Annotated in this window: 106 protein-coding genes, 1 tRNA gene and 1 riboswitch; of the genes, 79 read left to right on the forward strand and 28 right to left on the reverse strand. The window is 44.6% G+C overall.

Going from position 1 to position 115,343, the window contains the following annotated elements:
- The first annotated feature begins 290 nt into the window (after positions 1-290).
- From ABEW32_RS18825 to abc-f, 5 genes are all read left to right on the forward strand, one after another.
- Positions 291-1,394, forward strand: a complete 1,104-nt coding sequence (locus ABEW32_RS18825) for an ATP-binding protein (protein WP_430190581.1) — start codon at positions 291-293, stop codon at positions 1,392-1,394.
- Positions 1,395-1,734: 340 nt separating this feature from the next.
- Positions 1,735-3,870: a putative bifunctional diguanylate cyclase/phosphodiesterase gene (locus ABEW32_RS18830; protein WP_430190584.1), complete on the forward strand. Its 2,136-nt coding sequence runs from the start codon at positions 1,735-1,737 to the stop codon at positions 3,868-3,870.
- Between the two features lie 107 nt (positions 3,871-3,977).
- Positions 3,978-4,048, forward strand: a tRNA-Gly gene (locus tag ABEW32_RS18835).
- Between the two features lie 191 nt (positions 4,049-4,239).
- Entirely contained in the window at positions 4,240-5,280 is a 1,041-nt protein-coding gene (locus ABEW32_RS18840) for a polysaccharide lyase family 1 protein (protein WP_430190587.1), read from the forward strand.
- Between the two features lie 364 nt (positions 5,281-5,644).
- Positions 5,645-7,495: a ribosomal protection-like ABC-F family protein gene (abc-f, locus tag ABEW32_RS18845; protein ID WP_430190590.1), complete on the forward strand. Its 1,851-nt coding sequence runs from the start codon at positions 5,645-5,647 to the stop codon at positions 7,493-7,495.
- A gap of 70 nt (positions 7,496-7,565) precedes the next feature.
- Here abc-f and ABEW32_RS18850 read toward each other — a convergent pair whose 3' ends face one another.
- On the reverse strand, positions 7,566-7,838 hold the full coding sequence (locus ABEW32_RS18850) for a hypothetical protein (protein ID WP_430190592.1): 273 nt from the start codon (positions 7,836-7,838) through the stop codon (positions 7,566-7,568).
- Positions 7,839-7,943: 105 nt separating this feature from the next.
- Here ABEW32_RS18850 and pheS point away from each other — a divergent pair, with 105 nt between their 5' ends.
- The 3 genes from pheS (at position 7,944) to ABEW32_RS18865 (ending at position 13,684) form a co-directional block, all read left to right on the forward strand.
- Entirely contained in the window at positions 7,944-8,975 is a 1,032-nt protein-coding gene (pheS, locus tag ABEW32_RS18855) for a phenylalanine--tRNA ligase subunit alpha (protein ID WP_430190593.1), read from the forward strand.
- 28 nt (positions 8,976-9,003) lie between these two features.
- Positions 9,004-11,451: a phenylalanine--tRNA ligase subunit beta gene (gene pheT / locus ABEW32_RS18860; RefSeq protein ID WP_430190595.1), complete on the forward strand. Its 2,448-nt coding sequence runs from the start codon at positions 9,004-9,006 to the stop codon at positions 11,449-11,451.
- Between the two features lie 208 nt (positions 11,452-11,659).
- Positions 11,660-13,684 carry a cell division protein ZapA gene (locus ABEW32_RS18865; RefSeq protein ID WP_430190598.1) on the forward strand — a complete coding sequence of 675 codons (2,025 nt, stop codon included), beginning with the start codon at positions 11,660-11,662 and terminating at the stop codon, positions 13,682-13,684.
- 148 nt (positions 13,685-13,832) lie between these two features.
- Here ABEW32_RS18865 and ABEW32_RS18870 read toward each other — a convergent pair whose 3' ends face one another.
- Positions 13,833-14,192 (reverse strand): phage holin family protein, encoded by a 360-nt coding sequence (locus tag ABEW32_RS18870; RefSeq protein WP_430190601.1) that lies wholly within the window; start codon positions 14,190-14,192, stop codon positions 13,833-13,835.
- Between the two features lie 152 nt (positions 14,193-14,344).
- Here ABEW32_RS18870 and ABEW32_RS18875 point away from each other — a divergent pair, with 152 nt between their 5' ends.
- From ABEW32_RS18875 to ABEW32_RS18890, 4 genes are all read left to right on the forward strand, one after another.
- Positions 14,345-16,714: an endonuclease MutS2 gene (locus ABEW32_RS18875; RefSeq protein WP_430190603.1), complete on the forward strand. Its 2,370-nt coding sequence runs from the start codon at positions 14,345-14,347 to the stop codon at positions 16,712-16,714.
- 52 nt (positions 16,715-16,766) lie between these two features.
- Positions 16,767-17,180 (forward strand): DUF350 domain-containing protein, encoded by a 414-nt coding sequence (locus tag ABEW32_RS18880; protein WP_014599569.1) that lies wholly within the window; start codon positions 16,767-16,769, stop codon positions 17,178-17,180.
- A gap of 55 nt (positions 17,181-17,235) precedes the next feature.
- Positions 17,236-17,943, forward strand: coding sequence for a hypothetical protein (locus tag ABEW32_RS18885; RefSeq protein WP_430190605.1), 708 nt, complete (start codon positions 17,236-17,238; stop codon positions 17,941-17,943).
- 116 nt (positions 17,944-18,059) lie between these two features.
- On the forward strand, positions 18,060-19,313 hold the full coding sequence (locus tag ABEW32_RS18890; protein WP_430190607.1) for an MFS transporter: 1,254 nt from the start codon (positions 18,060-18,062) through the stop codon (positions 19,311-19,313).
- A 71-nt stretch (positions 19,314-19,384) separates the two neighbouring features.
- On the opposite strand, the gene ABEW32_RS18895 is transcribed toward ABEW32_RS18890, so the two are convergent.
- Positions 19,385-20,623, reverse strand: a complete 1,239-nt coding sequence (locus ABEW32_RS18895) for an NAD(P)/FAD-dependent oxidoreductase (protein WP_430190609.1) — start codon at positions 20,621-20,623, stop codon at positions 19,385-19,387.
- Between the two features lie 113 nt (positions 20,624-20,736).
- On the opposite strand from ABEW32_RS18895, the gene ABEW32_RS18900 reads away from it, so the two are divergent.
- From ABEW32_RS18900 to ABEW32_RS18955, 12 genes are all read left to right on the forward strand, one after another.
- Positions 20,737-20,973 carry a hypothetical protein gene (locus ABEW32_RS18900; protein WP_142611785.1) on the forward strand — a complete coding sequence of 79 codons (237 nt, stop codon included), beginning with the start codon at positions 20,737-20,739 and terminating at the stop codon, positions 20,971-20,973.
- 33 nt (positions 20,974-21,006) lie between these two features.
- On the forward strand, positions 21,007-21,393 hold the full coding sequence (locus tag ABEW32_RS18905; RefSeq protein WP_430190611.1) for a spore coat protein: 387 nt from the start codon (positions 21,007-21,009) through the stop codon (positions 21,391-21,393).
- A 143-nt stretch (positions 21,394-21,536) separates the two neighbouring features.
- A complete protein-coding gene (locus tag ABEW32_RS18910) occupies positions 21,537-22,037 on the forward strand; it encodes an Lrp/AsnC family transcriptional regulator (RefSeq protein WP_013370105.1) in 501 nt (166 codons plus the stop codon).
- A 12-nt stretch (positions 22,038-22,049) separates the two neighbouring features.
- Positions 22,050-23,261: an aminotransferase class I/II-fold pyridoxal phosphate-dependent enzyme gene (locus tag ABEW32_RS18915; protein ID WP_430191977.1), complete on the forward strand. Its 1,212-nt coding sequence runs from the start codon at positions 22,050-22,052 to the stop codon at positions 23,259-23,261.
- A 114-nt stretch (positions 23,262-23,375) separates the two neighbouring features.
- A complete protein-coding gene (locus ABEW32_RS18920; protein WP_430190613.1) occupies positions 23,376-23,582 on the forward strand; it encodes an aspartyl-phosphate phosphatase Spo0E family protein in 207 nt (68 codons plus the stop codon).
- A gap of 100 nt (positions 23,583-23,682) precedes the next feature.
- Positions 23,683-24,252: a hypothetical protein gene (locus tag ABEW32_RS18925; protein WP_044788304.1), complete on the forward strand. Its 570-nt coding sequence runs from the start codon at positions 23,683-23,685 to the stop codon at positions 24,250-24,252.
- An 18-nt stretch (positions 24,253-24,270) separates the two neighbouring features.
- Positions 24,271-24,834 (forward strand): cob(I)yrinic acid a,c-diamide adenosyltransferase, encoded by a 564-nt coding sequence (locus ABEW32_RS18930; protein ID WP_044788303.1) that lies wholly within the window; start codon positions 24,271-24,273, stop codon positions 24,832-24,834.
- Positions 24,835-24,855: 21 nt separating this feature from the next.
- Complete coding sequence (locus tag ABEW32_RS18935) at positions 24,856-25,815, forward strand: RluA family pseudouridine synthase (protein WP_430191979.1); 960 nt, start codon at positions 24,856-24,858, stop codon at positions 25,813-25,815.
- Between the two features lie 44 nt (positions 25,816-25,859).
- Positions 25,860-26,225, forward strand: coding sequence for an arsenate reductase family protein (locus tag ABEW32_RS18940; RefSeq protein WP_430190616.1), 366 nt, complete (start codon positions 25,860-25,862; stop codon positions 26,223-26,225).
- 71 nt (positions 26,226-26,296) lie between these two features.
- Complete coding sequence (locus ABEW32_RS18945; protein ID WP_430191981.1) at positions 26,297-27,193, forward strand: 5'-3' exonuclease; 897 nt, start codon at positions 26,297-26,299, stop codon at positions 27,191-27,193.
- 216 nt (positions 27,194-27,409) lie between these two features.
- Entirely contained in the window at positions 27,410-28,288 is an 879-nt protein-coding gene (locus ABEW32_RS18950; protein WP_430191982.1) for an ROK family protein, read from the forward strand.
- 162 nt (positions 28,289-28,450) lie between these two features.
- Entirely contained in the window at positions 28,451-29,458 is a 1,008-nt protein-coding gene (locus tag ABEW32_RS18955) for an HRDC domain-containing protein (protein WP_430190618.1), read from the forward strand.
- A gap of 121 nt (positions 29,459-29,579) precedes the next feature.
- On the opposite strand, the gene corA is transcribed toward ABEW32_RS18955, so the two are convergent.
- Positions 29,580-30,515, reverse strand: a complete 936-nt coding sequence (gene corA / locus ABEW32_RS18960) for a magnesium/cobalt transporter CorA (RefSeq protein WP_430190620.1) — start codon at positions 30,513-30,515, stop codon at positions 29,580-29,582.
- Between the two features lie 56 nt (positions 30,516-30,571).
- On the opposite strand from corA, the gene ABEW32_RS18965 reads away from it, so the two are divergent.
- From ABEW32_RS18965 to ABEW32_RS18990, 6 genes are all read left to right on the forward strand, one after another.
- Positions 30,572-30,820 carry a hypothetical protein gene (locus tag ABEW32_RS18965; protein WP_430190622.1) on the forward strand — a complete coding sequence of 83 codons (249 nt, stop codon included), beginning with the start codon at positions 30,572-30,574 and terminating at the stop codon, positions 30,818-30,820.
- A 242-nt stretch (positions 30,821-31,062) separates the two neighbouring features.
- Positions 31,063-31,188, forward strand: a riboswitch (SAM riboswitch).
- A 116-nt stretch (positions 31,189-31,304) separates the two neighbouring features.
- A complete protein-coding gene (metA, locus tag ABEW32_RS18970) occupies positions 31,305-32,222 on the forward strand; it encodes a homoserine O-acetyltransferase MetA (protein ID WP_430190624.1) in 918 nt (305 codons plus the stop codon).
- A gap of 125 nt (positions 32,223-32,347) precedes the next feature.
- On the forward strand, positions 32,348-33,532 hold the full coding sequence (locus ABEW32_RS18975; RefSeq protein ID WP_430190627.1) for a PLP-dependent transferase: 1,185 nt from the start codon (positions 32,348-32,350) through the stop codon (positions 33,530-33,532).
- Positions 33,529-34,707, forward strand: a complete 1,179-nt coding sequence (locus ABEW32_RS18980) for an aminotransferase class I/II-fold pyridoxal phosphate-dependent enzyme (protein WP_430190629.1) — start codon at positions 33,529-33,531, stop codon at positions 34,705-34,707. The genes ABEW32_RS18975 and ABEW32_RS18980 overlap by 4 nt, the downstream gene beginning before the upstream one ends.
- 339 nt (positions 34,708-35,046) lie before the next feature.
- Positions 35,047-36,180 carry a cyclic dehypoxanthinyl futalosine synthase gene (gene mqnC / locus ABEW32_RS18985; protein WP_149035913.1) on the forward strand — a complete coding sequence of 378 codons (1,134 nt, stop codon included), beginning with the start codon at positions 35,047-35,049 and terminating at the stop codon, positions 36,178-36,180.
- 268 nt (positions 36,181-36,448) lie between these two features.
- Complete coding sequence (locus tag ABEW32_RS18990) at positions 36,449-36,538, forward strand: putative holin-like toxin (RefSeq protein WP_007429455.1); 90 nt, start codon at positions 36,449-36,451, stop codon at positions 36,536-36,538.
- 205 nt (positions 36,539-36,743) lie between these two features.
- Here ABEW32_RS18990 and ABEW32_RS18995 read toward each other — a convergent pair whose 3' ends face one another.
- The 4 genes from ABEW32_RS18995 to ABEW32_RS19010 form a co-directional block, all read right to left on the reverse strand.
- Positions 36,744-37,613, reverse strand: coding sequence for a YitT family protein (locus ABEW32_RS18995; protein WP_430190632.1), 870 nt, complete (start codon positions 37,611-37,613; stop codon positions 36,744-36,746).
- Between the two features lie 72 nt (positions 37,614-37,685).
- Entirely contained in the window at positions 37,686-38,912 is a 1,227-nt protein-coding gene (locus ABEW32_RS19000) for a cation:proton antiporter (protein ID WP_430190635.1), read from the reverse strand.
- 4 nt (positions 38,913-38,916) lie between these two features.
- Positions 38,917-39,411 carry a cation:proton antiporter regulatory subunit gene (locus tag ABEW32_RS19005; RefSeq protein ID WP_430190638.1) on the reverse strand — a complete coding sequence of 165 codons (495 nt, stop codon included), beginning with the start codon at positions 39,409-39,411 and terminating at the stop codon, positions 38,917-38,919.
- A 193-nt stretch (positions 39,412-39,604) separates the two neighbouring features.
- The gene (locus ABEW32_RS19010; RefSeq protein WP_430190641.1) at positions 39,605-40,000 is read right to left on the reverse strand and encodes a hypothetical protein; all 396 of its coding nucleotides are present in this window, start codon (positions 39,998-40,000) and stop codon (positions 39,605-39,607) included.
- Positions 40,001-40,239: 239 nt separating this feature from the next.
- Here ABEW32_RS19010 and ABEW32_RS19015 point away from each other — a divergent pair, with 239 nt between their 5' ends.
- The 12 genes from ABEW32_RS19015 to ABEW32_RS19070 all read left to right on the forward strand — a co-directional run bounded on the left by ABEW32_RS19015 (position 40,240) and on the right by ABEW32_RS19070 (position 53,010).
- Positions 40,240-41,121: a putative sporulation protein YtxC gene (locus ABEW32_RS19015; RefSeq protein WP_430190642.1), complete on the forward strand. Its 882-nt coding sequence runs from the start codon at positions 40,240-40,242 to the stop codon at positions 41,119-41,121.
- Positions 41,122-41,182: 61 nt separating this feature from the next.
- Positions 41,183-41,761, forward strand: coding sequence for a 3D domain-containing protein (locus tag ABEW32_RS19020; protein ID WP_430190644.1), 579 nt, complete (start codon positions 41,183-41,185; stop codon positions 41,759-41,761).
- Positions 41,762-41,847: 86 nt separating this feature from the next.
- Positions 41,848-42,156, forward strand: coding sequence for a hypothetical protein (locus ABEW32_RS19025; protein ID WP_430190647.1), 309 nt, complete (start codon positions 41,848-41,850; stop codon positions 42,154-42,156).
- Between the two features lie 197 nt (positions 42,157-42,353).
- Positions 42,354-43,937, forward strand: a complete 1,584-nt coding sequence (locus ABEW32_RS19030) for a S1C family serine protease (RefSeq protein WP_430190650.1) — start codon at positions 42,354-42,356, stop codon at positions 43,935-43,937.
- 147 nt (positions 43,938-44,084) lie between these two features.
- The gene (locus tag ABEW32_RS19035; RefSeq protein ID WP_430190653.1) at positions 44,085-44,774 is read left to right on the forward strand and encodes a response regulator transcription factor; all 690 of its coding nucleotides are present in this window, start codon (positions 44,085-44,087) and stop codon (positions 44,772-44,774) included.
- 1 nt (position 44,775) lies between these two features.
- Positions 44,776-46,254, forward strand: coding sequence for a sensor histidine kinase (locus tag ABEW32_RS19040; RefSeq protein WP_430190655.1), 1,479 nt, complete (start codon positions 44,776-44,778; stop codon positions 46,252-46,254).
- 110 nt (positions 46,255-46,364) lie between these two features.
- Entirely contained in the window at positions 46,365-47,321 is a 957-nt protein-coding gene (locus tag ABEW32_RS19045; protein ID WP_430190657.1) for a 4-hydroxy-3-methylbut-2-enyl diphosphate reductase, read from the forward strand.
- Between the two features lie 263 nt (positions 47,322-47,584).
- A complete protein-coding gene (gene aroF, locus ABEW32_RS19050; protein ID WP_430190659.1) occupies positions 47,585-48,622 on the forward strand; it encodes a 3-deoxy-7-phosphoheptulonate synthase in 1,038 nt (345 codons plus the stop codon).
- A gap of 272 nt (positions 48,623-48,894) precedes the next feature.
- A complete protein-coding gene (gene glnA, locus ABEW32_RS19055; protein ID WP_430190661.1) occupies positions 48,895-50,319 on the forward strand; it encodes a type I glutamate--ammonia ligase in 1,425 nt (474 codons plus the stop codon).
- 268 nt (positions 50,320-50,587) lie between these two features.
- The gene (gene serC / locus ABEW32_RS19060) at positions 50,588-51,679 is read left to right on the forward strand and encodes a 3-phosphoserine/phosphohydroxythreonine transaminase (protein ID WP_430190663.1); all 1,092 of its coding nucleotides are present in this window, start codon (positions 50,588-50,590) and stop codon (positions 51,677-51,679) included.
- A 242-nt stretch (positions 51,680-51,921) separates the two neighbouring features.
- Positions 51,922-52,386, forward strand: coding sequence for a tRNA (uridine(34)/cytosine(34)/5-carboxymethylaminomethyluridine(34)-2'-O)-methyltransferase TrmL (trmL, locus tag ABEW32_RS19065; RefSeq protein ID WP_430190665.1), 465 nt, complete (start codon positions 51,922-51,924; stop codon positions 52,384-52,386).
- Positions 52,387-52,761: 375 nt separating this feature from the next.
- Positions 52,762-53,010, forward strand: coding sequence for an AbrB/MazE/SpoVT family DNA-binding domain-containing protein (locus ABEW32_RS19070; RefSeq protein WP_014599574.1), 249 nt, complete (start codon positions 52,762-52,764; stop codon positions 53,008-53,010).
- Positions 53,011-53,108: 98 nt separating this feature from the next.
- On the opposite strand, the gene ABEW32_RS19075 is transcribed toward ABEW32_RS19070, so the two are convergent.
- Together ABEW32_RS19075 and ABEW32_RS19080 are read right to left on the reverse strand one after the other, a co-directional pair.
- The gene (locus tag ABEW32_RS19075) at positions 53,109-54,176 is read right to left on the reverse strand and encodes a phosphodiester glycosidase family protein (protein ID WP_430190668.1); all 1,068 of its coding nucleotides are present in this window, start codon (positions 54,174-54,176) and stop codon (positions 53,109-53,111) included.
- Positions 54,173-54,580 (reverse strand): hypothetical protein, encoded by a 408-nt coding sequence (locus ABEW32_RS19080; protein WP_430190670.1) that lies wholly within the window; start codon positions 54,578-54,580, stop codon positions 54,173-54,175. Before ABEW32_RS19080 ends, ABEW32_RS19075 begins: the two co-directional genes overlap by 4 nt.
- A gap of 273 nt (positions 54,581-54,853) precedes the next feature.
- Between ABEW32_RS19080 and ABEW32_RS19085 the strand changes: the two genes are divergently transcribed.
- Both ABEW32_RS19085 and ABEW32_RS19090 read left to right on the forward strand, forming a co-directional pair.
- Positions 54,854-55,510: a response regulator gene (locus ABEW32_RS19085; protein WP_430190672.1), complete on the forward strand. Its 657-nt coding sequence runs from the start codon at positions 54,854-54,856 to the stop codon at positions 55,508-55,510.
- Positions 55,511-55,559: 49 nt separating this feature from the next.
- On the forward strand, positions 55,560-56,813 hold the full coding sequence (locus ABEW32_RS19090) for an aminotransferase-like domain-containing protein (RefSeq protein ID WP_430190674.1): 1,254 nt from the start codon (positions 55,560-55,562) through the stop codon (positions 56,811-56,813).
- A 19-nt stretch (positions 56,814-56,832) separates the two neighbouring features.
- On the opposite strand, the gene ABEW32_RS19095 is transcribed toward ABEW32_RS19090, so the two are convergent.
- Positions 56,833-57,666: a DUF2161 domain-containing phosphodiesterase gene (locus tag ABEW32_RS19095; protein ID WP_430190677.1), complete on the reverse strand. Its 834-nt coding sequence runs from the start codon at positions 57,664-57,666 to the stop codon at positions 56,833-56,835.
- A 282-nt stretch (positions 57,667-57,948) separates the two neighbouring features.
- Between ABEW32_RS19095 and ABEW32_RS19100 the strand changes: the two genes are divergently transcribed.
- Positions 57,949-59,844 (forward strand): PrkA family serine protein kinase, encoded by a 1,896-nt coding sequence (locus tag ABEW32_RS19100; RefSeq protein WP_430190680.1) that lies wholly within the window; start codon positions 57,949-57,951, stop codon positions 59,842-59,844.
- Positions 59,845-60,104: 260 nt separating this feature from the next.
- Positions 60,105-61,127 (forward strand): protoglobin domain-containing protein, encoded by a 1,023-nt coding sequence (locus ABEW32_RS19105; RefSeq protein ID WP_430190682.1) that lies wholly within the window; start codon positions 60,105-60,107, stop codon positions 61,125-61,127.
- A 54-nt stretch (positions 61,128-61,181) separates the two neighbouring features.
- Here the strand turns inward: ABEW32_RS19105 and ABEW32_RS19110 are convergent, their stop codons facing one another.
- From ABEW32_RS19110 to ABEW32_RS19120, 3 genes are all read right to left on the reverse strand, one after another.
- Positions 61,182-62,048: an arylamine N-acetyltransferase family protein gene (locus ABEW32_RS19110; RefSeq protein ID WP_430190685.1), complete on the reverse strand. Its 867-nt coding sequence runs from the start codon at positions 62,046-62,048 to the stop codon at positions 61,182-61,184.
- 242 nt (positions 62,049-62,290) lie between these two features.
- On the reverse strand, positions 62,291-63,187 hold the full coding sequence (locus ABEW32_RS19115) for a phosphotransferase (protein ID WP_430190687.1): 897 nt from the start codon (positions 63,185-63,187) through the stop codon (positions 62,291-62,293).
- Between the two features lie 18 nt (positions 63,188-63,205).
- A complete protein-coding gene (locus tag ABEW32_RS19120; RefSeq protein WP_430190690.1) occupies positions 63,206-64,216 on the reverse strand; it encodes a phosphotransferase in 1,011 nt (336 codons plus the stop codon).
- Positions 64,217-64,433: 217 nt separating this feature from the next.
- On the opposite strand from ABEW32_RS19120, the gene ABEW32_RS19125 reads away from it, so the two are divergent.
- From ABEW32_RS19125 to ABEW32_RS19155, 7 genes are all read left to right on the forward strand, one after another.
- A complete protein-coding gene (locus ABEW32_RS19125; RefSeq protein WP_430190692.1) occupies positions 64,434-65,105 on the forward strand; it encodes an AroM family protein in 672 nt (223 codons plus the stop codon).
- A gap of 20 nt (positions 65,106-65,125) precedes the next feature.
- Entirely contained in the window at positions 65,126-66,076 is a 951-nt protein-coding gene (locus ABEW32_RS19130; protein ID WP_430190695.1) for an aminopeptidase, read from the forward strand.
- Positions 66,077-66,091: 15 nt separating this feature from the next.
- The gene (locus ABEW32_RS19135) at positions 66,092-66,739 is read left to right on the forward strand and encodes an aspartate/glutamate racemase family protein (protein WP_430190697.1); all 648 of its coding nucleotides are present in this window, start codon (positions 66,092-66,094) and stop codon (positions 66,737-66,739) included.
- Positions 66,740-66,970: 231 nt separating this feature from the next.
- Positions 66,971-68,506 carry a PucR family transcriptional regulator gene (locus ABEW32_RS19140; protein ID WP_430190699.1) on the forward strand — a complete coding sequence of 512 codons (1,536 nt, stop codon included), beginning with the start codon at positions 66,971-66,973 and terminating at the stop codon, positions 68,504-68,506.
- Between the two features lie 31 nt (positions 68,507-68,537).
- Positions 68,538-69,224 (forward strand): response regulator transcription factor, encoded by a 687-nt coding sequence (locus ABEW32_RS19145; RefSeq protein ID WP_430190702.1) that lies wholly within the window; start codon positions 68,538-68,540, stop codon positions 69,222-69,224.
- A complete protein-coding gene (locus tag ABEW32_RS19150) occupies positions 69,221-70,804 on the forward strand; it encodes a sensor histidine kinase (RefSeq protein WP_430190705.1) in 1,584 nt (527 codons plus the stop codon). The genes ABEW32_RS19145 and ABEW32_RS19150 overlap by 4 nt, the downstream gene beginning before the upstream one ends.
- Before the next feature lie 124 nt (positions 70,805-70,928).
- Positions 70,929-72,110: a WD40 repeat domain-containing protein gene (locus ABEW32_RS19155; RefSeq protein ID WP_430190707.1), complete on the forward strand. Its 1,182-nt coding sequence runs from the start codon at positions 70,929-70,931 to the stop codon at positions 72,108-72,110.
- Positions 72,111-72,180: 70 nt separating this feature from the next.
- Here the strand turns inward: ABEW32_RS19155 and ABEW32_RS19160 are convergent, their stop codons facing one another.
- Both ABEW32_RS19160 and yhbH read right to left on the reverse strand, forming a co-directional pair.
- Positions 72,181-73,623, reverse strand: a complete 1,443-nt coding sequence (locus ABEW32_RS19160) for a SpoVR family protein (RefSeq protein WP_430190709.1) — start codon at positions 73,621-73,623, stop codon at positions 72,181-72,183.
- Positions 73,620-74,786 (reverse strand): sporulation protein YhbH, encoded by a 1,167-nt coding sequence (yhbH, locus tag ABEW32_RS19165; RefSeq protein WP_430190712.1) that lies wholly within the window; start codon positions 74,784-74,786, stop codon positions 73,620-73,622. Before yhbH ends, ABEW32_RS19160 begins: the two co-directional genes overlap by 4 nt.
- A gap of 163 nt (positions 74,787-74,949) precedes the next feature.
- Here yhbH and ABEW32_RS19170 point away from each other — a divergent pair, with 163 nt between their 5' ends.
- The 5 genes from ABEW32_RS19170 (at position 74,950) to ABEW32_RS19190 (ending at position 79,257) form a co-directional block, all read left to right on the forward strand.
- Positions 74,950-75,669 carry a response regulator transcription factor gene (locus tag ABEW32_RS19170; RefSeq protein ID WP_430190714.1) on the forward strand — a complete coding sequence of 240 codons (720 nt, stop codon included), beginning with the start codon at positions 74,950-74,952 and terminating at the stop codon, positions 75,667-75,669.
- A gap of 131 nt (positions 75,670-75,800) precedes the next feature.
- On the forward strand, positions 75,801-76,736 hold the full coding sequence (locus tag ABEW32_RS19175; protein WP_430190716.1) for a sensor histidine kinase: 936 nt from the start codon (positions 75,801-75,803) through the stop codon (positions 76,734-76,736).
- A gap of 145 nt (positions 76,737-76,881) precedes the next feature.
- Positions 76,882-77,805, forward strand: coding sequence for an ABC transporter ATP-binding protein (locus tag ABEW32_RS19180; RefSeq protein ID WP_430190719.1), 924 nt, complete (start codon positions 76,882-76,884; stop codon positions 77,803-77,805).
- The gene (locus tag ABEW32_RS19185) at positions 77,802-78,509 is read left to right on the forward strand and encodes an ABC transporter permease (protein ID WP_430190722.1); all 708 of its coding nucleotides are present in this window, start codon (positions 77,802-77,804) and stop codon (positions 78,507-78,509) included. The genes ABEW32_RS19180 and ABEW32_RS19185 overlap by 4 nt, the downstream gene beginning before the upstream one ends.
- A 13-nt stretch (positions 78,510-78,522) precedes the next feature.
- Positions 78,523-79,257 carry an ABC transporter permease gene (locus tag ABEW32_RS19190; protein WP_430190725.1) on the forward strand — a complete coding sequence of 245 codons (735 nt, stop codon included), beginning with the start codon at positions 78,523-78,525 and terminating at the stop codon, positions 79,255-79,257.
- On the opposite strand, the gene ABEW32_RS19195 is transcribed toward ABEW32_RS19190, so the two are convergent.
- On the reverse strand, positions 79,258-80,619 hold the full coding sequence (locus tag ABEW32_RS19195) for a lanthionine synthetase C family protein (protein ID WP_430190728.1): 1,362 nt from the start codon (positions 80,617-80,619) through the stop codon (positions 79,258-79,260).
- A gap of 193 nt (positions 80,620-80,812) precedes the next feature.
- On the opposite strand from ABEW32_RS19195, the gene ABEW32_RS19200 reads away from it, so the two are divergent.
- The 5 genes from ABEW32_RS19200 (at position 80,813) to ABEW32_RS19220 (ending at position 88,146) form a co-directional block, all read left to right on the forward strand.
- Entirely contained in the window at positions 80,813-80,965 is a 153-nt protein-coding gene (locus ABEW32_RS19200; protein ID WP_430190731.1) for a gallidermin family lantibiotic, read from the forward strand.
- 75 nt (positions 80,966-81,040) lie between these two features.
- Positions 81,041-82,303 carry a lanthionine synthetase C family protein gene (locus ABEW32_RS19205; RefSeq protein ID WP_430190734.1) on the forward strand — a complete coding sequence of 421 codons (1,263 nt, stop codon included), beginning with the start codon at positions 81,041-81,043 and terminating at the stop codon, positions 82,301-82,303.
- A 48-nt stretch (positions 82,304-82,351) separates the two neighbouring features.
- Positions 82,352-83,038 carry a winged helix-turn-helix domain-containing protein gene (locus ABEW32_RS19210; RefSeq protein WP_430190736.1) on the forward strand — a complete coding sequence of 229 codons (687 nt, stop codon included), beginning with the start codon at positions 82,352-82,354 and terminating at the stop codon, positions 83,036-83,038.
- Positions 83,004-86,258 (forward strand): lantibiotic dehydratase, encoded by a 3,255-nt coding sequence (locus tag ABEW32_RS19215; RefSeq protein WP_430190738.1) that lies wholly within the window; start codon positions 83,004-83,006, stop codon positions 86,256-86,258. The genes ABEW32_RS19210 and ABEW32_RS19215 overlap by 35 nt, the downstream gene beginning before the upstream one ends.
- A complete protein-coding gene (locus tag ABEW32_RS19220; RefSeq protein ID WP_430190741.1) occupies positions 86,245-88,146 on the forward strand; it encodes an ABC transporter ATP-binding protein in 1,902 nt (633 codons plus the stop codon). Before ABEW32_RS19215 ends, ABEW32_RS19220 begins: the two co-directional genes overlap by 14 nt.
- 38 nt (positions 88,147-88,184) lie before the next feature.
- Here ABEW32_RS19220 and ABEW32_RS19225 read toward each other — a convergent pair whose 3' ends face one another.
- From ABEW32_RS19225 to ABEW32_RS19235, 3 genes are all read right to left on the reverse strand, one after another.
- Positions 88,185-88,514, reverse strand: coding sequence for an AzlD domain-containing protein (locus ABEW32_RS19225; RefSeq protein WP_430190744.1), 330 nt, complete (start codon positions 88,512-88,514; stop codon positions 88,185-88,187).
- Positions 88,511-89,236, reverse strand: a complete 726-nt coding sequence (locus tag ABEW32_RS19230) for an AzlC family ABC transporter permease (RefSeq protein ID WP_430190746.1) — start codon at positions 89,234-89,236, stop codon at positions 88,511-88,513. The genes ABEW32_RS19225 and ABEW32_RS19230 overlap by 4 nt, the downstream gene beginning before the upstream one ends.
- Before the next feature lie 165 nt (positions 89,237-89,401).
- Positions 89,402-90,640, reverse strand: coding sequence for an MFS transporter (locus ABEW32_RS19235; RefSeq protein WP_430190749.1), 1,239 nt, complete (start codon positions 90,638-90,640; stop codon positions 89,402-89,404).
- Positions 90,641-90,873: 233 nt separating this feature from the next.
- On the opposite strand from ABEW32_RS19235, the gene ABEW32_RS19240 reads away from it, so the two are divergent.
- Complete coding sequence (locus tag ABEW32_RS19240; RefSeq protein ID WP_430190751.1) at positions 90,874-91,422, forward strand: helix-turn-helix domain-containing protein; 549 nt, start codon at positions 90,874-90,876, stop codon at positions 91,420-91,422.
- A gap of 99 nt (positions 91,423-91,521) precedes the next feature.
- Entirely contained in the window at positions 91,522-92,037 is a 516-nt protein-coding gene (locus tag ABEW32_RS19245; RefSeq protein WP_430190754.1) for an acyl-CoA thioesterase, read from the forward strand.
- Positions 92,038-92,146: 109 nt separating this feature from the next.
- Here ABEW32_RS19245 and ABEW32_RS19250 read toward each other — a convergent pair whose 3' ends face one another.
- Positions 92,147-93,613, reverse strand: coding sequence for an RICIN domain-containing protein (locus ABEW32_RS19250; RefSeq protein WP_430190756.1), 1,467 nt, complete (start codon positions 93,611-93,613; stop codon positions 92,147-92,149).
- A gap of 228 nt (positions 93,614-93,841) precedes the next feature.
- On the opposite strand from ABEW32_RS19250, the gene ABEW32_RS19255 reads away from it, so the two are divergent.
- Together ABEW32_RS19255 and ABEW32_RS19260 are read left to right on the forward strand one after the other, a co-directional pair.
- On the forward strand, positions 93,842-94,540 hold the full coding sequence (locus tag ABEW32_RS19255; protein ID WP_430190757.1) for a 4'-phosphopantetheinyl transferase family protein: 699 nt from the start codon (positions 93,842-93,844) through the stop codon (positions 94,538-94,540).
- A gap of 47 nt (positions 94,541-94,587) precedes the next feature.
- Positions 94,588-96,177, forward strand: coding sequence for an amidohydrolase (locus tag ABEW32_RS19260; RefSeq protein WP_430190759.1), 1,590 nt, complete (start codon positions 94,588-94,590; stop codon positions 96,175-96,177).
- A 68-nt stretch (positions 96,178-96,245) separates the two neighbouring features.
- On the opposite strand, the gene ABEW32_RS19265 is transcribed toward ABEW32_RS19260, so the two are convergent.
- The 3 genes from ABEW32_RS19265 to ABEW32_RS19275 all read right to left on the reverse strand — a co-directional run bounded on the left by ABEW32_RS19265 (position 96,246) and on the right by ABEW32_RS19275 (position 99,388).
- Positions 96,246-97,874 (reverse strand): S-layer homology domain-containing protein, encoded by a 1,629-nt coding sequence (locus ABEW32_RS19265; protein WP_430190761.1) that lies wholly within the window; start codon positions 97,872-97,874, stop codon positions 96,246-96,248.
- A gap of 156 nt (positions 97,875-98,030) precedes the next feature.
- Positions 98,031-98,882 carry a DegV family protein gene (locus tag ABEW32_RS19270; RefSeq protein WP_430190763.1) on the reverse strand — a complete coding sequence of 284 codons (852 nt, stop codon included), beginning with the start codon at positions 98,880-98,882 and terminating at the stop codon, positions 98,031-98,033.
- A gap of 32 nt (positions 98,883-98,914) precedes the next feature.
- Positions 98,915-99,388, reverse strand: coding sequence for a hypothetical protein (locus tag ABEW32_RS19275; protein ID WP_430190765.1), 474 nt, complete (start codon positions 99,386-99,388; stop codon positions 98,915-98,917).
- A gap of 219 nt (positions 99,389-99,607) precedes the next feature.
- Between ABEW32_RS19275 and ABEW32_RS19280 the strand changes: the two genes are divergently transcribed.
- Positions 99,608-99,991 carry a DUF423 domain-containing protein gene (locus tag ABEW32_RS19280; RefSeq protein WP_430190768.1) on the forward strand — a complete coding sequence of 128 codons (384 nt, stop codon included), beginning with the start codon at positions 99,608-99,610 and terminating at the stop codon, positions 99,989-99,991.
- Positions 99,992-100,097: 106 nt separating this feature from the next.
- On the opposite strand, the gene ABEW32_RS19285 is transcribed toward ABEW32_RS19280, so the two are convergent.
- From ABEW32_RS19285 to infC, 3 genes are all read right to left on the reverse strand, one after another.
- Positions 100,098-100,646, reverse strand: coding sequence for a hypothetical protein (locus ABEW32_RS19285; protein WP_430190770.1), 549 nt, complete (start codon positions 100,644-100,646; stop codon positions 100,098-100,100).
- A 439-nt stretch (positions 100,647-101,085) separates the two neighbouring features.
- Positions 101,086-101,856 carry an ANT(4')-I family aminoglycoside nucleotidyltransferase gene (locus ABEW32_RS19290; RefSeq protein WP_430190773.1) on the reverse strand — a complete coding sequence of 257 codons (771 nt, stop codon included), beginning with the start codon at positions 101,854-101,856 and terminating at the stop codon, positions 101,086-101,088.
- Between the two features lie 477 nt (positions 101,857-102,333).
- Positions 102,334-102,849 (reverse strand): translation initiation factor IF-3, encoded by a 516-nt coding sequence (gene infC, locus ABEW32_RS19295; protein ID WP_430190776.1) that lies wholly within the window; start codon positions 102,847-102,849, stop codon positions 102,334-102,336.
- 172 nt (positions 102,850-103,021) lie between these two features.
- Here infC and ABEW32_RS19300 point away from each other — a divergent pair, with 172 nt between their 5' ends.
- From ABEW32_RS19300 to ABEW32_RS19350, 11 genes are all read left to right on the forward strand, one after another.
- Entirely contained in the window at positions 103,022-104,017 is a 996-nt protein-coding gene (locus ABEW32_RS19300; protein WP_430190778.1) for an ABC transporter substrate-binding protein, read from the forward strand.
- A complete protein-coding gene (locus ABEW32_RS19305) occupies positions 104,014-106,062 on the forward strand; it encodes an iron ABC transporter permease (protein ID WP_430190780.1) in 2,049 nt (682 codons plus the stop codon). Before ABEW32_RS19300 ends, ABEW32_RS19305 begins: the two co-directional genes overlap by 4 nt.
- 125 nt (positions 106,063-106,187) lie before the next feature.
- Complete coding sequence (locus ABEW32_RS19310) at positions 106,188-106,499, forward strand: ArsR/SmtB family transcription factor (RefSeq protein ID WP_430190783.1); 312 nt, start codon at positions 106,188-106,190, stop codon at positions 106,497-106,499.
- Between the two features lie 74 nt (positions 106,500-106,573).
- Entirely contained in the window at positions 106,574-107,749 is a 1,176-nt protein-coding gene (locus ABEW32_RS19315; RefSeq protein WP_430190786.1) for an MFS transporter, read from the forward strand.
- A 234-nt stretch (positions 107,750-107,983) separates the two neighbouring features.
- Positions 107,984-108,508, forward strand: a complete 525-nt coding sequence (locus ABEW32_RS19320; RefSeq protein ID WP_430190789.1) for a hypothetical protein — start codon at positions 107,984-107,986, stop codon at positions 108,506-108,508.
- Between the two features lie 45 nt (positions 108,509-108,553).
- Positions 108,554-109,228 (forward strand): VOC family protein, encoded by a 675-nt coding sequence (locus tag ABEW32_RS19325; protein WP_090887761.1) that lies wholly within the window; start codon positions 108,554-108,556, stop codon positions 109,226-109,228.
- Between the two features lie 94 nt (positions 109,229-109,322).
- Positions 109,323-109,778, forward strand: a complete 456-nt coding sequence (locus ABEW32_RS19330; protein ID WP_430190792.1) for a GNAT family N-acetyltransferase — start codon at positions 109,323-109,325, stop codon at positions 109,776-109,778.
- Between the two features lie 223 nt (positions 109,779-110,001).
- Entirely contained in the window at positions 110,002-111,333 is a 1,332-nt protein-coding gene (locus ABEW32_RS19335; protein ID WP_430191984.1) for a helix-turn-helix domain-containing protein, read from the forward strand.
- Positions 111,323-111,448: a hypothetical protein gene (locus tag ABEW32_RS19340; protein WP_016820449.1), complete on the forward strand. Its 126-nt coding sequence runs from the start codon at positions 111,323-111,325 to the stop codon at positions 111,446-111,448. The genes ABEW32_RS19335 and ABEW32_RS19340 overlap by 11 nt, the downstream gene beginning before the upstream one ends.
- 232 nt (positions 111,449-111,680) lie before the next feature.
- Positions 111,681-113,051: a transcriptional regulator gene (locus ABEW32_RS19345; protein ID WP_430190795.1), complete on the forward strand. Its 1,371-nt coding sequence runs from the start codon at positions 111,681-111,683 to the stop codon at positions 113,049-113,051.
- 315 nt (positions 113,052-113,366) lie between these two features.
- Complete coding sequence (locus ABEW32_RS19350; protein WP_430190798.1) at positions 113,367-113,588, forward strand: hypothetical protein; 222 nt, start codon at positions 113,367-113,369, stop codon at positions 113,586-113,588.
- A gap of 921 nt (positions 113,589-114,509) precedes the next feature.
- On the opposite strand, the gene ABEW32_RS19355 is transcribed toward ABEW32_RS19350, so the two are convergent.
- Positions 114,510-114,989 (reverse strand): hypothetical protein, encoded by a 480-nt coding sequence (locus ABEW32_RS19355; protein ID WP_430190801.1) that lies wholly within the window; start codon positions 114,987-114,989, stop codon positions 114,510-114,512.
- Positions 114,990-115,343: the final 354 nt, after the last annotated feature.

The raw sequence follows: 115,343 nt of genomic DNA on the forward strand, positions 1-115,343 counted from the left end.
GAGCTTCTTTGGTGTGTAGGGCGCTTATTTTTAAGTTTTGGTAATGTTGCGCAGATATTATGACGAAACAAAATAGGATAAAAAAGTGGATTCGACACTTTTTCCGATTGACTGTGATCCGTAATCTTGTCTATCATAAAATAAGACTCGAATCAAAAAAATGGTCGGAGTTGTGTGAAGCTGTTTACTACACCATTGAAGGGTAGTCGATAGATGTCTTTCTCTTCTTCAAGATTATTACACGTCCGATACGGCCAGTTTATCATTCCGATACAAGGGGGAAGCCTGGCATGATCAGTGAATTCCAAGAAGCCTTGCTTGATACCGTGGGAGCTTGCCCTTCCACACAGATCGCCAATAATAAGTATGAAAATGTACTGGAGAACCTGGATAGTGGTATCATGCTGTTTGACAGTGACGGGGTACTGACCTTTATTAACGTGCAGATGGCGAGATTACTGGAGCTACCACGTAGTTCGCTCGCTGGTCGCAACCTGATGCAAATTTTGCATCATCCTGAGTTAAGTCGGTTTAAGAAGAAGAAAATCATGCGGATTTATAAAGAAACTATCTTTCATAGAAAGCGCTATCATGAGTTGATTGATGAGTATGGTCGGCATTGGTTAATAACCGTGACCTACGGTGATCAGATGGATGGCGATTTTTTATTTAGTGTCAAGGATGTATCAGATTATAAGCAAATCGAGCAGACGGCTTATCAAAATGACAAGCTGGCAATGCTGGGACGTATCTCAGCCTCTATCGCTCATGAGATCCGTAACCCGCTTACTGCAATTCGGGGCTTTATCCAACTGCTTCGGCCGCATTTGGTGGAGCTGGGCAGGGATGAGTATGCCCGTATTATTTTAACCGAAATTGATCGTGCAAACGACATTATTTATGAGTTTTTAAATTCGTCCAAGCCTTCGGCTCCGCAAAAAACGGCTGTATCTGTGATGGGGCTGTTGAAAGAGGTAGTGATGCTGACAGAAAGCGAGGCATTGATGAAGGGATGCCAGATCGCACTGGATGAGAATGATGAGCTCATGAAGGTTTCCATTGATGTGAAGCAGATTAAGCAGGTTATCCTCAATATGATTAAAAATGCGATGGATGCCATCGAGAGCATTAGCGGGGAACGAGAGGGATGCATTGAAATCCACACAGTGCTTGAGGGTCCTTATGTCCACATTTGCATTGAAGATAACGGGTTAGGTATGGATCACAATACATTGACGCGTTTATTTGATCCATTTTTTACAACAAAAGAAAGTGGAACCGGCTTGGGATTGGCTGTGAGCTATCGCATTATCAAAAATCACGGAGGCTTCATTCATGTTGACAGTAAGCATGGAAGCGGTACACAATTTAAAATCACGCTTCCTGTCGTCTAATATGGTGAGATTTTCGCAGAGGGGTCCTGTACATACTATTTCTGTTGTGATGTGCAGCGTTGGGGTATAGGTATCACCTATTTGAAAATGTCGTCTGAAGCGCATGATCTGAAAAGATGATGCGCTTTTTTGGTGCTGCAAGCTCGTTTATTTGCGTAAATGCGAAAGTGAATACATGGATATAGAACAAAAAAATGATTCACCTTTCACAGATTAAATGCTATTATATACCAGAATACAACATTTTTTTTGATACTATAGACTTAAACAACGGCTTCCAAAGCTGTCAAACGTCTTAGATGATCGGAATCTCCGATATGCAGGGGGCTGAAGAGACTGAATGAATATACGGCTGGAAGTAAAAAAAACGATAGGCATCGGTGCTGCTGCGATAGTTTTGTTTGTCTTGGTTCAGTTATTTCACGTAACTTTGAATAAAATATACTCTCATAACGTATTTTTCTTGTTATATCCAATTATAGGGTTTGCCTGTGCTGCGATTTGTTTTTCTATTTTTTATCAGTCCTGGTCCGTTTTGCTGGAGCAGTTAACCTGGCAGAGACTTCTTATTGCCCCGACGTTTCTGGTGGCTGGTCTGCTTTACCTTGTTCATATCGTTTCGTTTAGTTTTGTAAGCCTGACGGACTTTGCTTTGTCTCCAGGCATTTCGCTGTGGTTACTGTTTGTAAATCGTGCCTTTATTTCGGTTATGCTGCTATTCGTTTGTTCTCTCCCATTTAGAAAGACAAAGTCTGAATACAAGACAGTGGCTTTGTGGGCAGGAATAGGCTGCACTTTGCTGATTTTAGGAGTTATTAAGGCATATGGTGCGGACTTACCGGATCTACGCATACAGTTTGGCAACCTGGGCTGGATGTTGAACATGATTGTCATGTTATTGCTGGTGCTTACATTTATTTTCGGAGTGCGAAAATATCGGAAAGTCCGCCCCGCGGAGTTAGGTATGTTGCTTATAGTTCGTGGGATTGGGCTGTGTGTTGTGAGTCAGTTGTTCTATTTATTTTCTGGGCAAATGAGTGATGTCAATCATCTTCTAGGGCTTTTGACTAATGCGATTGCATTTTATAATCTGTTGAGCGGTCTCGTCCGGCTAATGGTATTGGTGCCTTATCGTGAAAAGCAGGCAGCAGAATCTGAGTTTAATCATATTGCTTATAACGATGATATAACAGGACTCCCCAATCGGCGGCGTCTTTCCCAGCGCTTGGATAAAATATTACGCAATTCGCTTAAATCTGATGAGACAGTTGCGCTTTTAGTGTTAAATATTGATCGTTTCAAAGCGATTAATGATTCGCTCGGGCATACGGCAGGCAATTATTTGCTGTATGCGGTAGGCGAACGCTTGGGTCATTTTTGCCGTGAAGGGGAAGCTGTCTTTAGCATGGGTGGAGATGAATTTGCCTTTCTTCTAATAGGCTATACAGATTCAGACGCCATGAGAAATCGTATTGATGATATGGTGAAGCTATTTGATCAGCCTTTTGATATTAATGGGGAATTTTATCATGTGATGGTGAGCGTTGGCATAGCTTTGTATCCGTTGGATGCGAATCAGAGCGAACAACTTATCCAGCAGGCGGATACTGCTGTTCATAGTGCCAAGGAGCAAGGAGTGAATTTGCAGCGGTATGCAAGTGCGATGCAGATGCGAGCGCATGAAAGACTCCAGTTAGAGAATGATTTGCGGCGAGCGCTTGAAAATGAAGAATTTTCATTGGTGTATCAGCCACGTGTCCACCTGCAAAGTGGCGAGCTAACGAGTTTGGAGGCGCTGGTGCGTTGGAATCATCCTCATCGCGGGATGGTGATGCCGGGCGATTTTATTCCTGTAGCTGAAGAAAGTGGCCTAATTGTACCCTTGGGGGAGTGGGTGTTGCGTGAGGCCTGTCTCCAAAACAAGCAGTGGCAAGAGATGGGTTATCCATCAATCCCGATTTCGGTCAATTTATCCATGCGCCAATTCCAGCAAAAAAAACTGGTGGATGTCATTCGGGGCATTTTGGCCTATACGAAACTGGAGCCACGCTATTTAGAGCTGGAAATTACGGAGAGTATGACTTTTGATAAGGACAGAGCTTTTGAACAGTTGAAGAAAATAAAGGCTATTGGTGTGGCAATCAGTATTGACGATTTTGGAACGGGTTATAGCTCACTGCATTATTTGAAAAATCTCCCGATTGATCGTCTTAAAATTGACCGTTCCTTTGTAAATGAGGTACTGGTTGACAGTAAAAATGCGGCCATTGTATCTACCATCGCCTCTATGGCTCACCATTTGAAGCTGAAGGTTACGGCAGAAGGGGTGGAAAATGAGGAGCAGCTTCAATTTTTACAGGCACAGGATTGTCATGAAGGTCAGGGGTATTATTTCAGTCGTCCCATTCCGGCAGAAGTTTTTGAAAAATTGTTTTTACGTAAACCTGTGAATTGGCTGGCTCAGGATGGGGTGTAGTATGCTTGCATTTTATAAAAAGGTAAGTTATACTAAATAACATCCTGATTCAGTTAGTTGACAAAGGTTTGTGCATGTCATACATAAGAATCAAGATGTTATATAATGCGGGTGTAGTTCAATGGTAGAACTTCAGCCTTCCAAGCTGATAGCGTGGGTTCGATTCCCATCACCCGCTTACGACTTTTGAAATTTCGAAACCCTTGTGACCCAAGGGTTTTTATTTTTTTCAATAAGATAATATTAATTTAGCCGGGCGACCCATGGGGAATCCCGGTTTTTTGCGTTCTAAGAACTATTTACCATTTTCCGAAAAAAGGATAGTCTCATAATTGGAGTTTAATACAAAAAAAGGATGGTATCGCTGCGATGAGAAAAATCTCTTTTCTTTTAGCTTTAGTCTTTGTGCTTTTTACTTTTTCAGCAAGTGCTATGGCGTTAGCTGCGGCCGATTTCCCAAATACGTCGACGAATGGCATGATTGGTTTTGCTGGACAGGCTAAAAGCGAAAATGGGACTTCAAAGTCTGCCACAACAGGGGGCAAAAACGGTCAGATCATCTATATCAACAATCTAAACGAATTGAAAAATCAGCTAGGGGATTCAACTCCCAAAATTTTGGTTATCGAAAAAAACATTTCTGCTTCTTCTAAAACCGTGGTCAATATCGGCTCTAACAAATCACTGATTGGCTCTTATGTGCAAAATAAGCTAGTCAATATTCATTTAAAAACAACCGCTAGCTCGGGCAATGTGATCTTTCAAAATTTAACTTTTGAGCACAGTGCCGGCATTAATGGTAACGATGATATTCAACTATATCTTACTGCGGGCACAAATTATTGGATTGATCATGTTACTTTTGCAGGCCATAATTATAATGCGAATGGCTCGGATCTGGACAAACTTTTGTACATTGGGCAATCGGCTGATTATGTGACCATCAGCAATTCCAAATTTGTAAATCATAAATATGGCCTTATTTTGGGATATCCTGATGACAGCAATAAAAATTATGATGGCATGCCTCATATTACGATAGCCAATAGTTATTTTGAAAACTTACTTGTACGCGGTCCTGGTCTGATGAGATATGGCTATTTTCATGTGAAAAATAATTATATTAATAATTTTCAGTTGGCTTATACAATAGCAACCAATGCACGAATTTATTCCGAAAATAATTATTTTGGAAAAGGTAGTGAAAAGGGTGGTATTCTGGATGATAAAGCCAATGGTGAATTTAAAGATGTAGGCAGTTTTCCAGCCATCACCAACCAAAAATCGCCTGTGACCCGTTGGAATCCGAGCAAGAACTACAGCTATCAAGTGCAAACTCCTGAATATACTAAAGAGTTCGTAACTAAATATGCAGGTTCGTCCAATACAACTCTGGTCTTTGGAAAATAAAGCAGGTTATTTGCAAATATGCTGTGATCTGCTATACTGACTGCAAGTAAGTATCCCATAAAAAGGAAGGTAACCATACGTCCGATGAAGTAAGCACACTGATTTTCCCACTCAACTGCACGTTACTGGCAGGCGGCTGTAAGCTGCAACGGGAGAAGTGTGTCTGAAATGAAAAGTAGGGACGTATGCGTGTATTTCCGAAACGGGATTTGTTTTTTTCGTTCGCGGTGTTATTTTTTATATGCATAAGTTCTAAAACAATTCATAGCAGTCATTCTATATACCCGTATGCAAGCCGCAGCCTTCTGCGGCTTTTTTTATTGCTTCCGGCGTGAGAGCCGGGATGGGAAAGGATGATCGTGGTATGAAAACCATTTTGCGAATTCGCAATGTAGTCAAGGAATGGAACGGGACATCTATATTTGAGAATGTGTCGATGGATGTGATGGAAGGAGAACGGCTCGCGCTGTTTGGAAGAAATGGAGCCGGTAAAACGACGTTATTACGAATATTGCTGGGAGATGAAGCGCCAACCTCCGGTCAAATAGAGTATGATTTGCCTATGGAAGAGCGAGGCTGGCTGAAGCAGCAGGATACAGTAGATGGATCTCGAACTGCTCTGGAGGCCGCACAGCAGGCCAGCCCTAGGCAATGGCGTCTCAAGCAAGCGCTGGGACAGCTGGAAGCTGACCTAGCCGATGCTGGGAAGGACATGGAGCAGCAACTGGAGCGTTACGGTGAGCTGATGGATGAATACGAGCATCTGCAAGGCTTTGCCTGGGAGTCTGAGGTGGAAAAGGCGCTCACCCGAATGGGAATGCCTGCACAGACGTGGTCCATCGCTTATGGTGATCTGAGTGGCGGACAGAAGACGAGAGTACGATTGGCTGGACTGATGGTCAGACAGCCCAAACTGCTGGTGCTGGATGAGCCAACCAACCATTTGGATGCCGAAAGTATGCTCTGGCTGGAGCAGTGGCTGTCCACATATCCTGGAACACTGCTGTTTGTATCGCATGACAGAGCCTTTTTGGACCAGGTGGCTACGAGTATAGTTGAGCTTACATCCACAGGTATTGGACGCTATAAAGGCGGTTATAAGGAATATAAAGCGCAAAAGGAGCGGGAACGACGAGAGCAGGAGGCGAGCTATCGGAAGCAGGAACTGGCGAGACAGGCGCTGGAGGAAACGATTCGAAATTACAGGGAATGGTTTCACCAGGCACATCGTAGCGCATCTAAAGTCGAAGTGGGTATTACGCAGAGCTTTTATAAGGCCAAGGCTAAAAAGAATATTTCCCGTTATCATGCAAAGGAGAAGGAACTGGAGCGACTGGAGGCTAACGGGGTAGAGCAACCGCGTGAAGCTCCGTCTTTGCACATGAAATTAAATGACAGCGGGTTTCAGGCTAAATATTTGCTGCGTACTGAGCAGGTTGGCTTTAGCTACGACGACCATGTCATTGTGAAAAATCTAAATCTGAACGTTGCACGTGGGGATCGTTTGGCTGTTCGGGGGCCCAATGGAATTGGCAAAACCACACTGCTTCGGTTACTAACAGGTCAGCTTGAACCGAAGACTGGAAAAATCACAGCCAACCCACAGTTGAACATCGGGTATTTTTCACAGGAACTGGAGCAGCTTCCAGGGAATCAGACATTGCTTGACAGTCTGCTTTCGCTCCCTACGATGACCCAAACAGAAGCAAGAACGGTGCTGGGCTGTTTTCTATTTGCCAAAGAAGACGTATTCAAAAGGATCGGAACGCTCAGTATGGGAGAAAAATGCAGGGTAGCTTTTCTGCGTCTATACTTTAGTGGAGCCAATCTGCTGGTACTGGATGAACCGACGAATTACTTTGACATTGAAACTCGTGAAATTGTAGAGGATTCTTTACGCCGATATGATGGGGCATTGGTAATCGTCTCGCATGACCGGGAGCTAGTGCGTTGTACGGCAACTCGGTTACTCGATATGCAACCAGGAGGCGGATATGAAATCTACGAGGGGACGGCCAACGAAAAACAAGAAGATGAACAGAGCCGCATCCGAGAGCCTAAGGATCAGGAGGAGCGGGAGGAACGTCTTCGATTACAGTTGCGTCTGACGGAACTGATGGGAATGACAGGTGCAAACGGAGAAAACGAGGAGCTCTTGAACGATATCAGGCGCATTCGTGCCAAGCTGGATCAGTTGAATGATCCCGATATCTGAAGGAAAGAAATATAGGCGCTGCTTGCCAAAGTGCAGTAGTTTGCATATAATAATGAACAATAGTTCGTATTTAGAAAATGTCTTGATGGAGAAGAGTAGGCAGTGTCCGATTGAACAGGGAGGAAGCGCCGTAGGATTGAGAGCGTTTCTGCAAATATTGGGCTGTTGAAGTTCGCTCCGGAGCAGTTCCTTGAACCTCAAGCGTCATGTAAATGGCGATTGTGCAAGTAGGGGATACCGGTTCACGACCGTTACAACGTGCAGAGCGAGATGATGATGCATAGCATGAATGAACACCCGTACTGATTGCCACAAGGCAAGACATCGGGTAGCTGAACTTCATTGTCTAACGAGGGTGGTACCACGGTCTTTTCGTCCCTTACCGGGAGAAAAGACCTTTTTTTGTTGTCTGAAAAGCTGGATATAAAGAAAGGGGACTGAACAGGCGATGAGCGAAACCATCCAAATGAAGGAACATTTGCTGGCCTTGAAGGAAGAAGCACTGGAAGTATTGGAGAAGGTGGCAACACCCAAGGAACTGGCTGATCTACGAGTTAAATATTCGGGTAAGAAGGGTGCACTGACCGAAATTTTGCGCGGTATGGGCAAGCTGAGCGCGGAAGAGCGTCCAGTGGTTGGCCAAGTAGCCAATGAGGTGCGCGAGGCGATTGAAGAGGTCGTTAATCGTAAACAGGACGAGTTTACAAAAGCGGAAACGAATGAGCGTTTGCAAGCAGAAAAAATCGACGTTACGCTGCCTGGACGCGCAATGCCGCAAGGTGGGCTCCACCCACTTAACAAAGTGATCGAGCAAATCGAAGATATTTTTACTGGTATGGGATATCGAGTGGCTGAGGGGCCGCAGGCCGAGACTGATTATTATAACTTCGAAGCATTGAATCTGCCTAAAAACCACCCGGCACGAGATATGCAGGACTCGTTCTACCTGACCGAGGATCTGTTGATGCGTACTCATACATCACCTGTTCAGATTCGCGCGATGGAGGCGATGAAGGACGAAACGCCTATCAAGGTGATTTGTCCGGGTACGGTATTCCGACGTGATGATGACGATGCAACGCATTCCTTCCAATTCCACCAAATTGAAGGTCTTGTGATTGGAAAAGACATTCGTATGAGTGATTTGAAAGGAACCTTGCTGCAATTTGCACGCGAAATGTTCGGGGAATCAACCGAAATCCGGTTGCGCCCAAGCTTCTTTCCGTTCACCGAGCCAAGTGCTGAGGTAGACGTGACTTTTGTGAAGAAAAACGGCGAGCGTGTGTGGATCGAAATTTTGGGCTGTGGTATGGTGCATCCGAAAGTGCTGGAAATGGGTGGTTTTGATCCCGAGGTATACAGTGGCTTTGCATTCGGTATGGGTGTAGAACGGATTGCCATTTTGAAATACGGGATTGACGATATTCGTCATTTTTATAACAGCGATCTGTCGTTCTTGAAGCAGTTTGCGCGTCAATAAACAACTATATCAAGGGAAGTGAACCCATATGAAAGTATCATTCGAGTGGCTGTCCGAGTATGTATCACTGGATCAAGTGAGTGCGGAGGAGCTGGCAGAAAAAATCACCCGTTCGGGCATTGAAATTGATGAAGTCGAACATCGTAACCAAGGAATTACTGGGGTCGTTGTAGGCTATGTCAAAAGCAAAGAAAAGCATCCTGACGCAGATAAGCTGAATGTGTGTATTGTCGATGCGGGTCAGGGAGAAGACTTGCAAATTGTGTGTGGTGCCAAGAACGTGGATGCAGGTCAAAAGGTTCCTGTTGCAGTTGTAGGTGCCAAGCTTCCAGGAGATTTCCATATTAAAAAGGCCAAGCTGCGTGGTGTTGTGTCCATGGGCATGATCTGCTCGGCCAAAGAACTTGGCATGAATGATAAGCTGTTGCCAAAAGAATTGCAGGAAGGCATTTTGGTGCTGCCAGAGGATGCTGAAATTGGTACGCCGATTACGAAGCTACTTGCTCTGGATGATCAGGTGCTGGATTTTGATTTGACACCCAACCGCTCGGATTGCCTTAGCATGCATGGAGCCGCTTATGAAGTAAGTGCCATTCTAGGACGTGACATTTCGCTGGCTGACCCTGCTAAGGATCTGGTGGAAATTAGCGATGCGGCGGCAGACCATCTGTCCGTAAAGGTAGATACCCCTGAACTGTGCACGCACTATGCAGCTCGTTATATCACAGGTGTAAAAGTAGGGGCTTCCCCGTTATGGATTCAAAACCGTCTGATGGCGGCAGGTGTTCGTCCGATCAATAATATCGTAGATATTACGAACTACGTTATGCTGGAATACGGTCAGCCGTTGCATGCTTTTGATGCGGATAAGCTGGAAAATGGAAATATTGAAGTGCGACTTGCTCGTGCAGGCGAAACTTTGGTTACACTTGACGATCAGGAGCGTAAGCTGGAACCGCACATGCTGCTGATTACGGACGGCGTGAAGCCGATTGCATTGGCAGGCGTGATGGGTGGAGCCAACTCCGAGGTTACGGATGCGACGGTCAGCATTGCGTTGGAATCTGCAAAGTTTGACGGCGGTACCGTTCGTAAAACATCACGTCAACTTGGATTGCGCTCGGAAGCAAGTCTGCGTTTTGAAAAAGAGGTTGATCCAGGAGCTGTTATACCTGCTGTAAATCGTGCAGCTGCGCTGATTCAGCGTTATGCAGGGGGTACTGTACACCAGGGCATCGTAGAATCTGCTTCTGCAAAGGCTGAAAATCGTATAATCAAGCTGTCGCTAGATAAAATAAACCGATATTTGGGAACCCAATTGTCGCTGCTTGAGGTGAAGACGATTTTTGGTCGACTTCATTTCGGATGTGGTGACGCAGAACAAGGGGTGCTGGAAGTTGAAGTACCTACGCGTCGTGGAGATATTACCATTGACGTGGACTTGATCGAAGAAGTGGCTCGTCTGTATGGCTATGACAATATCCCAACTACGCCGATTGAAGGTCCGACAACTCCAGGAGCCTTGACGGCATCGCAATCCCTGCGTCGTTCCTTGCGCAGATTGCTGGCGCATGGTGGCTGGCAGGAGACGATCAGTTACTCTTTTGTGCATCCGCAAAGTACGGCTTTGTTTAATGCTCTGACAGAAGGCAGCCATCCGGTACGTTTGGCCATGCCTATGAGCGAAGACCGTAGCGTGTTGCGTACGAGTATCATTCCGCAAATGCTGGATACAGCGGTGTACAACATGAATCGGAAGCAAGATAATCTGGCGATTTTTGAGATGGGGACTGTATTCTATACAGAAGAACAAACATTAACCCGCCAGCCGCAGGAAATTCAAGTGCTGAGTCTGCTGTTGACTGGAGTACGCCGTGAGAAACAATGGAACATCGGAGCCGAAAAGGTCGATTTCTTTGATATTAAAGGTGCGCTTGAAACGGTGTTTGACTATTTCGGACTAAGTGCCAGCATTCGCTATGTGGCTGACCAGCCGCAAAGCTACCACCCAGGACGTTCCGCTTCAGTATGGCTGGATGTGAACGGAAACTCTCAACGGATCGGTACGGTTGGACAGATTCATCCTGAACTGCAACAGTCCTATGGGCTGAACGATACGTATGTAGCTGAAATCGCGTTGCAACAGCTCGTTGAGCACGCAAACTCCCATATTCAGTTCAGAGAGCTGGCTCGCTTCCCGTCCGTGGAACGTGACATAGCCCTCGTGGTGAATAAAGACGTTGAAGCAGGTGAACTGCTTCGTGTTATTCATGCTGCAGGCGGAGAACTGCTGCAGGATGCACGGGTTTTTGACGTATTTACAGGCAGCAAGCTTGGTGAAGACAAGAAGAGCGTGGCTATTTCCCTGACCTATCGTCATTGGGAGCATACGTTGACGGATGAAGAGATCAATGCGGCGCATTCTCCTGTCGTTACGTCTCTGGAACAAACTTTTGGAGCGGAATTGAGAAAGTAGCAGGAAATGCGGGAAGCCGTATCGAATCTTAGTGACAGAGGTTCGATACGGCTTTTTGGCCTATCATTACAGAAGCTCTCTACTCTGATATTCACCCGCTGCGGGGAAGCCGGACTAATAAGGTTGAACGCTTCACGGAAGGCGGGTTACCCTAGTACCGGATACACCTTAGAATCAACATACAGTAGTATTGAAGGAGGGCATAATTGTGACTACACCAGATCGTACTCGCGTCACTGTAGAGATCTACGGTACTTCTTATAAACTTGTTGGCAGCAATAGCGATTATATGAAGCAGGTTGCTAATTACGTAGATGAACGTATGCACAGCATTTCTCAAGCACACTCGCGTCTGGACATGCCCCGAATTGCCGTACTGGCTGCGGTTCATATGGCTGAAGAAGCTGTACAAATCCAGGAGATTCAGAGCCATATGAATCGCTTGGCAGCGGAACGGGCGGAGCTCCGTGGAGATCTGGCGCAGCTCCAGACGGCTTTAGGGGAACAGCAGCAGAAAAATTCAGATATGCATCAAGCTCTTGCTCAATTGAAGGAAGAAAAAGAAACGATGCAGAAAAAGCTGACAGAAACGGAATCTGCATCAGCGAAGGAAATTGCCGAACTCAAGACAAAGCTTGAACAGCAGGAGAAAAAAGCGGCTGAATTTGAAAATGGACAAAAACAGGCTAAGCGTGAATTGGAGGAATCTCGTCAAGAAGCTTCTCGTAAGCTGAAAGAGCAGCAAGAAGCTACAAATGCACGTGTCCGTCAGACAGAAGAGCAGATGAAGAAGGAAATAGCTGAAGCGGCTAAACAGGCTGAAGCTAAGCTTTCGGCTGCGGAGAAAACACATCAGGAGCGAAATCGCACAGAGCTAGACAAGCTGCGGTCTGCTTTGCAGCGAGAGCATAGCCAGAAGATAAGCGAATGGCAGCTCAAGTGCTCCGGGCTGAGTGAGCAGCTGGAGCAGGGACGTAAACAGGCCGAAGTCGTGCTACATGAGGAAAAGCTCCAGCATGAGGAAGCGCTGAAACGTGCCGAGGAAGCTGCACTGGAGCAGGAGATTCGAATTGAGGAGCTTCAGGAGCAATTAGAACAAGCACAGGCAGGCAGTGCAGAGCTTTCTTCTCGTCTGGAGAAGGCTCAAGAGCAAGCTGGGGCATTGAAGCAACAACAGTCCAAGTTGGAGGCTGAACTGCAAGCACAGCAACAGGCGGCAACAGAGCGGGAGCAGGCAGATACGCTTGCGCGTGAAGAGCTGCAAAGCAGATATGATCAATTGGCGGCTGAAGCCAAGGCTACGCAGCAGCAGGCAGCTAAGCTTGAGGAAGAACAGCGTCGGATGCAGAAGCTGCTGGAGCAAGCTCATGTATCTTCTCGCAAGCTGCAAAGCGAGCTGGCTACACTGGCTGAAAGCGAGAAGTCTTGGAAGAAGCTTGCCGAAGAACGTCAGTTGACAGCAGAAGAATTGGAGCTTTCCCTGCTGGAAGCGCGTGAACAGAAGGAAGCAATAGAGGAGCAACTACAGCAGGCTGTGGCCGAGGTTGAAGCTGTTAGTAATAAATATGCTTCACAACAGCAACGTCTAGCTCAGCTTGAAGCGAAAATCAAAGAGCTATCACCTGAACTAACTCGCGTTCAGGACGAGCTTGAGAAAGCCAAAGTTCGAGAGCAAGAGGGCGTGAAAGCATACCAATCGCTTCAGGAGCAATATGGAAGCATGAAGAGCCGCGCTGGACAACTAGAGCAACATATTAAGCAACTTCAACAGGAAAATCATGACCGGCAAAGTGAGCTGGAACGTGCTGAGGAGATATCCGTGGAATGGCAGCTTAAATATGATCAGTTGAAAGCTGAAGCGGAACGTCTGGAAGCAGAAGATGCTGCCCGTAAGGAAGAATTTGCATCTTGGGAACGGGAAATAGCGGTAACGATTGAACAAAAGGAGCAGCTTCAGGAAGAGATTCGTTTAGCAGTTGACGCTGCCAACACCGCAAAGGCTGAGCAGCAATCCATAGAGCAGGAACGAATTGCCCTGCAGTCTGAACTTAACGAAGTAGGTCAAAAATATGAAATGGCGGCGCATCAGCTTCGCTTGTTACAAGTACAACAGGACGTAGACCGGGAAAATACAGACCAGATTTCGACGGAATTACGTCAACTCAAAGAAGAATACACCAAGCTTCAAACGGAGTATAATGAATGGATTGAACTTATCGAACAGGATCAGTAGATACGGATTTAGATGTAAGGCAATCCCCGGCTGCTCATGGCCGGGGATTGTTTGTTTATGGTATCGCTAAGAAGTGTTAATAACAAAAAAGCTGTCCTTGGCAGATGGATCTGCTTCGGGACAGCTTTGCTGGAAGGGTCAACTGAAACTAATTTCCTTCCTTGCGCCCGGCTTCAAATGGTGTTGATACCGGAATGAACAGATCAATAATCCCGATAACCAATGCAGCGAGCAATGCGCCCAAAATAGAAACACTAACATGGGGCACGACATATTGAGCGACCCAGATTACCAGTGCGCTCACTATAAAACCCACGATACCGCGTCCAAATGGAGAAACGCGTCGACCAAACACCGCCTCGACGATGTAGCCAATCAAGGCAATGACAATGGCGAGGATCAACGCACTCCAAAAACCGCCTACACTAAATCCGGGAACGATCCAGCTTACGACCATCAGAACCAGAGCGGCAACGATGAAACGTACAATGTGCCCAAGAATGCTCACGGAATAACCTCCTTTGTTTTTTGAATTAACAGGGTTAGACAAAGGTTAGTGTGTGGCATAAAGAGCTTTCTTATGTGTAAAGCAGTGTTGGCAAATAGCGTAAGTTTGTTGCTTTCGGTATAATATAGTTATATGTGAAAGGAGTAGTGAAGTTGGACTCTAAAATTTTTAAAACCCTTGAATATCAAAAAATTCTAAATAAACTAAGCCACTATGCCCAAACGGCAATAGGACAACAGACAGCTCTTCGATTACAGCCCAGCGATGATTTGGAGCATATCAAGAAATTGCTGAAAGGCACGGATGAAGCCTATGCTGCTGATCGGTTAAAGGGAGTGCCTTCATTTAACGGAGTAGTGGACATCGCTCCGGCGGTGAAGCGTGCCCGTATTGGAGGCACGTTAAGTCCACAGGAGTTGCTAGGTATCCGGACAACGGTTCAAGCTGCACGCCGTATACAGGTATATGTGACCAGTTTGCATGAGGACAATCCAGTTGAAACATTGCTGTATTGGAGTGAGCAGCTGTCGGAACAAAGAAGTTTGGAAAATTCAATTAAAGGCTGTATTGACGAAAATGCAGAGGTACTGGATTCTGCGAGTACAGAGCTTTCACAAATTCGACGCGAACTGCGTTCCGGTGAAGTACGTATTCGTGAGAAGCTGGATTCGATGATTCGTTCCTCAACCGTCTCCAAAATGCTTCAGGATCAGTTGATTACGATTCGTGGAGATCGGTTTGTCATTCCGGTCAAGGCTGAATACCGTTCTTATTTTGGCGGAATTGTGCATGATCAATCCGGCTCCGGCGCAACGTTGTTTATCGAGCCTGAATCCATCGTTGCCATGAACAACAAGCTGAGAGAAACCAGACTGAGAGAAGAGCGTGAAATTGAAGTCATTTTACAAAAACTAACCGCACTTGTCGCAGAACAAGCGGATATGTTGCTGTATGATGTGGATATTTTGGGCAATCTTGATTTTATTTTTGCAAAAGCACGTCTCGCTCGTGAAATGAAGGCAACTCTGCCCTTAATGAATGACCGCGGGTATTTAAAGCTGAAAAAAGGCAGACATCCTCTAATTCCGTTGGAACAGGTCGTTCCCATAGATGTGGAGCTGGGTAATTCATACACTTCCATTATCGTTACCGGACCGAACACAGGAGGGAAAACCGTTACCCTGAAAACCATAGGTTTGTTAAGTTTGATGGCGATGTCTGGACTGTTTGTGCCTGTGGAGGATGAAAGCCAGCTATGCGTATTTGATGCAATCTATGCCGATATTGGCGACGAGCAGAGCATTGAACAAAATTTGAGCACATTTTCCAGTCACATGACGAATATTATCAGCATCTTGAAAAATATGACACCCAAAAGTCTTGTATTGCTTGACGAGGTAGGGGCAGGAACGGATCCGGCGGAAGGTTCGGCTCTGGCTGTATCCATTTTGGAGCATATACATGCTATGGGTTGCCGTATGGTGGCGACGACTCACTATAGTGAATTGAAGGCGTATGCCTATGAGCGCAAAGGAATTATTAATGCAAGTATGGAGTTTGATGTCGCTACATTAAGCCCGACTTATCGACTTCTGGTCGGGGTACCCGGGCGAAGTAACGCTTTTGCCATTGCTGAGCGATTGGGCTTGCCGGGGCGGATATTAGACTATGCCCGTGGCGAGGTAACGGAAGAAGACCAGCGCGTCGAGCACATGATTGCGTCACTGGAGCAGAACCGTTTGAGTGCTGAGCAAGAACGGGAAAAAGCAGAGCAGCTGCGTAAGGAAATGGAAGTGTTGCGTACCCGACATCAGGGCGAGCTGGAGAAGCTCGAAGCACAACGGGATCGTATGCTGGAAAAAGCCGAAGACGAAGCAAGAGTTCTCGTGGATAAGGCTCGTAGTGAAGCAGAGAAAATTATTACTGATTTGCGTAAATTGGCTCAGGAAGAGGGAGCCTCGGTTAAGGAGCACAAGCTGATTGCAGCTCGTAAAGAACTGGATGAAGCTGAACCGAAGCAACGCAAGAAAAGTATAGCCAAACGTTCAACCACTGCGCGTACTCGTTCCATCATGGCTGGCGATGAAGTATCAGTTCACAGTCTGAATAAAAAAGGTCACGTGGTTGAATTGTCTGGCAGCAAGGAAGCTATCGTTCAACTGGGCATCATGAAAATGAAGGTCAGTCTGGACGATCTGGAGCTACTGCAGCCTGCCCCAACGACTGCTCCAAGGGTCCAAAAGCCAGTCACGGGTGTTAAACGGACACGGGATGATAACGTGCGCAGTGAACTTGACCTTCGGGGAGCAAACGTGGAGGAAGCTTTGATGGAAGTGGACCGCTTCATGGATGAAGCGTTTTTGGCCAATCTGGGTCAGGTATACATTATTCATGGCAAAGGTACGGGGGTCCTGAGAACCGGTATTCAGGAGTACCTTCGCAAGCATAAGCATGTGAAAAGCTACCGTATTGGTAATTACAATGAAGGCGGCACGGGTGTAACGGTAGCTGAACTGGAATAGATATAGGTTGCTGATCGGGAACGCTTGGTAGAACGGGAGGGACGAGGTGAAGATGGCGATTGATGAATTGCTGTCACATCCGTTGGGGATGATGCTGGGTTATTTCTCCGTGGCGGTGCTGGAGCTAATTGTTTTTTTGTCCTGCTTTGAGCTGGTAACCCGTTATAAATGCTGGGAAGAGATCAAACGAGGTAATGTTTCGGTGGCCATGGCAACGGGTGGGAAAATGTTCGGTATTTGCAACGTGCTTCGCTTCGCGATGGAGGCTAAATCCAGCGTGTATGATACGATGATCTGGTCGTTCGTGGGCTTTTTACTGCTGCTTGCGGCGTACTTTCTTTTTGAATTTCTAACACCAGTATTTTCTATTGATCAAGAGATTAAAGAGGATAACCGTGCAGTCGGCTTGTTCTCCATGATTATTTCAATATCGTTATCTTATGTGATTGGTGCGAGTGTAACTTGACACATCCTGTATACTAGAGCTTGGTATACGCTTTGGAACGGAAGGATGATAAAGCTTGGAAATGACTATTTGTCCATGGTGTAACATGGAAATTATTTGGGATGAAGAATTAGGACCTGAAGAAGAGTGTCCTTATTGCCATAATGACCTGAAGGGGTACTCAGATATAAGCGATGATGAAGAGGAGTCTGAGTCTGTTTCTCCACCTGTTCACAGACATACGGATGAGCATGAAGATGCACCACATGATCATACAGGGGCTGTAACTCCTGCGCTTCACGCTCATGGAAAAGAAGACCTAAAGGGTTATCGTACATTGAGTATTCAGCTTGGCGATGATGACGAGCAGGATATTTTATATGAGGCTGAGGATGAAATGGTGGTTGAAAAGCCAGCTGATGCACCGTTATTGCAGGATAATGAGCTTCATAAGCTGCCTGTGCTGCATACTTTGCAAAAATTCGAAGAAAGCGGTGCGGACCTAATGGCCTATGAGCAAGGTGCTGAACAAATACTCGACAGACAAGATGAGGTTCTTGAATGTTCCCAATGCGGAGAGTACATGCTGCATGCAGGTTTGCAAACCGTCACTAGGGAAGGATTCGAACCATCGATGTCTTCAGTGCTCGGCAAGCCTGTTCTGGATTTGCCGTTCGTTTTGAATGTTTATGTGTGTCCTAGCTGCTTCCATGTCCAGCAGACTCTGTCGGAGAATGACCGACTTAGAATGCTGGAGAAGCTCAGCGGTATTTCCAATAATTAAATAGCGATTCCCCGGATAGGTCCAAGCTCAATACGGGCATGTTAAATCAAAGAAATCTTTGAACAAGCTGACTTGTATAAGCTGAATTGGTGATTTTTCCGTTAGGGGGAACTGCATTGAAATCTAACCTGAACGGACAATCCATTCTGCTATTAAGCTTGAATGGATTGTTTGTGTTTGCAGCAGCATTGTCTGGCACATTTCTTAATGTGTATTTGTGGAAAAGCAAGCAGGATTACGCGATGATCGGATGGTTTAATGTCAGTCAACAAATTGCACTGGGAATTATGGTTTGGGTGGCTGGAAAGTGGGTCAAGGAACATAACAAAATGAATGCCCTGCGCGTGGGAACCGCATTGTCCGGCCTATTTTATCTAATTGTGTTATATACAGGATCTCAGGCTGTAAACTACATATGGCCGCTCGGAATGTTGTTGGGTGCAGCATTAGGTTTATTTTGGCTGGCGTTTAATGTAATTTTTTTCGAAGTTACGGATCAGGCAAGTCGCGATCATTTTAACGGTTGGGTGGGCCTGCTGGGCTCGTTTTCCGGTATAGTGGGTCCTTGGCTTTCTGGTTGGATTATTGCGCGTATGGAGGATGATGCGGGTTATCGCGTGATATTCAGTATTTCCTTGGCCTTTTATGTCGTAGGAGTGGTGCTAAGTTTCTTTCTTCGCAAGCGTAAACCGACAGGAAGCTACAATTGGAAAGAGCCTAAGCAGCGATTGTCACAAAAAGGAAGCATGTGGCGTCCCTTGTCGTTATCACTTGTCACACAGGGCATCCGTGAAGGGGTGTTTGCTTTCCTGATTACGCTACTCGTGTATGTCGTTACTCAACAGGAATGGAAGCTGGCGCAGTTTTCACTTATTACATCGGGGGTGTCATTTTTCAGCTTTTGGGCTGTTGGAAAATGGCTCAAGCCACACTATCGCTCGGTGGGTATGCTGTTGGGTGCGGTACTGTTGGTGATTGCGCTTTTACCATTATTGTGGCGAATGGAGTATAGTACATTGTTGATTATGGGGATTGGCACGGCTTTATTCATGCCCTTGTATCTGATTCCTATGATCTCTGCGAGCTTTGATCTAATGGGTACGAGTGAAGGAGACGCTAATCAGAGAGTGGAACTGGTGGTATTGCGCGAACTATGCTTAATGATAGGCCGATTGACTGGAACATTGATTTTCTTGGGTGTCCTAAGTATCAGCAAGGCTCCTACGGCGATGATCTGGTTGTTGATTGGACTTGCGATGATGCCGGTGGTCGGATGGCTTTTCATGAGAAATGTGCTGAAAATGGAACAAAAAACGAAGCAAAGCAAGTCTCATTCCCATGCACGAGGTTGGCACAAGCAAACCGAATAAGTTGAAAATTAAATACCAAAGAACCTCCAAATCCGTTGATATAGGAAAAGGAGGTTCTTTTTGTATCTCATTTAAATCATCGGTTCTGTTGTCTCAGGCGAGGGTTTGGTAGGACGGGTCAGAGCAAAAAGCTCCATTTCAGGTCGCTGTGTGCCCGTCAGTTCATCAGCCAGTAGCTGTGCGGCCACCATACTCGTAACTGTCCCATTCCCCCCGTAACCCTCCAAAAAGTAGCAGTTTGGAAAACGCGGATGTGGACCAATATACGGCAAGCCGTCGTGGGAGGTGCCGAATACAGCCGCCCAAGCATAATCGATCTGGAATGGAACACCTGGAAAATGCTCCTGGAGTGCTTGCAGTAGCTGTTGCTGTTGGTGTATTAGCCTGGTTTCACGCTGCTTGGCGTCCAGTACAGGTTCATCCAAACCACCAATAATGATGCGCCCTTCCTGTGTTGAGCGCATATACAGATAAGGACGAGCCGTTTCCCAGATTAGACACTGTTCATGCCATAAGGACGCATCTTCGATTGGATTGGTGGCGATAGCATAAGAGCTTTCTAGCACGGCTCCGCGATCTGTTTTAATCTCTTGTGTTTCATAACCCGTTGCAAAAATAACTTTTTTTGCTCGGATAATCCCTCCGTTAGTATGACAAATGACCTCATGATCATTGAATTCAAAATGTTTAGCTTCTGTATGCTCGTATAAGCGAACGCCGAGACGGCTGGCAGATTGCAGCAATCCTTGGGCAAATACAAACGGGTTAACCTCGGCATCTTCGTGTGTATACAAGGCTGCCGGTTTTCGAAAAGGAAACCGAGCAGCAATCTGTTGCTCATCCCAGTATTCCACTGGAAACCCAAAACGGGTTAGCTGTTTGTATTCTTCCTGAAGCACCTGTACATCCTCTGCTGTACTTGCATAGTACAGGCTACTGCGGCGAATAAAGGAAGGGTCGTTATCCAGTGTGGCAGCCAGTTTATCTAGCTGATCCAGAGCATCCTTGCACATACGGTAAAACAGTACGCCATTCGTCTCTCCGAACGTGTTAATGAAAGAGGTTAAGGTCTTGTCATTGCTATATTGCAGCAGCCCCGTGTTGGCTGAAGAGCTTCCGTGTGCCAGCTTGCGCTTGTCAATAAGTACAGTATCCACCTGTCGTTCTCCCAATAACCGGGCGCAGATGGATCCACCCATCCCGCCACCGATGATCAGTACATCACAATTTAAATCCTCTGTCAAAGGCGGGAAATCCAGTGTGTGCTCCAAGGTACTCGGCCAATACGTATTTCCGCTTATCAATTCCATATAAATAGCACTCCTCATAGGTAATATATAGTATCTCGTGTGTGTACATAGTATTTCGCCAAATGGACAAGATAACCAGCGTGCAACAAAACATTTAAGGAGGCACAGAGATTATGCAATCTACGAACATGCAACCCCTGACAGGCAAGGAGCTGGAGTACATCGTGGACTCCATTTCCAATGAAGAACTACTGCTCAAACAATGTGCGGCAACAGCGGCATCTATTCAACAACCAGCCATTCAACAAGCCTGTTTGCAATTGGCAAGAACTCATGAACACCACTTGAACGTACTATCCAATGCTCTTCAACAGCATCAGCAGCTTGCTCCCATGCAACCGCAGCAGTAATTTGCATTTACCAATAAAGGAGGTTTGAACAGAATGTATTCACAAAACAATATGTCATTTATGCCCGAAGAAGATTTGCTCTATACCATTCTTGCTGATATGAAACGTACAGTGCGCGAGTACACAACAGCGACAACAGAATCCAATTGTCCTTCTGTACGTCAAATGTTCACCGATCTTACGAATGACACGTTGCGTCTGCAAGGTGATCTGTATCGTCTGATGAGTCAAAACAATATGTACTCCACTTCGTCTAAGGCGTTGCGTGTCGATTTGGACAAACAGATTCAAGAAGCTCGCAAAACTCAACAAGAATGCCAACAGTTCATTCAGCAGAAATCGTCATCCAACGGAGTATATGGTCAGCCTATGCATCAGCAAGGTCAGTCTGCTCACCAAAGCAACCCTTATTATATGTAAACGGGATATCTCGTTCTTGAAGCAATTTCCCATAACAGCCGTCCGTCTGCCGGGTTTACCGGGGCGGGCGGTTTTTCTTTGCAGGTTTAAAGTGCGTATTGTATGATGTATAGTAATCTCTTTCGATGGAGGCCTTATGTAGAATGACAGAGCTGAATGAATTGAAATTAAAAGTGCTGGAATTGTTAAAAGAAGATGCAAGAAGAACACCGACTCTATTGGCGACTATGCTGGGAGTAGACGAGCAAGATGTACGCACCTCAATTAAAGAACTTGAAGATCAACACGTGATCGTCAAATACGCCGCTGTAGTCAATTGGGACAAAGTCGACGACGAAAAGGTTACCGCTTTGATCGAAGTGCAGATTACACCAGAGCGTGGAAGAGGATTTGAAGGGATTGCAGAACGAATTTATTTGTACCCGCAAGTTAAATCGGTTTATCTCATGTCTGGAGCATATGATTTGCTGGTAGAGGTGGAAGGCCGCAATCTCCGAGAGGTCGCTAATTTTGTGTCGGAGAAGCTATCGCCTATTGACTCGGTTTTGTCTACCAAAACTAATTTTACGCTTAAAAAATACAAGCAGGACGGAATTATCTTTGAGGACCATCAGGAAGATAATCGTCTGATGATTTCGCCGTAAAGGAAGATCATGATGAATCTCAAAACAGAAGCATTTACCGACAGCAACAAAGCCATGAGCTCTTATTTATCCCCGTTGGTGCGCGAAATTCCATCCTCGGGTATCCGTAAGTTTTTTGACCTGGTAGGTGGCAACAAGGATATCATTACCTTGGGGGTAGGCGAACCGGATTTTACAACCCCTTGGCATATGCGGGAAGCGTGTGTCTATTCATTGGAGCGAGGCTTCACCAGCTATACCTCTAATGCGGGAACGCCAGAATTGCGTGAAGCGATTAGTGATTATCTGAATGAACAATTTGACGTCCGCTATGATCCCAAAAATGAGATTATTGTGACCGTTGGGGGGAGCGAGGCGATTGATCTTGCGCTGCGCGCATTAATTGTACCCGGTGACGAAATCCTCGTGCCCGAGCCATGCTACATTTCCTATTCCCCAATCACTTCGATTGGAGGCGGGATTCCGGTCGGCATTGAAACGTTTGCCAAGGATGAATTTAAACTGACGGCTGAGGCGCTGGAGGCCAAAATTACGCCTAAATCCAAGGTGCTGATCTTATGCTATCCGAGCAACCCGACCGGCGCTACGATGACTTATGAAGACTGGCTTCCGATTGCGGAAATCGTGGAGAAGCATGACTTGATCGTCATCTCTGATGAAATCTATGCTGAATTGAATTATGGCGATAAGCATGTCAGCTTTGCTTCGGTACCGGGTATGATGGATCGTACAATTCTCGTCAGTGGTTTTTCCAAAGCCTTCGCTATGACCGGCTGGCGTATTGGATATACATGTGGTCATCCTGATTTGATTGCAGCTATGCTCAAAATCCATCAGTACACCGTTATGTGTGCGCCCTCTATGGGGCAAGTTGCAGCACTGGAAGGCTTGCGAAATGGTATGGGTGAGAAAGACCGTATGGTAGAAGCCTATAATCAGCGTCGCCGTCTGATGGTTGAGGGATTCAGAGAGATCGGGCTGGAATGTCACGAGCCAAGAGGAGCTTTCTACGTTTTCCCTAGTATTCAAAGCACAGGACTCAGCTCCGATGAATTTGCACAGCGTTTGTTGACAGAGGCCAAGGTTGCAGCTGTACCAGGCAATGTGTTCGGTTTGGGAGGCGAAGGTTATCTTCGTTGCTCATATGCGACTTCTGTCGCTCAGCTTACAGAAGCTTTGGATCGAATCGGTCATTTTGTAGAAAAAGTAAGAAAAGAAGGTTAAAATTATTTTTTTATGGGTAATTCATAGAAAATAGTCTTTTATTTCTAAATTTCTATGCTATAATTTGAAATCGGAAGCAGGAAGTTCAATTTTTCAATTACAGGAGGAGTGCTCATGTCATATGCTGGATATAAGTCGCCGAGTTTAATAGGATACGACATTTCCCTGGAAGATGAAATTTTGTTCCTGCGCAATGAGATGATGCGGACGTTTCAGGAAGAGCAGTCCTTCACCTCTGATCTGGTCATCGAGATCAGTTGCAAGCTTGATTTGAAAATCAATGAATACATGAAGCTGTACGGTACGGAATGCAGAGTGTAACTGTGTGAAGTCACCATAGCTACGAAGAAGGCCGCAGGGCCTTCTTTTTTTGCGTTCACAACTTATGATATATTAATGGCATGGAAGAGGGGGCGTACATATGAGAGCAGGGCTAAAAAGGCTATCGCCATGGATCATCGGAATCATAGCACTTGTACTATTGGCTGGATGTGGGGGAAGGGACAAGGACAGCTTCTCCATATTTATAATGGATAAAGGGGATGCTTCAGTCATTCGTGACGAGTTGGCACAAAAGCTTAAGGATAAGCTGGGCGAACAGGCTCCGACGATCGAAATTTCAGTCAGCCCACTGTATAACCAGCAGAAGCTCGTCGTAGAATATGCGGCTGGCGAGCATGATTTGTTTCTTTTGCCAGAAGAGGATATGAAGTTGTATGGTCAGAACGGCTCGAATCTACCGTTAGATGATGCCTTTGACAAGAAGACGTATGCCCGGGGTGTGTTCGAGGGCGGTGTATTTAAGAAGAAAGAGCAAGGGGAAGAAGGAACGGATGTAATCAAGGAAACTCATTTGTTCGGAATTCCGGTGGAGCAGATGAAGATGTTTAAGGATCTAAAATATAACTCAAACACATTATTTGCTACCGTACCGCCACGCACAAGCAATAAGGAAGAAGCCATCAAGGTGCTGAAAGCACTCACGGAATGATAAAGGGGATGAAATAGTATGGGGATTTATACCAGAACAGGTGATGAAGGACAAACTTCTGTGATCGGCGGTCGAGTGTCCAAAGATGACGACCGTGTGGAGGCGTACGGTACCATTGACGAGCTGAACAGCTTTGTAGGACAAGCAATCAGCTTTGCCGAAGGGGAAAAGTTTGCAGATATTCGAATCCAATTGGAAGAAATACAGCAGGAACTGTTTGATTGTGGTTCGGATTTGGCATTTGTTAAAATCAATGAAAGCAAATATAAGGTCAAAGATGAGCTTGCAGAGCGGCTTGAAGGCTGGATCGATGCATGTCAAGAGGAAAATCCGAAGGTAGAGCGTTTTATTATACCGGGTGGCAGCACATTATCTTCGACACTCCATGTTTGCCGTACGGTTTGCCGACGCGCGGAACGCCGTGCTGTTACACTAGGTAAACACACAGATATTAATCCTGCGGTACGTCGGTATTTGAACCGCCTGTCCGATTATTTCTTTGTTGTGGCCCGCACAGCGAATGTGCGTCAGGGTGTGCCCGATGTCGAATATGTGCGCAGCAAAAAAGTGTTCCGCAAATAAGGAGGCAATCGGGAATTTGTGATGAGCTTGTATTATGAACCTATCGTATATATGGTCCCTCCTGAAGAGGAGGGGATGCTGTTGAAGACCATTCTCCAAAAACGTATGAACATTTCTCGCAAGCTCATATCCAAGCTCAAGCTAACTGAACAGGGTATTATGCTGAATGGGGTACGTGTGTATATCAGCGTAAAGGTGAAGTCCGGCGATCGAATAGAGATTCGCATGGAGCGCGAGCGTTCCGATGATATTTTACCCGAACTCATTCCTTTTGAGATTTTGTTTGAGGATGAACATCTGTTAGTAGTGAACAAGGCGGCGGGTATGATTGTCCATCCGACTCACGGTCATTATACAGGGACGCTGGCGAACGGAGTTGTGCATTATTGGCAGACCAAGGGAGAGCTGTTTCGGTTTCGTCCTGTTCATCGTCTGGATCAGGAGACGACGGGCGTGTTGGTTGTAGCGAAAAATCCGTATGTCCACCAGCATATTTCCGAACAGATGATTGCAGGAACGGTGGACAAGCGCTATACGGCTTTGGTGCATGGGCGCCCTGAGCAGCAGGAAGGCAGGGTGGACGGACCGATTGACCGCAACCCGGCTAATCCGCATTTGCGTATGGTGACTCCGGATGGTTATCCTGCCCTAACGCTATACAAGCTGGAGGAAGTGTGGAACGAAGGAAGCCGCATTGCTCTAAAGCTGGAATCCGGGCGTACGCACCAAATTCGGGTGCACATGACATATATCGGTTGCCCGTTGATCGGTGATAAAATGTATCGGATGACACCTGATGACGTTGTGCAACGGGAGCGATATGATCAGCTTGATGCCAGGATGCCTCGACAAGCTCTACATGCTTCAGAATTGTCGTTGGTACATCCTGTGACTGGGGAGCGGATGACGTTTTGCGCTCCTTTGCCGGATGATATGATCGGAATGCAAGAGCTATTAAGGGCTCAATATCATCCAGAATAAATTATTCAACTAAAGATTGAAACCAAATGGAGGTTAATCTAGCGATGAGCCAACTGAAAGTATACCAGTATTCTAAATGCAGCACCTGCCGTAATGCAGTGAAATGGCTGCACAATAAGGGTCATGAGACGGAACTGATTCCTATTTTTGAACAACCTCCTGGCCCGGAGGAATTGGAGGACTTGATTCATAAAAGCGGATTGGAGCTGAAAAAGTTTTTCAATACAAGCGGTGAAGTGTACAAAGAGTTAAAGCTGAAAGATAAGCTTGGAAATATGAGCCGTGAAGAGCAAATTTCGCTTTTATCCTCGAATGGAAGATTGATCAAACGTCCAATTGTAACCGACGGGAGTAAAGTAACAGTAGGATTCAAAGAGGAAACATTTGAGGGGACATGGGGGGCTCGGTAAAGCCCAATTTGCCCCCACAATATGTTATACTGTGGGGGTTAAATATTATGATGAATGGAGCAATACAATCTGTGACACAACGCAATGAACAATCCGTAATGCTGGTTGACGGCATGGCTCTGCTTTTTCGTGCTTATTATGCTACCGCTGCAAACGGTTATATCCGTCGTACAAAAGCTGGAGTACCAACGAACGCCATATATGGTTTTATTCGATATTTTTGGGATGCAGTCCAAACCTTTAATCCTACACATGTCATTTGCTGCTGGGATATGGGCGGTACAACATTCCGTGGGGAACATTTTGCTGCGTATAAGGGCAACCGAGCTGACGCGCCAGATGATTTAATTCCTCAATTTACTTTGATCCGTGAAGTGACGGACAGCCTTGGTATTCCCAACATTGGAGCAGAAGGCTTTGAAGCAGACGATTGTATCGGTACGCTTGCACGTCATTATTCGCAAAATGAAGACATGGATGTCATGATTCTCTCAGGAGATCATGATTTGCTTCAATTGGTAGATGAGCGAACACGAGTCATTATTATGAAAAAAGGCCATGGCAATTATATGGTATATACCCCGGAGACGCTACTGTCAGAAAAAGGACTTAAGCCGCGCCAAGTGGTAGACATTAAAGGCTTGATGGGTGATGCAAGTGACAATTACCCGGGAGTACGCGGAATCGGTGAAAAAACGGCCCTCAAGCTGGTGCAGGAATACGACTCCATTGAAGGCATTCTGGAAAATCTGGATCAATTGACACCGTCGGTGCGCAAAAAGATCGAGAGTGATTTGGATATGCTGCATCTTTCACGCAAGCTTGCTGAAATTCACTGTGATGTGCCTGTGGCGTGTGCATTGGACAGCTGTCTGCTGACGCTGGATCACGTGCAAATTGTCGATAAGTTTGAGCAGCTTGAAATGAAAAGCTTGTGTACGTTGATGGGTGTCGCTACCGGATCTTAATGAAGCTGTTAGGCTTGGGCTGCGCCTTTCTGGCAGAATAAGTTATACAGGGATACTGACGCTAGGGCGTTAGTGTCCTTATTTCTATGCAACTATCTCAGCTTAGATATATAACCATGTGAAGGATTTTATACAATTGTGATCAGGGGATTGACCTTAAGCGAGTTTCGGGTGAATATAGTGAAGAGAGATCATGGAGAGGGGATTACAGCAGCTATGACAGTATTGGGAGCAATTGAGGCAGGCGGCACTAAATTCGTATGTGGAATCGGAAATGAACGTGGGGAGGTCTTGGAAAGAGCAAGCTTTCCAACAACTACTCCAGCAGAAACTATGGAGAATGTCATCGCATTTTTTGAAGGCAAAGGGATTGAAGCGCTGGGTATAGGCTCATTCGGACCAATTGATCCTATCGAAGGCAGTGATACATATGGTTATATTACAACAACACCAAAGCCGCATTGGGGAAATTACAATCTGATTGGCAAACTGAAGGAACATTTTGATGTACCTATGGGGTTTGACACAGATGTGAATGGAGCAGCATTGGGTGAGTCCATTTGGGGTGCAGCTAAAGGATTGGACAACTGTCTGTATATTACAATAGGTACAGGCATCGGAGCGGGCGCTTTGGTTGGCGGAAAGCTTGTACATGGATTATCCCATCCGGAAATGGGACATATTTTGGTACGTCGCCATCCAGAAGATACTTACGAGGGTACATGCCCATATCATGGGGATTGTCTGGAAGGACTGGCAGCGGGACCGGCACTCGAAAAAAGATGGAAGGTTAAAGGGAATGAGCTTTCTGTTGATCACCCGGCATGGGAAATGGAGGCGCATTATCTGGCACAGGCTTTAATGAGCTATGTACTCATCCTGTCACCGCAAAAAATTATTATGGGCGGCGGAGTCATGAAGCAGAATCAATTGTTCCCACTCATTCGTACCAAGCTTCAAGAACTCTTGAACGGATACGTACAGCATCCGAGTCTGACTACAGATATTGAGCAATATATCGTATCTCCGGGATTGGGTGACAATGCTGGTTTGTGCGGTGCTTTGGCTTTGGCAAAGGAAAAGCTCAATTCTTAGAATTTATAGTTGACGGTACTCCAAGGTCCGGTTATCATATAGGCAACAGCATAGTACGGATCAAAGAGGGAAGCACCTTTCTTGCAAATACGCAGGAGAGGTGCTTTTTTGCGTTTTGTATTGTGCGGGTCAGTATTTCAACCATATGAGGGAGGAAAAATGATGGAAATTGTATTTTTAAACCGCTTGTCCAAACAGAATGAAGAAGGCTGCGAGGACTTTGCACAGGTATGGATTGGGCAGCATGAAGGGAAATGGAGTGCAGGCTGGAGCACCCACCATGTGCCGGATGCAAGTATAGACGATCTATGGTATGAAGGTAGTCTGTGGCAGGAACTACTGCATGTATACCGTCATGAATTGGCGCTCAAGATGGCTGAGGGCTATAGGCCTCTAATTCATGGCATTTTTCATGAGCAAGAAGGATCATCAGGACGTGGACAAACGCTACAAAAGCTCTATTGCTATAGTGATTTGTATCCGCGTGATGAGGTGTATGAACAATTGACATTGTGGAGACGACAAAAGGCAGCAACTGAGCGAAAAGCACCTTATTTTATCGCTACGAATCGGCTACTTCGACTCATCAGCGTCTATCTTCCTCATACCGAAGAAGAATTGTTAGAATTGCCTGGTGTGGGTCAGGGTAAGGTATCGCAATATGGGACGGAGCTATTGGCTATTACGAAACAAAATGATCGGACCACGCCATTTCCGCTGAACTGGGTAACAGAGACACTGGAGGAAGAAGTTTTTTTGTCATGGCTGTACAAGCAGAAAGAGAATCAGTACAGGCAGGAACTGAATAAATTTAGCTTGACTAGAGCGATTATGGAAGGCATTTCGGATGGTCTTTCACTAGAGCATATCGGAATGAAGACAGGCCTGCACCGTCGAGAAATGATAGAAGCTGTGGAGCATTTGGATAGGGATGGAATGGATATGGAGAAGCTGATCTGCAAGGAATTGGCACATGTATCTGAGGAGGAGCAAGCAGCCATCTGGTCTGCTTATGCAGAGTTGGGAGATACGCTGCTCAAGCCTATTATGTTAAAAGTATATGGAGAAGAAAAAGCAACGGAAGCAGGACTGGATCAAATTTATGAGCGATTGCGATTAGTCCGTATACGGTTCCGCCATCAGGAGGTACCTGACCGACATGTTGGATAATGTAGAGACGCATGGAAGTGGCATAAAGTACAAATAGGTCCAACAAAGCAAAAAGCAGCAGCGAATTCCTCACAGGAAACGGCTGCTGCTTTTGATGACCAAGCTTGAAAATCGAAATAATTCAAACCCAGTCCTTCTTGCGGAAAATACAGAACATACTGACACCTAGTGCCACCATAATCCCGATGACGACAAAATAACCATAACGTGTATGAAGCTCAGGCATATTATCAAAGTTCATCCCATATATTCCGGTAATGACCGTCAACGGCATAAATACGGTTGTAATAGCCGTAAACACTCGCATGATTTCATTAGCACGGTTGGCAATACTTGATTGATAAGCTTCTCGAAGGTTCCCCATCAAGTCGCGATAAGTTTCGAAAGTCTCCGAAATTTTCACAGCATTTTCATAAATGTCGCTAAAATATTTTTGTAATTGATCGTCGATAAGTCGCAAATCCCGTTTGTTCAGGGTATTGATGACTTCCTTTTGCGGGCCAAGCACTTTTTTTAGCCATAGAATCTCACTGCGCAAGCCTATGATTTCGTTCAAATGCGACTTTTTTGTATGCATTAGAATGTCTTCTTCGAGCTTTTCAATGCGAACCTCAATCCGGTCACCAACCAGAAAATAGTTGTCAACGATCAAGTCGATCAATAGATACATGAAACGGTCAGGCTGGCTGACTTCCTGCTCCCATAGCATCGGCTTAAGAGTACGAAGCTCATTGATTTTCTGCTTGGTCACCGTAATGATAAAATGGCGGCCGAGAAAAATGTTCAAAGCACGTAAAAATATTTCCTCATCATCAAACCGAATACTGTTTACAACGATAAAATAATGGCTTTCATAAATTTCGATCTTTGGGCGCTGTTCTTCTTCACTCAAACAGTCTTCTACTGCAAGATCATGCATGGAAAATAAAGGCTGAAGTACTGTCAGATCCTCGACATCGGCATCAATCCAATAAAAGCCTTCTGCCGGTGCAGTGAGCGCCATTTCAATTTCTTCGACAGGGGTAAAAACCCCGTTATTAACCAAACGGATTTTCATATACGTCACTCCTTATGCTCCGTCGTAACGGAAATACGTTTACCTAAGCATAAGGAATGGACTCAGTTAGCCAGTTAGCCGGTACGGGTAAGCGTGCAAAACATCAAAAGCTGAAGGCTTTTGGAGCATGCAGAGCCTGGCGTCCCGTCTTTCGGCAAGCTGAAGTCATTCCTATGCTGTTGTTCAGGGATCGCCGCCTATTCGGACTCGGGTCGCCTTCCATTCCGGATTCACCTCACCAATGTTCTTTTTTAGGTTGCCACAGTAGTGCAGAAAACACTCTCAACTACACGGCTGCACCATAATTTTGCCTAGTAGCACTTGTATAGTATAACGCTCGGCCTACGGCCTTTCAAGCGCAAAATCATGGGCTAAATCAACAGCAATCATAAGAGCTTCTGCGACAGAGGGATATGGTTTAACCTATGGAAAAGGTAGACAAAATGTGAATGCAGGGCACAAATTTATAAACCTATCTTGACGAAGCCCAGCCGATGCATTAAAGTGAACAACAAGAACTTTGTGAACCTAAAATGAATATAGCGAAATCTTATCAAGAGCAGGTGGAGGGACTAGCCCGATGATACCCGGCAACCGGCGATTTTAATCGCACGGTGCTAATTCTTGCAGGACTCGCGCTTTATACAAAAAGCGTAGCCCTGACAGATGAGAGAGGCGCATATGGATACAAATATGACCTTTCTCTAACCGAGAAAGGTCTTTTTCTTATATGGCGGCATCTCTACCAGACGATTTTCGCACAACTTACCGAACAAGGAGTGAGTTTACATGCCGATTAAGATTCCAGATACGCTGCCTGCAAAGGAAGTACTGGAGGGCGAAAATATTTTCGTAATGGATGAAAGCCTAGCTTATCATCAAGATATTCGTCCATTGCGTATCGCCATTTTGAATTTAATGCCTACAAAGGAGACAACAGAAACTCAACTGTTACGTCTGGTCGGCAATACGCCGTTACAAGTGGATGTCACGTTAGTGCATATGAAGTCTCATGTATCTAAAAATACATCGCAAGAATATTTGAACATGTTCTATAAAACGTTTGATGAAATCAAGAACAGTCGTTTTGACGGCATGATTATTACAGGAGCTCCGGTAGAACAACTTGAGTTTGAGGATGTGACCTACTGGGAAGAGATTCGGCAAATTTTTGAGTGGACGAAAACCAATGTAACTTCGACCATGCATATCTGTTGGGCCTCACAGGCAGGCTTATACCATCATTTCAATGTTCCGAAATACGGGCTCGACACCAAATGCTTTGGAGTATTTCCACACACCGTTATTAAACCAAAAGTGAAACTGCTACGCGGCTTTGATGAACTGTTTTTTGCTCCCCACTCTCGGCATACAGAGGTTCGGCGGGAAGATATTGATCCTATTGCCGAATTAGAGGTTTTATCCGAATCCGAGGAAGCTGGAGTGTATCTGGTAGCCACGCTTGATGGTAAACAAATTTTTGTAACAGGGCATTCTGAATATGATCCACTTTCGCTGAAATGGGAATACGACCGCGATGTGGCCAAAGGACTGAATGTTGATGTCCCCAAAAATTATTTTCCTAATGATGATCCTGGGCGCATACCGCCTTCTATCTGGCGGGCTCATGCCAATTTATTATTTTCAAATTGGCTTAATTATTATGTATACCAAGAAACACCTTACGATATCGGACCTCAGATTTAAAAAATGGGCTTATCGTTTACCCTCATACAGTACCACCTTGCAGTAGCGCAGCAATACAGTCTCGGACATCCATTTTTACAGCATATGTTATAGCACCCACTATGGAAGTGAACAGGAGGATTCTTATGAGTGAGAAACAGTGGAAAATCGAAAGCAGATTGGCTCAAATCGGTTCCATCGAGGAGCCAGTAACCGGGGCTGTTAATTACCCGATTTACCAATCTACGGCGTTCCGCCATCCCCGTCTGGGTCAAAGCACTGGGTTTGATTATATTCGGACGATTAATCCGACGCGAAAGGTACTTGAAGAGGCTGCTGCTGCCCTTGAATCTGGTGATGCAGGCTTTGCTTGCAGTTCAGGTATGGCAGCGCTGCAAACGGTATTTGCATTGTTTGGGCAGGGAGATCACCTCATTGTATCGCTGGATCTTTATGGTGGAACCTATCGTTTGCTGGAGCGTATTTTATCTAAATTTGGTGTGACCGCAAGCTATGTGGATACCAACGATCTTGAAGCACTCCAACAGTCATGTCGACCGAATACCAAAGCTGTATTCATAGAAACCCCTACAAACCCGTTAATGATGATTACTGATATTCAAGCGGTGGCCGTATGGGCATCGCAGCATGAGTTGCTTACAATTGTAGATAATACGCTGCTAACACCATATTTCCAGCGGCCATTGGAGCTGGGTGCGGATATTGTGGTACATAGCGCAACCAAATATTTGGGTGGGCATAACGATGTGCTGGCCGGGCTGATTGTAACCAAAGGAAAAGAGTTGTCAGCTGAAATTTCCTTTCTGCACAATTCCATAGGAGCCGTGCTTTCCCCAAGCGATTGCTATCAGTTGATGAAGGGGATGAAGACGTTGGCGCTGCGTATGGATCGACATGAGCATAATGCAACGGTGCTGTCTAATTATTTACTGACGCACCCGGCAGTAGCAGAAGTATTTTACCCGGCGCTTGAGGGTCATCCGGGTCGTGAGATACAAAACAAACAATCCAGCGGAAACACTGGGATTTTCTCTTTTAAAGTAAAGGATGCTCGTTATGTGGAGCCTTTGCTCCGTCATATTAAGCTTATTGCGTTTGCCGAAAGTCTGGGCGGTGTGGAGTCGCTAATGACCTATCCCGCTGTGCAGACACACGCGGACATACCGGCAGAAATTCGGGACGCAGTCGGGGTAGATGACAGGTTGCTACGCTTCTCGGTGGGTATCGAGCACACAGATGACCTGATTGAAGACTTGCGTTCGGCACTGGAAGCGGCACGTCAAGAAGTAGAAGGAGAGGAGCAGCAATGATAGAGGATGCGAGGGGAATCGAAGTAGATTTGGGCAAAGAACGGAAATTCGCAACCAAGCTGCTGCATTTTGGCTCTGAAATTGACAGTGTTACGGGGGCATCGAGCGTCCCGATATACCAAGCTTCAACCTTTCACCATCACGATATTTTTAATCCTCCACAGCATGATTACAGCCGTTCAGGTAATCCGACACGACAAGCTTTAGAAGATTATATCGCATTATTAGAAGGCGGGGCTTGCGGTTTTGCCTTTGCCAGTGGTATGGCTGCTATCTCCACTACATTTATGCTCTTATCCGCTGGTGATCATGTCATTGTTTCGGAGGACGTGTATGGAGGAACCTATCGTCTGCTGACCTCCATCTTGAAACGGATGAATATCGAAACGACCTTTGTCGATATGACAGACCTCAATCTTGTGAAAGAGGCGTTGCAGGAAAATACGAGGGCTGTGTATATGGAAACCCCGTCTAATCCGACACTCAAGATTACTGATGTAGCTGGAATAACCGCTTGGGCAAGGGATAATGGGCTGTTGACATTATTGGATAATACTTTTATGACACCTTATTATCAACGTCCAATTGAGCAGGGAGTCGATATTGTATTGCACAGTGCGACCAAGTTTTTGGGTGGACACAGTGACGTACTGGCAGGACTTGCGGTAGCTCGTACTGAATCGTTGGGGAGACAAATCAAGCAGTTGCAGAATGGATTGGGTACCGTGCTGGCTCCGCAAGAGTCCTGGTTGCTCATGCGTGGGATGAAGACACTGGAGGCGCGGATGGCTCATAGCGAAAAAAGTGCGGCTAAGCTCGCACACTGGCTGAATGAGCGCAATGATATTGAAGCGGTATACTACCCAGGTTTGGAGAACCATCCAGGGCGTGCAGTGCATGAGAGCCAATCCAGTGGTTATGGTGCAGTGATATCATTTGATGTGGGTTCTGGTGAGCGTGCAAAAGAGGTGCTCAGTCGTGTGCGTATTCCCATTGTAGCGGTGAGTCTGGGAGCAGTGGAAAGTATCTTGTCGTACCCAGCAATGATGTCACATGCGGCTATGCCGCAAAGTGTACGATTGGAGCGCGGGATTACGGACGGTCTACTTCGTTTCTCCGTAGGTCTGGAGGACATTGATGACCTGATTAGTGATCTGGATGAGGCGCTGCGCTAGAACGTTAGCACATCCGCAGCATGTTGGCATGTTTATGAGGGAAGTAAATATGAACAGCCTTAGCAGCAGGTTTCCGAATTCAGGAGACTTGCTGTTTTCTATATGAATGACATGAAGACAGTGTGAAAAAAGGCACTTTTCAGTCTAAGTATGGTTCCTTATCTAAAGATATGTTAGTATTATCATTAGGTTTTACTATGCTAAATAGCACAGACAACATACAAGGCTAGTCATGAACATACATTACGGCAGGGTTCGAACGCAGGTTTGTGAAAGCATTCTCGTTCATAAGTCCTGTCTTTCATTTCGTCGCCCTGTGACAGCGAAGGAGGATACACCATGAGTGTAATCGACCATATTTTAGATAAAGCCCTACGCGGCGAACGCTTGAATTTAGAGGATACTGTTGCTTTGTTCGAATCAGACGAGGTTGAAAAAATAGGCCATGCGGCCAATAAAGTCATGAATCGCATGCATCCTGATCCCATTAAAACTTTCGTCATTGGACGAAATATTAACTATACGAACGTGTGTGACGTATACTGCCGCTTTTGCGCTTTTTACCGTAGACCGGGTTCCGATGAAGGTTATGTTTTGCCAGATGAGGTAATTTTCCAAAAAATTAAGGAAACGCAGGATGTAGGTGGCACCGAAATCCTGATGCAAGGCGGTGTAAATCCAAATCTGCCGTTCAGCTATTATACCGATCTGCTGAAAGCTATTAAGGAACGTTTTCCCGATATCACGATGCACTCCTTCTCACCAGCTGAGATTCACAAAATGAAGGAAAAATCCGGTCTATCCATGGAAGATACGATCCGGGCAATTCATGAAGCAGGATTGGATTCACTGCCGGGCGGAGGCGGAGAAATTTTGGATGACCGCACACGCCGCAAAATCAGCCGTCTCAAAGGCTCCTGGCGTGATTGGATGGATGTTATGCAAACAGCTCACAAGGTTGGGATGAACACGACAGCTACGATGGTTATCGGCTTTGGCGAATTGATGGAGGAGCGTGCGCTGCATTTGTTGCGTGTCCGTGATGCTCAGGACGAATGCATTGAAAACAAATATAACTCTGAAGGATTTTTGGCCTTTATTCCTTGGACCTTCCAACCAGACAACACCAATCTGAAGAAGGAACGCCAGACGCCTGAGGAGTATTTAAAGACTGTAGCGATTAGTCGCCTTGTTTTGGATAATATCAAGCATATTCAGTCTTCGTGGGTAACCATGGGACCCGAAATCGGTAAAAAATCGCTGTACTACGGTTGCGACGATTTTGGCAGCACCATGATTGAGGAGAACGTAGTATCTGCTGCAGGCGCAACGTACAAGGTTAACATTGAATCCATTTTACAGTTGATTCGTGAGACGGGACACATTCCGGCACAGCGCAATACCCGCTATGATATTATTCGTACTTTTGACAGTGCTAGCAGTATTGAACATGATTTTATTATGCAAAATTAAAACTTGGGATATGTGCGACACATAGTGAAGTATTAGCCTTGTTATTAGGCGCAATAACTACAACGCCTGTCGTCATTAATTCTATGGATGGATTAATGACGACAGGCGTTCTTTTTGTCTTGTAGAGAGATACGAGGAAGAAAAAGGCTATTCAATACAAAAGAAATCACCTTTCGTTACATTCATTTCATATGTCATTATGGTATAATATTCCTTAACAACAGAATGGCTTAGATGGGCGGTCGGCTAGTCTCCTGCAAAGGAGGTGATGCCTGTGGAGGTTAAAGATACACTGATGTTGATGATTCAATTTGCAACGTTGGTGATCTTGATTATTTCCTTCAACAAAAAGAAATAGACCGCCCTCTCCAAAGGTAAACGGTCTATTTCGATGGACAAATTTGGGTACAGCCACCGCCCTTATAAGCGGCTGTTGCTAAAGAGTAGAGATGCTACAACATCTTTACTCTTTTTTAGTGTCTTCATATTAGCTATATTTTATCATATTGCCAATCCGCATGACAATGGAGCAATAGCCTATTACGATAATATATTTGGATTTGCTACATTTCCCATCGCTTCATATGCATGATTTCAGCCTGTGGGTCTGCCATGTGGATTGCCACCTTAAAGCGCTGCAAATCCAGAAGATGAACGCTATAAACGATGGCCATTTGTTCGTTTGTATCTGATTCGCTCATCTTGCTCTCTATCTGGGTAGAGCCTCTAATAGGGGTGCTGTGTAAACGCAGCCTGCAATATATGGCATCTTCGACAGCTTGCTGTTTATTGCTGACAACACAGACCATGCGCCTCAGACCCGTGAACATCAGCCGGGTCGTTTCATAGGCTGCGAGGCAGGATAAGGCAGAATAGAGTGCTGGCTCCCAACCTAGCACAAAGCCAGCCGTAATGAGCAGCAGCCCATTACACAACATTACAATCTGTATCAACGGAATTTTCCGACGGGTTAGCATCAATGTGGAGGGGCGTCCATCTTCAGATTCACTGAGTGCTAGTGAATCAAGCAGCCCGCCGTGACGAGCTGTCAGTCCTGCGCCAAGTCCAATACAGATTCCACCTCCCAAAGCGCATACGACCGGATGACCGCTCACTGCCGGAAAAGGCGAGAGAATGATGGCTGAGCCTGAAAAGGCAAACAAACCAGGGAGTGCACGAAGCAGCATGGGCTTGTGGGTTGACAGAGAATACAGCAGCATTAGTGGCAAGTTCAAAACGAATAGCAGTAACCCAAAATGCTCTTGCGTATATAGCGACATGAGTCTGGAGATTCCGGTGATGCCTCCAGCGATCATATCGTGCGGATGTAAAAACAATTCCAGACCGACGGATGCCGTAATTCCGCCAATCACCGTATAAAAGACAGGGAACCTGCTCGCAGCTCCTGAAGCTGGCCTCGCAAGCCGCCTCATAGAGATTCGGCATGTTTTACAGCGTGCGGCATAGCCTTCCCTCCTATGGATTGTCGTATCCAGCTTTTACAGTTACGCCGATTTGCTTTCTTCCTTTCGTACGCGAGAGTCCTTGAATCTAAATATTTTGTTTAATATATTAAAAATAGGCTTTGACTGTTTTGTCAGAAGCGGTCCAAGTATCGCCAGTATGAGTACATAAATGGCTGCAAAGGGTTGAACAATATCAAGCAGGCCGCCTTCTTTACCCAAGTTGGCCATAATGATCGAAAATTCGCCTCGCGCCACAATAGTCAAACCGATATTTGCGGATGCTTTGGGAGATAGGGAGGCCGTACGCCCGGCCAGCATACCTGCCCAAATATTACCGAATAGGGTGAGAAGGACGGCTGCTAATGCAAGCCATATGGCATTTCCCCCCAGGGACATTGGATCAATGGACAATCCGAAGCTAAAGAAGAAGAGGGCGCCGAAGAAATCGCGGAAAGGAACAATTAAATGCTCAATCCGTTTGGCGTGTTCCGTTTCGGCCAGTACCAGACCGACCAACAAGGCTCCTATAGCTTCCGCTACATGAATCGTTTCTGAGAAACCAGCTACCAAAAACAGAGAGCCAAAAACAACAAGTCCGAATACCTCATTGGAGCGGATACGGAGAATCCGATTTAACAGAGGGACGGCCTTCCGACCGATAATAATAACAGCAAGCATAAAGCCAAGCGCAATGAGTGCCGATAGCAGTACACCTCCGAGCGAGGAAGAGTCGCTAAGAACCAATCCGGAGAGGATGGAGATGTAGACGGCGAGGAAAACATCCTCGAACATAATAATACCTAAAATCATTTCCGTTTCAGCATTGGCGGTACGCTTGAGATCGACTAGCACCTTGGCTGCAATCGCACTGGATGATATTGTTGTAATGCCGGCAATAACCAGTGTTTCTGCTACGGGAAAGCCACTCAGAAAGCCCAGAGCCAGCCCCAGTGTGAAGTTGATGCCAATATAAATAGTACCGCCTACGACAATGGAACGACCTGATTTAATCAACCGGCCTACTGAGAACTCCAGCCCTAAGTAGAAGAGAAGGAACAGCACTCCGATTCTGCCCATAAAATCAATAAAAGGAGCGCTTTCGATAAACCGAAAATCAAAATGCCATAGCTCCATCGCATGCGGTCCAACGGCCATTCCGATCAGAATATAAAAAGGGATGACCGAGAAGCGCAGTTTGGAGGATATCAGCCCGGCTGCAGCGATTAGAGCAATAGCCAATCCAACCTCAAATACCAGATGATCCATCCAATCACCCGCTTCCGTTCATAAGGATTTGTTTAAAGCGTTTTTGCTGATCACGTTCTCCGACAACAACTATAGTGGCATCATCGCTAATGACCACCTCAGGTCCGGGATTTACATACTTTTTCCCCTTTTTCTCCACAATCGCAATAACCGTGGCACCCGAATTTTGCCTTATATCCAGTTCCCCTATAGATTTGCCAACACTTGCATAGTGGGATTCCACTCTGTACCATTCGATAATAAAATCGTCGAATGTCATTTCTACACTTTCAAGCTGCTTGGGCTTATAAGTCATACCACCGATGATGGAGGCTACCAATCGTGCTTCCTGATCATTCAGGGTTGTCATCGAAATGCTTTGTTCCAGATCCTCATTATCGAAGTGATATAGCTCTCGTCTGCCATCATCATGAATAATAATGACAATTCGATCGCCACTCTCCGCATCTATTCGATATTTAATTCCGATTCCTGGCAAAATAGACTCTCGAATATCCATGTATAAAGCCTCCTGTATAATACGTTTATTTAAATGAACGATATGGGAAATAAATCACATACTTTGGAAGTGACAAGAAAAATTAGAACACATTAAATTTAAATAAAAAATGGAAAATTAAATTATGCACATTAAATGAATGGAAAAATTAGCAAAGAGACATGCAAATGTGGTGATGCATGCATAAGGGAGGTTAAGCCACATAACTAGAGGTGAATTTAATGGGGAGCAAGAACAATTGCTTTTTTAGCTTACAGATAATAGGAATAAAAGGCAGGCGTAGCTTAGGCATGCTCAATAGCAGCACAAACGCTATCAAAATGACAAAGGGAAGGGATTTGGTCGCAGCAATCACCATATGCAGTAACGGGGAGGATTTGCGTACCGCTGGTTTGGAATGATGCTCAAGACCGTGAGAGTCCGCTTCTAACGAGCTAACCTCAGCATGAAGCATAAGAGAAGATCCCGAAGTAAACTGAAGGGATTGAGTGGTGTCTTCTGCGTGAAACGTCACAGGAAGGGACAAAATCTGAACAAGGCTCAATATAACAATCATCAATGTACGTAGCATATTCAGCATCGTTGACATCTTATCCCTCCCTCTTGTGAAAAATTCATATCACTATAACCTTAACATACCTCAACCTAATTATTCAAACATCCTCCGTTCTTCACCTAATCGCAGTAATTGTTTATAACACGTTTAGCGTCTTTTCGAAACCTGATCAGCCTCTTTTGTATATTGTCTTTCTGTTTCCAGTCGTTCACTTCGTATAACCCTTTAGAGGCCGCCATATACTGAAAGCAGTGATCGAAAGGAGTGAGCCAATGGAACTGTTTACAGTGTGGACCAATACAAACGGAGATCAGGAAACCGACCGTTTTTACGAAGTGGTCAAAAGTAGAACCAAGGGACTACATATGTCACGGCGCGGATTTCGATTCACTTTCAGACAACTGGACAACAAAGTGGCATGGACCTGCAAGGGAACTGAAAGCAATCCGGCGTTTGAGAGCTTTCTTCCCTGTGTATACAGCATCATGGCTTCGGCGATAGCGGATTATATTATCGAAGTTAGGGAGTGGGGGATACTCAATCTTATTCTCGCCAAAACCTGTTCGTTGCTGGAGAAAGAGGATGTTGAACAAATTCGCAGTATGATTCGCTCGCTGTTGAATGATGATAGTCTCCGAGGGCGTTTAAAACGTCATGGTAAGCTGACCACTCTTCTAGAACAGAATTTTAAGGAGCTTCGTGTGACGAATTTGGAAGGGCTGATTCAATTCAGACTGCATGCGTATAAAAAAGAGCTTGAAGAAATCGTTGACTATGCCATGGAAGAGTTCTGGGCAGATCGGCAATATGAAGAATTTATGGGGCTACTTAAATATTTTGTGTTTTTTCAGGAGAGCAAAGTTCCTCTCGTGCATGTACTTCACCAAGGCGGGCATGATTTTACCATCCTTGATAGTGCCATGGTGCCCATACCGACTCCTGATGCAGATGACATCATTGTGGAAATGCCAGGCATTGAGCTGGAGATGGAGGTCGAGGATCGAATCGTCAGTACCCTTATTTCGATATCTCCTGCTTCCATTATATTGCACACAGACGATGAGCACACCCCTATTGTGCGAACGCTGCTGCATATTTTTGAAGACAAAGTGAAGCTGAGTAGACTTTATCCGGGTCAGGATGTTCAAAAATAATCAACACTCCGTATAAACCAATGGATTTCTGGAAAGCCTTTGCCTCAAGGGGAGGTTTTTTATGAAATCCATGTTGGTATGGAAACGGGTTTTGGGAACCATATTCATCGCAATCTGTATGGTATTGCCCAGCAATGAGGCGGCTTACGGTCACAAAGAACCGGTCCAGCATAAGAAATGGCAGTCCACACCTGTTTTAGCTCCACGCGAAGAGCAGGTTATTACGACCATGACGGTCACGGCAACAGGATATACAGCAGGCTATGAATCCACCGGCAAACGACCAAATCATCCCGGTTACGGCATTACGTATTCCGGTGTAAAAGTGCGTCGTGACAAAAATACACTGTCCACGATTGCGGCTGATCCGAAGATGTTCCCTTTGGGCAGCATTTTGTACATTCCAGGTTACGGCTACGGGATTGTGGCAGATACAGGTTCAGCGATCAAGGGCAATAAAATTGACTTGTATTTTAAAACAACCCGGCAGGTGTATTCTGAATGGGGCAAGAAAGATGTGGATGTTCAAATTATAAAAAAAGGAAACGGAAAGTGTACGGAAAAAATGATACAGTCATTGCAAAAGGCAATAGAAACGCATAAGACTATTCCGCCCGGGACGCTGGATGCTTCCATATAATCCTTGAATATTGTCTTTCCTGACTTCACATACTATGTTTCGGGATGAGCTTTTCCCGCAAAACATACTATGGGAGGCTGAGGAATATGCCAAATCAAGGCGGAAGTTCTTTCACGAGCAAAGGCTTTAAGGCCAACGCAGGAAATCAGTTCAAAGCGGAATTTGCACAAGACGATACGGTAGGCGTTGTTTCTCAAAAGGTGCAGCAGTCTGAACAAAATAAAATTCAAGACAACTTCCAAACACCAAATGAGAAGTATGACGAAGAATTTGCCACAGATCAAGGCGGTACAAGTGCAGTAGCACAAAAAGTTCAAAATTCCAGTCGCAGCAAAATTCAAAGCAATGCACAAACACCGAACGAAAAGTTCGACGAGAACTTTAACACAAAATAAAAAAGCATACGCAACGCCAAATGCTCCGGATTTATTTCCGGGGCATTTCGCGTTGCGTAAAAATGAGCTAAAAACTATAGGTCTAAGGTTTTATCTCCTTTTTAATTTTTTTTAAGGTGGAATTAAGGTTTAAAGTGCAAAATAAAGTCAGTTAAACAACACCACCTTGAAGCATAGGGTTTGGGAGGAGATATACAATGGACGAATTTAAAAATAATAATTCCGGGCGCCGGAACGACAACGATCAGGTTGATACGGATAAAGCAACTCGGCAAAACGATTCAAATGGGTCCTCATATTACTATTCCTATGGCTCTTTTTCCTCAGTGCAGTCGGACGGACAACGCAGGGAAGGGCAGTCGGTGGAGGACGTTGAGATTACGCCACCGCAGGCAGTGAGACCTCTTCCTTCTTCTTATCAACGTGCTACGCCTGAGCAACAGGATGGTTCAGGTCGGAATAGCGGCAACTGGCAATTTAAACAGAATAAGCCCAAGTCGCAGGTAAAAACGATCTTTTTATCTTTTTTAGCCGGAATGCTGGTCATTACGGTATTGATGTATACAGCTGATCGAACCAATATGTTTACACCGGAGACAGCGTTGACTTCGGCAGCAGCAGAAAGCGGAGAAACGACGAATTCAGGAACCAATAACTCGGCTCCAAGCGCAGTTCCGGCTGTGATGCCTTCAGGTACGGCTGATGTTCAGTCTGTGGTGGCCAAGGCTGGTCCGGCAGTCGTCAAAATCGAAACGTTGGCCAAGCAATCTAGTAGCAACGGAGGAAGACAAAGCAGTCCTTATTACAATGACCCGCTGTATCAATACTTTTTCGGAAATCAGTATGGCGATAGTGGCAGTAGCGGCAATAGTAACGAAAACGAAGGCAGCAACAGTGGACAGCTGACTCCGCTAGGTATTGGTTCCGGTTTTATTTTTGATAAATCGGGTTACGTTCTGACCAACAACCATGTTGTGGAAGGCGCGAATGTAGTACAGGTTACAGTAGAGGGAACCAATAAGCCTTACGAAGCCAAAGTCTTGGGCAAAAATGCAGATCTTGATTTGGCAGTTCTTAAAATTGACGGCAAAAATAACTTTCCAACCGTAACTTTGGGAGACTCTGATAACGCTAAAGTCGGCGAGTGGATGGTTGCCATCGGTAACCCAGAAGGTTTTGAGCATTCGGTAACAGCCGGGGTGCTGAGTGCAAAAGAGCGCACTATCACCATTAATAGTGAATCAACCGGAAAACCGACGCAATACAAGCACCTCATTCAGACGGATGCCTCCATTAATCCTGGTAACTCTGGCGGACCATTGCTGAATCTGCAAGGGCAGGTTATCGGTATGAACGTAGCTGTTAGCGCAGACGCACAGGGAATCGGGTTTGCGATTCCGTCCAATACGATTTTGGAAGTTGTTGATAAGCTGAAAAATAACCAGCCTATTCCAAAAGAACCTGTACCTTTCATTGGTGCAAGTCTGTTGAACTTGAGTCCTGAAGTAGCCAAAGAATTGGGTACAACTCTCACCGAAGGCTCGGTTGTTCGGGATATTATATACAAATCACCAGCTTATCAGGCCGATCTGCGTCCTTATGATGTCATTATCGGAGCCAATGGCACGCCTTATAGCACGTCACAAGAGCTAATTCAATTCATCCAAAAACAAAAAGTAGGCACAGCTCTTACACTTAACATCGAACGAGCTGGACAGAAAAAAGATATTCAGCTGAAAGTAGGCAATAAAAATGACTTTAGCTCTACGCTTCAACAGTAAGAGCATAACTTAAAAAGTGAATACGAACGCAAGAAACGGAAGGAAGACCCTTCCGTTTCTTGCTGTATGCAGTGGCAAGATGCTACACGCGCCTACTCCTGCTACAATAGAGGGAAAAGAAGAAGAGACAAAGGAGTTTGATCGTGTATGCGTTCTACTATTCTGATCATTGATGATGATGAAAAAATTGTATCCATGCTGCGCAGAGGGCTGGCTTTTGAAGGATATGAAGTGCTGACAGCCGCCAACGGAGCAGAAGGATTGAATAAAATGCTGACATCTGAGCCTGATTTGGTCGTGCTGGATGTCATGATGCCGCAGGTAGATGGTTTTGAGGTATGCCGTCGTATGCGTGAGGGAGGAAGCACGGTACCTATCCTAATGCTTACAGCCAAGGATGAGGTCGAGAACCGGGTAAAGGGGCTGGATCTGGGGGCTGATGATTATCTCGTCAAGCCATTTGCTCTGGAGGAACTGCTGGCACGCGTGCGAGCACTTTTGCGGCGTAAAACTGAACAGCAGGACAATGATGGAAATCGGCTTACGTTTGAGGATTTGCAACTGGATAATGAATCGCGTGAAGTGGTGCGTGGTGGCAAACGCTTGGAACTGACGGCCAAAGAATTTGAATTGCTCCATTTGTTTATGCAAAACCCGAAACGCGTGCTGTCGCGTGATCTGATCATGGATAAAATTTGGGGCTATGACTATAGCGGGGAATCCAATGTGCTGGAAGTATATATTGCCATGCTGCGACAAAAAACGGAGCAGGATGGCGGCAAGCGGCTTATCCGCACAATTCGGGGAGCTGGCTACATTTTAAGAGGTGATGTGTAATATGTCTATTCGGTGGCGGCTGACAGCTTGGTATTCGAGCATCTTGGCTATAGTGCTTGTCATTTTTGGTCTGGCTATTTACGGACTAGTATATTACTACACATATAATGAAGTGAAAAGTCAGCTTATGACTCAGGCGCCACAGATTAACAAGCAATTACGCCTTATTATAAAAGGAGGCTTGTTTGAGGTCCCTAATCTGGATCTGGGATTGGAGCAGGGGCGTGGAATAGATGATTCACAGCTATATGTCCAAATTTACAATTACACGTCCGGTGTAACCAAAACAACCCAAAATATGAAAGACCTCAATATCACCTTCCCTGTTCCGTCTACAGCGACAGGAGCAGTTCAAAATGAGGGAATTCGGCGTGTGAACGTAAACGGGGATTCCTTTATGATTTATCAACAGCCGATCAAATCCGAGGAGCTGGGCTTGGTAGTTGGGCTACTACAGGTAGGGCAATTCACGGGCTCTCAGGACCGACTCATGAACAGGTTACAAAATGTGCTTGTGTACGGTTCCTTATTTGCTTTGCTCGCTGCTGCGACCTCTGGTCTCTTCCTGGCCCGCAAATCTATGAAGCCGCTGGTCAAGGTCATTGAGGGGGCCAATCAGATTCAATCGAGTAATGATTTGAGTGTTCGGATTGAATATGACGGTCCACCAGATGAGATTGGACAATTGATCGGGACGGTTAACAACATGCTGGGGCGTACAGAAGTTTTTTACAAGGAGCTTGAAGATGCATATGGTGCGCAGCGTCGCTTTGTGGCCGATGCTTCCCATGAACTGCGTACGCCCTTGACGACGATTCGTGGCAACGTTGATTTTCTGCTCAAAATGTGGACAACCGAACCGGGAGAGCGGCCGAATATGGATGAAGCCATGATTCGTGAGCTTTCCATGGAGGCGCTGAATGACATGGCGGATGAAGGCAAGCGAATGAGCCGCTTGGTGAACGATATGTTGTCACTCGCGAGAGCGGACACGGGCAAAACGTTCGACAAGGTGCCTGTTGCGCTGGAGCCGCTCGTAAACGAGGTTGCCCGTCGTGCGCAGTTTTTGGAGCGAACGGCCGAATGGAATGTGGGCGACTTTTCGTTGTTGAATGGTGTTTATATGGACGGAAGCAAAGATTACTTGCAGCAAATGCTATTCATTTTCATTGATAATGCATTTAAATATACCCCTGAGGGTACAGTCCGATTTGATGCGGTAGTATATCAGGGACAGGTGGGGCTACGGATCAGCGATACGGGTATTGGAATGGACAAAAGCGAGGTTCCTTTTATTTTTGATCGGTTTTACCGGGCAGATGAGTCACGTGGTGTGACGGAGGGAATTGGCTTGGGATTATCTATTGCCAAGTGGATTATTGATGAACATCAGGGGTCTGTGGAAGTGGTTACACGCCGAGGGGAAGGAACGACCTTTGTTATTTGGCTTCCGGTCAGCTTTTCCGCACCTTTGGAATAGGCTATAATAGGAGGGTAACTACATCATAGAATTGGCCGGTAGAGGCATTAAGCCCACAGCTGTCCAGTGATTGGGGCTGTATACTGTGTCGAAGAAAGCGGGGGCTATTTTTGGAGGTACTCAGAATTTCGCCCCGGGGTTACTGCTACGGCGTAGTCGATGCCATGGTGTTGGCTCGTCAGGCAGCCAGAAATTTGGATTTACCCCGGCCTATTTATATACTAGGCATGATTGTTCATAACAGTCATGTTACCAATTCCTTTGAAGATGAAGGGATTATTACATTGGACGGACCGAACCGCATGGAGATTTTAAGCCAGGTAGAGAGCGGTACTGTCATCTTCACGGCTCATGGTGTATCACCAGAGGTTCGCAAGCTGGCGCGGGACAAGGGGTTGACTACGGTTGACGCAACCTGCCCTGACGTAACGAAGACACATGATCTGATTCGGGAGAAGTCTGCCGAAGGCTATCAGATTATTTATATTGGCAAAAAGAATCATCCAGAGCCAGAAGGAGCAATGGGGATTGCACCTGACCATGTTCATCTGATTGAAAAGGTAGAAGAGATTGACAGTCTTACACTGTCAGCAGACAAAATCCTGATTACGAATCAGACGACCATGAGTCAATGGGATATCAAGCACATTATGAAGAAGCTGCTGGAGAAGTACCCAGGTGCCGAGATACACAATGAAATCTGTTTGGCGACGCAGGTACGGCAGGAAGCGGTAGCTGAGCAGGCAGGACAGGCGGATTTGGTAATCGTTGTTGGTGACCCGCGAAGCAACAATTCAAACCGATTGGCTCAGGTGTCGGAGGAGATAGCTGGTACAACGGCTTATCGTATTTCTGATGTAACCGAGCTGAAGAGGGAGTGGCTAGAGGGTATAACTAAAGTAGCTGTAACCTCCGGAGCTTCAACACCTACGCTGATTACCAAAGAGGTCATTACGTATTTGGAACAGTATGATGCGAATAACCCAGAAACATGGGAGATTCAACGAACCATTGATATGAAAAAGTTGCTGCCTCCTGTACGAGAAAAGTCAAAAACGACGAAATAGTATGAGATTGATTATAGCCGCTATTCGGATACAAACATCCGGGTAGCGGCTTTTCAAATTGTCTAAGGACCTATATTATTCAATGGATCAGCTTTACTAAATCAAAATTAAAACACTTTGGGGTAATTAAACCTTGACGAGTCAAGTTAAAACAGGTATAGTTTCTTTAACGAATAAAAGCTTAAAAGCGAACAAGCGTCTAAGTGTCATAATATCATTTCTATGTGGATAATAAAATATGGTTTATAGAGAGGAAGAAAAAAATGATCGTTATCGCTGGTGTTCAAACACCTGAAGAACATATCCAGGCTATTGTTGAAGTGATTGAAAATGAAGGATTGCAGGCTCATGTATCGCGAGGATCGGATCGTACGATCATCGGATTGATTGGTAGCGTAGAGCCGAAGCTCGCAGAACATCTACGCCAAATGAAAGGTGTAGAAAATGTAGTTAAAATATCGAAGTCTTACAAATTGGCCAGCCGTGACTTTCATCCGGAAAATACGGTGATTTCCATCAAAGGTGTAAATATCGGCGGGGGCGAGCTTGTCGTTATGGGGGGACCATGTGCTGTTGAGTCTGCTGCACAGATCGATGAAATTGCCGGATTGGTCAAAGCTGCAGGCGCGCAAGTCCTTCGTGGAGGTGCTTTTAAGCCACGTACGGGGCCATACAGCTTTCAAGGAACGGGTGTAGAAGGTTTAATCATGATGGCTGAGGCGGGCCAGAAGCACGATCTCTTGACTATCACAGAGGTCATGACACCTGAATACGTAGACATCTGTGCAGAATACGCTGATATTTTGCAAGTAGGTACACGTAATATGCAAAATTTCGATCTGCTGCGCAAGCTGGGAACTTGCGGTAAGCCTGTATTGCTCAAGCGCGGTTTTAGTTCGACTTACGACGAATTCCTGAATGCTGCCGAGTACATCTTGGCAGGCGGCAACCCGAACGTTATGTTGTGTGAGCGCGGTATCCGTACATTCGAAACCTACACGAGAAATACGCTTGATTTGTCTGCGATCCCTGTTTTGCAACAGTTGAGCCATTTGCCGGTCATTTCCGACCCTAGCCATGGTACAGGTAGACGTGAATTGGTTGTTCCTATGACGAAGGCTTCAGTAGCTGCTGGAGCGGATGGTTTGATTATTGAAATGCACACAGACCCTGACAACTCGATGACGGGTGATGGTGTACAGTCTCTATTCCCGGATCAATTTGCAGATTTACTGAAAGATTTGGAATTGTTAGCTCCTGCGATTGGTAAAACATTCCATACACCTAGTTCTGTTTCTTAAAGTTAATCATTGACATTAATGCATAAAAGTTTTACTGTAACACAGTAAATAAGAGCAAATTCACCTAAAAGCCCGATGTTTCGGGCTTTTTGTATTGTTCAAATGTTATCAAGGGCGTAAGAATATCTAACATTAGTTTAAAAAATACCTTACATAGCTATTGACCCGTGTCATGTTTGAGATTTATAATGACGACAGAAAAAAACATTCGATCATGAACATTTCAGGGTTGTATAAGACTTAATGTTCGGAAAAATTGGGAGGAAGAAGACATGTCCGTTGAAAACGTATTGAAAACAATTCAGGAAAATAATATTGAGTGGGTAGATTTTCGTTTTGTAGATTTGTCTGGTCGTGCTCACCATATTTCATTGCCAGCTTCCGAAGTAGATGAAGAAACATTTGTTAACGGTGTTGCTTTCGACGGTTCTTCCATTCCCGGCTATCGTGGCATCGAGGAATCCGACATGGTTATGCTGCCCGATCCAGAAGCGGTTTTTATCGATCCCTTCACTCAGCATCCTACACTGAATATCCTGTGTGACATTGCTACGCCAGACGGCGAAAAATATGACCGTGACCCTCGTGGTATTGCCAAAAAAGCTGAGGAATTTCTGCAATCCGCAGGAGTGGGCACAGCAGCCTTCTTTGCACCTGAATCTGAATTTTTCATCTTTGATGATGTTCGCTACGAAAGCGGCATGAACAGCTCCTCCTTCTTCGTAGATTCCGAGGAAGCAGCTTGGAACACGAACCGTAAGGAAGAAGGCGGCAACCTGGGCTTTAAAGTGGGAGTGAAGGGCGGTTATGTACCTGTAGCTCCAGTAGACACCCAACAAGACATTCGTAGTGAAATGTGCCGTTTGCTTGAAGAAGCAGGTCTGAGAATTGAGCGCCATCACCATGAGGTAGCTACAGCAGGCCAAGCGGAAATCAACTTCCGTTTTGATACACTCAAGAAAACAGCAGACAACCTGCTCGTTTATAAATACATTGTACACAACACAGCTCGTCAATTTGGTAAAGTGGCAACATTCATGCCAAAACCAATTTTCGGGGACAACGGAAGTGGTATGCACGTTCACCAATCTATTTTCGACGGCGATACTCCTTTGTTCTACGAAAAAGGTGGTTATGCTAACCTGAGCGAAATGGCTCTTCATTACATTGGTGGTATTCTGTACCATGCACCTGCGCTGATCGCTTTGACAAACCCAAGCACCAACTCGTTTAAACGTCTCGTTCCTGGCTATGAAGCGCCAGTTAACCTGGTATTCTCCAAAGGTAACCGTTCTGCGGCTGTACGTATTCCAGTGGCGGCTGTTACTCCTAAAGGCTGTCGGATCGAGTTCCGTACGCCGGACTCCACAGCTAACCCTTACCTTGCTTTCTCAGCAATGCTGATGGCGGGTCTGGATGGAATCAAGCGCAAACTGAACCCGGTCGAATTGGGCTATGGTCCACTCGATACCAACATCTATGAGCTGTCTGACGCTGAAAAAGGCAAAATCCGCAGTGTGCCTGGTACACTGGATGAAGCTCTGGACGCTCTGGAAGCCGATTACGAATTCCTGACTGAGGGCGGCGTATTCACGAAGGACTTTATCGATAACTATGTAGAGTTCAAACGTTCTGAAGCTAAATCTGTGAATATCCGTGTTCATCCACATGAATACAGCTTGTATTTTGACTGCTAATACTACATCGATAGCATAGCAGATTGGAATAACACTCATTAGCCTGCGGGGAATAGCTGTTGTTCAAGATAGGTCTCCGGTCTTATGCCGGAGGCCTTTTATCATAAAGATGGATATTACAAAATAAAGATGTTAAATATATTAACATTCACAGCTTTGTCACATCATAAAGGAAATCGGAAACATTTTTATACAAGTATTGAACGCATTTATGAATACTGCTATCATAGCGATAATATCCACACCAGAGTAGAGAAGGGATGGGAAATTGTTGAGTAAGAGAGCCTACAATTTTAATGCAGGACCAGCGGCATTGCCGCTCAAAGTACTGGAACGTGTACAAGCTGAATTCGTAGATTTCCAAGGGACAGGGATGTCCATCATGGAAATGTCTCACCGTGGAGCCGTGTATGAATCTGTCCATAATGAAGCGCAGGAACGTCTGCTATCTCTGCTGGGCAATCCACAAGGCTACAAGGTGTTGTTCTTGCAAGGGGGCGCAAGCACGCAGTTTGCCATGCTGCCTTTAAATTTCTTAGGCGAAGGACAGATCGGAAGCTATGTCATGACAGGCAGCTGGTCGGACAAGGCATATAAAGAAGCTAAGCTATTGGGCAAGGCTCACATTGCCGCCTCCTCCGCTGATGAGAAATACATGCGTCTTCCGAATGTGGATTCCTTGGACTTGCCTGAGAATACTGCATATGTGCACATGACGTCCAATGAGACGATTGAAGGTACACAATTTAAGCAATTCCCAGATACGGGTTCCGTACCGCTGATTGTGGACATGTCCAGTGATATTTTTTGCAAGCCTTTTGATGTTACTCAATTTGGATTGATTTATGCTGGCGCACAAAAAAATCTGGGACCTTCTGGTGTAACGGTCGTGGTTGCCCGTGAAGAGCTGTTGGCTTCCTCACCAGCTAATATTCCTACGATGCTGCGTTACAGCACTTATGAAAAGAATAACTCTCTCTACAATACTCCCCCATCCTTTGCCATATACATGGTGAATGAAGTGCTGAAATGGATCCAAGAAGAAGGCGGTTTAGAAGGCATTGAGCGTTTGAATCAGCAGAAAGCTGCTCTGCTATATGACCGTATTGACAGAAGTGAAGGCTTCTATCGTGGTTGTGTGGACAGCGCTGATCGCTCTATTATGAACGTAACCTTCCGCCTTGCGAATGAGGATCTGGAAAAACAATTTATTAAAGAATCCGAGCAAGCCGGTTTCATCGGATTGAAGGGGCATCGCAGTGTAGGAGGGCTTCGCGCTTCGATCTACAATGCGGTTCCATTAGAGAACTGTCAGGCATTAGCTGAATTTATGGATGGATTCAAGCAACGTAACAGTTGATTATAAGGACATATATTTCGATACACGGTATTTAAAATCGAAAAAGTAAAGACAAAGCCTTCCCCGAATGTGTATAGGGGAAGGCTTTTAGTGGTGTAGGGAAATTGATATTTTTTTGTCGTTTGATGTCTATATCCTTCTAATTTTGTTAAAATGAAAATGTGTATGTTTTCAGTATGCACATTTTGATTGGACTTTAGGTCATTTTCTGATGAATTTATTGATGAAAGGAACGAATACTGATGCCGTTACATATTGTGCTTGTCGAGCCGGAAATCCCAGCTAACACAGGGAATATTGCTAGAACGTGTGCTGCAACCGGAACTCATCTGCATCTGGTTAAGCCACTGGGCTTCCGTACTGATGACGCCACGTTAAAACGGGCGGGGCTTGATTATTGGTATGCTGTCCACATTGAATATCACGAGTCTTTTGCTGAAGTACAAGAGAAATATCAAGGAGGTCGCTTTTTTTATGCGACCACAAAAGCAAAACAGTACTATAACGATATTGAATTTCAGGATGGAGACTTTTTGGTATTTGGTAAAGAAACGAAAGGTTTACCTCCTGAGCTGCTAGCTGCTAATCCCGATACTTGTATCAAGATGCCTATGTCAGATAAAGTAAGATCTCTAAACTTGTCGAATTCCGCTGCGATTATCGTATACGAAGCGCTGAGACAATTGGATTTCCCAGGTTTATCGTAATAAACATCAAGTGACAAGTATAAATGCGAATAAAGAACCAGGACCTTAGTTGGTAATAAAAGTTGCACTATTATAGCTCAAATGTATATGACAGTAGAGCAAAAATAAAGGATTCATGGTTATAAATTTGCGAAAAATCTCAATGAAAGCTAATGATAATTGGCTTTCCGGTCGATAAAAATATTACAGACATTCTGTACCATACTTTGATATGGTTCATGATTTTATGAAAAAATGTAATAAAATTTCCTGTGGTCAGCAGGATTCGACAAAAAGACAGCGAATACTACATAAAGAATAGTGTCTTTGTACCTAGTTTTTCGCATGGGAAGAAAATTGTAATTCATTACTCAATAGGAGAGGTGTACGATCACGATGAAACCTGCCGGTGTGGTACGTAAAGTTGATCAGTTGGGGAGAATAGTTCTGCCTAAGTCACTGCGTAAAAGATATCAAATGAATGAGGGAGATCCTGTCGAAATTTTGGTTCAGGGTGACCATATTATTTTGGAGCGTTATCGTCCAAAATGTGTATTCTGTGGCTCAATAGAACAAGTGAACGATTTCAAAGAACGTTATATTTGCGCTCAATGCCTGACAGAAATGACACAGTACTCCTCCTAAATGAGGCAAAAGCATCACGACATTCGCTCGTGATGCTTTTTTTCGGATAGGGCTGTACCTTGGCCAGCATATTTAATTTGATAGTAGTGTACACATAACTATTTATAGAACAAAAAATGAGTAGGGACTGGACGCAAATTACCATCTGATGGTTTGTTTACGACTCGACCGTTTAGTATAAGAGATGATGAACCGCCACCGTCCAAATTATAAGCATCTTGAACACCCAGATTGTACATCTTCCCTTGGAGTTCTTCGAGCGTTGCGCCTGAACCCCCACTTTCATTGTAGCCGTCTACGACAATAATGAGCAACTGATCATCTTTATAGCTGCCAATAACCGTACGTGGAGCCCGCTTGGGAGAAACTTTCCATTTTTCGGGAATAGGCACTTTTTGTCCCCTTTGCAGCAGAACGGGAACGAAGGTAGCTCCAAAGGCAGGCTTTAAGCTGTCAAGAGCACCTTGAGTGTAAAATTTGCCCCCAATAAGCTTGCCATCGTTACTCAAGCCAATGAATGACAAGTCCTTGAAACTTGATTGAAAGCCAGTAAGGTAGCGGCCGTTCAGGACAGTGGTGCTTAATGGATAGCGTTTGCCGTCTCCATCTGCAAAGCCGCCTGCGTTGATACCTGCAATAGCTCCGTGTCTTAAGACTGCACGCATGGTCGTTTCTGAGCCACCCAATTTGTCATTTCCCAAAGACATTTTCATTGCTGTAGGATCTTTAAGTTTGACCTTCATGGCGTATCCGTGATAAATTCCCGGGTTTACCTTAAACAATTCAATGGTAATCCGGTTGCTATCTACTCGGTCATAGGGAACCCCCAGTTTAGAGGTAATGCGCCGATTATAGATGACTGCCGGTCGCTTGGACTGCGTAGAGGCCGTCACGACAAGCTGATTCATCGTTTGGGTTGTTTGTTTGTAGAGCTCGGATGTCCGGCGAATCGTAGATAAGGTGTACGTTGCTGTTTGCTTGGCTTCATCAAGCTGCTTGTCTACAGATTGCGTTTGTAGAGTGATTTCGGCTTTTTGCAGACTTGGAGAAGTAGACTTGGGAAAGCTTAAAGGGGGATGCACTAACAAAATACACCCTAACAAACCGATAAAAGGAGCAAGGGCCAACATAAAGAACCGGTTTACTAGCTTTGCATCTACATTCATTTTAGCAAGTCCATTTTTTTCTGAAGTGTATTGAGTTGCTGCTTGACTTCATTTAATTGGGTATACAGCTTATTGCTATTATCGGTCTTGTTATTCGCATTATCCTTCGTAAAGGTCAGTAATTCGTTGAAGGACTGAACCTTACCCTGCAATCCGTTAACTTCCTTGGAAAGTGTAGTCAGTTGCTTTTCATAGTCGGATTTGAGTGCTTGAATCTGTTGGTCTGTATGGGTTTGCATTTCGTTTAGCATTTGCTGCTTCAAGTGATTGCTATACAGATAGGTTGCAAGAGCACCTAATATAATAAGAATGAACCAAAATAGCAGAAAAGTCTTTACGGGCAACCCCTTTCTTGAATTGCTCCGCCGGGCTTCGGCAGGAGGACGTTCAGGTGAAGCTTGCATGCGATTTTCAACTCCCGTATAAAATCAAATTTCCAGTCTTTATTTGCAGTACCAATTCTATCATGGGCCTATTTATTTCGCAAAAGCGAAATAGTCATATAAAAATATTGGAAAAAGAGATTGCGTCGTAAGGAAGTCCTAGGATACAATTTCCTTAAATCGTTTTCGCTTCTTATACGTTCACCTTTACGCAATTTCTACATAAGCAATTCCTAATTTTATGATTATTTTTGCTTACTATGTATTTTTTTTGTAAAATCAGGAGGTTTAGATATGAGAAAAGTATGGCAGGTGGTCATCATAGATATCCATCCTACAAGTATGCTGGGAACAAAGCTTATTTTGGAAGACCAGCAGGATTTGCTTGTTAGAGGGATGTCTTCCTCCGGCACAGAAGGCCTGGAGCTGGTTTGCTCCATTCGGCCGGAAGTTATTTTAATGGACTATAGATTACCCGAGGGAACGGCGGAACCATTTTTGACACAAATGCGGGTCTTGTCTCCGGACAGCCATATTGTTATTATGACGGATGAGGACAATATTACGTTGTTTCAGCAGTTAATCTCGCTTGGGGCCAATGGAATGCTATCCAAGCAGGCATCACCGAGCCAGTTAATCCACTTGATCAATGGTTTGCGCGAAGGATTTGCTTCTTTACCAATGGATTGGATGCGTTGTGGAAACTGGCCATTTATGCCGTTAATGGCTTCTGAGCCTTTTGATGAATTGACACAAACCGAAGTTTTCATTATGGAACGTATTGTACAAGGAATTACATATGACAAAATTGCTATCGAGATCGAAGTTAGCCGGCGCTCCATTGATAATTATTTACGTAAAATTTATGCGAAATTAGGTGTGTCCAGCCGGGCGCAGGCGATTGAACGTTATGCCTTATATGCGCGTCAGATGAAGCAGTTATATGCTTGACGCGTCAGCCCGGAGATCATGACTATTTTTCAGGAGAAGGAGGATGTTCATGCAATATTCCTTTGCTTCACGAACGGCTGCAATGTTGGCTTCTCCAGTGCGTCATATCCGGGAAAATGCGAGAAGACATTCCTTTATATCTTTGGCTGAAGAATTGCCTGCACAAGAGCTGTTTCCGGTGAAACTTTTGGAAGAAGCGGCTCATGATGTGTTTGGCTTCGGCCCTGATGCCCTCCAGTATGGTGAACCGGAGGGCTATTTTCCGTTGCGGGCATGGCTTGCGGGCGAGTGGGAACAGCGTAAGGGAGTAAGAGTGCCGCCAGGTCAGATCCTTCTCACCACAGGCAGCCAGCAGGCCATTGACCTGATCGTAAGGCTGATGGTGGATGAGCGTGATCCGGTATTGGTAGAGAACCCTACATCCCCTGGATGTTTACAGGTGCTATCCATGCAAGGAGCGCAGATCGTTCCTGTAGAATCAGATGGGGAGGGCGTAATTCCCGATAAGCTTGAAGCTTTAATGATCCGTTATCGCCCCAAGCTTTTTTTTGCTACGCCAACGTTTACGAATCCAACAGGCTCCTTATGGAGCGCGGCTAGACGACAGGAAATTTTGGACCTGTGTAGGCGTCATGAGGTGTTAGTGGTTGAGGACGATTCGTACGGTGAATTGCATTTTAAGCAAAAAAACGAAACCCATGATAAGAGTCCGCATGCCCAGAGCCGAAAGTTTGCAGAGGCTTATCCCTCACTATTTGCGCTGGATCATGCGGGTCAGGGCGGTCAAGTGCTATATATCGGTTCATTTAATAAAACAGTTGCTCCTGCATTGCGAACTGGTTGGGCGGCTGGTCCTGCGCCGCTGATTGAAGGGATGTACGCCTTGAAGCAGCTGGCTGACATGCAATCCAGTACAATGAATCAACGGCTGCTGTTCCAATTGCTGACCAATTCGCGATTTCACTGGCACGAGCACTTGGCGATGTTGAACAAGGAGTATTCAACTCGACTCCAATTAATCCTGGAGCTGCTCAAGCGTCCGTTTTGGAAAGACGTAACGTATCATATTCCATCTGGCGGGATGTATGTGTGGGTGAGGTTGCCCGCTGGGCTGGACAGTGCCTTGCTGCTCAAAGCGGCGCTACCCAAGGGGGTAGCCTTTATGCCAGGTGCATTGTGTGCGGTTGGCGATGAAGGTGCTTCTCATATTCGCCTGAACTTTAGCCATCCGGGCCGAGAACAGCTACTTATGGGCATGAATTTGATCGGTGAGACAATCGGTGAATTTACTGCGCGGAGCTAGTAAAAGTCACCTTCGGGGGTCAGTTATCCTCTGCCTCCGCAGCAATGGAGGAATAACCGCTGGGTGCTTCTGCAATCTGCAATTGCTCATCCCCCTCGTTCAACTCGACCGCCATTCCAGTGGCCGTTATAATGCCTTGCTGCTGCAGCACTTCCGCATACTCGCTCAAAGCGGCTTCACCGAACGGAGTCAGCCGATAGCGGCCGCGGGCTACACGTTCAAACCAGCCGTAGTAATTGCGCTGGAGCACGGCAGCAGCTCCGCTGACGGCTGCTGTACGGGCGAGCTGCGCCGGGGCGGCTTCCCCCAAGCCCTGTAAAGCAGCGGCTACGCGCAGTGCTTTTTCCCGGTAGGCGGTGACCAGCTTGCGCCGGGTGCTCCCGCCGACATTGTGGTCACCGCTGCGTGCGTGAAATTCCCGCAGCAGCTTTTCCTTGCGCGAGCCGCGGCGGACGGCAGTCGTTTTGTGGACATTATCGCTAGATGCCATGGGCTTACACAATACCTCAACGAGCGGAGGCTTTGATTTAAAATGCGTGACGGTGAGCAGGCCAAGCCCCAATTGGCGGCACAGTCCGACCAGTTCATTCCAGCGTTGATTCACCGCCCCTTTTTTGGCACGATTCCGTTCTACGGCTACATATACATTGCTACTAAGCTTCAATCGCTGCATCCCTTGCAGTACTAGCGCCAAATTAAACGTCTTTTTTATCTCTACAATCAGTGGCGCTTGCTGCTCTGGCTTAATCCCCACCAGATCGCAGTTGCGTACTTCTCCCTTGACTTCATATCCCAAGTTTTCAAAAAAGGCTTTGACCGGAGCGTACAGCTCCGTCTCATGCCGAACTGCCATGGATTCTCCCGCTCCTTTATCCCATTATTCCGAGCTTATATTGTACCATAATGCGTCAGATCCGCGTCGTTGTTGTCTATTTTAGCACAGTGAATCCCTTTGTTTTTGGAAAAAGCCTAGAGACCTGTCACAAAAAATAGGTCAATTCTGAAATCAATCTGCATAGGTATGTATTACACTTTTTTTAAGAGGATCGCATCATATCCTGAAAGGCGTGACAAGTGTAGTCATAATCACCAAGAGTGGAGGATAGTCATTACGCAGTCATGGGAGGAACCGAGCATGAATATTTTTGACCGCCTTGCGGAGTACCGAGCGGAGAGCAACCGCTTGGCCTGGAACGGCACTTTTAGAGAGTATATCGAGATACTCAAGAAAGACCCGACACCGGCGATGACCGCTCATGCACGGGTTTACAAAATGATTGAATCTTTTGGTGTAGAAGAGGTTGGGGGACATAAGCGATATAAATTTTTTGAACAGGAGATTTTTGGGCTCGATCGTGCACTGGAGAAGCTGGTGGAGGAATATTTCCATTCCTCAGCCAGGCGGCTTGATGTCCGCAAGCGTATCCTCCTTTTGATGGGGCCTGTTAGCGGAGGGAAATCGACACTGGTCACCTTGCTAAAGCGTGGTCTGGAGAAGTTTTCAAGAACGGATCAGGGGGCCGTGTATGCTATAGAGGGTTGCCCCATGCATGAAGATCCCCTTCATCTTATTCCTCATGAGTTGCGTCCCGAATTCGAAAAGGAACTGGGAGTTCGTATTGAAGGTAATCTGTGCCCATCCTGTCAGATGAGACTGCGTACAGAATTTGAGGGCGACATCGAAAGGGTTCGCGTGGAGCGGGTATTTATATCGGAAGAAAACCGGATCGGCATAGGTACGTTCAGTCCTTCTGATCCGAAGTCACAGGATATTGCGGATTTGACAGGCAGCATCGACTTTTCCACCATTACGGAGTATGGTTCTGAATCTGATCCGCGCGCCTATCGATTTGACGGAGAACTGAATAAAGCGAATCGCGGACTGATGGAATTTCAGGAAATGCTGAAGTGCGATGAGAAATTTTTGTGGAATTTATTATCTCTGACCCAAGAGGGAAATTTCAAGGCTGGACGGTTTGCGCTCATCAGTGCAGATGAATTGATCGTAGCTCACACCAACGAATCGGAGTATAAAAGCTTTATTGCGAATAAAAAGAACGAGGCGTTGCAGTCGCGGATGATTGTAATGCCAATTCCCTATAATCTGAAAGTATCCGAGGAAGAAAAGATTTATGCCAAGCTTGTTGAGCAAAGTGACATGCGGCATATTCACATTGCTCCTCATGCGCTGCGAACGGCGGCCATTTTCTCCGTGCTCACCCGATTGAAAGAGACCAAGAAGCAGGGCATGGATCTGGTTAAAAAGATGCGGATGTATGACGGTGAGGAGGTCGAAGGCTATAAGGAAGCCGATCTGAAGGAGATGCAAAATGAGTTTCTGGAAGAAGGCATGTCCGGGGTTGACCCAAGGTACGTCATAAATCGTATTTCCAGTGCACTCATTAAGCAAAATGTGGAGTCCATCAATGCTCTGGATATTTTACGAGCCATTAAGGATGGTCTAGACCAACACGCTTCCATTACAAAGGAAGAGCGGGAGCGTTATCTGAATTTCATTTCCGTGGCTCGTAAGGAATATGATGAATTAGCAAAAAAAGAAGTACAAAAGGCCTTTGTATATTCTTTCGAAGAGTCAGCCAAGACGCTGTTTGATAACTATTTGGATAACATCGAAGCTTTTTGCAATTGGTCGAAAATCCGCGATCCGCTCACAGATGAGGAACTTGACCCGGATGAGCGGCTTATGCGCTCGATCGAGGAACAAATCGGGGTGTCGGAAAATGCGAAAAAAGCATTCCGTGAAGAAATATTAATCCGAATTTCCGCCTATTCCCGCAAGGGACGAAAGTTTGAGTATCATCATCATGATCGGCTACGTGAAGCTATTGAAAAGAAGCTGTTCGCCGATTTAAAGGATATTGTGAAGATTACGACTTCCACCAAAACGCCTGACGCTAATCAGCTCAAACGGATGAATGAGGTCATTAAGCGACTGATTGAGGAGCATGGCTATACAGCAGCTAGCGCCAACGACCTATTGAGGTATGTAGGTAGTCTTCTGAACCGGTAAGGCGAAATAAATATGTACAATACGAAGCAGATGAATTGAAATGGATGGTGACACGAAGACTGTAAGATATCTAATCAACGTGTTTCCTATAAGGAATCCGGCAAGCACAGGCAATTCAGGTGCGGTCGGATTCTTTTTTTTGTGCTGAAATTACTATGAAAAAAGTTATAATCAATCTTCTGCTTTTTTAACATTTTCTAAAAACTTGCCGATAATTATGGTAATGTAAAATATATGTAAACTATGATTTGGAGGGACTTATGATTCATGTCGCTGAGAGTAGATTAAAACAGATACAATATATTGGTATAACTGATGATGATTTGGCTTTATTACACCATTATCAGGGGTTATTCCAATCTATTGTGAATGAGGTTGTGGATCGTTTTTATAAGCATATAGAAAAGGTTCCCCATCTTATGTCGATTATCTCTAAATGGTCGAATATTGAGCGGCTAAAACAAACACAGCGTGAATACTGGCTTTCTCTTGCGGATGGGAAAATAGACGATCAGTTTATCGAACATCGTCTTTTTGTGGGACAGGTGCATTCCCGGATCGGATTGTCTTCCGATTATTATTTGGGAACGTACATTGCTTATCTTGATATTGCAGTCGACATTTTAAAGCGTTCGGGGGTAGAAGATTGGTATTCTATTGTGCACTCTCTTTCCAAAATGTTCAATCTGGATTCCCAGCTTGTGCTGGAAGCTTATCAGGAAAAGGAAAAAGAGCAAATTAACGAGCTCGCTGACGAACAAACACAGTTGCTGACTGTGGTATCCCGAATTGCGCAAAATTTGACGGGCATGATTGCCGAACTTAGGGAAAATACCGATAATATCGCGGAGAGTGCCTGCAATACGGCTTCTTCGCAGGAACATACAGAGGAACTGGTACTGCGATTGAGCGATGAAATTAAGCATATTGAACAGATGAGCAGTACCATTCGAGAGTTGTCCGATCAGACTCATCTGCTAGGGCTGAATGCGGCGATTGAGGCAGCCCATGCGCAGGAAGCAGGACGGGGGTTTCAAGTTGTGGCGCAGGAAGTGCGAAAGCTGGCATCTAATTCAAAGCAAGCACAGGAGCAAATTCAGCGCAAGGTGCTGGATATTGCCCGTATGCTTGACAGTGTGCAATCCGAAACCGCTGCCACAACAGCCAGTGCCCGGCAACAGGCCTCCAGCTCGGAAGAATTGGCTTCGTTCACCAAGCTGATAGAAAATATGGTGAAGGAATTGGAAATGCTGCAGCACTCCTCGGAAATGCTGGTGGTGTGAGATGTAGCTGGAGTGGTATGCCTGTGAAACTGGAAGTTTCTCTATTGTAACGTTTCAGTCATAGCTTTTTTTCCATTCTATATGAGCCGCAAGTACTCTTTTCCATAACTCGTCTCGTTCCTGGTGGCTGTAGTTAACGAGCGGCTCACCAAATACATCTGCCAATACTTCCAGCCACTGTGACTTCTTATCCAGCTCTATTTTTTCCAATCCGTTTAGCCCGCGTTTTTTCCAAATACATCCTCTCAGTTCATTTGCTTCTAACGCTTGTCTTTGGCGAATTAGAAACAGGTTAAACCATGGAGATTCCACGGAGCGGCTATAGAAATGATGTTTTGGCATGAATTCTTCCAAATTCTGAACAACCGTAGGGGCAAAATCAACGCCAACAAATGAAGCAAGCGGGTCATGCTCTAAACGCCAGCCTTTAGTAACGACTTCAGATTCCATAACTTTATAACGAAGTGGGGTTTGTTCATAAGTCCCCATAAGGAGTGGAAGAGGCTCATATGGCATATCGCCCAGTCCGACATCGACAATCCATACTTCATCTTCTTGCTGCTCATTTAGCAAGTTCACTGTTAGTCCAAGATGAAATGAATTAATACGTGGCTCAGCTCCTAAAGGCTGTACCCCAGCATGATGCAGAGAAACTTTGTACCCTAGTGAATGTAGTAGTGCACTAAAGGCGCCATTTAAATGGAAACAATAACCACTTCTCCCTTGTAAAATGAGTTGAACAGATTCTTGAAAACCAATCGCAGCCGGCCTTCTTGCAAAAATGTCCAACGTTTGCCATGAAAGCTGTTCTACGTGTGCCTTATGTAGCTCCACTAAATAGGATAGGGTAGGAGGCTGAACTTCGGGAATTCTGATTCTGTTCAAATAAGCTTTTATTTCTTCTTTTGTCATGGTGTACATGTGTAGTCACCTCTATTGTTAGTTTGCCAAATCTCTTCTCGAAACAAATGAGCATGGAGTCTTAGCATCATTGTAAGAGGGGGACATGCTGTGTACAATGCTATAAATTAATGATTGTACCGGTACAATCAGCAAATCAATTCTTTTAGTAACATGCCGATTTCCATAGAAGGTTGTCAGAACACAAAAAAACAGACCTTATCACCAGGTCTGTTTTTTTGCTTAGTTTCCAAGCCGTCTGATTATAGCAGTGATCTAAGTTCACGTCGGTATTTGTTCAGATGCACCAACGACGGAATGACACGCTTGGCAGAACGAAATCCGCCTATTCTGATGTTGCGCACAACATGATAGGGAGAAATCAACAACGCATGAAGCAGACGCAAATCCTGGGTGCTCAATGGTCGATATCGCTGATAAAAGTCTATCGCACGCAGCATCTTCGTCGCATTCCAAAGACAATTCCGGTGAAGAAGATGAGAGAGATCTTTCATTCGTACATGTAGGGAACAATTTTCAAAGTCGATCAAATGGATTTTAAACTGCCTGTCTTTGATCAGATTGGGATAGTTATAGTCACCGTGTATAAATGCAGCCGCTTTTTGCTCCTGCTGGATTGCTTCTCGGACTTTGGGTTGCTGTAGACGATATAATACTTCTTCACAAAGAGCCACGAGATGGGCTGTACCTTTGTAATGAATGAGGCGTTTTTTATACCCAGCTACTTCATCGCTCAAGCCTTCATAACGGATTCTGGAAGGAGGCGCTTCCGTGATAGGAAAGCCTGATGCACTGGTGTGGAATTTGGCTAAAGTAGCAATTCCCTTTTTGAAATCTATTCTTTTAGTAAATTCCGGTCTGGGTCCATGAATCCAATTAGTTAATGTATATGACACACCTTCATAGGTCATGTAAGGTGTTTGCTGTACGGTTGGATAGACCTTTTGGCTACGTGTAAACCCGCGCTCATCCAGATACGACAAGACACGTGTAATAAAACGAATCTCTTCTTCCGGGAATTTGTAAGGTTTTAAGCAATAAGTTGTATTAGCGGTTTCAATCTTGTGAATGTCTTTCATTTGACGACTACGCTGAATTTTGATTCCGTACATTTGCTCAACGTTCGATAAAATCGACATTTTGCTCCTCACTTTCTTTTATACACGGGCCCATTCCTGCAAAATATGGATGATTTGTAATCGAAGAGGCCACGACTGATCCCAGTTGTCTAGGATTTCGCGGTCTCTTGAACGATTCAGATGCCGGGAAGCATGCCAAGCTTCTCGTGGTAGTTTATATAAAGCTGTAACAATCTTCCGTTCAGTTCGGCTTAGTGGCTTGCGTCTCTGGTATCCCTCCAACAAGGATTGCACAAATTCAGGATTGAATTGAGTCGTATTCATAAGAGCCTTTGCTAAATCAGCATAGACTGAGCCAATCTTAACCCGATCCCAATCAATGATTTTCAGGTGACCGTCATCTGAAATAATGACATTCGGGGTGGTGATATCACCGTGAATCAAGGAGGGGTGCCGACGTTCCGCCCGAAGCAGTCTTATAATGGATCCGTCCTGCAAATCCTTCCATGCACGCCTGGATAAATGTTTACAGTTTTTTCCATGAGTGTTGTACCAGTCGCGGTACTCTTTATTCTGGCGGCTGATTTTTGTCATTTTTTTTTGGAAAAGGCGGTCCTGGTTTTTCCATATTCGTAATTGTTGAATGGTCGGAGAGGACATTCCTGTCTCCATCGGATGCAAGCCGGTGGATGCAGCATGAAGTGTGGCAAGGGCCAGCCCTAGTTTTTTGAAATCTTCAGTGGTTTCCAGTCCCCGTCCTTTGATCCACTGACTTACATAAAAAGGTGTTCCTTGATGTAGTGTCCAAAGCTTGCCAGAATGAGTGGGAAGCCATGTAGGCATGTAGGTATACTTTCTCTTTTTTAAAAGCCTTATATAGTTCGCTGCTCGTTCCATCTGTTGAATCGTATTTGAACGAACCATTGATGAACGACTAAAAGGCTTTAAAGCATAAGTTCCTTTTCTCGTTTTTACTTGGATGACTGCATTTTTTCGGTACAGTGATGAAACTAAGCTTGATTTTAAAGGGATCAGACCGAAACGACGGGTGATTTTGCGAATCTGTGCTTTTGTATAGGATTTCGCCATAAGAACCTCACTTGACTTTTAATTGAAGAAAAAGGTAATCCTCTGTTAGTTATCAGTCTATTCATGAGGAAATAATGGGTGCAGTTTTATGAAGCTATTCTTGTTTTTTTATCCTGTGAGCACAAGGAATAGGTCCTTGTTTTGGCCGGAATGAACATTGTTATGGTAGGAAAGTTACATTAACATAAAATAAAAAGAGCGAAAGCAGGGATTCAAAATGCCTAAGCTTGGAATGATTACGATTGGACAATCCCCTCGGTCAGATGTAGCCCCTATTATAGAAAGGGCATTGGAAGGACGGGCCGAGTTGGTACAGGCTGGTGCACTGGATGGACTCTCGTTAAACTACATACAACAGCATCTATCACCATCACCGGGAGAGTATGTATTAACTTCACGCTTGACGACCGGGGAGTCGGTGGTCATCTCACGTGAAAAAATTCAGCCGTTGCTTCAGGATACAATCACACGTATGGAGGAGCAGGGCATTCGTACAATTTTGCTACTCTGTACCGGCGTGTTTCCTGGATTGCATACCCGAGGTGCTTTTCTAATTGAGCCAGATCATGTGCTTCCTCCTGTACTGAAGGCTATGTCCAGCGGAAGAAGACTGGGACTGATTGGACCGCTTGAAGAACAGAAGGACAACCTCAAGCTAAAATTCAGTCCTCATGGGTTAAATCCCCAGTTTGCGGCAGCCTCGCCTTACAGTAGCAGTGAGGAAGAATTTCGCCGGGCTGCTGGACAGTTTAGGAATCAAGCAGACCTAATTGTGCTGGACTGTATGGGTTATACGGATGCACACCGAGAGCTGGCGGCAACCTACGCAGGGGTTCCCGTTGTATTGTCCAATGCGTTGATCGGCAAGCTGGTATCGGAAATGGTATAACGAAATTGGAGGTAAGAAATATGAGCCAACAACGTATTGAAATCAGTAAAAATGTATTACAAAAATGTTTGGGGCTCACTGCCGGTGAGACACTCCTGGTGGTAACGGACGATGATAAAAAAGAGTTGGGTGAGTCCATCTATGAAGCGGGCAAGGCGCTTGGGGCAGAAGCTGCTATTATGACAATGAAGGTACGCTCCAAATCTGGCGAGGAGCCTCCAGCCCCTGTTGCCGAAGCCATGTTGCGTTCCAATGTGGTTGTATGTGTCACCCGCTACTCGCTGACCCATACAAGTGCCCGCAAGCAAGCGGCAGCGGCTGGAGCTCGCCTGGCAACTATGCCTGGCATGACCGACGATATGTTCATGAATGGGGCTATTGCTGCTGACTACCCAAAGGTCAAGGCGCTTACAGAAGAGGTGACTGCATTGCTGACAGCTGCCAAGCAGGTGCGAATTGAAAAGGATGGATACAGCCTGGACTTCACCATAGAAGGGCGCAACGGTGTTCCCAGCACAGGCATGTATTTGAATCCCGGCGAATCGGGTAACCTGCCTTCAGGTGAAGCGTACATTGCTCCGCTGGAAGGAACAGCACAGGGCCAGATTTTGGTGGATGGTTCTGTGGCTGGGATTGGTGCCTTAAAACAGCCTCTGCTGCTGACAGTGCAAAATGGCAGATTGATCGCCGCAGAGGGGGAAGCTGGACAGTCTCTGCTGGACATGCTCGGTGAAGGTGACGGCAGAATGCTGGCGGAGTTTGGTATCGGAACGAATGATAAAGCCCGGATCACGGGCGTTGTATTAGAGGACGAAAAAGTATACGGCACGATCCACGTCGCTTTTGGCAGCAATAATACCTTTGGTGGAACTGTCGCTGCGGGTGTACATATTGACGGAGTCGTACAGAGACCGGATGTATACCTGGACAATCGTCTGATTATGAAGGCTGGTCAGCTGCTAGATAGATAAAGGGAGGAATTCATCATGCTCGGCATTATCAGAGTGATTACTATGCAGGACAAAGCAACAATCGACTTACATGGCCGGGTCATTGAGCAGCGCTACGGGCTACCTGTTACTAGTGTGTGTATCCCCGATCAGCCGAAAGGAATCTATGATGATATCACAGACCGAGAGGCGGTGCCTAAAATTGTGCTCGCGGCGCAACAACTTGTTGAGCGAGGCTGTACGTCCATCGGCATTAGCTGCGCTGCTGATCCGGGGCTAGAGGAAACCCGCCAGGCTGTAGCTGTGCCTGTACACGGGGCGGGGTCCTGTGCGGCACTCTTGGCTCTGACATCGGCCAGACGGGTAGGTGTGTTGACCATTCTGGACGCAGCTCCTCCATTCATTCGCCGTATATTAGGCGAGTCTTATATCGGTACGGAGCGTCCCGAGGGTGTGCGAACGACACTGGACTTGAACACGCCACAAGGCAAAGAGGCTGCCATGGTAGGGGCGCTGCGGCTACAGGAGAAAGGCGCTGAGGTTATTGTGCTTGCCTGCACTGGCTTTGTCACGATGAATTTTGCCGCGGAATTGGAGCGTAAGCTGGGCATTCGTGCGATTGATCCGATTGTGGCACTTGGTGCAGCGGCTTCGGTACGCTGGCAACCGCATGATGAGGAATAGCAGCTAGGATCGGTTTTAAACTTCATAAAACTTCAATAAATACACCGTCTTTTTCGATAAAAGTCGGTGTATTTGTGTTGTTTTGAAGCCTTGCCAGTTAGGCTCGATAGAATGAGAGTAATCTGGACCAAGGGTTAAAGGTTTTGTTTTGTACGCTTTTTTGGTACACTATCCTGAAAATTAGATGAAGTAGGGATTTTGCAAAATAAAAAAGCAGGGTGGTCTGTCTTTATGAAAATACCGGGTGTAACAGTTCAAGAGCTCATGGCAATACCCGTGTTGAAGGAGGCAAAGGTATTAAGCGGAGAACAAGGGCTCAGCCGGGTTGTCCGGTTTATTGATATTATGGAGGTCCCCGATCTGAAGGGCTGGGTCCGGCAGGGTGTATTGTTGATGACAACGGCTTATTCTATCCGTCATGAGCCCGAGGTATTGTGTCAAATTATTCAATTGCTGCATCAGGGCGGGGCAGCGGCGCTTGTGATCAAACCGACCCGATTTCTAACGGAAATCCCCCGAAGTGCACTTGAAGAAAGCAATGCCTGCGGCCTTCCTGTGATTGAAATCCCAGCCGATATTCCTTATACAGATATTACACAGCGTGTCATGGATATGGTGCTGAACCGACAGGCAGAATTGCTGCGACGGTCAGAAGAAATTTATCGAACATTAACGACAATGGTGTTGGAGAACAGCGGCATACAGGCTGTAAGTGATAATATTGCAGAGCTGTTTAAAGCGCCGGTTGCATTGATTGATAATGGAGGACAAGCCATTGTGACATCACCGCAAGGATGGAATTGGGCCAAGGTGCAAGATGCTCGTCACTTTCCTATTAATGTAGATAAACGCACAGTTGCCAAGCTAGTTATTGCCCGCAATGAGCTGGATGATATGGAACAGGTTGGTATTGAGCAGGCACGTCTGGTGATGGCATTGGAATTAATGCGTGAGAAAGCAGTAGAAGATACGGAAAGCCGATTACGGGGAAATTTTATAGATGAACTAATGACCCCCCCGTTGCCTTTGCGGCATGAGGTTGAGCGGAGAGGTCGTCAATTGGGATTCAACCCCGAATATAATTGGGAGGTGGCTGTACTGGAAAGTGCTGCAGCTCCACCAGAAGAAATACTTTCCGGGTTGCTTAGTATGGAATCGACCCGACGACGTGTGGTGTCTCATATTGAGTTCCGTTCTAATCGGGCGGTATTATTTCTGCCGACTCTTCAGTCGAATGATCACCAGAGCAGACCGGACTCTGACCCCGAAATGTCCTGGAGTGATACGCTGAAAAATTGGTCAACTGAAAAAGCCTGGGGAACCGCAGAATATTATTTAGGCATCGGAAGCCCCAAAAAGCTGTGGGAGCTGCTGCAAAGCTATAATGAAGCACGCCGTGCCATTACTGTATCTCAGCGTTTGTACCCTGATCAACGTGTATGCAAATACAGTGATATTGAGATGCACTATATGCTCGGAGAAGCGATGGACAAAAAGGAATTTGCCAATTTGTTCGAACGTAAGCTGGGGAGACTTCAGCAGTATGATCGGTCACATGGCAGTGATTTACTCAAAACGTTATTTTATTATTTGGAACATAGGGGCAGTCTGATAGATACAGCAAATTATCTTTTTATACATCGTAATTCGGTAAAATACAGACTGGAACGGATACGCGACATGACGGATTTTGATCTTAATGATTCACGCGAGCAATTTATATGCCATACATGTCTAATTCATTATTATTTGCGGGAACACAGCTAGTTGAACGTTTTTTGGGCAGGGAGGGAAGGACATGGATAAAAGAATACTGATAGCGGACGATGAGGAAAGTATCCGGAATGCACTGGCCTATGCGTTAAAGCGGGAAGGCTTTTTGGTGGAAACTGCCGTTGATGGGGAGGATGCTTTGGAAAAAGTACATTTGTTCCACCCGGATGTACTTATACTGGATGTGATGATGCCCAAACTGGGTGGATATGAGGTGTGCCGCCGTTTGGAAAGCCGGAAGGGGATTGGTATTTTATTGCTAACCGCCAAAAACGATATCGTCGATAAGGTGCTCGGATTGGAACTGGGCGCAGACGATTTTATGAGCAAGCCGTTTGACCTGAGAGAACTGATTGCACGTATTAAGGCATTAGTACGGAGACTAGAACGAGAAGGAGCGCCTGCGACGGAAGGAACAGAAGTCATATTGGGTCCATTACGAGTGCGTCCATCCAGCCGAACAGCTGAACTTGGAGCCAGGGCGTTGGAGCTGACACCCAAGGAGTTTGATGTACTGGCTCTGCTGGTGTCCCATACTGGGAGAGTGTATACACGGGACGATCTGTTGGAACAAATATGGGGCATCGATTATGTGGGGGGAACGCGGACGGTGGATATTCATATCCAGCGCCTGCGTAAAAAGCTGGAGCCGCACCAGTCGATGCTGCAAACTGTGTATGGAATCGGCTATAAGGCGGAGAAAATGACGTGAACGAGCACCATTCATTCCGTCCACAAGAAAGCTTGCAGTCTGCTGATCCGCAGAAGCGCAAACGTAAGCGTACAGGCTTGAGCCTGCGCTGGAAATTTCCGCTGGTACTCGCGGCTTTACTGTTATTTACAGTCGGAGTGCTGAGTTGGCTCGTGCTTACCGGTATTCGTGCTAATCAGACAGAGCAAATGGAACGAGGCTTAAAACGTCAGGCTGAAATCGTGGAGATGCGCGTAAAACAGTCTTACCTGTTGGGAGTTCGCCAATCACCCGAAGACTTCATGAAAAAGCAAGCGCCGCAGCTTGCCGTGGACCTCGGTGTGTCCAGTAATATGCGCGTTATTTTATATGATGCTCGAGGGTATGAGGTTGGGAACTCTCTACCACTGGCTTATAGAACAGATATCAGTCAGGCGCTTTCTTACGCACTCCAAGGAAAAATTGCATATATTACGGAAGGGAGCTCGGTTACTTATCTGGCTCCGCTTCAAGGTCCAGACGGCCTGCTGGGAGTGGTACAGCTTCATAGCTCAACAGAAGCGCAGCAGCAGTTCTACCAGGCGATTGCCCGCTTGTTTTTATGGACAGGAGGGGCGGTGCTAGTCTTAAGCTTTATTTTGGGCTTAGGCTATGTCAGCCGCCAGACGAGGGACATCGGACGACTGACTCGCGCTTCTGAGCAGATATCGGCAGGGCACTATCCAGAAGCGAGATTGCTGCGACGGCAGGACGAACTGGGAAAGCTGGATGAAGGGATGCTCCAGATGAGTCATGTGATCCGGGCGAGTATTACCGCGCTCGAAAATGAAAAGCTTCGGCTGGAAGAAGCGGTTCAGCGTTTGCGAGAGTTGGAGCAGCAGCAAAAGGCTTTTATCGGCAATATCAGTCACGAACTGAAGACACCGTTGACCTCTATTCAGGCTTATGCTGATTTGCTGGATATGTATGGGGATGATCCCGAATTGGTGCGTGAAGCCAGAGAAAGTATCGGTAAGGAAACAAAACGATTGTATGAGCTTGTCGAGGACTCACTGAGACTATCTGTGCTGGACAAATATGATTTTGAATTACATACGGAGGAAGTGGAGCTGCATTTGCTGCTCGAAGATGCTGGAAGCCGAATCCGGGGGAAGGCTGCGGCACGCGGACTGAATTTTTCGATAGATACCGTTCCTGCCAAGGTATGTGGAGACCCCAAGCATCTGATGCATATTGTACTGAATCTGCTGGATAATGCAGTGAAATACAATCGGGACGCAGGCTGGATTACGTTATCCAATCGAGTGGAAAAGGACACCGTAACAGTATATGTGCGCAATTCCGGTCCATGGATTCCTCGGGAAAAATGGGATATGATTTTTGAACCGTTTGCTACCTTAAGCCATGATCGTTCTCGTCAGGACAGTGGTACGGGACTTGGTCTGCCTCTGGCGCGAAGACTGGCGGAGCGCATGGGTGGTGATTTACAGCTTACAGCTTCGGATGAAAATGAGTTGGAGAGTAGCAATGGTCATTCAGGTGCAACTGGCAATGAATTTTCGCTCAAGCTACCTTTGTTGGTTCACAATGGCTTTCAGTAATTGGACCGCTCTATGACTATAGGACTGCAATTGGTGTCTTGTTTACAACTTGGAAACAATCCGATGTATTCATGAGATGTTCAGGCATTAAGCTGGGGTAACGATAACAAGGAGGCCGTTATACATGATGAAGAAAAAATTAGACAGCTATGGGCAAAAGAACGGCCTTCCGCGGCTCGAACATCCCTATGCACGCTTTTTCAGACACAAAGTCACAGGGCTGCTCATGACTGGCTTGCTCGTCGGAGGGTTGCTCAGCGGTTGCGGTATAAAAAGCGCAGGAGAGACCCATCCATCATCTGGTATGAAACCAGGACAAAAGCTTACTGTGATTGATATGGATGCGGCTCGGCAACAAGTATCGGACGAGCTGGTGGTACAGTCTATCGATAAGCTGGGAGATGTCTACGCGAGGTCATGGCTGAGTGATGAAGAATTGATTGTGGAGCGTCAGAATCGGTTATGGATTCATAATGTAAAGACCAACAAGGAACGAGTTTTAACACCAGGTCGTAACGCTCTACAGTTACTTGCTGTGGTATCACCGGATCAACGCCATGTCTTTTTTACGGAGGGCAGTGCCAGCAGCAAGTATGATATCCAGGGCTATATTTTAGAGCTCAGCAGTGGTAAGGTTACATCGGTTGGTCAGCTGGACATGACTAACGAAGTGAGCTGGGGCGATGAGGATCATCTCATTACAGGTACACCAGACGGTAAGATACATCTGATTGGTTTGGACGGCAAAGCAAAAGAACTAAGCTTTCAAGATCCGAATCACTCAGAATTAATTGCTCATGTCGAGAAGGTGGGTAACGCCATTTTTTATACAGGCAATGATAAGCAAGGATATCCGGTGCTGAATCGGTTTACCCTCAATCACCCTCAGGCTGTAACCATTGCAGAGGGGGCTATGTCCTTTGCTGTGTCACTTGATGGTAAGTCTATTGCTACTGAAAAGCGGAAATGGAATACATCCGAACCAGCTCGTATGATCATTTTGGATGAACAAGGCAAAGAGAAAGGGATCGTGGGCCAAGGTACTTTAATGAGTCGTGGAAGCTGGTCCAGCGATGGGACCAAACTTGCTTTTTCCATTTATGATGAGGATCAGCAAGGTATGAGAGGACTATATGTATTTGACCAGTCCACAGGTAAAACCACTCCCGTTACGACTGATATTCAATCCTATGACAGCCCAACGGTATGGAGCCCATCTGCCCGATTTTTATCCATGTACCAAAATATTTCTGAAGGTGAAAAGCAATTGAATCAAAGCTACATCGTCGAATTTAAGAAAAAATAGTAAAAAAAGGCGCATTTCCTTCTTCGGAATGCACCTTTTTTAATTAGGCTGGCTATTCGATTGTGGATCACTATACAAATTTACGATGATGTTTCTTCCCATCATATGAAAATAAGGCGAGCTTCCCCTCAATCATCGTTTCCAAATGAACGGTACGCCCCCACAGTTGATATACATATGGAAGCGTGCGCTCCATATATTTTAAATCCAGCTCAATGCCTTCATACTGATGCTTGAGCTTCAACTCGCCCGTATGCAGATAGTCTCCGTCCTCAACGACGATGTAAGGGGAGCCTCCATTTACGCGTGAGAACACAAGCTGATCCCGTATGTTTTCCCAGGACTTATCGGTAATTTTCCAATCCGGTCCCCGTTTCTCAAACACGTACAAATCTAAATCCTCTGTTAGCTGCTTGGTCATGTAATTGCGTATAAAAGAGGTGTCCGAATCAAACTCTCGCACCTCGAACATTTTAACTCGACCTTCGCCCGGTTTGCGTCCTTGGCGCTCTTGCTCCTCGAGGGTCGGGTTATCCCATCGCTTTTCAATATCTTCAAATATTTTCAGTCCCAAATAATACGGATTCAAGCTTTGCTTGGAAGGCTGCACCACGGAAGCGTTCAGCATGGCAAATTCAACAGTTTCATCCCCAGTCAGATCCAGTTCCCTGACAATCCGTTGATGCCAATAAGAGGCCCAGCCTTCATTCATGATTTTGGTTTCCATTTGGGGCCAGAAATACAGCATTTCGTCCCGCAGCATCGTCATGATGTCCCGCTGCCAATCCTCCAGTACCTCGGAGAATTCCTGAATAAACCAGACAATATCCTTTTCAGGTTCCGGTGGGAACTGGCGTACCTTGATCCCCTCGGTCTCGGCTGAATCATGCTGCTTTACTGTGTCTAGTGACCACAGATCATCGTAAGGTCCGATGGGACGCTGGTGCTTTTTAGGTTCTTTTTGCTCCTTGATTTTGAGTTCCATGTATCGTTGTTTATCTAGATGCCTTGGTTTGATGAGCTGTGGGTCTACATGCTCTTGTATCGCCAGTACAGAGTCAATGAAGGATTCTACGGCCTTTGAGCCGTACTCCATTTCATAGCTGCTGATCCGTTCTGCGGTGGCAGACATGCTCTCGACCATATTGCGGTTGGAGGCCGAGAAGCGGGCGTTGTGTTTAAAAAAATCGCAGTGCGCCAGCACATGAGCGACAATTAGTTTATTTTGCACCAAAGAATTTCCATCCAGCAGGAAAGCGTAGCAGGGATTGGAGTTGATGACCAACTCATAGATTTTACTCAATCCAAAATCGTACTGCATTTTCATCTTGTGAAATGTTTTTCCGAAGCTCCAGTGGCTGAAGCGCGTAGGCATACCATACGCGCCGAATGTGTATACGATATCCGCCGGACAAATCTCATAGCGCATTGGGTAATAGTCGAGCCCGAATCCATCAGCAATCTCCATAATTTCTGATATCGCGTATTCCAGCTCTTTCTGATCGGTGCTCATCTCACCGTTCCCCCTTCCCGTTTGCGAAAAAAGGTGCGTAGGGCTTGGTATACCTCACCTTTTTCCTTGATGACATAGTACATAAACTGATCTGCCTTAATATTCTTGTAGGCTGACATCAGCGTACTGCTGCGATTATATTGGTTCACTTCTCCATAGCCGAACATATTGCTGCGTTTCATAAGCTCCTCAATTAGTTTCACACACCGTTCATTGTCTGAGCTTAGGTTATCGCCATCGGAGAAATGGAAGGGATAAATATTATAAGTCGAAGGAGGATAGCGCTTGTCGATAATCTCCAATGCTTTCAAATAGGCAGAAGAACAGATTGTGCCGCCACTTTCACCACGAGTAAAAAATTCTTCCTCCGTAACCTCCTTGGCTTCGGTATGATGCGCGAGAAAGACAATTTCCACCTTTTCATATTGGCGACGCAAAAAGCGGGTCATCCAGAAAAAGAAGCTGCGGGCGCAATATTTTTCAAAAGATCCCATGCTGCCTGAGGTGTCCATCATAGCTATAATTACCGCATTGGATTGGGGAATGGTTTTCTCTTCCCATGTTTTGTAGCGAAGATCGTCCGGGCTAATATGATGAATGCCTGGATTCCCCTCACGAGCGTTGCGACGCAAATTTTCGAGGATGGTTCGCTTTTTGTCAATGTTCGCTTGCATGCCTTTTTTACGTATATCATTGAATACGATAGATTCAACCTCGATTTGATCCTTATCTTTTTGCTGCAAATGTGGTAACTCCATCTCCTCGAACAGCATATCTTCGAGTTCTTCTATGCTGACTTCAGTTTCCATAATATCGTATCCTGGTTGGTCGCCTGCTTTCTCACCTTTACCTGGCTTCTGGGAAGCAGGATCACGTCCGATGACATCCCCCACCTGACTGTCGCCGTCCCCTTGGCCTACGTGCTTTTGTTTCTGGTAATTATAAATGAAACGATATTCGTCCAGACTGCGAATCGGCACTTTGATAATCTGTTGACCGTCCGACATTATAATATTTTCTTCCGTAATCAGATCGGGTAGATTTTGCTTAATGACATCTTTGACCTTCTGCTGATGGCGTTGCTGGTCCTGGTACCCTTTGCGATGCAGCGACCAATCTTCACGGGATACGACGAATGAATATGGCTGGCGTGGTTCCGTCATTGTTAGGCACCCCCCAAGTGGATACACGGCACAGTTTGGCCTTGTTGGTTATTAAGTATATTCACGGGGATGTACGATATGTGATGGAACTCGATTTAAATTCTGCCCGTTTGCTTTTATAATGAAAGTAAAAAATGTAAAAAAAGAATGGAGAACCTTGGTTATGGAAGAAATTGCAGTGCTTATCGTAGACGATGAACAGGGACTGCGAGATATGCTGACAACGGTATTAAAAAAAGAAGGATTTCTTCATGTTAAGCATGCGGCCACGGGCCAAGAAGCGCTGCAAATCGTGATGGAATCTCATGTTGATGTGATTGTGCTTGATGTTATGCTCCCTGATCGCGATGGGTTTGAAGTATGTCGTCAGATGCGTCTACTCACGGAAGCTCCTATTCTTTTTTTGACAGCAAGAGATACAGATCTGGACAAATTAATGGGATTTGGGATTGGGGGGGACGATTATATTACCAAACCGTTTAACCCGTTGGAAGTTGTTGCACGTATAAAAGCTCGAATGAAATATCGAAAAGTGACAACAGCGGATATGAAGCCTGCCTTACAAACTATAGATTATGGATATTTCTGTTTGGAGCTGGAATCAGGTGTACTGTATGTGCAAAACCGACAGGTCGATTGTCCTGCACGGGAATGGCTGCTGCTGGTATTTTTGTGCAAGCATCCTAACCGTATATTCAGTGTACGGCATCTATACGAAGCAATATGGAGCGAGACCTTCTTGGGGGATGAAAAGACAGTAGTCATTCATATCTCCCGTTTGCGAAAAAAAATAGAACCCGATCCCAAGCACCCGCAATTTTTAGTTAATGTAAGAGGGCTAGGTTATAAAATGATATCAGTCAAGAGGGGGGAGCAGGAATGAACTCCCTGGTCAAGTTATCCTTTCGTTTTATCAAAGTAACATTGTGCTTTGCCCTAGCCTATATTCTTTGTTTTCTGATCTGTACTGTTATATATATTTTTATAAAAAGTACATTGGATACATCTCATAATATGAATATTGATCTCTTCTGGATCGGACTTGGAATCGTGCAGAGTGTTGTGTTCATAGTTGTCTATGGATGGTATATAGGCAAACCCTTGGTGTATGTCATTAAATGGATTGGAAATATAGCAACAGGGGAATTCCAGGCACCGCTAAGTGAGCTAGAACTGCCAGAGCGCAAAAAAAATCAGAGAAATAGTTATAAACCTCCGTATCAGTTGTATAAGGAAGTTTTTGAACAAATGAACATTTTATCTGCTCAATTGCGCAGTAATGAGGAAGAGAGAATGGAAATAGAAAAGCGAAAACAACAGTGGGTAGCAGGCGTAAGCCATGATCTCAAAACACCATTATCCTATATTGAAGGATATGCAGCCATGCTGACTACTCAAGAGTATGATTGGTCTGATGAAGAAAGAAGAAGCTTTAGTATGATTATCAGTGAGAAAGTGACGGAGATGAAGCAGTTGATTCAGGATTTAAATGCTTCTATGCAGCTCAAGGAGGGGGCCTTGCCGATTCAGTTGAAGAAGGAGGACATTGTGGAGTTTCTCCGTAATACGGTCTTAGATATCGCTAACCACCCTTCGGCCGAGCAGTATGAATTTTCTTTTATGTCATTGGAGGCAGTGTGTACCATGCCCTTCGATAGTAAATTATTAAATAGAGCGCTGAAAAATTTTTTGATGAACGCAATCATTCATAATCCTCCAGGTACACATATTTCAATGGATGTAAATAAAGAGAGCGATAAGCTTCATATTTCGATCGAAGATGATGGAAAAGGAATGAATCCAACTGAATGTATACAGGTGTCTCATTCCAAAGAGCATGGCATACCTATTGCCAAAAGCTTTATTGAAGCTCATAACGGAACGCTTCATATTCTTCCGGGAAGTAAAAAGGGTACCAGGGTGGAAATTACTTTGCCGCTAAATAGGTAACTCTTTAACATCTGTGCCCTCACATTTTGGAGTCCGCTCGTTTTTTTGCCTGTTGTTTAGGAACTGTTTACCTGATGTTAACTTTCCTTCAGTAAACTGTATGTAACTAAAACTTCAGCATTAAAAGTCGAGAGGAGATCAGGAAATGTCTGAATATGTAATACATACACAGCAGCTAACCAGGCGTTTTGGAAAACGAGAATTTGTCAAACAAATAAATCTTCAGGTACCTGAGAAGCAAATTTACGGATTTTTGGGACCAAACGGAGCAGGGAAAACAACCACGATTCGTATGCTCCTCGGGCTGATTAAATCCACATCCGGGGATATTGAGATTTTTGGGAAAAAGCTCAAGGATCATCGCATGGAAATATTAAAGGATGTAGGTTCTCTGGTTGAATCGCCTGCCTATTATGCCCATTTGTCAGCATATCGAAATTTGGAAATCGTTACAACGATGCGTGGGTTGCCGACCCGAAAAATTCATAAAGTACTGGATTTGGTGAGATTAAGCAAGGATGCGTATCGTCCAGTAAAAGGATACTCCTTGGGGATGAGGCAAAGGCTAGGAATTGCTATGGCGTTGATTGCCGATCCCAAATTGTTGATTCTTGATGAGCCGACGAATGGTTTGGATCCGTCCGGTATTCAGGAAATTCGGGAGTTAATTATGAGCCTGCCTGATGCTTACGGAATGACGGTATTGGTTTCGAGCCATTTATTAAGTGAAATCGAACAGATCGCAACCTATGTAGGAATTATCAATCAAGGGGAAATGATTTTCCAGGGAACGATGAAAGAACTTACAGACAAAAGCAAGCCTCAATTATTCATTGAAACCCAAAATCCTGTTCAGGCTGCTGGAGCCCTGATGCAGCATGGATGGATTGCCGGAGCTGAATCCATGGAGCAAAAAGAGGTCATAACTCCTATTGTGGATCGGCAACAATCATCGGAAATGATCAAAGTGTTGGTGGAACACAATCACCCCGTCTACCGGGTAAGGGAGAAGAAAAAAACATTGGAGGAAATATTCCTGGAGCTGACGGGTAAGGAGCGAAGCTTATGATACTCCAAGTGATCAGGGCCGAAGGATATAAGCTGAAAAAAATATGCTGGTGGCTTCCTCTAATACAGGGCTGCGTCCTTACAGGGATGACTGTCATGGAATGGTATCTCTACTTTCGTCAGGGGCCAGGAGGGGTCTATGCTGGTTTTGCGGTTATGTTTATGTTCATCTCGTTTGTGATGCTGCTTGGCGGTACACTTCTAGCAAGTATTATGGCGGGTACAGAGCATGATACCCAAACATGGAAGCAGCTTATGGCCATGCCGGTTCCCAGAAGCTACATCTACTTATCCAAAATGTTATGGATTGTGATTTTGCAGTTTGGCACCGCCTTGATCACGATAGCAGGGATGAGTCTCATCTGGGTGTTGTATACAAACGAGCCCATTCCTTGGCGAGTTATGTTGCTACAGCCGATTAACGCCAGCTTGGCTACTCTGCCTGTACTCGCAATTCAACTTTGGTTGTCTACGCTTTTTATTAATCAGGCATTCCCGTTAGCATTTGGCATATTTGGTTCTATTTCCAGCTTGTTTTTGGCACGAACAAGTATTCTTTGGATTAAATTATTGCCTTGGTCGTATCCGGCTCTATCAAGTCCTCTAATAAAGGGATACGTAATGTGGGTGATCATTGCTTTATGTGCTGGGGTCATCTTCATAGGACTCGGTACTCTACAATTTAGAAAGCATGAATTCAAATAGGAGGAGGAGAAGTATGGGATCCATTTTACGCGTGGAAGCGATGAAGCTTCAATGGGTCATGGTATGGATTCTCATTATATTAGATGCGGTTATCAATTCTTTAATGGGAGTCCTGGAACTGAACGATTTGAAGCAATTTTATGAGCCTAGCTGGTTAATGCTATACACCTATGCGGCGCAATTTCACTCGATGTTTTTTTATCCACTTTATTGTGGAATTATTGCTTCTCTTTTGTGCGCATACGAACATCGAGACGGGGGATGGAAGATTTTATTGAGCAGTCCGTATCCCCGTCAGCGAATCTATTATGCAAAATATATATTGCTCATTCTGATACTGTTTCTTGATCAGCTTACATTCATAGTAGGCTATTTTGTAGGTGGGTATATAGCAGGTGCACCAGGAAAAATCCCTTGGATGCTCGTCCTTTCTACCGGATGGGGAGGGTGGTTCGGAATTCTACCATTGGCAGCCCTCCAGCTTATGCTCTCGGTAAAAATTCGCAATTTTGGAGCTTCACTAGGCATGGCTATTTGCTGTGTGGTGCCTAATATTGTTGTGACAGGCTTTCACTCTTCCATAGGCGCATGGTTCCCTTTTACGATTCCTTATTATATCATGTTGCCGCAAACAGCGAGCTATGCTCCTAGAGTTGAGCCTTATAGTCTTGGTTTGATTGTACTTTTTACGTTTTTAGCCTATCTATTTGGTGGAAGAAAGATGTTTATGAATAGGGACTGGTCGTAGTTAGGAGAGCATAAGGATGTAATCCCAAGCTATCTCCTTGTTTTCAGAAATACTTAATAAAGTAGCAGCAATTCCTGCGGCGCCTTCAAGCATGCCTGCTTTTGTCAGCCAGGTCAGAGAGCCGTCTGCCCTTGGCTCAGGATCAAGATACCCAAGTGGGCTATCCGCTTGAAAGCGATCAAGCAGACGGCCTGATAATTGTTGAATAAGTGGGATAAAGGCGGGTTCTTTACTGTGGCACCACATTCGCCAACTTATCATGAGTATACCAGCAATCCCGTGACAGAGTGCAGAGGAGTCCATTTCCCACTTAGCTACCTCATAGGAGATTGCACCGACACAAGCCCTAACAGCTAATTTTTGCAAATCCTCGTTATGAAGAGCTTTTCCCGCGAGAAATAGGGCACAGGCGACACCAGGTGTTCCATAGCACCAGGCTTCTCTTGCACGTTTCAAATCAGACCGTAAAGAGGCTGTTTCAGCTTCAAAAGGGACAATATGTGGCCAGTAGCAGCCGTATGTGTCCTCATATTTATATTTGAGTAGCCATTCTGTAATCGTTTCAATGGCTTGATATTGGCCTCTTACTTCAATTCCAGCACTATAAGCAACAGATAATAGAGCCAGCGGGCCAGGAATGCCATGCGCCATTCCACAGTTAAAATTGCCGAGGGGATAGCTGTTTTTATCTCGATCCAAAAATTGAAATTTTTGCGGAGAGTACCAGCCTGGAACATAGTAATTGTAGATTTTGATAGGATGTGTGAGCTCGGTTAGAAATTGAAGAATTGGCTCAACAAGAGGAGAGCATATAGGATCGGTTGAATTCATCAAAATATATCTTCCGATCCCAGAAGCCCCTGAAATAGTGTCAAAGGTTTGCATTGGCATTCCTTCGTGCAGACCTAAATGTTCTGTACTCGACTCAAGCCAATGTTTCATTAAGGGAATCATCCATAGATGGATTTGTTGTAAGAAATTACCGTAGTATTCACCATGATTAGAAGCTTCATGTACAGAAGAAGCGATACCTGCCCAACCACTGAAAAGCGAGATATCATTAAGACCATTATTAGCAATTGAAGATTGAATTCGAGTCATGTTCAAATGGATGGCCTCATTCCAATCATACAAGGGATCTGCTGTACGCCATTGGGATAGTAAATGGATATTACCAGGATAACCATGAGAAAGTGAAGTTTCTCCCCAAGGATGGTATTTTGTTTCCGGTGAAACATTGTGTTCTACATGGACTGCCTTATAGACGGATTTCGGATCGCATAGACGTAAGGCAATTTTTTTACTGATATCTCTTGCACGAGCTTGATCGGATGGTTGAATAATAATACTATCCATTTTCATATAAATGCCCCTTTATTTTTTTTATTATATTGTTACTAAATTTTAATGAAATGTCCTTAAAAATACAAAAAAACAACGTAAGTTTATCTTAAATGTACTTGTTGAAATTAAGATAAATGTAAGAAGATTATAAAGTCTAGTTAAGATTGGATAACTTATAATGAAATTGTAAAAAATAAAAGGAGGTAACAAGATGAAAAATCAATTTGATCTGGACTTGCAAGTAGCCAAAAAAGAGGTTGCTCCTAAAGAGGTACAACCAGCAAGCGGTCTTATCTGTACTCCTTCATGCGCAACAGGTACTTTGAATTGTCAGGTTAGCCTTAGCTTCTGTAAAACGTGTTAGTAAAAGGAAAATATGGAATTAAAGGCACGGTTTCTATGACCGTGTCTTTTCCCAGTTATGCAGATGGGAGGGTTTATGGTCAAAGATTTGAAGAGAAGATCAGTTGAAATTAGTAAGTGTATAGCACAAAAATTATCTGACCTATCATACACAGAAAAGATAGTTAATCATACAAGCAACTTGTCACCTTCGCGTGGAATGACCCCATGGAATCCAGGCTCTCTTGCTGATGGAATACCAGGTGTCTTGGTGTTGTTGGCCGAATGGGATCATCTAGAGCCAGATCAAGATTGGGCAGGGCTTGTGCATACCCAATTGCTGTTCTTGCACTCTAACTCTTTGTTATTGCTACCTCATAATTCTCTTTATTACGGAACGACAGGAGTGGCTTATAGCATATTGTTAGCTTCCAATAACAGGGCTAATTATAACCAATTACTCTCTCAACTAAATAAATATATAGCTGATAAATGTAAGGAAATACCCGTCATAGGTACAGCTACAGAGTTTGATAAGCAGATGGACGTCATTAACGGCCTACTTGGAGTAGGTAGGTACACCTTGGAGATTCCAGAAGAAGAAGTGATATGTAATCTGTCTCATCAATTATTAGGTACTATAATACGCTTCATACCTGAATATATTCATTGGGCGGCAAGAAAAGATTCGAGCGTCATCCAACTAGGTTTGTCACATGGTATCACTGGAATCCTTGCACTGCTTGTCACTGCCCTGCAAAAAAAGATCGAAGTTGAAGGATTACTAGAGGCTATTAAACATATAGTCGATTTTTTGCTTATTCAAATTCAGGAGGATCAATATGGTTTGTATTGGCCTGTAAATTCTCAAGCAACTTCAATGTACAAGACGGATAACAAAGAAGGAAAGAGAGAAATCGAAGGCTGGTGCCATGGAACCTGTGGAATAGCATGGACTTTATGCAGAGCAGGAATGGAGTGTAGCAATGAAGAATGGAAAAAGATAGCCGAACAAGCTATGAAATCTATATTTTGCTTGGATGATGAGCTTTTAAATAGGCTATCCCCCACTTTCTGCCACGGATTAGCGGGTTTGCTTCATATGGCTCATAGATTCTATTACTTCACTGGTAATCAAGCTGCTTTAGGCTTTGCCGACCAAATAGCATTAAAGTTAATAAATCTATACGATGAAGAGCTCCCATTTGGTTACCGGGATTTGGAGGGAAGTACTCATGTTCATAATATAGGAGTACTGCAAGGGGCAGCAGGAATTGCGCTAAGTTTATTGGATTATGGAATAGGAAAAGAACAGTCTAAATATTCAGGGAGATGGAATGAATTGTTTCTAATTTCGTAAAGTTCTGTCTAACTGCTTAGCTGAAGCCGTGTTTTTGGGGAGGATTAGATGAAACAAAAATTTATGGTTATATCATCCTTTAAGAAGATTAAGCATTTTTTTGAGACTTTAAGCACTCCAGAAAACATTCAAATCATGTTTTATGATTCTCTTTATCAGGCTCTAACAGAGATTGATGAGCAGTGCATCGGTGTCGCTTTAAACCAAGATCATGTAACGCTAGAGGATTTGTCTTACTGGCATACCATTAAAGAAAAATTTACGGTCCCATTTATTTTCCTATCCTATCATTGTGATGACCAACGGCAATTGGATCTCCTCAAACAACTGCTTTCCATGGCTTCCTCTGATTATAGAATGGGGAAAGACCAGGAGGCAATTAGTTTATCACCCAATGTCATTTTTGATCCTGCTGGTAAGGTTATTTGGAAGCAAGGGCATGAATATATGCTGACTATGATGGAATATCGATTATTAATGTATCTCCTTACAGCAAAAGAGTGTGCAACCACGATTGATCACATTATAGACAGAGTATGGGGAGTTGATGCTTTTACTACATCTAATACGGTGTATGTGCATATCCGAAAATTGAGAGAGAAAATAGAAGATGATCCAAGTCATCCAAAAATCTTAGTGACTTGTCACGGAATTGGTTACAAGTTAAATCTATTTCCTAAAAACTTGGAGGTGGTCAGTTGTGAAGAGACAACTGCATTACACGGATACTCATAAACTGCACAAACAGGAAAGAGATAAGGATGAAAGGTGGTTCAGTGCATGTGATTTTTTTCTGATCAGAACCCCATTATTACCGCTAGAACGATATTTTCAGGTGTTTTCAGGTCAAGATTTGGATAATCAGCTTACTGTAGAGGAAATCACCCGTCGAATAAAGCTTGTTTCTCAGGAAGCTGTTGTTCAAGAAGCCATATCATTAGCTTCACCATCCCTTATGCAATTTCTACACTACCTGCATGATGATAATGCTCCAAATGATAAAGGGGAGTTACAAAAGTTTGAGAAGACGCTGAATAGCTTTTATCGTTATTTTATTCGGATGACTACCCGAACGACTCCATTTGGATTATTTTCAGGGGTGGGACAAGGGATTTGCGGGGATGCTGCCCATTTGGATATAGGTGCCTATCATCAACATTTGAAGAGAGCCAGACCTGACATGGAATGGATATATAAGATTATCCGAAAAATGGAGTCTGACCCAGTCATATTTGAACAACTAAAGGTTTTCTTAAACCGAACGGTTATGATCAAGGGAGATCGCGCTAAATTACCATTTAGGCCTAAGCATGGAGCAGCAGAAGCTGATGACTCGGCTGAAATGTTTAGTTCCATTCGGCTTACGGACGTCGTTCGCCTAACGTTTGAAGCTGCAGAGCATCCCATTCAGGTGAGGGAACTCAAAGAAATATTATTGAGATCATTTCCTGACGCTACTAAGGAAATCATAAATAATTATTTGCAGCAACTATTAGAGCAAGAGTTTATTATGAGCGAGCTTAGACCTCCATTAATGGATCATTCACCCTTTCATTACATATTTGAAAAAATTAAAAAGCTGGACAATTCCAATCAGTGGCTTGACATTTTGTACGAAATTGACACTTTATTACTTCAATATAATCAATGCAGGATTGGGGAAGGGGAGCAGATCTACCGGAAATTATGTGACAAAATGCAAGGAATCTATTCTGTGAAAACGCCTATACAGGTCGATGTCAAATTAGCTCAAGAAGTATCGCTGCCAAGACATGTGCTTGATGATGCAGCATTAGGGGCTGAGATCATGTGCAGATTGCATGCAACCCCGAAAACAAATGAATTGGCAGATTACTTCAATCGTTTTTTGGAAAAGTACGGTGTTTATCAGGAGGTCCCAATTCATGAACTCTTTGATGAGGATTGGGGCTTGGGTATACCGGAGACGTATCGCACGAATGAAAAAAAACCAATGGGCATGGAGGCGTTTAAACGCAACGCTAATCTCTTTCTGTGGGTTTCGAATGCAGTCTCTAAGCACCAGATAGAAATCAACCTTACAGATGAGCAGCTAGAGCAACTGACGATTTCTGATAATTATGATACTTCTCCAGAAACAATGGAGATCTATTACAGTATATATGCTGATTCTCCTGAAAAAGTTGATTCTGGACATTACTCGCTTTTGCTCGGAGCCAGCGCTGGCTCTAACAGAGCGGGCAAAACCATTGGACGTTTTCTGGACATGTTTGGTGAGGAGTTTGTACAAAATTTATCTGAAATATATGATTATCACCGGTGTTTTCATCCTGATGCGTTATTGTCAGAGATGGTTTTTATGCCCGAGCAGGGCAAAATATCCAACATTTCATTAAGCAAAAATTTAATGGATTACGAAATTGTGTCAGGGACTACCTCTTCTAAAGATGAGGAACATACGCTATGCATGGATGATTTATTGATAGGTGCAACTCACGACCGCTTCTATGTCAAGTCCAGACGTTTGGGCAAGGAAATCATTCCCTTGCAAACCCACATGCTGAATTACAAGCTTTCACCACATATATTCAGATTTCTAACGGATATCACCAACAAAGAGCTTGGCACATGGTCCTACTTTGACTGGGGGCCATTAGAGCAGTCTCCTTTTCTGCCAAGACTTGTATACAAAAAAATCGTTATTAGTGCTGCGCAGTGGAGGCTTGGCAAGGCTGCATTGAATATTTCAGATCTAACTGAGCCTCAAGCAAGGGAGGAGCTTTTTCATACGTGGAGAGAGCAGTGGAATGTGCCACGCTATGTTTATTTAACGATGGGAGACAACCGACTTCTATTAGACCTGTGTAATTTATACCATATTAAGGAGTTACTTCGTGAGGTGATCAAGACACGCGAAGGACAGGAACTGCTTCTTACCGAGTGTTTGGGCGATCCATTCCATACTCCGGTACATGGGACCGCTGGAAGATTTATGGGGGAATTTGTGTTTCCACTCAAGAAGAAAAAAATAAAGGTGAAATCAAGCATACCCAGTTCAATAACTCACAATGATTCTCCATTATTCATTACTCATACTCCCTCAAATATTCATAGAGGCTTCCTTCCAGGAGGTGAATGGCTGTACCTTAAATTGTACGGAGTTAAGGAAAGGGAAACGGACCTTATTGCCTTAAGCTTGGATCAACTCCGCAATAACCCGGGAATCGAGAATTGGAGTCAAAAATCTTATTTTTTGCGGTACGTTGATCCCGAGCATCATATCCGTCTGCGGTTTCAAGGAGAGCCGGGTCAACTATGGAATGCTGGCTTGGCGCAATTAAATGAGTGGGCAGGTGAGCTACGTGAAGAAGGACTTATCACCCATATGGTACTGGATACATATCTTCCTGAGCTGGAGAGGTATGGAGGACAGACGCTTATGGATCTGGCAGAACAGGTTTTTGATGTGGATAGCCGATGGGTCATCGCTTATATGGCAGGCATTCGTTCGAAAGCTTTCAATCTGGACATAGAGATTGCAGCTGTGATTAATATTCTTCATTATTTAAGCAGCTTTGGTTTAACGATGCAGGAGCAAGTGGACTGGCTAGAAGAAAGAATTGACAGCAAGCCTTATATGAAGGCGTTCAGAGATGTTAAAAAAGCATTGATTACCGCTGTAGAATCGGATGATGAATGGATTAGACAAGCGGATACGGCTACACAGGTCGCTTTGTTGGCCCTTGTAGAAAAAAGACAGGCCATGATTCAACAATATGCTCAAGCGATAACCCTGGCTGAAAACAATCATGAGCTTACGAATCATGCTAATGATATTTTAGGCAGTATCATTCATATGCACCTGAATCGTCTGCTGGGTGTCAATAGGGAACGGGAAATGAAATGTATGGCTTTGGCAAAGCATACAGCGGCCAACCTGTTGCATCGGAAAGGAGTGCGCCATGTCACAGTCTAAAGGACAAACCAATGACCTGGTATCCTTGTCCTACCAGAATATATTTCGTACCTTTTTATTTTGGCCTCGCATATTTAGGCTATTGTGGGACACGCATCCATCCTTTTTGATCGCTATACTCATTACAAATTTGTTGAAGGGTGCCGTTCCTGCTGTGATCCTTTTAGCAACGAGAGAATTAATTAACAGTGTTGTGGCAGGAGCGTCAGGAGGAAGCTTTCAGCCTGTTTTTATAGCTTTTGGTGTTCTAATCGGTGTCAATTTGCTGTACGATCTGATCAATATTGGGGAAAGCTTTTTTCGTAAAATGTTTCAAAGCCGGCTATCAAACCAGGTAAATATTAAAATTATTGAAAAAGCACAAAAAATGTCTTTGCAGTCGTTTGAGGATGCGGATGTGCAAAATATGCTTCAACGTGCTCAGGGAGAAGCAGATTACAGACCATTTGAAATATTTACTCAGATCCTCGCCATTATGAGCAGTGTGGTAACCTTATTTTCGACGGGTGCTATTCTCATCGCATGGAGATGGTGGGCGTTCTTATTCATTTTTCTTATTCCATGCTTGTCCTTTTATTCTTTTTTACGTATTGGGCAGAGAGAATTTAATGTTCACTTTCAAAGAGCAGGAAGACAACGTGAATCCTGGTATTTGTCTTTTTTGGTGACGAGAGATAACAGCTTTAAAGAAGTGAAAATCTTTCAACTGGGAGATTATCTGCGAAAAAGGTATAAAACAATACTCGAAGGGTTTTATCGTGAGGATAAAGTGCTAGCGGTTCGTAGATCCTATACTTCTCTTGCATTCCAGATTGTGAATCAGGGTGCATGCGCATTTATTATTTTCATGGCCATACAAGCTACTTATGTTGGTCAAATTTTAGTGGGAAACCTGGTGAGCTTAATTCAGGGGATCACGTTAACCCAGTCAACGTCGCAGAGTATTGTACAAGGAATTTTAAGTCTGTGTCAAAATAATTTGTATATTAAGCAGCTTTTTGACTTTCTGGATATGCCGGAGGAAACCAAAATACAAAAGTCAGTTCAACACTTGCCATTGTCCGCTATACACAGTATTGAGTTTCGGAATGTATCGTTTAGATATCCTAACACGGAAGAGAACGCCATTTCTAATGTTAGCTTTACTCTGCATCAAGGAGAGAAGCTGGCCATTGTAGGGAGAAATGGATCGGGTAAATCCACAATTGTGAAGTTACTCACCCATCTGTATTCTGATTTTGAAGGAGAAATCTTAATTAATGGACACTCAATACACGAATTGGATAAAGACAGCTTTAGGGGAAAGATAGGCGTCGTTTTTCAGGATTTTGTACATTATGAGATGTCTGTTAGGGATAATATAGGCTTTGGTCATGTGTCTTCCAGAGAAAATGATGAGGCCATTTGGGCAGCTATTGATAAGGCAGGCATTGCAGATTTGATAGCTGGTCTGCCAGAAAAACTGAACACCCTGCTTGGAAAATGGTTTGAAGATGGACAACAGCTATCTGGAGGGCAGTGGCAACGCATAGCAATAGCCAGGGCTTTCATGAGGAATGCCGATATCTATGTGTTGGATGAGCCGAGTTCTTTTTTGGACCCACATGCGGAGAAGGAGGTTTTTCAAAAATTTGATCAGCTTGTTCACGAGAGAATAGGAGTATTTATTTCACACAGATTGTCCTCCGCACGAATGGCGGATACCATCATTTTAATGGAGGAAGGCAGAATTGTGGAAGCGGGCAGCCATGAACACTTAATGGATATGGACGGAGTATACGCTGAAATGTTCAGGCTACAAGCATCTTCGTATCTTTCACAAGGAGAAAGTGACCTTGAGCAAGAAACGCTGTCACCTCTGTTGGTAAAGGCGACAGGCGGATCGTAGGAAAGGATAAATCCCCTCCTATTTTAGGAGGGGATTTGCTATCCCATCCATAAAAGCCGAACTACAGCCATACTCATAATACCGACAACCACCGTAGCCAGCAGGCTTTTGCTCCACAAAGCAGTCACCAGCGTAGGAAGGACCGCTATAAGTACTTGCCCGTCAAAAGTGACCGAGGTCTCGGTACGTACGAGCAGACTTTCCATGACCAGTGCCGTGAAAATACAAATAGGGATGTAGGACAGCCACTGTAGCACCGATTTGGGCAGCGTCAGTTTTTGCAGCACGACGAAGGGAATGATTCTTGGAATTGCCGTGACAATCATACTACCGATAATGATATACAGGACATTGGGATTAATGTTCATTTGTCGGTTAACACTCCAATCGTTGCGGTAATCATGGTCGATACAATGACGGCGATATGTGATGGTACCCACCAGGACAAAAGGTACATTAGAACGACCATACATAGCACAAGCAGCAGGCGATGCTTGAGTTTGGAGGTCTGGACACTTTGGAGCTGGGAAATGAGTAAGGCAAGAAACATTGCAGGCAAGGCAAAGTCTAGACCAAATATTTCTGGCCGGGAAATCCAGTTTCCGAGCACTCCCCCAGCCACACAGGAAGCGATCCAAGCGAGATAGGCCGTGATATTAAGTCCGTTCATCCAGCGGTCACTGACCTGCCCGCCTTTAGCCAATTTATCCGATGCTACCCCAAAGGATTCATCCGTCAAAAGAGTACCGATGCCTATATTTTTCCACAGCGAATATTTAGAAAAGTAAGGAGCCAATGATGCACTTAACAGTAGATGGCGGGCATTCACAATAAATGTCGTTAAAATAATGACAGACGGAGGACTGGCTGTAGCCAGCATCGAGCACATTATAAACTGAGAGGCGCCTGCGTATACAAGCGCTGACATCAGGCCAATCTCCATGGTGCTCACCCCTGAGGAAGCGCCCACAATGCCCGCCGCAAACCCAATACATACATAACCGAGCAGTGTAGGAATACAATCTTTAACCCCTTGTAAAAAGCTGAATGAATCTTGCTTCGTTCCGCTCAACTCCGAAGCTATGGACATGTCAAACTTCCCCCCAGCACAAATTTTATAATAGTATATAACGGAAATTGTGAAGTATCAATATATTATACAATTGTATGTTATATTGAATAGCGAACAAGTAGTTCGTAAAAAAAGGGCGCCCCAGTCAGTTCATGACTTATGGGACAACCCTAAGGTGGTGGCTTATATAAGCTCCTGCCGTTTTTTCAGATATCCGTAGAGAATCATTCCCGAGACCGCGCAGATGGCTGCGCACAGACCGATAACTCCATATCCCGCCTGAAGCCCGCGCAGTATGCCAAGCTCAGTGGTTGCGCCGTAGACGATCTTGACCCCTTCGATTACCCAGCCGATCACATAGTTGCCAATGACACTCCCTATGCCCATCAGTGTGACGACGAACGTTATAGCTGTATCACTGTCCTTCGGATATCTCCGTGCTATGAACGCCATCACGGTCGGATAGATCATTGCAATGCCAGCACCCGATGCGGCAAAGAGAAACGCCAGTCTCTCCCCACCCGCGATTGCTGCAAATGTACAAATCGCTGAGAAGGCGGAGAATAGAATCGTTGAAAGCACAAACCCCATTCGGTCTGTGAGCGGGCCCAGCAATAGGCGCCCCAACGAGAAGGTAAGAAAGAACGCTGAGAGCATGCTGGACGCCTTCACCGTGCTCCATGAATACGCTTTCTCTAAAAAGTTGACTAGCCAGCCCCCAACTGCGAGCTCAGAGACTACTCCAAACGACAGGATCATTACCATCATCCAGAGTGCCGGATCGCGGGTTAGGGTCTTGAGTGAGGTCCGTTCCTCATGCTGCAGGTCGTCTCCCGGGAAGGTGCTGAGCAGCGCGGCCACAATCGGTAGCAAGCAGAGCGACAACATAGCCAGATACATTCCCCGCCAGTCCAGCGTATGTCCAAATACCGTCAGTGACATGACTCCCGTCGCCAGCAAAGGAGCAACTGTTGAGCTAAGCCCATAGAAAAAGTGGGACAAATTCATCATCGTGCCGGTATTTTTCACAAAAATCCTCGCCCCTAAAATTGCGAGTGCAATCTCCAGCATGCCGTTCCCGATATACATCAAGAAGTAGGACGAAGCGAAGAACGGATACGTGTGCGACAGGTAGATGAAAAATCCCGAGATGATCATGGAAGCAAAAGAAATGATGCTGACCGCCTTGATTCCCCACTTACGGACAAGGACGGCCGTGAACGAGCAGGCAATCAAATAACCAAGTGCGTTTAGAGACAACAATGTTCCGAGCTGCTGTTCATCCAGATTGAAGTCGAATTGAATGCGTGGAATGGCTGGACCTTTTATATTTTCCGAGATACCAAAAACAATAAAGCCAATAAAAATTGTCGCCAGCTGCATCATGTACATGTGGCGGGACTTGCGGGTTTGCGGATTCAAATTTTGTCCCTCCTAGATAGTCAACGTTGATTTTCTCACCTGTTGGGTGTTCAGGGATGGAAAAGTCACAGGATAGCAGCCCCCTTCAGGATATTACAATAGTTTTGAAAAACGTTTTAGTAAGTGAAGTTTAAGGACATTTATAGTTAATGTCAACAGTAAATTATAGCTACAGCGGGCACTTTTGTGTATTCTTCATATATAGACTTTTGGATACGAGGAGGTATCATTCGGTGGATTCCATGCAATATATTATTGGTTCGAATTTGGCTCAAATCAGGAAAACGAGAGGACTTAGTTTGGATAAGGTGGCTGAACTGACAGGAGTCAGCAAAGGGATGCTGGCTCAAATTGAGAAGGGGAAATCCAATCCTACAGTAACCACGCTATGGAAAATTGCGAACGGCTTGCACGTATCCTTTTCCACCTTTCTTAAAGAAGACCCGCCGCAAATCACGAAGATTTGGAGAGCAGATTTGCATCCGGTTATTGATGAGGACGGTAACTATTTTGTTTACCCTGTATTCCCGTACCACTCGGAAAAGAAGTTCGAAGTGTTCACCGTAAGTCTGAAGCCAGGCTTTACACATCAGGCAGAAAAGCATCTCGGAGAGGAAACGATTCTCATGATCCGTGGAGAAATGTACTTTGAAATGCAGGGGCAACAGCTCAAACTGAGTGCAGGGGATGCGGTACAATTTCAAGTGTCTGATATCCATACCTACCGTAATGATTCAGATGAGGACGCCGATTTTTATGTATTGATTTATTATGCGGATTAGTGGGAAAATTAGTATAGTCTACAACAGACTTTCACACAAGATTCTACAAAAGCCTGAAATATAAAAAGAGAGCAACGAGGAAAAGAGAGGAAAGAGCCCATGGAAAGCAAGTACATCCGAGAAACCTACTGCTGTAAGACGTCCCGAGTATTTCCCAACGATATCAACAATCATAACACGCTCTTCGGAGGCCGATTGATGTCGTATATTGACGATATCGCATCTATTGCTGCCTCCAAGCTGTGCCGTACCAACACAGTTACGGCCTCGACGGACTCGGTGGATTTTTTGCTGCCTATCCACCCGAGCGACTCTGTCACGCTGGAAGCGTTCGTAACTTGGACAGGTCGTAGCTCAATGGAGGTGTTCGTAAAGGTGATTCGCGAAGGACTAATGACTGGCGACCGCAAAATTGCAGCCACCGCCTTTCTGACCTTTGTGGCACTGGACGAGAATAATCGTAAAGTGACCGTCCCGCAGGTGATCCCTGAAACAGAAGAGCAAATACAATTACACCAGACGGCTCCATCACGCGCAGCCATACGGCGTCAGCGGAGGGAAGAAAGCAAGCAGCTGGCTAGTTTTCTGACGACAGATTTTCCGTGGGAAGTGTAGTGTACTAGACATCACCCATTTTTACCGATTTAGCATAAAAAGGAGCCGTTTTCCGTTAGAGATCCCCAAGATCTGTTCGGATTACGACTCCTTTTTAAAATGCTCTTAGCTATTCCACTTTGACTATACGGAAATGCTGGTTCGTTCCGCCATTATCGCCCCATTGAATGGCTTTAGCTCCATCGGTGGTGGCACCTTCGGAAATGTCGATTAGCTTGCCCGTTGCCCGATTTTTCAGCTTATAATAACCTCCGGTTACGGGTACAAGCTGCCAATGCTGGCTGGACCAGCCTCCATCATTCCATTGTTCGATAACTGCGCCGTCTGCTGTAGCGCCGCTTTCAACGCCAATCAGCTTCCCGCTGTTGCGGTTCACAATTTTATAATATCCACCGCCTGCATCCTTAAGCTGCCATTGCTGGCTTGGTGCTCCGGAATTCGCACGCTGCTCTAAATCTGCTCCGTCTGTCGTCGCATTGCTAATGATGCCTAGCGGCTTGTTGCTCTTGCGGCTTACCAACTGATAATAACTATCCGGGTCGATGACCATCGGCGTAGTTACGCCCTCCACCACACCACTGGCGGTATCAATATTAATGCTGTCGAACCAATCCATAGCTAATGAGGTCGCGGTTGGAAACCGTAGCGGCAGCCATACATATTGCGAATCCTGCACAGGACCGCTCCAAGCCCCAGCCCAACGGTCGCCCAAATACAGGTACGAGGTCGTCTGTGTACCTTCAACAGGAATGACGTAGGCCGACTGTGAACCGTAAGTCGTACCGTCCCCTAAGTTCATCGTATTAGTCCAGGTTCCCTCAATGCTGGATGCGGTAGCATACTTGGCCTGATTGGGATTCCAGCCGGTTGCCCCGGATGTAATCAGGAAGTAGACATCTCCTTTTTTAAACATCGCCGGAGCTTCACGATATTGTCCTGGCCACAGTGTAGTCACCAATGATTCAACTTGAAGAAAATCCGGTGTCAAACGATAAATGTTCAGATCGGCATTTACACGGGTAGCCGAGATCAGGTAAGCAGTACCGTTATCATTGTATACGGTCATATCGCGCGAATCATATTCCAGCGGACGGAAGCTGCCCTGATACGTATAATCGCCGTCTACGGTATCGGATGAGGCAACTGCTACTCGGGCTTCGTTGTAATTAATCCCGTTTTCCTTGTGCATCCATAATACGTATTTGCGTGTTTTTTCATTATAAATTACTTTTGGACGTTCAATATTCGATACATTCAGCTCTGCGGCCGAGCTGCTGGTCAGCACGTTTTTACGAAACTCCCAGTTTTTTAAATCAGAGGAACGATAGGCGGATACGGCCTTGAACGTACCGTTGGGATTACGATTTTCACCAAACCAATAATAATAACCATTTACTTTAATCATTCCGCCTCCATGGGCATGAACCACGTTTCCACTTGTATCTTTAAACTGAATGCCGTTCACAACATTTGCTGAAGCGGCTGAAGCAATCTTAGGTGAAAACATCTGAAAAATGCTTAACGAAAGCAAAATAGTGAGCATAATACACAGCAAGCGGGCAAAATCATATTTCATTGTTTCGTCCTCCTCTGTATGTGATATTTTAAAGCGCTTTCATTAGTGAGTTCCATGAAGTAGCTTTGATAGAGCTGCTTATCCCAATTGTATCCATATTGAATTGAAAGTGCTAGAGTAGTATATTGACCATGTATATGGCAAGCGTCATCCAGATTTGACAGACTTCAATCGAATGGTGAGTGTTACAAACGTACTGATATTCATTAGGATATACGGGAGGCGACCATGGAAATATACGCGATTGATACGAGCAAGCCAGAGGCTGAAAAGCATTACGAATCACTGGTAAATCAGATTTCGCTGGAAAAACAACGCAAGTTGGACCGTTTTTTACATCGGGAAGACGCTTTAAGGGGGTTATACGCTGATGTGTTGTTAAGGTGGTTGGTTTGTCGGCAATTAAGAATACCGAATGCCAGCCTTCAGTTTACATACAATGCTTTTGGCAAGCCCTCCTTATTGAATGTACCAGCATTTCATTTTAACGTTTCCCATTCGGGAAAATGGGTAGTATGCGCCATTGACGATCATCCGCTTGGTATCGACATTGAGCAGCTCCGTCCTATTGATTTTGAGGTAGGCAGGGTATGCTTTTCAGACACAGAGTACGATGCATTAATGCAGCAGGATGCAGAGAACCGTTTATCCTATTTTTATGATCTTTGGACGCTTAAGGAAAGTTTTGTGAAGGCTGAAGGACAGGGGCTAACACTGCCATTAAAGTCATTTTCATTCGAGTTGCAAGCACGACCGTCCATAGGCTTCACGACAGAGGGCTTTACGACTGAGTATTGTCATTTTAAGCAGTATGAACTGGACTCGGATTATAAAATGGCTGTCTGTGCAGCCCATGATCACTTTGCGCAGGAAGTACAACAGGTAGATATAAGTACACTGCATTTGGAAGTGGCAACTCTGGCGTAATATGCAGTGGATTAACCATATAGTTAGAAAAAAGGAGATGAGTGACGTTGACATTCGTTTTGTTCAAGCACGGCAGGTTATATGGGGATTGGGCTTCCCAAGGAGACTCCATCGTTGTACAGCATGGCCGCATACAGGCCATTGGATATGCCCGGGAGCTTGAATTGCAGTTATCAGGTAAGGAGTATGAAACCGTAGATTGGGACGGTGCCTATATACTGCCGGGCTTAACCGATGCCCATATGCATTTGTCTATGCATGGCATGAAGCTGGCTATGCTGGATTTAACATCTGCTACTTCCAAGGACGAAATGCTGGCTATGCTGCGCAAGCGGGTCGCTGTTACACCGCCAGGAGAGTGGATTTTAGGGCTAAATTGGAACGAAAATGCGTTTATGCCTGTTGAGATTCCAGATATAGCGGAGCTAGATGCCATTACAGATCAGCACCCAGTATATCTGACACGTACGTGCTTTCATACGTTTTTGGCCAATTCAGAGGCGTTTCGGCGTGCAGGTATTAACGAGAACACTCCGGATCCGGCTTCGGGAGCCTATGGACGAGACGCAGAGGGGCGGTTAAATGGACTAATTTATGAGGAAGCCTCCTTCGCCTTTACAAGCGTGCAGCCCGAGCCGGATTATTCGGTGAAGAAGGATACGATCCGGCGAGCTTGTCTGGATGCACTACGGCTGGGTCTGACTGCTGCGCATACGGAGGATTTACGTTTTTTGGGCAGCGTGGAGACAATGCAGCGAATTTACAGGGAGCTGAGAGAGGAAGGCCTTGCATTTCGCACACACCAGCTCCTCTATCATCCGTTCATGGAAGAAGTGAAAGCACAGGAGCTGCGTGCAGGTACTGGAGATGAGTGGTTCAAAATCGGTGCGATTAAAATGTTTGCTGACGGCGCTATTGGTGGAAGAACGGCTTTATTATCCGAACCTTATAGTGATGCACCACATACGTGTGGAATGGCAATCCAACCACAGCCCGAGCTGAATCAGATGGTGGCAGCAGCCCGAGCCGCAGGCTTTCCAGTGGCTGTACATGCCATCGGAGATGGGGCGGCGCACATGATTTTGACAGCGATGGAGGCCCACGGACTAACGGAGGAAAGCGGATTGCCGGATCGTCTGATTCATGGGCAGGTGCTAAGAGCTGATTTGGTCAAAAGAATGACGAAGCTGCCGCTGATTGCAGACATTCAGCCTCGTTTTGTCGCAAGTGACTTTCCTTGGGTGCTGGATCGGGTTGGGAAAGAACGGACCGAATATTTGTATGCCTGGAAAAAGCTGCTGCAAGCAGGGATTCCGTGCGCTGGAGGCAGTGATGCCCCGATTGAGCCATTAAACCCATTTTTGGGTATACATGCAGCGGTGACTCGTGCTAAGCCGGAAGAAATACATGAGGGCTATCTTCCCGCTGAGAAGCTGGATGCTCACGAAGCTATTCATCTGTTTACTACGGGAAGCGCAGTAGCCGCAGGGGAAGCTGATGAAAGAGGGACAATCGCTGAAGGCAAAGCCGCTGACTTTACCGTTATTGATCGCGATGTATTGCAAAGTCCCCAGGCTTTACTGGACGTTAAGGTACGAATGACTGTTGTGAACGGGCAAGTTGCATATCGGTCGTAGACTGGTATACGTAATACGGCAAAAGCCTTCAACTTCACTTTTACATGAAGTTGAAGGCTTTTTGACTTTTACAAGCCACGCTGTATAAAGCGGTCCGCATTTTTTACACTGGACCACAGATCAGAGCTTGCGCCGCCCGGATACCAGTAGGCAAAGCCAGCAAATCCTTCATCCTGACCCAAGCGGTACTTACGTGTAAAGGATCGCCCTTCTTCCAGCCATAGCTTATGAAGCTGAGTATCCTTGTATGATACAGTGTACTGCTGAATATCCTCGTTCCAGATCGGTTTGGAAGAGCTACGGGTTACTAACTGATTTTGCTGATCTAATGAAATATCAGAGGAGGCGATTGACTGTCCGCTAGCGTTAAGTGTCCAATTCCGTGTAAATAACGGCAACGCCAAAATCGCTTTCTCCGGATCGATCGTTTGTACAAAGCGCCGCACGCTTTCACGAAGCCATGGCATGGAGGACACGGAGCCGGGGATCGAGCTTCCTCCCCAATGCTCGTCATATCCCATCAGGATTAAATAGTCTGCCGCAGCGCCAAGCTGTTGATAATCAAAAGCGGCAGTCCAGTCCGTTCCGTAATCAGGAGATACACAAAGCGCCAGTACCGCATTTTGACTTTTCAAGCTAGCCTTTAATTGTTGGATGAACAATGTAAGATAGGCACGATCCTGACCATCTACATTTTCAAAATCAATGACAAGCCCGTCCAAACCATGTACAGATACAGCATTGACAAGTTGAGTTATAGTTTTAGCCCGCAGAACCTCACTGGACAGAATTTGGTGCGTCAGCGCTAGGTTGGAGCGGTTGCCTACCATCGCCCAGATTTTTTTTTGATGCTGTTTGGACCAGGTAAGCAGTGAAGAGCTGGTGTAATCGCTGATACTGCCTGTTTCGTTTAGAAAAAACCAGCGTGGTGACAGGGTGTTGATGTTGGATTGCAGCACCGTATTTTCAAACTGCTGAACGGTTTGGTCATATTGCCAGCCTAATCGAATAGAAGAAGCAGTCGAAGCAGCTTGGCGAGCATGCTGTGCTGAATACGTCAGTAGACGCTCCAATAATACCGCTGTTTCTTCACGAGTGAGAGAAGATGCCGGGTGGAAATAATTGTTTTCACCTTTCATAAAGCCGTAACGATTCACGGTGGTTACCCCTTCAACAGCCCAATCTGCGATTTCGTCACGATCGGTGAAAGAAGAAGTGGCCTCACCTGATTCACCCGAAGAGCGGATGAGACGTGCAATCATTAAGGCAGCTTCTTGCCGAGTTATAGGACTATTGGGTTGAAATGTAGACGAAGATCCTCCCTGTACGATATCAAGCTGCGATGCTGCCTCAATCCAACCGTAATACCATGCCTGTTTGGGAACGTCCCGATAGGAGGAGACAAATGCCTGTACAGGTTTCAGACCAAGCGTACGGTCCAATGCGGTAACCCATTCGGCTCGGGTAACAGCTTTTTTAGGAGAGAAATAACCAGGCTGTGTGCCTGTTAAAATTCCTTTAGCATACAGGGAAATAATAGACTGATAGGCATAGCTGTGCGAAATATCCTGAAATGCTATGCCGGATGCTGCTGCTGGAACAGCTAAGTATGAAGTGAATGTGGTGAATAAGGTAAGGATGGCTGTAGCTGCGAATAAAATAAGTCTGGTTAACGAACGTGATCGTTTGGAACTCATACCCAATAACCTTCTTTATATGATAGATTGGAAGTATATATATCGTTACTCGACGAATAATACTATCAAAAAGAGGAAAGTTATTCATTGCTAAATTAATGGAAGAAACCAAAAAACCTGCTACCCTTGGGTAACAGGTCTGATATTGGATAAAAACTAAGCCTTTTTGGCATACATAATACCGATCGTTTGTGGACCACAATGACTGGATATGACACAGCCTGCTGTGGTTAGCAGTACCTCTTGTGCGTTCGTTTCCTCTTGCAGGCGTGCTTGCAGCATCAGCGCGTCTTCCTCAGCCAAAGCATGTACTACAATGATGATATCGTTATCCATTAAATCCCGATGCCTTAGGGCATTTTGCAGCATTTGATCCAGCGCCTTTTCACGTTTGCCGCGGACCTTGTAAGCAGGTGTCATTTTTCCATCAATCACTTTGATTACCGGACGAATTTTGAGCAGGCTGCCGATCAGGTTTTGCATGCCAGAGCATCTTCCGCCTTTATATAGGTATTCAAGTGTATCAATGACAAATTCTGTGTCGATTAGCGGCCTAGTTGCCGTCAACATGTCTACAATCTGTTCTATCGTATTGCCGTTTGCTGCCATGCGAGCAGCTTTCATCACAAGCAGGCCAAAGCCGCACGACAAATTCAGGGAATCAAAAACCGTAATGCGACCTTCTGGAAATTCGGAGGCAGCGAGCAGCGCATTCTGGTACGTCGATGATAGCTCGGAAGACAGACTGATATATAAAATGTCATCCCCTTGTTCTATGTAGGGCGTAAAGGCTTGAATAAAATCTGCCGGGGAAGGTGCGGCGGTGCGAGGTAAGCGTCCCTCGCGGCTGACACGCTCAAATAATTGTTCCGGGTGGATGTTCACTCCGTCTTGCAATGCTTCATCGCCAAATACGGTATACAATGGCACAATGCTAATCTCGTACTGTTGACGCCAGTGGACAGGAACATCACTGGTACTGTCTGCAAAAATTTTAATTTTGTTCATACATTAAATCCTCTCTGTGAGATGCAGAAAAATCATAAAGATTGCACGGAGGAAGGATAAATATCCGCTGTGCTATTCGGAATGGCAAGACCGATGGCAAGTAGTGCAATAAAGCCTACAATAATGAGTGCATTAATGATCAATCCTGTAATAGCAAAGGTTTTCTTACGGTTTTTTAACGCAATGCCGATGATCCCGACCACAAGTCCGCTACAATTCAGCAGCAGGCTGGCTAAAAAAATAAAGGGAATCAGCACCGTTCCGGTTTGCTGCAAAGCGACTTCCGGGTTCATTGTTTGGTATTGGCTGAAATGAGCCAGCAGATTAATGACCATAATAGCCAGAATAATATATCCGATCAGACTGACGAGCGACATAATAAAGGAGGCAATTCCGGGACCGGAATGCTTAAGCTTGACCGGAGGCTGGAACACAGGAGCTTCTGAAAAAACAGGATGCTCCTCAGACGCAGCAGGCTTTTGCAAATTAGGATCTTGGTAACTCATTTTTTCAACTCCTTGAACATAAGTCCGAACAGGTACTAATTTTCCACAAAATAAACAAAAAAGCAAGCCACCTTACACATTACCCTCCAATAGCCAGAGGTTAATCATCCAATTTGGTATACGCTTGGTTCCCACACACTGGCTGGTAAACTTCATGCTGTTCCGATAAAATAAGAAGAACATTCGAGTAAAAGGATCAGTGAAAAGGAGTATACAAACATGCAACGAAGATGGATAATAGTAGGATCTATAATGATGATGTTGGCGGTAGCCATTGGAGCGTTTGGAGCGCATATTGTAAAAGCACGGATCGACGCGGATGCATTGGCTGTATATGAAACGGGTGTGAAATATCATATGATTCATGCTGTCGGTTTGCTGATTGTTGGGTTGGCTACCGGACAGTGGGGTTCTTCGACCCGTTTAAGATGGGCAGCGCGTCTATTGTTCACGGGTATCATTTTGTTTTCTGGCAGCCTATACGTGCTGAGTTTAACCGGAATCCGTGTGCTGGGGGCAATCACCCCATTAGGAGGCGTGTGTTTTATTGCAGGATGGATATTGTTGGCATGGGCTGCTACTGCTCTAAAGAAAGAGGCTTAGAAATCTTCCCGGCCCATACTAAAAAAAGAGAATTGGCAGGAAAGACGTAATGTTTTTCCACCGATTCTCTTTTTTCATGTGTAGTTGTTCTAGTGAGCTATTACATTTACGATGTGATTTCATCAATCTCATTCATTTTAAAGGAGTATACTTGCTTCTCATCGACATGATATACACTCAGCAGGTTATTATCATGATCTAGGTTGAGTATGCGGCAAGGAATACTGCGCTGTCCGCCATAGCGGTTCACGATTAACCGTACAAGCGTATTATCTTGTATATAGCGTTTGATCCATTCATACGTGCTAAGGTCTTGTTGTATTGCAGGCTTTGGCTGTACGTGGGATTGTTTGATCTCTTGAACAACAGGTGGTTTGTTCGTAATTGCGGCTAATTTCTTTTTGGAGAATCTTTCTGCTAGCGTAGCAGCTGCATCGGATGGGCTATTAACGGCCGACTGCTTTTTTAGATATAATGCAGCTTCAATTAAATTACCAAGTTCGATACCGGACTGAATCCGACTATCCGCAATTTGTTCGTTTTGGCTCAAGAGATTAAGCAGGAACTGAAGGGCCTCTACGTTCGAACGACCTTTAACTAATACATCAACATTAAATAAATAACTGGTTTCGTCTTGATTTGATTCCTTTTTCATACATCCTCCAGCCCAAGCCCTGGGTAATTAGTCTTTTGTAGTACCTATCAATATATCATTAAAACGTAATCTGTCATAGGGCCTAGGGCCCTGTTATTGGATATTATTAAAAATAAGCACTATATAAAGACCTATACGTTAAATTTTCTCTGAATACACAGAAAATATATATTCCGGCATGTGCACAATAATAAAAGCTGTACATGTGAAGATGAATAGAGCCGAAGTATGCATATATCGAGAATAAGTGAGGTGGGAGATGAAATCAAGTAAATTAAATTTTAAATATTTTACAAAAAAGTATAGCGTGGCATATCTTCATCAAGGATCTTTTTCCGCCGAGAAAAAAATTAAAATCCCCCTTAATAAAAGAGGGATTTGGGATGTCGAAAAGATGGTATATTATAGTAGGCAAAATTAAAGCAGAATTGATTTTGGATTAAAAGGGGATTCGTTGTGATCTCATATGATAGTCATGTTCGGCTGCCCAACTCACAAGACCACTCCAAAAATTTTCACAGGCTGAAATGATCTTTGCTGGTTCCGCTAAATTCCCGGACATAACCAGCTTAACTAGATATTCAAATCCGTCTGGACGACCCGGAAGCTCCAGTGCCTCTGGTAGAACCATTGAACCTGTTGAGAAAAGCTTCTGATTGTGTAACCCAACCAACATAGCCCCATAGTGGGCAAACTGCATGATCAAGTACGGCAAGTAGGTATGAGGGCCATTTGTCCGGACATTTCTAAGCTTTCCGATAAACTCATACATTTCGCCTACAAGCACTTCGTTGATTGCATGCCTGAAATCTTCTTTTGTTGGGGATTCGGCCGCTTCCTTTAATATAGAAAAAAAGTCTTTAGGATCATATAGACGAAGTGGGGCAAAGAAGGGACCATGTGTCAACGGCCACTCTCCCTCAACAGTAGAAGCCATTTTCAGAAGAATGTCTGAACTACAGACGTTCACCTCGGCCTTCCAGGGACCCGCCGACCATTCATGGCTAAAATCTACGGAAGCGTTGGATTCATTTAGTACACAAAACATTTCAATATCCGAGAACGGACCATCTGCACCTTTGGCAACAGATCCATAGACCCCTATAGCTAGAATTTTGTCTTTATATACTTCATGTAACCTAGCAGCTATTTCGTGGCACGTCTGAAGCCTCTCATTTCGGGAAATGTGGACAGGTCCATTCATGTTCATTTGTGATTCTCCCTCCGTTTTTTAGCAAGCATGGTATGGAGCGCTGTGGGGAAATAGCGACAAGTGAAAACATCTATTTTATCAGTAGTGTGGTGACTTATGAAGCCCTTTGTTAAGAGAACTAAAAACATTACGGTCAATAATTTTCTTTTTCATTGTGTGATTAATGAAACGCCTAGCAGAGATTTTGTCAGTCTTAGAATATACTCTTCCAAAACTTCATTTTTTGAAGTGAGCTTTTCATGGAAGGGGAACTGGTCCATCAACCTTCATAAACCCAATACTTGTTCCCGTATCATTAAATATGCTATAGCACTCGGATGGGATTACAGCCAAGAAAAGAAACAGATGAAAATGGATCAGGCTGATTTTCTTATAGCCGAGCTAGGCTTAGAGGACTAAGGTAAGTGTTTGACCATAGCGAATTAAGCCGTCACATTAAATCTGCTCGCCCTGCTTCACCATTTGGTTCGCCATTCAGCGAGGGTTTAATTTCACCTGTGAACCTTTGCCGCCCGTCTGGATTCCAGTTTCCTTTACGCCGACTTCCTTCAGATCGCCCAGTAGCCGCTCCAGCACCGCTTTGGCGACGGGTGCTTCTTTTGCGCCTGAAGCCTTGACGACCAACTGTACCGGTTTACCAGAACGTAGCTGCTTGTCCGCCTGACGCAGCTTCGTGTCGTAATCATGCTCCTCAATGTGAGCGGTGAAGCGAAGCTCCTTGACCTTTTCTTTGCCGCTGTTCCCTGCGGCTCGTCCGTTGTTTGTTTTGCTGGTTGCCACTTTTTTTTGCGCAAGTGCTTTTCCCTGGCCCTTTGCAACCAAACTGCACGGTGGTGGACTACTCATCAGTGAGGTGCAGACTAGATCCACTCCTTGGGATCGGGCCATTGCCAAGGCGTCTGATTTGGAAACAATGCCGTGGTTCTCGCCTGAGAGTCCAGTGAGCACCACCTCATCAGCTTTAATCTGCTCGTTAATTAATACTGCCACTTCAATGTAGCCTCCCTTAAATCAATGATAAAGCTATCATATACGGAACCTGTGTGCGATTCAATTGAACTTCGATATATCCTTGTTGACAAAAATCACTAACCCCTATACTCTTTTACTGATAATGATTATCATTTTCCGATGCATATACATACAGGGGTGATTGAGAGAAATGAAAAAGATGTTGAATGGCCTATTGTTATTTGTAGTTTTTGCGATTGTATTGGCAGGCTGCGGTTCGGCTGGGAATAGCTCGAAGACGGAGGGGGCTGCAGGATCTGAGCAGACATCTACAGCGGCTGGTCCGGTTACGGTTAAGGATGACCATGGGGAAGTCAAGCTGGACAAGTCAGCGGAACGTGTCGTTGTACTCGAATGGACGTTTACCGAGGATCTGATTGCCCTTGGCGTACAGCCGGTCGGGAATGCGGACAATGCTAACTACAAGCTGTGGGTAACACCAGAAGCGAAGCTGGCTGATACCGTAACGGATATCGGTACACGTGGCGAACCCAATCTCGAAGCGATTGCGGCGCTTAAGCCAGATCTTATTATCTCTAACGCCGATAACAATGCAGCAATCTATGCACAGCTTAAGGGAATTGCGCCAACGATCGAATTCGATCCTTACAAGGGGAACGGTTATGATTACGACCGTATGGTCGAGATTTTCAAGCAAATCGCTGTGGCTACCGGTAAAGCAGAACAGGCTGATAAAGTCTTAAGCGAGCTTGACCAGCACTATGTAGAGGCAAAGGATGCATTGGAGAAAGCAGGCAAAGCAGACTTCCATTATGCGCTGACACAGGCTTTTACAGCTCAAAATGCTGCCAGTTTGCGAATGTTCAAGGATAATTCAGTTGTAGCGGGGACGCTTTCGAAAATCGGCATGGTGAACGACTGGAAATCGGACCAGACCGAGAAATACGGATTCAGTACCGTAGGCATCGAAGCTCTTCCAGCTGTACAGGATAGTAATTTTATCTATATTACGCAAAAGACGGACGATGTATTCGGTGCCGCAATGAAGAACAACTCGGTATGGAACGGGCTGAACTTTGTTAAAGAAAAACGGACCTACCCGCTAGACGGTACAACATGGACATTTGGTGGCCCAATCTCATCTAAAGTATTGGTTGATCAAGTAGTCGGAGCTCTGACGAAATGACCCGAACGGACACAAGGGGGTTGTCGAAGACTTGGCGTATAGGAAGCATCTTTGGGGGCGGATTGATCGTCCTCATCGTGCTTTTTTTTGTAAGCTTGTGTTATGGGGAGGCCTCGATTCCGCTACATACAGTCATTGAGGCGTTGACCCAGCGACAGGATACGCTTGAGCATAACATGGTTTGGGATCTTCGGATGCCGCGTACGGTCATTGGAATCTTGGCTGGCGGTGCGCTGGCTATTGCTGGTGCTCTGCTTCAGGCCATCACCAAAAATCCACTGGCGGCTTCTGATACCCTAGGGATAAACGCTGGTGCCTACTTTGTGGTCGTACTGGGTGCGGTGATGTTTCCAGGCCTGCTGCACCAGGCACCATTTCTATTTGCCGCCGCTGGCGGTTTGCTGGCAGCGGTGCTGGCTTACTTTATGGGCGGGGGAAGAGCTGGAACTCCAATTCGGTTGGCGCTGGCCGGCTTGATCGTATCCATGGTGCTTGGTTCGTTTACCGGAGCGCTGCATATCTTTTATTCATTTGAAACACAGGGGTTGTTTCTCTGGGGCTCCGGTTCACTGGTGCAAAACGATTGGAGTGGCACGACTTACGCTTGGCCTTGGGTCATAGGACTCTCGGTTATTGCTATTATGCTGTCAAGGCAGTTTGATGTACTGGATCTGGATGAGTCCACATCCACGTCCCTTGGACAAAAGGTTAGCTTAACCCGGGCGGTGGGAATTGTGCTGGCGGTTCTGCTGTCGACCATTACAGTCAGCGTCATTGGTCCCATCGGATTTGTAGGTTTGGTGGCTCCGCATTTGGTTCGCTTAAGCGGGCTGAAAATGCATCGTTGGGTACTGCCCGGTTCCTTCCTATGGGGGGCACTGCTGTTGATAGGTGCAGACGTGCTGGCGAAAATGATTCACAAATCAAGCATGGATCTGCCAACCGGAGCGGTCATGGCCTTGATCGGGGCACCATGGTTGATTTGGCTGATTCTGTGGAAGATGAAGCTGCCTTCCGGTGTCGGGGGACAGTCTTCCATGAACATAGGTGTACGCTCTCGGAAATTACCGTTTGGCAGACTGGTTACAATATTTGCTTGCTGTGCCGTGCTGCTAACGGTATTCAGCCTAATGTTTGGAGGAATGCGCATTCCAGTGGGGGATCTGCTGACTGGTCTGTTTGGCGGGGAGAGCGCGAACTCGGCATTGCTTCAATTTAGAATACCACGTACGCTGGTGGCGGCCGGGGCTGGTATCGCGCTTGCAGTCAGCGGCGTCTTGATCCAACTGGCAGTTCGTAATCCATTGGCAGATGCCTCGATCATCGGAGTTTCTTCGGGGGCTGGTTTCGGCGCGCTTGCAGTGATTATCGTCTGGCCTGGGCTGCCTATTTATATGCTGCCCATCGCGGCGATTGCTGGAGCGACGGTGTCGGCAGCAGTGATCTTCTTTTTATCGTGGAACAAGCAGCTAAATCCGTCGGTGGTCATCCTGCTTGGTATTGCTGTATCTGCCATCGGCTCAGCCGGTATTCAGGTATTAATTATCCAAGGTTCGCTCTGGGGGAGCACAGGCTATATCTGGCTGACCGGTAGTACCTACGCTCGAAACTGGGGGCAGGTGGCGACCATTTTCGCCTTTCTGCTCGTGTTGTTGCCAGTAGCGTGGTGGCTGGCTCGCCGTTTCGATCTTTTGGTATTTGACGATAGCAGTGCCATGGGTCTGGGGCTTCCGGTGCGCCGCACCCGGCTGTTGGCGATGGTGGTGGGTGTGCTGCTGGCGGGTGGAGCAGTAGCCTGTGTGGGAACAATCGGTTTCATTGGGCTCATTGCACCGCATATCGTGCGTACGTTGATCGGGCACCATGTGCGTCGTTCCATTGTGCTGTCGAGCATCTTGGGAGCGGTCATGTTGGTGCTGGCGGATACGATTGGACGGACAGTGCTTGCGCCGACCGAAATTCCTTCTGGATTGCTGATTGCATTGATCGGTGCACCGTATTTTCTGTACTTGATGTACCGCTCGAATCAGAGTAAATCTGTGTAGTTGAGATGACACGAACAGGCTGTTTCCAAGCGGATTCTCCGTGAGGGAGCAGCCTTTATTATTTTTTCTAGTCATCTTCTGAATTAAATATTTACAAATCTAATAAAGTAGATATAATGTGATGTATGGAACCGTCATTGATTTATAAAGCTTTGTCCAACGAGACTCGTCGTCTAATTATGCAGTGGTTAAAAAAACCGGAAGATTATTTTGATGAGCAGGTTTATTTAAAGCAAGGGCTTAATTTTCAAATTGGTGTATGTGTGGGAGATATTCAGGCTAAATCGGGACTTGCACAGTCTGTAATTTCAAGTTATTTATTAACGATGCAAAAATCCGGTTTGTTAGAGTCTGAGCGGGTAGGGAAGTGGACGTACTATCGTCGGAATGAAAAAACAATACAGGAATTTGCCGAGTACATCCAAAAAGAACTATAAACAGAAAGGAGTTTTTTTTCACATAACATATCTACGAATCTATATATATAATTAATTGGAGGCTTATACTTACTATGAAAAAGGTTAACCCGATACTTATTATCATTCTAGCTTTGGGCGTGTTCGGCATTATTACAACGGAAATGGGCATTATAGGCGTTCTTCCCCAAGTCACTCAAAAATTCAATATATCAGCTTCCCAGGCTGGTTGGCTCGTCAGTATATTTTCTTTCGTTGTTGCCATCTCAGGGCCGTTTTTGACCTTACTCGTTTCTGGCATGAATCGTAAACTTATACTATTAATAGCTGTCTTCAGCTTTGTTATTTCAAATGTTGTCTATGCCTATACTACTCATTTTGAGGTCATGCTCATTTTTCGCGTTCTCCCTGCTATATTTCACCCTGTCTTTTTTTCGGTTGCTCTCGTGACCGCATCTCATCTTGTTCCCCCGGAAAAGAGCAGTAAAGCCGTCACCAAGGTTTTCGCCGGAATCACGGTAGGATTTGCTTTTGGCGTTCCCTTGACTTCTTATCTTGCTGAGAAAATAGCATTAGAAGCTGCTTTCTGGTTTGGAGCTGTCATAAGCATGATTGCATTTGTAGGAATCCTCATCTGGCTTCCTTCTCTCCCTGTTCAGGAAAAGATGTCTTATGGCAAACAGCTTAGTGTATTACGCAAGCCTCAATTATGGTTCAATATTGTGTCTGTTATTTTTATCTTTGCAGCTATGTTTTCAGTGTATAGCTATTTTGCTGAATATCTTGGAAAAGTAACTCTGATGAACGGATCATGGATTAGCATAATGCTGATGGTCTTTGGAGTCGTTATGATTTTTGGGAACTTTTTATTTGGAGGATTATTACATAAAAATCTGACCAAGACCATCATCACGTTCCCGTTGCTATATATGGTCATTTACGTACTCACTTATGCGCTGGGCACTTCTTTCCTACCGATGATTGTGGTTGTGCTCATGTGGGGAGCCGTGCATTCTGGAGGGCTAATTAATAGCCAAACTTGGTTAACCACTGAAACAAAGGAAGCTCCAGAATTCGGTAACAGCCTGTTTGTCTCATTCTCTAATCTCGGCATTACGATAGGGGCTGCTATAGGCGGGTGGTTTATCTCTCACTTGGGAATACACCAGCTCATCTGGAGCGGAATGATGTTTGCACTGCTAGCATTTTTAATGATTATCATAAAAATAAAAATGTTCAAATCAAATGCAACGGAAGTCAACGTGCGTTAAAATATGGAGAGACATTAGAGGAGTACTCTACATTATGACCATAAAATGATACATGGGGTGATGTTGATTGCATTTCGTATGGACTTCGATCTTAATGACATTCGTAATCATTAGCGGGATCTTGGCGTTGCTCACCTGGGGAGTGATATCCTTAATTAAGCGTTTTCGCTAATCGTAATAAAGGAGTAGACATCTCTATGTGTTGAAATTACATTATTTATGGGGAGGAATCTGATGGATATTCGAATGTATCACGATCTGGAGGCTCAATTGGAAGAAGCGATTTGGGCTCTTGGAGAGGAAGCAGCTCTTACACTTCCCATAGATAGCGGTATGGCCGAGGAAAAAGCACAGAAGGCTTGGGATCTAATCCCTGAGCCAAAGCATACATGGGGCATTACAGCTGTAACCTTGCATCAGTATGTTCAAATACTCAACTATAACAGTCATATGGAGCGATCAGTAGAGCTTTTAAATGACGAAATTTTAGATTTGGAAGGTTCAGGGCACCGAATTATACATGCAGAGCCTTACATTCAAATGGCGGAAACGCATCTTCTTCAGAGCAAGCCTGGATTAGCTTATAAATATCTCAAGAAGGCATACTCGATTGGGGGCGCACGGGCATTTCGGGATCAGCCCAAGCTTTATCTCGAAATGGCGAAAAGTAAAGCTCTGGATGAACAGGATATATTACTTCGATTTAAGGCGTTGGATGTAAATGCCAAACTTTTGAGCGAATTAAAAGATAGCCAATAATCAATGTAATGGTCTTATTTTTTATTTATGAGGAGGACGACTGCTTTGAAATTAAAAGAAGTGCTCTTAGGTACACACAGCTTCGAAGCGATGAAGATTTTTTACGGTTCTCTCCTGGATTTGCAGGTTGTAGAGGAGGGGACTTCGCGGTTATCGTTTCAAGTAGGGGAATCGGTGCTTGCTTTTCAGGAATCCTCCCATATGGAAAATGAGTTTTACCATATTGCCTTTACGATTCCAACCAATAAATTTATAGAAGCCAAACAGTGGGCTATCAACCGAGGAATTTCGTTGATTTCAAGGCACCAAGAAGATGAGTTTTATTTCGAAAACTGGAATGCAACCGCGTTTTACTTCTATGATCCGGATCAAAACCTCGTTGAATTCATTGCTCACCATACACTCGATAATGCAGTCGCTGAAGCTTTCGGATCTCACTCGATACTTCGTATAAGCGAGATTGGTCTTCCGGTCGATGATGTTCCAGAGGGTTCTAGAATAATTACCGAAACGTTCCAACTTAATTCATGGGGAGGGGCTGGACAGAAATTTGTACCGCTAGGGGATGTGGAAGGTTCCTTTATTGTTACAGACAAGCAACGTCCCTGGTTTCCTGATGATAGGCTTCCGACCGTGTTCAGCATCCGTGTCTTGTTTGAAGGTATATGCTCTGCCCGTCTTTCGCTTCATAATGGGTCGTATGAATTGAGATCAACCTGAGTTAAGGCTTCATCTCATTGCCACCACCCTGGATTTCTAGAATAGATCAATAAGAGGAATATCCGGGGATTACCATACATATAGGAGAGAATAGATGAATATAAGACCGCTTCATTCACATGAAAACTATCCGTTAGAGCTTTTGTTACTAGCTGATCCTTCGCGCCAACTTGTTGAAGAATATTTAAAAAGAGGGCAGTGTTATGTAGCAGAAGTTGACGATCAAATTGTGGGCGTTTATGTGCTGTTACCTACAAGACCTAAAACAATTGAAGTAGTGAATATAGCAGTAGCTGAAGTCATGCATGGTAAAGGGATAGGCAGACAATTAGTGACACATGCGATTGAAACAGCCCGGGCACAAGGATATACAACGTTAGAAATTGGTACAGGAAACTCTAGCATTGGACAGCTAGCCCTCTACCAAAAATGTGGTTTCAGAATTGTTGGTGTAGATCTGGATTTCTTTGTCAGACATAACTATGTAGAAGAAATTTATGAGAATGGTATACAGTGTAGAGATATGATTCGTATGTCTCAGGATTTGTAGAGCTTAATTTTCTTTGCAAACCCTTCAAAGGTATCTTAAGTAAGGTTCTGAAAGGTATATGATATTGTGCCAAAAGATGGTACAATGGATTGCGGAAAGGCTATACAATCATTGGATTGCAATAGTCCTTTTTTAATGAGTGGATATCCTACTAAGTTCCTGACAAGGGGTGGTTACTTTGTACAACACAACAACCACGATACTCACAGAGATAGCAAAACATATGAGAGATCATGATTTAATCCTAAGTGATTTAGCTAGAGAAGCCGAAATGAATCCGGGCACCATGAGCAGTATTATTAATGGGAACCGCACACTTTCAGTCGATCAGTTAGACCGAATTACACAAGCGATGGGCTATCCCGTTGGTTATTACTATGAACGCTACGTGTCTGAGTATTTAGCAGAGGCTAATCCGAATTGGCGTCGAATGAGTCCTTTTATACATAATTGTGCGAGACTCAATAAATTGGACTGCATTCATGATGTGGTTAATTTATTGATGGATAAACTAGGCTATTCAGAATCTTTATTTGAGCTTGCCGAAGAATTATTTCATGAAAAAATGTATCAAGCGGCAACCATACTTTATGAAAATGTGGCTATAAGTGAGAAAAAGCAATATTCAGAACGTCTGGCTATGTGTCAGTATCGCTTGTTCCATACAAGGCAAGGAGATAATCAAGAGAAAAACTATGAAGCAGCCGTTCAATTTGAAATATACGTTGATCGACTAGATGAGATAGAACAGTTAGATGCATTAAAAGATCTGGCGAATACATACCGTTCGTTACGAAAATGGGACAAAGTAGAATTATTCGCTAAAGCTCTGGGAGACAAGGCCAAAATCCAATATAACATGGAGCAAGAACGCCATCCATCCAAAAGAGAAAATGTAAAGAAACCAAGCTTTCCTCTATTTGCTTATTGGGCTTTTTCTCATTTGCTTCGTGCACAAGCATATGACGAGAGGAAAGACTATGAAAAGGGACTTCATCATATCAAAAAGTATGCTGATTTAAGCTGGGTTTTGGATACAGATGAAGAAACATTGGAATGGAAAAATAAGTATGAGGATTGGGCGGTAGTAAATACTTATGTGAATAAGCTTCTTTCAGGCGAAAAGAGCGTACTTCCCGAGTATGTATCTTATATTTCTTCAAGGAAAGATGAGGTTCTTCCCGCACTTGATAATATCTTTGAGGCGGCTAATCGATACCAATTTGATGTAGATGATATTTTAGAGCAATTCAAGGAGGACATTTCATCTTATTTAGAACAACAAAAAATCGAAGGCTATTATACTCAAAGATTCATAACAGAGCGTTTTATACATTTTTCTAAGGAATTATCAGTCTACTTTTTGACTAAAGGAAGATTCTCTGATGGTTTTAAATTTTTATTAAGTTGTTTGGAAAAATCTACATTAATCAATAATAAATCATATATAATTAAATGTATGAGGCTTTTTGACTCTTATCAAGAGCATTCATCATTTGAGACGAAGACAGCTTACAGAAAATTGATTAATGAGGTGGATCAAGATGAAGCGTAAAATAATTCTGACCTTTTTAGCAACCAGCTTTATGTTAGTAGCGATAGTTACTGCCCCTTTACTTTTTCATGATCAAGAACATGGCTATCAACCGAGTCACCATGGCGAAATGTAATTATTCCTAACAGGAAAAAGATGTATGATATTTAAAGCACTTAAAAGGTACAGAGTATAAACCAAATGGATAATGGAACAGGTTAGATGGAATGATCCGTCTAGCCTTTTTATTGCGTGTTTTGCTGTATATAAGTAATATGAGGAAATCTTCTTTTGAGAAATATATGTAAAAAGTGCAAAAATGTATTATGTATCATATGCCGAGTTTACGTTGAAAGGGTGGTTTATCTATGGAGATCATACCTACGATTAGAGCAGAAGTTCAAACCTATCTGATACGAAAAAGCTTAACCATGACCGAGTTTGGTCATATTATTGACTTGAATGTAGGAACAGTTAGTGGCATTGTGACGGGCAACCGACCTATTTCTGTTCACCAGCTAGATTGTATCACTATGGGAATGAACTTGCCACCGGATTATTTTTATGAACGTTATATTGATGAATGTATTAAAGAAGAACCGCTTAACTGGCGAAGAATCAGCCCTTTTTTGTACCGATGCGTGGAGTTAGGACGACTTGATTGCTTGCAAAGAGTTGTAGGTATGTTGCTAGATAATCCTGTTTATCTTCCTTCACTTTTTGAAGTAGCCGAGGATTCTTTTAACAATGGTTATACTGAAGTAGCGGCATTCCTTTATGAAAATGTGGCGGAAGGGGAAAAGTATCAGTATTCAGAACGATTGGCGGTTTGCCAGTATCGATTGTTTACGATTCGTATTGGGGACGATCAAGAGAAAAACTATGATGCAGCCATTCAATTTGAGCCTTACGTTGAACGGTTAGATGAGATAGATCAGTTAGATGCACTAAGGGCGTTGGTGAATACATATCGTTCTTTACGAAAATGGGCTAAATTGGATGCGTTCGCCAAAGTGTTAGGAAATAAAGCAAAAATACAATACAAAATTGATCAACAGCATCATGAAAATAATAAAAACACAAAGAAGGCGCTATACCCTCCATTTGTCTACTGGGCATTTTCGCATTTAATACGAGCTGAAGTTTGTGATGCTAATAAAGATTATGATGCAGCGCTCCAACATATTCAAAGATATGCCGATTTAAGATGGGTAGAAGAGAAAGATGAAACGACCCTAGAATGGAAAAACCAATTTAAAGAATGGGCAACTGCTAATATTTATGTGAATAGGCTTATGTCTGGGGACTTAGGCGTAATCCCTGATTATGTTACTTATTTCTCTTCAAAGATAGATGAAATACTCCCTGCAATAGATAATATAATTGAGGCGGCTAATCGATATAATATTAATGTAGATCACATCCTTGAAAGGTTTAAAACAGAAATTCAATCTTTTTTGAAGGAACAAAATCAGGTAGGCGTATATACTCAACAAATTAGTGCAGAACGTTTCACTCATTTATCAAGGGGATTGGCAATCTATCATTTGCGTAAAGGGAGGTTTTCAGAAGGCTTCACATTTCTGTGTAGTTGTTTGGAAAAGTCTATTGAAGCTAATAATAGAATACAAGCTATCAGATGTATGAGGTTATTTACACATTTTAAAGAACATGCATCTGCTCATACGAGGGCAGTCTACGGAAATCTGATAAAAGCGGTTAACGAAGAGGAAGAGTAAGCTAATCTTACCATACTGACATTGTTTCCTGAGTTGCAGGGTATGGCTGAGGTTCGAGCTTTGAAGCGACGACTACTATATTCTAACTTAGGAATCATCCAACAGCGATGTACAATACTTTAGTCATAGTATTTCTGTTTTATTTCAGTTCAAATGTCACATGGATTAAAAGGAAATAACAGGATAGTAGATGGTTTTCTCTAAATCACCCCTTCTGATAAGATTATTTCTATTATACTGAAACGCATGCAGATTCCTTGAGTGGAAAGAAGACGGAACATTTAAAAGAGTTAACAATAAGTAGGAGGGATTGTTTTGGAATACACTGAATTAGTAGAACGTTTTGAGATGGGAGAAGAATTTCAATTCTATTATAAAAACGATAGTTACTGGATTAGCCATAATGAAGAAGAGTATTTTCTTACTCGGGAAAGAGACAGTTTTTCGCAGTCGTTTCAATCAGCAAGAGAGTTGTTTGTTAATGGAAAAATTGACGATAAGAATATCTTAGAATTGTGGGATAGCATAAAGATTTGAAAAAGTGTATTTTGGGCTTGCTCCTTTTTAGCTTCTAGACGATCATTTTATTTGTCTTCATGATGTTTATAATTATACGTTTCATCATCTACTTCTTTAATGGGAGCTTGGTTATATTGAATAATTCACCCTGCATTTCTTATAAAATCCTTGAATATAACTTGTTTACTAACTAAGGGAGCTTAAGCTATTTGATTTTCAACTGAATAAATTTCAGAAGGTTTGTATCCATGAATTTTTACAAGATAATTGAATACTTCGCTTTGAGATGACTTTAGTGTAACTACTAAGTATCCAAATGCTTGCAAATATAATTGCTATAAATATTGTTTCTTCATAACTGTCTTCTTTGTTGGAAGCAAGTCACCACGAGCAATATTTACTTTGGAATTATTCTGGGAAGTCTACTTATTTCCTTTTACAAATAAAAAAACGATTGTATACACTACTCCAGCAATGAGGCTTAGTAGAAACGAGAGTGATAAAGTTCTAAAAATAAAAGTAGAAGTGGGTACTGTATAAAATTCAAATATACCGTTGACTGAAGAACTCGTTGTTGGCCCTTTAATAAAGGAATAGTATATTCCTACAAAAAAACTGTAAGATAAATATTTAATTAGATTTTTCTCAAATTTACTCATTTCTTAGCCTCCAATAATGTTTATGGAAAACAGAATTTTTGTACTATGAAACCCTGCAAAATAATGTAGGAAAAGTCTATAAATATAGCGAGCTTAGTGAAATATAGGGGAGGAAATTTATTGATGTTATGTAAATTGTACGATATACGGGCTCACTGAGATAAAATAAATTATACTACATCTTGTAAGTCAGTTGATATTTTGAGATTTTAAGAAAGTAAGAAAGACGTTCAGATATAAAAAAAGAGACTATCTTACAAAGTAGACGAACCTCTTGTGTTCAAAATTGTCTAGCACTTACATTAAGGTCATAGGGAGAGCCGTCATTGTTGTATATATATACTTCATAGTTACCTGATAAGCCAATACCAACTAATTGTTCGAAATTCCTAGTTTTTTGTCCGCCGACAGGAATAGTTGTTTCGCCGAAGTCCAGACCGTTGACTTTTACACTAAGATAAACTGTTGACGAACCATTATTTTTAGCGTAGATATTCAATTTTTTACCGTTCTGAGGAGAGAGTGTGAAGAAATATCTGAAGGCTCCTTTTCCCATATGATGAATAGCAGGTATAGTTATAACATCCATAGGTGTAATTAAACGGGCATCCTTAACTTCGTTTCCATCGGCATTACCTTGATCTTGAGTTACAGGTATTGATTGCTCCGCATTTGCTATGTAATCTTTATTTGCAAAAGATGCAACTGGCAAAGATAATATTAATGCGGCAGACAATAATGCTGTTAAGATTTTCTTCATAAATTTAATTCCTCTCTAAAATATTTTTTGTAAACATCAAGTCAAATGCAAAAGGTTCATTATTTAAAATAATTAAAGAATAAAATCTATATTTTGTAAATATTTTTCTATACAATCCTTTTTTATAAAGGGGGCTGGGTTATGTTAAGGGCCAAATCAAAATAAGTTTGCTTCTTGAGTTACAGCACATAGTTGGATCAAGATTTAAAAGAGACTAATACTATATTCTAACTTAAGCATCATCTAACAGCGATATACACTACTTTAGATATAATAAATTTGTTTATTTCAGTTCAAATGTCACATGGATTTAAAAGGGAATAACAGGATTGTAGATGGATTTCCCTAGTTCCC

This window comes from Paenibacillus jamilae, from assembly GCF_050482105.1.
Taxonomy (GTDB): Bacteria; Bacillota; Bacilli; order Paenibacillales; family Paenibacillaceae; genus Paenibacillus; species Paenibacillus jamilae_B.

Bases quoted from the DNA above. Each gene is read 5' to 3' on its own strand.
- ABEW32_RS18825 (WP_430190581.1), top strand. From the start codon at position 291: ATGATCAGTGAATTCCAAGAAGCCTTGCTTGATACCGTGGGAGCTTGC.
- ABEW32_RS18830 (WP_430190584.1), top strand. From the start codon at position 1,735: ATGAATATACGGCTGGAAGTAAAAAAAACGATAGGCATCGGTGCTGCT.
- ABEW32_RS18840 (WP_430190587.1), top strand. From the start codon at position 4,240: ATGAGAAAAATCTCTTTTCTTTTAGCTTTAGTCTTTGTGCTTTTTACT.
- abc-f (WP_430190590.1), top strand. From the start codon at position 5,645: ATGAAAACCATTTTGCGAATTCGCAATGTAGTCAAGGAATGGAACGGG.
- ABEW32_RS18850 (WP_430190592.1), bottom strand. From the start codon at position 7,838: ATGAAGTTCAGCTACCCGATGTCTTGCCTTGTGGCAATCAGTACGGGT.
- pheS (WP_430190593.1), top strand. From the start codon at position 7,944: ATGAGCGAAACCATCCAAATGAAGGAACATTTGCTGGCCTTGAAGGAA.
- pheT (WP_430190595.1), top strand. From the start codon at position 9,004: ATGAAAGTATCATTCGAGTGGCTGTCCGAGTATGTATCACTGGATCAA.
- ABEW32_RS18880 (WP_014599569.1), top strand. From the start codon at position 16,767: ATGGCGATTGATGAATTGCTGTCACATCCGTTGGGGATGATGCTGGGT.
- ABEW32_RS18895 (WP_430190609.1), bottom strand. From the start codon at position 20,623: ATGGAATTGATAAGCGGAAATACGTATTGGCCGAGTACCTTGGAGCAC.
- ABEW32_RS18900 (WP_142611785.1), top strand. From the start codon at position 20,737: ATGCAATCTACGAACATGCAACCCCTGACAGGCAAGGAGCTGGAGTAC.
- ABEW32_RS18905 (WP_430190611.1), top strand. From the start codon at position 21,007: ATGTATTCACAAAACAATATGTCATTTATGCCCGAAGAAGATTTGCTC.
- ABEW32_RS18910 (WP_013370105.1), top strand. From the start codon at position 21,537: ATGACAGAGCTGAATGAATTGAAATTAAAAGTGCTGGAATTGTTAAAA.
- ABEW32_RS18915 (WP_430191977.1), top strand. From the start codon at position 22,050: ATGAATCTCAAAACAGAAGCATTTACCGACAGCAACAAAGCCATGAGC.
- ABEW32_RS18920 (WP_430190613.1), top strand. From the start codon at position 23,376: ATGTCATATGCTGGATATAAGTCGCCGAGTTTAATAGGATACGACATT.
- ABEW32_RS18925 (WP_044788304.1), top strand. From the start codon at position 23,683: ATGAGAGCAGGGCTAAAAAGGCTATCGCCATGGATCATCGGAATCATA.
- ABEW32_RS18930 (WP_044788303.1), top strand. From the start codon at position 24,271: ATGGGGATTTATACCAGAACAGGTGATGAAGGACAAACTTCTGTGATC.
- ABEW32_RS18935 (WP_430191979.1), top strand. From the start codon at position 24,856: ATGAGCTTGTATTATGAACCTATCGTATATATGGTCCCTCCTGAAGAG.
- ABEW32_RS18940 (WP_430190616.1), top strand. From the start codon at position 25,860: ATGAGCCAACTGAAAGTATACCAGTATTCTAAATGCAGCACCTGCCGT.
- ABEW32_RS18950 (WP_430191982.1), top strand. From the start codon at position 27,410: ATGACAGTATTGGGAGCAATTGAGGCAGGCGGCACTAAATTCGTATGT.
- ABEW32_RS18955 (WP_430190618.1), top strand. From the start codon at position 28,451: ATGGAAATTGTATTTTTAAACCGCTTGTCCAAACAGAATGAAGAAGGC.
- corA (WP_430190620.1), bottom strand. From the start codon at position 30,515: ATGAAAATCCGTTTGGTTAATAACGGGGTTTTTACCCCTGTCGAAGAA.
- ABEW32_RS18965 (WP_430190622.1), top strand. From the start codon at position 30,572: ATGGACTCAGTTAGCCAGTTAGCCGGTACGGGTAAGCGTGCAAAACAT.
- metA (WP_430190624.1), top strand. From the start codon at position 31,305: ATGCCGATTAAGATTCCAGATACGCTGCCTGCAAAGGAAGTACTGGAG.
- ABEW32_RS18975 (WP_430190627.1), top strand. From the start codon at position 32,348: ATGAGTGAGAAACAGTGGAAAATCGAAAGCAGATTGGCTCAAATCGGT.
- ABEW32_RS18980 (WP_430190629.1), top strand. From the start codon at position 33,529: ATGATAGAGGATGCGAGGGGAATCGAAGTAGATTTGGGCAAAGAACGG.
- mqnC (WP_149035913.1), top strand. From the start codon at position 35,047: ATGAGTGTAATCGACCATATTTTAGATAAAGCCCTACGCGGCGAACGC.
- ABEW32_RS18990 (WP_007429455.1), top strand. From the start codon at position 36,449: ATGCCTGTGGAGGTTAAAGATACACTGATGTTGATGATTCAATTTGCA.
- ABEW32_RS18995 (WP_430190632.1), bottom strand. From the start codon at position 37,613: ATGAGGCGGCTTGCGAGGCCAGCTTCAGGAGCTGCGAGCAGGTTCCCT.
- ABEW32_RS19000 (WP_430190635.1), bottom strand. From the start codon at position 38,912: ATGGATCATCTGGTATTTGAGGTTGGATTGGCTATTGCTCTAATCGCT.
- ABEW32_RS19005 (WP_430190638.1), bottom strand. From the start codon at position 39,411: ATGGATATTCGAGAGTCTATTTTGCCAGGAATCGGAATTAAATATCGA.
- ABEW32_RS19010 (WP_430190641.1), bottom strand. From the start codon at position 40,000: ATGTCAACGATGCTGAATATGCTACGTACATTGATGATTGTTATATTG.
- ABEW32_RS19015 (WP_430190642.1), top strand. From the start codon at position 40,240: ATGGAACTGTTTACAGTGTGGACCAATACAAACGGAGATCAGGAAACC.
- ABEW32_RS19020 (WP_430190644.1), top strand. From the start codon at position 41,183: ATGAAATCCATGTTGGTATGGAAACGGGTTTTGGGAACCATATTCATC.
- ABEW32_RS19025 (WP_430190647.1), top strand. From the start codon at position 41,848: ATGCCAAATCAAGGCGGAAGTTCTTTCACGAGCAAAGGCTTTAAGGCC.
- ABEW32_RS19030 (WP_430190650.1), top strand. From the start codon at position 42,354: ATGGACGAATTTAAAAATAATAATTCCGGGCGCCGGAACGACAACGAT.
- ABEW32_RS19035 (WP_430190653.1), top strand. From the start codon at position 44,085: ATGCGTTCTACTATTCTGATCATTGATGATGATGAAAAAATTGTATCC.
- ABEW32_RS19040 (WP_430190655.1), top strand. From the start codon at position 44,776: ATGTCTATTCGGTGGCGGCTGACAGCTTGGTATTCGAGCATCTTGGCT.
- aroF (WP_430190659.1), top strand. From the start codon at position 47,585: ATGATCGTTATCGCTGGTGTTCAAACACCTGAAGAACATATCCAGGCT.
- glnA (WP_430190661.1), top strand. From the start codon at position 48,895: ATGTCCGTTGAAAACGTATTGAAAACAATTCAGGAAAATAATATTGAG.
- trmL (WP_430190665.1), top strand. From the start codon at position 51,922: ATGCCGTTACATATTGTGCTTGTCGAGCCGGAAATCCCAGCTAACACA.
- ABEW32_RS19070 (WP_014599574.1), top strand. From the start codon at position 52,762: ATGAAACCTGCCGGTGTGGTACGTAAAGTTGATCAGTTGGGGAGAATA.
- ABEW32_RS19075 (WP_430190668.1), bottom strand. From the start codon at position 54,176: ATGAATGTAGATGCAAAGCTAGTAAACCGGTTCTTTATGTTGGCCCTT.
- ABEW32_RS19080 (WP_430190670.1), bottom strand. From the start codon at position 54,580: ATGCAAGCTTCACCTGAACGTCCTCCTGCCGAAGCCCGGCGGAGCAAT.
- ABEW32_RS19085 (WP_430190672.1), top strand. From the start codon at position 54,854: ATGAGAAAAGTATGGCAGGTGGTCATCATAGATATCCATCCTACAAGT.
- ABEW32_RS19090 (WP_430190674.1), top strand. From the start codon at position 55,560: ATGCAATATTCCTTTGCTTCACGAACGGCTGCAATGTTGGCTTCTCCA.
- ABEW32_RS19095 (WP_430190677.1), bottom strand. From the start codon at position 57,666: ATGGCAGTTCGGCATGAGACGGAGCTGTACGCTCCGGTCAAAGCCTTT.
- ABEW32_RS19100 (WP_430190680.1), top strand. From the start codon at position 57,949: ATGAATATTTTTGACCGCCTTGCGGAGTACCGAGCGGAGAGCAACCGC.
- ABEW32_RS19105 (WP_430190682.1), top strand. From the start codon at position 60,105: ATGATTCATGTCGCTGAGAGTAGATTAAAACAGATACAATATATTGGT.
- ABEW32_RS19110 (WP_430190685.1), bottom strand. From the start codon at position 62,048: ATGTACACCATGACAAAAGAAGAAATAAAAGCTTATTTGAACAGAATC.
- ABEW32_RS19115 (WP_430190687.1), bottom strand. From the start codon at position 63,187: ATGTCGATTTTATCGAACGTTGAGCAAATGTACGGAATCAAAATTCAG.
- ABEW32_RS19120 (WP_430190690.1), bottom strand. From the start codon at position 64,216: ATGGCGAAATCCTATACAAAAGCACAGATTCGCAAAATCACCCGTCGT.
- ABEW32_RS19125 (WP_430190692.1), top strand. From the start codon at position 64,434: ATGCCTAAGCTTGGAATGATTACGATTGGACAATCCCCTCGGTCAGAT.
- ABEW32_RS19130 (WP_430190695.1), top strand. From the start codon at position 65,126: ATGAGCCAACAACGTATTGAAATCAGTAAAAATGTATTACAAAAATGT.
- ABEW32_RS19135 (WP_430190697.1), top strand. From the start codon at position 66,092: ATGCTCGGCATTATCAGAGTGATTACTATGCAGGACAAAGCAACAATC.
- ABEW32_RS19140 (WP_430190699.1), top strand. From the start codon at position 66,971: ATGAAAATACCGGGTGTAACAGTTCAAGAGCTCATGGCAATACCCGTG.
- ABEW32_RS19145 (WP_430190702.1), top strand. From the start codon at position 68,538: ATGGATAAAAGAATACTGATAGCGGACGATGAGGAAAGTATCCGGAAT.
- ABEW32_RS19155 (WP_430190707.1), top strand. From the start codon at position 70,929: ATGATGAAGAAAAAATTAGACAGCTATGGGCAAAAGAACGGCCTTCCG.
- ABEW32_RS19160 (WP_430190709.1), bottom strand. From the start codon at position 73,623: ATGAGCACCGATCAGAAAGAGCTGGAATACGCGATATCAGAAATTATG.
- yhbH (WP_430190712.1), bottom strand. From the start codon at position 74,786: ATGACGGAACCACGCCAGCCATATTCATTCGTCGTATCCCGTGAAGAT.
- ABEW32_RS19170 (WP_430190714.1), top strand. From the start codon at position 74,950: ATGGAAGAAATTGCAGTGCTTATCGTAGACGATGAACAGGGACTGCGA.
- ABEW32_RS19175 (WP_430190716.1), top strand. From the start codon at position 75,801: ATGAATATTGATCTCTTCTGGATCGGACTTGGAATCGTGCAGAGTGTT.
- ABEW32_RS19180 (WP_430190719.1), top strand. From the start codon at position 76,882: ATGTCTGAATATGTAATACATACACAGCAGCTAACCAGGCGTTTTGGA.
- ABEW32_RS19185 (WP_430190722.1), top strand. From the start codon at position 77,802: ATGATACTCCAAGTGATCAGGGCCGAAGGATATAAGCTGAAAAAAATA.
- ABEW32_RS19190 (WP_430190725.1), top strand. From the start codon at position 78,523: ATGGGATCCATTTTACGCGTGGAAGCGATGAAGCTTCAATGGGTCATG.
- ABEW32_RS19195 (WP_430190728.1), bottom strand. From the start codon at position 80,619: ATGAAAATGGATAGTATTATTATTCAACCATCCGATCAAGCTCGTGCA.
- ABEW32_RS19200 (WP_430190731.1), top strand. From the start codon at position 80,813: ATGAAAAATCAATTTGATCTGGACTTGCAAGTAGCCAAAAAAGAGGTT.
- ABEW32_RS19205 (WP_430190734.1), top strand. From the start codon at position 81,041: ATGGTCAAAGATTTGAAGAGAAGATCAGTTGAAATTAGTAAGTGTATA.
- ABEW32_RS19210 (WP_430190736.1), top strand. From the start codon at position 82,352: ATGAAACAAAAATTTATGGTTATATCATCCTTTAAGAAGATTAAGCAT.
- ABEW32_RS19220 (WP_430190741.1), top strand. From the start codon at position 86,245: ATGTCACAGTCTAAAGGACAAACCAATGACCTGGTATCCTTGTCCTAC.
- ABEW32_RS19225 (WP_430190744.1), bottom strand. From the start codon at position 88,514: ATGAACATTAATCCCAATGTCCTGTATATCATTATCGGTAGTATGATT.
- ABEW32_RS19230 (WP_430190746.1), bottom strand. From the start codon at position 89,236: ATGTCCATAGCTTCGGAGTTGAGCGGAACGAAGCAAGATTCATTCAGC.
- ABEW32_RS19245 (WP_430190754.1), top strand. From the start codon at position 91,522: ATGGAAAGCAAGTACATCCGAGAAACCTACTGCTGTAAGACGTCCCGA.
- ABEW32_RS19250 (WP_430190756.1), bottom strand. From the start codon at position 93,613: ATGAAATATGATTTTGCCCGCTTGCTGTGTATTATGCTCACTATTTTG.
- ABEW32_RS19255 (WP_430190757.1), top strand. From the start codon at position 93,842: ATGGAAATATACGCGATTGATACGAGCAAGCCAGAGGCTGAAAAGCAT.
- ABEW32_RS19265 (WP_430190761.1), bottom strand. From the start codon at position 97,874: ATGAGTTCCAAACGATCACGTTCGTTAACCAGACTTATTTTATTCGCA.
- ABEW32_RS19270 (WP_430190763.1), bottom strand. From the start codon at position 98,882: ATGAACAAAATTAAAATTTTTGCAGACAGTACCAGTGATGTTCCTGTC.
- ABEW32_RS19275 (WP_430190765.1), bottom strand. From the start codon at position 99,388: ATGAGTTACCAAGATCCTAATTTGCAAAAGCCTGCTGCGTCTGAGGAG.
- ABEW32_RS19280 (WP_430190768.1), top strand. From the start codon at position 99,608: ATGCAACGAAGATGGATAATAGTAGGATCTATAATGATGATGTTGGCG.
- ABEW32_RS19285 (WP_430190770.1), bottom strand. From the start codon at position 100,646: ATGAAAAAGGAATCAAATCAAGACGAAACCAGTTATTTATTTAATGTT.
- ABEW32_RS19290 (WP_430190773.1), bottom strand. From the start codon at position 101,856: ATGAACATGAATGGACCTGTCCACATTTCCCGAAATGAGAGGCTTCAG.
- ABEW32_RS19300 (WP_430190778.1), top strand. From the start codon at position 103,022: ATGAAAAAGATGTTGAATGGCCTATTGTTATTTGTAGTTTTTGCGATT.
- ABEW32_RS19305 (WP_430190780.1), top strand. From the start codon at position 104,014: ATGACCCGAACGGACACAAGGGGGTTGTCGAAGACTTGGCGTATAGGA.
- ABEW32_RS19310 (WP_430190783.1), top strand. From the start codon at position 106,188: ATGGAACCGTCATTGATTTATAAAGCTTTGTCCAACGAGACTCGTCGT.
- ABEW32_RS19315 (WP_430190786.1), top strand. From the start codon at position 106,574: ATGAAAAAGGTTAACCCGATACTTATTATCATTCTAGCTTTGGGCGTG.
- ABEW32_RS19320 (WP_430190789.1), top strand. From the start codon at position 107,984: ATGGATATTCGAATGTATCACGATCTGGAGGCTCAATTGGAAGAAGCG.
- ABEW32_RS19330 (WP_430190792.1), top strand. From the start codon at position 109,323: ATGAATATAAGACCGCTTCATTCACATGAAAACTATCCGTTAGAGCTT.
- ABEW32_RS19335 (WP_430191984.1), top strand. From the start codon at position 110,002: ATGAGAGATCATGATTTAATCCTAAGTGATTTAGCTAGAGAAGCCGAA.
- ABEW32_RS19340 (WP_016820449.1), top strand. From the start codon at position 111,323: ATGAAGCGTAAAATAATTCTGACCTTTTTAGCAACCAGCTTTATGTTA.
- ABEW32_RS19345 (WP_430190795.1), top strand. From the start codon at position 111,681: ATGGAGATCATACCTACGATTAGAGCAGAAGTTCAAACCTATCTGATA.
- ABEW32_RS19355 (WP_430190801.1), bottom strand. From the start codon at position 114,989: ATGAAGAAAATCTTAACAGCATTATTGTCTGCCGCATTAATATTATCT.